Source organism: Flagellimonas aurea (assembly GCF_017313785.1).
Lineage (GTDB): Bacteria > Bacteroidota > Bacteroidia > Flavobacteriales > Flavobacteriaceae > Flagellimonas > Flagellimonas aurea.
On the sequence record NZ_JAFLNL010000007.1, the window covers coordinates 173015 to 272185 of the forward strand.

Here is a 99171-nt window from a genome sequence, read left to right on the forward strand (position 1 = left end):
GAATTCCTATTTTTGTGGCTATTCTTTGATGCATGCTCAGTCGTATAGATGAAATACAGGGGATGGGGTTCCATTTGGATTTGGTGCTCCGAAAGATTCAAAAGGCGTATTTGCGCACTTTTGATGAACTCGGGGTGGACACGACCATAGAGCAATGGGTGATTCTTTATCAAATTCATCAATTGGGCGAAGATGCGAGTCAGCGGGACATTGTAAACGAAAACTTTCGGAACAGGGCCACGACCTCACGTGTAATTGCAGGTCTGGAGCGTAAAGGCTGGATTTCCAAGACCCGTTTTGATGGCGATCAAAAACGGTTTAAGTTGGAGCTTACCCCAAAAGGACAAGAAATCCTCGACATTACCTTGCCTAGTGCCTTGGCTTTACGGAAGCTTGCCGTGAAAGATGTGGATGCATCGGAATTTGAAATCTTTTTAAAGGTTTTGGACAGAATCGGGGATAACTACGGTGAAGATCAGCCCCAATAATCGAACATCAATTTGGTGATGGTCGCCAAGCCTATCAACAAAATAAAGATCAAACTGAGCCTACGAAATTTTTCTTGGGGGATATACTTTAAAATTCTTTTCCCCAAGTAGGTGCCCACCAAGCCAATGGCGAATAAAAAGGGAAGGTACATCAACTCTTGTTTGCCAATATACCCATTGCCATAATAAACGAAGGTCCGTGAAAAATCGATCATAAAATCGATGAACGCCGAAGTAGCGATAAAAGCACTTTTTTCCAAATTAAAGGCGGCCATGGTAAGTCCGCGAATGGCCCCGCCCGTTCCTAGAAGTCCAGCCGAAAAACCCGATAGTGACCCTCCAATAATTGAATTCTTTTTGTTGGGAAGGACGACAATCTCACTTTTGATAAGGAACAGCAGACTGAAAACGACCAGAAAAACACCCAATACAATTTCAAGGACTGCACTATTGGCTATTTTGGATAGAAATCCACCGATAATGACAAAAAGCACGGACGGAACCCCGATGTAGAGCAATAATTTTTTGTCCAGTCCTTTTTTGAACAGGAAAATCTTGCTGATGTTGCTGGACAAATGAAAAATGGCCGTCATTCCCAGTACGGAGTAGAAATCAAAATAAAAATTGCCGATCGGTACAAAGAATACCGAAGAGCCAAAGCCCCCGATGGTCCCGATAATTTCGGCGATCAGGGCGAGCAGAAGAAAAATGTAGTCTACTTTCATTCGTTTGAAAGATAGTGTGGTTTGCTGTATCGTATTTGATTTTGTGTCATTTTAACCAAAATAAATCTTAAAATCAGGTTTTTGTGTTAATTGAGCATATAAACTGGATAATCTATTAGACGTCAGGGTAGGAAAACTACCCCAACTTTGTACCTGTATAACTTTTGATATACAATTGCTATGAAAAAGAATAATTTTTATCCAACAATATGGTCAACAGCACCATACACCCCGAATGTCCTTGCCGATTGGTATGGCTCGGAGAACAAAGGAGCAGAGTTGATTTTGTCCAATGAGGCTGCAACGGCTTATCATGTTTCAGAAATGACATTGAACATTACCAAGTTTTCAGCAATAGATGAACAAGGTAAAGAACATTTTATAATAGATTTTCCCGGTCAAAACCCGGTAACTTTCAAGGGTATCGCATCTGGGAGCTTTATACGTTCCAAGAGCGTTCTTTCTTTGCCCAAAGGTAAATACACAGCATTTCGTTTTTATATGGCGCAATGGGGCAATCAATTTATTTACCAAGATGGGATAGAGGAGTCTGCCAATACTTTTAATCGATTGGATTTTAATATCGAAGACGGTTTTGCAGTGGAGGAGAACAATGCTCCCGAAGTTAAATTGTGGTTTGACTTTGCTCCCTATCAGTGGAAGCGACACTTTAAACCGCTTACGGATTTGTTTATTGGGAGTAAAAGTCAAAAACCACGATTGGCCAATAGTTTTGGCAATTGATTGATTAAGCTATGAAAAGGAATGAAAAAGGCACCGTTTGGGTGCCTTTTTTATTTTTAAACGGTCCGTTCCGAAATTTCTATCGGCACACCGTAGTAAAAGTTATTGAGTATCGAGTCCATTTCTTCCCGACCCGCAACAATATTTTCGATTTTGTCCCAAAGTTCCTCTGGAAGCAGTCCGCGCAAAGGCTGTTGCTGTTTGGTAATGTTCCCAAAGACCTTTTTGATCTTGTTGTCCCAGACCTTGTAGTATTTCAATAGGTCGTCGGGGTACACGATCTTTCGTCGGGTTCCTTCGTCGGCCGCCCGAAACGGCAAAGGAATGTTCAGGTAACCGTAATCATCGGTCAATTGTTCCCCTGGGTGAATGTCCCTGATGGCAATTTCAAAATCGTAGGCCGTGGTAAGGCAGTTGGAATTGAAACTATGGTTTACGTACCTTCCGTTGTCCCAACATAAAATGTAGTTGCCCTTGTTGTTTCGAAAAGTATAGGTGTCCAATATATTTTGATAGATCGGTGCCATCTGTTGCAATTCCAAGGGAGTGAATTCTCGGTCCAATTGGTCCAATACCCATGTAACGGTTCCCGCGGGAATAAACTTTGTAGCGACCACGCCGTACCCTATTTCGTTACTGATAAAGCGTAGTTCTGTATCTGGATGAATCATTTTATATATAATGAATTTTTGAATGAAGGTATAAAATTGTTCGATCCGTAGATTGAAAATTTACAGGGGTGCGCTATGTTTCAAATTAAATGCTAACTATATTGATTTTTAGTGAGTTGATTCAGCTTATTCAGTACTTCATACACTGAAAAACTGCGGGCAAACCGATGCATTTCCTTGCTGCCCGCCTTGATGATGACCACAGGCAGCGTAAATACCATGGACTGTCCAGTAAATTCCGTTTCTTCCTCCACATCCACCACGCGAATGTTGACCTCGGGAAAGTTTTCTTGGACGGCTTCCAATAGTTTTGGTTTCAGCACCATGCAGACACCACAGGTTTTACTCGTAAAATAGATAAGTTCCATCATCTATGTTGCAATGGGGTCTTATTCCTAATAATCCGAATATTCGGTGGGGTACAACAACCAGATATCCGCATGGGACACATTGTTTTCATATTTGGACATGGCAATGAGTTCTTTCCACTCAGGAGAGTCGACAAAAGCCTCCCAATTTTTATCTCTGGTGGCCATATCGGGATGGGTGGTCATATACATTAAATTGGGCATTTTGGGCCCTGAAAGTACTTCGCCATAGAACACAGCGTTGAAACCTAATCGGTAAAAAAGTTTGACTTCCCCACCAGCGTTGAACATATCCACTTTGTTGCGATAGTATTGTTCCGTGGGCGACTCGTAGCTTCGCAGTTCGTAAATCCGTTCGGCGCGTGGACCGTCCAGATCGGGAGTTCCCATCTGCGGCATGTCCGAGAAGGCCTGCATTAGGATGGATTCTATGTGACTGTAGGGCGGATTATCGTAATTCGCATCGATGTAGGCACTGCCAGCAGCTAGGTAGGTGCTGTCCTCAAGAATTTTATTTTCCAACGCCTGAAAGTCATCCAAACTTTCAAAGGGCAATAAAACATAAGTTTTCTGCACCGTATCGGTTTCCGTGACCCTTGATTTGAACACTCCGACCTTGTCGATGCCCTGTTTTTTTACCGCAGGTATGAACGCATTTTTGAGATAGGCATCGGTAGCGTTGACCTGCTCTTCGGAGCCAAAAGAGTAGATTTTAAGTTGATAAAACTCCCGTTGCTCCTCTGTCGATTCGGGGATTTCTGCATTGGCAGTGGTTTCGGGATTTGGATTGCCGCAGCTTGCTATGGCCAATGCGACCAAAAGCATGATTAGTTTAATAATTTTCATCTTAGTCCAGTTTAGTTTGATAGGATATGGTCTTTTGTTTCAAAAATGACATTTCAAGATAGGGATTTATTTGATCACAGCGGGAATGATCATCTACTGACAGATGGTTTGCTTTTAAAGGCCAGCGCCATCAGACCAAGAAGCGGTCCCAAAGCCAAAATCATGTACACCGAATTGGAACTTGTCCACGTTCGCATTTCATTCAGCAATTGAATACTGAAAATGGTAATGGCAAAACCTACGCAGTTTATAATGGTGAGCGCCGTTCCTTTTATTTCCGTGGATGCATTTTGTGCTACAAGGGTGGAAAACAACGGTGAATCTGCAATGACCACCATCCCCCAAAAGATGAGAAAAGCAACAAAAAGCACGTCGGATTCTTGACCAAATAGCAAAGGGGAAACCAAACAGCAAAAACACGAAAGTAGGAGTGCCATAAATGCCACTTTTTTGGTCCCGATGGATTGGGCGAGATACCCGCCTAAAACACAGGCCAATCCTCCGATTCCTATGATCAGAAAGGACAGGAAAGGAATATTGAACTTGGTTTGTGGATGCAACAGGGCGTAGGTCTGCAGCATGATGGGAACGAAGGCCCAAAATGCGTAGAGTTCCCACATATGCCCAAAATACCCGAAAGCTGCCGAGCGGAAGCTTTTGTTCTGAAATACGTTTAAAAAAGCGGACAATTGTAATTGTTGACTTTGTTTACGGTATGGCCCGTTGGGAACAAGCGTGACCATTAAAGTTCCACCCAATAGGGATAGGAACGAGGTTGAAACTATAACGGCTTTCCAAGAAAAGGTATCGGTCATTTCTTTTAACAAATGCGGAAATGCAGTGCCTACCACGAGCGCACCAACCAAATATCCCAGTGATTTTCCGAGACCTTTTTCAAAATAGTCTGCCGCTATTTTCATTCCTACGGGATAGATGCCCGCGAGGAAAAAGCCCGTAAAAAACCGAAAGGAGAGGAGACTCCCTAAGCTGTTATCTTCCCAAACCACCCCCAAATTGAAAAGTGCTCCCAAAACAGCACAGGAAAAAAATACCTTGGATGGGGAAAACCTATCCGCAATGGATAAAATGGCAAAGACCAAGGTGCCGACGATAAAACCAAACTGGACCGCAGAAGTCAGGTGGCCTATCGCACTTTCGTTTAACCCAAACGTGGCCACCAAATTGCGCATAACCCCATTGCCCGCAAACCAAAGCGAAGTACAGCAAAACTGCGACAACACGATGATGGGGAGGATGCGTTTGGAGGGTTTCATCTCATTGTTTCTAATAAAAGATTTAACTGCGAAACCTTAATCTGATGACAATAGAAAAAAGAATATTGATAACAATATGTATAATCGGAAATAATATGATAAACCATAAACTTCTAATGCCATATTCGTCGTGACCGATAAAGGGAGGATTGCCATAAATCAAATAAAAAGTATATATAATGAACAATAAAGTATTTAACCCAAAAGATAATTTGTTGTTCTTCCATTTTGATAGCATGGGAACATTGATAATCCATAGGATTCCAATGACGAGAACAATCAAAACGAAAAGGTATGCCAAAACCATCATGTGAAAAGTAGTTTAACTTACTTCTTTAATATCAATGCGCCTCCAACCAATTCTCACCGATACCCACTTCCACATCCAAAGGAACGGACAGCTTATAGGCGTTTTCCATTTCGGACTTGATGAGCTTTTTCATTTCCTCCAGTTCGGGCTTGTAGCAATCGAACACCAATTCATCATGTACCTGCAACAACATTTTGGTCTTGTATTTACCTTCGGAAAGCTTTTTATGGATGTTGATCATCGCAATCTTGATGATGTCCGCAGCACTCCCCTGAATGGGGGCGTTCACCGCGTTTCGTTCCGCAGCCCCGCGCACCACTTGGTTCCCCGCATTAATGTCCTTTAAATACCTGCGACGGCCCAACACCGTTTGCACATAGCCATTATCACGGGCAAAATCGACCTGTTCGCTCATGTAATTGCGCAACTTGGGGTAGGTCTTGTAATAGGTATCAATAAGTTCCTTCGCCTCTGAACGGCTCAAATCTGTTTGGTTGCTCAATCCAAAAGCAGACACCCCGTAAATGATCCCGAAGTTGACCGTTTTGGCATTGCTACGCTGTTCGCGGGTCACTTCGTCAATCGGTACGTTAAAAACCCTGGATGCGGTGGAAGCGTGAATATCCTCTCCATTTTTAAAAGCGGAGATCATGGTGTCCTCTTCGCTCAAGGCGGCAATAATACGCAACTCTATCTGTGAGTAATCCGCAGCCAAGAGCACATAGTTTTCATCCCGTGGGATAAAGGCCTTCCGCACCTGTCTGCCACGTTCGGTTCGGATGGGTATATTCTGAAGGTTCGGGTTGTTGCTGCTCAAACGGCCCGTAGCGGCAACGGTTTGCATATAATCGGTATGTACGCGGCCTGTTTTTTCCTGAACCTCGTTCGGCAGGGCATCCACGTAAGTGCTTTTTAGCTTGGCCAATCCACGGTAGTCCAACACGTTTTGGATGATTTTGTGGTCCTTGGCCAAGTAGGAGAGCACATCTTCCGAAGTGGAAAACTGGCCCGTTTTGGTTTTTTTGGGTTTGTCCACCAGCTTGAGCTTATCAAATAGGATGTCCCCCAATTGTTTGGGAGAGGCAATGTTGAATTCCTCGCCCGCTTCTTTATAAATACTTTGCTCCAGTTCCTTGATGTCCTTGTCCAACTGCTCCGAAAGTCCGCCCAGATAATCCTTGTCCAGATTGATGCCTTCCAATTCCATATCCGCCAACACGCGAAGCAACGGGATTTCAATTTCAGAGAACAGTTTATCCGTATGGGCATCTTTGAGCTCTGGCGTAAATTTTAGCCCCAATTGAAATGTAACATCGGCATCTTCCACCGCATATTCCGTTTGTTTTTCCAAAGGAACGTCCCGCATATTGAGCTGATTTTTGCCTTTTTTGCCAATGAGCTCTGTTATGGAAATGGGCGTATAGTTGAGGTACGTTTCTGCCAATACGTCCATATTATGGCGCATATCGGGGTTGATGAGGTAGTGGGCCAGCATGGTATCGAACAGTTTGCCCTTGACCTCTACGCCGTAGTTTTTCATCACTTTGATATCGTACTTGAGGTTTTGTCCCACTTTTTCAATGGCTTCGGATTCAAAAAACGGACGCAGTTTTTCAATCAAAGGTCTTGCATCGTTCTCATTGTCTGGGAAGGGCACATAAAACCCTTTGCCTGGCGACCAACTAAAGGCAATCCCGACCAATTCGGCTTCCAACGGATTGAGGGACGTGGTCTCCGTATCAAAACATACCGAAGGTTGTTTCATCAGCATGTCCATAAAAAGTTCCATGCCCAGACCATCTTGCACATTCTGATAAAAATGGGGCACATCGCCAATCGTCATTCGGCTGTTCACATCTTTGATGGTGGCCGCCGCTTCGGAAGGGTCACCGCCAAATAGGGTAAACTGACCGCTTCCCGCCACTTTGGCTTCTTCTTTGGCCGTTTTGGTATTGGTCACTTGGGTACTGGCTTCCGCCTCGCCCGTAAATATTTTGATGAATTGGTCTTTCAGTCTGCGGAATTCAAGTTCTTCAAAAATCTCTTGGACTTTTTCGGCATCGGGCGGACACATTTCGTAATCCTCCGCATGGAATTGTACATCGCAATCCGTTTTGATCTCTGCCAATTTTCTGGACAATCGTCCCAACTCGGCATTCTCTTCCACCTTCTCCTTCATCTTGCCCTTGAGCTTTTCGGTATTGGCCAACAAACCTTCCATGGAATCGAACTGCTCAATAAATTTTTTGGCCGTTTTGTCGCCTACACCTGGGAGTCCTGGAATATTGTCACTGGCATCTCCCATCATCCCCAAATAATCGATTACCTGTTCGGGACGCTTAACACCGAAACGTTTCTGTACTTCGGGGATGCCCCAAATTTCGATACCGTTGCCCATTCGGGCGGGGCGGTACATAAAAATGTTTTCGCTCACCAACTGACCAAAATCCTTGTCGGGCGTGACCATAAACACCTTGTAATTCTCCTTTTCGGCCTGTTTGGCCAAGGTACCGATAAGGTCATCCGCTTCGTAACCTTCCAATTCCACCACGGGAATTTTCATGGCCTCCAAAATTTGTTGGATATAGGGCACGGCGATACGAATGGCATCGGGCGTTTCATCACGGTTTGCTTTATAGTCCTCGAACATTTCCACACGTTCCACACTGCCTCCTTTATCAAAAGCAACCGCCAAATGGTCGGGCTGTTCGCGTTTGATCACATCAAAAAGGGAATTCATAAACCCCATAATGGCAGAGGTGTCCATTCCCTTGGAATTGATTCTTGGGTTTTTGATGAGGGCGTAGTAGCCGCGAAAAATAAGCGCATAGGCGTCTAGTAGGAAAAGTCTTTTTTGGTCGGACATTTTATTCGGTTAATAATGTTCAATAAACAGTTAGCAGTGCCCAAAATAAAGTTGGGGGATTAAAAGTACGAATTGCGATTAAAAGATGTGAGAATTGAGATAATTAGATTTGAGAAGGCAGCTTTAAAAGATACAAGATACCAGAGTCAAGGCATCTTGATTCCAGGAGCAAAGCGGTCTTGATTCTTTCATCTAACATCGCAGCGGTCTTATGCCTATTCATAAAAACTGGTCACTTCACGGTTTTCGTGCCCGTTCTCGGAATACTCCCGATACGTAAACCCAGGGTGCACGCAGTAACCGCCCGTTTCCCCATTTTTGTTGATGGCCAAGAACCCGATTTGGAAATCTTTTCGGCCCTCGTTTTTCTTCATGATGCGTTTTACACCTTCCTCACAGGCTTCTTGCGGACTTTTTCCTTGACGCATGAGTTCCACGATCAAAAAACTGCCCACGGTACGGATGACTTCCTCACCAACTCCTGTGGCCGTGGCACCGCCCACCTCGTTATCGATGAAAAGTCCCGCGCCAATAATGGGGGAGTCACCAACGCGCCCAGCTACTTTGTAGGCCATGCCGCTGGTGGTGCATGCTCCCGCAATGTCCCCGTTGTCGTCTATGGCTAGCATGCCAATGGTATCGTGGTTTTCTATGTTGATAGTGGTCTCGTATTTGGAGGTTTTTAGCCACTCTTCGTATTGTTTTCGTGTACTTTCGGTAAACAGGTCTTCTTTTTTAAAACCTTGTTCGTAGGCAAATTTTTCGGCACCCTTGCCTGCTAAAATGATGTGAGGTGTTTCTTCCATCACCTTTCGGGCCACGGAAACGGGGTGCACAATGTTCTGCATGCAGACCACGGAACCGCAATTGCCATCTTTGTCCATTATGCAGGCATCCAAAGTCACGTTGCCATCACGATCGGGACGACCGCCTTTGCCCACGGTCTCATTGGTTTCGTCAGCTTCTTCGACCCTAACTCCCTGTTCCACGGCATCAAGGGCGTTGCCACCCGATTTTAAGACTTCCCAGGCCTTTTCTGTGGCGTTAAAAAAGTTCCAGGTGCAGACCACAATCGGTTTTACAGCGGTTTGTGCAGAAATGGTGGAAGCTGGGGCAACTTCGGGCTTTGTGTCCGTTTTACAGGCGACCAATGTGGAGGCGGAAACCAGTCCAGCAGCAGACAGACTGGAATTTTTGATGAATTTGCGTCGTTCCATGGGTTGGTATGTTTAATTTTAAGGGTTATAAAGATACAATATGATCGTAGAAGTGTGTGCCAATTCCTTGGAATCGGCAAGGAATGCCGAAAGGGCAGGAGCGAATCGAATTGAACTTTGTTCGGAGCTTGGTGTTGGCGGTGTTACCCCATCCGCAGGATTGATTCAATTGGTGAAAAGGGAGTTGTCCATTCCCGTTCATGTTCTAATTCGTCCGAGGGGCGGACATTTTACGTATTCCGATGCTGAATTTGAAGTGATGAAGGCCGATATCTTGGCATGTAAGGCCCTAGGAGTGCATGGTATTGTTTCGGGGATTTTGATGGATGATTTTTCGTTGGATGTTGAACGAACAAAAACTTTGGTGGAATTGGCCAAGCCGATGCATTTTACCTTTCATCGTGCGTTTGATTGGGTGGCCGAACCTTTGGAAGCCATCCAACAGCTTGAAGCGATTGGGGTTCAGACCATTTTAACTTCTGGCGGCGAACCATCCGCAGAAAAAGGAATCAAAAATTTGGAGTTTTGGCAACAAAAAACACCCATGACCATCATGGCAGGAGGGGGAGTATCACCAGGGAACGCATCAAAATTTAAAGACATTGGCCTCCGTGCCATACATTGTTCGGGTACGTCCTTCGGAAATCCGATTGCGCTGGATGGGAAAATCAGTATGAACTCCGCCAAACATTTAGTGGAAGATGAGGTGGCCGTTTCGAATTTGGAAACACTGACCTCGATTGTTCGAGCCGTTAAATAATAGTAAAAAGCACTGCTAAAAAGCAGATTAGCTCTAATTTTGTAAAAAAATTGTATGTCCCGATTTATCATTTTGGCAATTCTTTACTTGGTGTTGGCCGTCTACGGTTTTCAAGCATTCCGTACGCTTTTCAAGAGTCCGTTGATGCATTGGGCCTACATTGTACTGTTTTTGGGTGCCTTGATTTTTTTGACCATCAAGGTTATGACCTATGACGAGGGGGATGGATTTAAAGGAACTGCTGCCATTGCAGGCACCATTTTCGCTGCATTCTTTTTATTGGCCCTGGTGTTGGGGTTCTTCCTGTTGTTGGAGGATATTGTAAGGCTGTTGGGCTTCGGTTACAATAAAATTGTAGGTGTTTCCAATCCTGATGCAGGGTATTTTCCATCACGCAGAAAATTTATAAGTGGCATTGCGCTCGGTTTGGCGGCCTTGCCTTTTGGAGCGTTGTTGTATGGAATGTACCGTGGAAAATACAACTATCAGGTGTTGAAGTATGAGCTGGAATTTGATGACTTGCCCGATGCTTTCCACAATTATCAGATTACCCAGATTTCTGATGTGCACAGCGGTAGTTTTGACGATTACCAGAAAGTTGAATATGGGGTAAATCTTGTAAATGAACAGAAGAGCGACGTCATTTTTTTTACAGGTGATATCGTGAACCTAAAGTCCGATGAGCTGGAACCATGGAAAGAGATTTTCTCCCGTCTGGATGCCAAGGATGGTGTATACTCCATTTTGGGCAACCACGATTATGGGGATTACGCCGTTTGGGATACGGAGGAAGACAAGGAAGAGAATTTGGAATATCTCAAGACCATGCAAAAGGACATGGGTTTTGATCTGCTCTTGAATTCGAATCGGTTTTTGGAAAAGAATGGGGATAAGATTGCACTGGTAGGAGTGGAGAACTGGGGCCGCGGCGGATTTAAGAAGGCGGGTGACCTCCAAAAGGCCAAAGAAGGTGTTTCTCCCGAAGATTTTAAAATATTATTGAGCCATGATCCTTCCCATTGGGAAGATGTGGTGATCCATGACGACTACCATTTCCATTTGACCTTGAGCGGACACACCCACGGCATGCAGTTCGGGGTGGAAATTCCAGGTTGGGTAAAGTGGAGCCCCGTTAAATGGCGTTACAAATATTGGGCGGGCATTTATAAAGAATTGGGACAGTTCATCAACGTGAACCGAGGTTTCGGATTTATTGGATACCCGGGCCGTTTTGGAATTTGGCCCGAGATATCCGTAATCACTTTGAAGAAGAAGGGATTGGCCTAAGTACAGGGTCACTTCAACCAATTGAAGACATCTTGCATAAATTCTTGGCATTGATAATCGTCCACGCCTTCCCAACTGGTCATATAAAGTGAAACCATGGCTTCGCCCATGACCACTAGTTTTCCTCCTTTTTTGGTCTTCACGTAGGCAGCAGCAGGATAAGCCTCACCCAATTCATCTCCATAAACAAAAGGAGTTCCACCGATTACTTTTCTGGCCTCATGATAGGATATTTTTAATGGCTCTTCGTGTATTTCCCCTTTTATGGTATGGCCGCCCGGTAGTTTATCGGGTATGGCATCTCCATATTGGATGCCGTAGGGCGCGATGAGGTCGTTAACATTTGTGTCGCTCAACGATGACCAATACTCACTGTCCATAATGATAAATAAACTTCCGCCCGCATCAATAAACTTGTGGATGGCCTTGACCTCTTTTTCGGTGTACTGTTTTTTGGGAATGTGGATGTAAAGGATATCAGTATCCGACAACATCTTTGAATCTATTTCGGTTTTCGCATAATCCACTGTGGCGTTGATGGCTCTTGCTGTTTTGTAGAGTTCCTCTGTCATCATATAGACCCGACCGATTTTCTCATTCTCCAATTCCATGGATTTGGGGTCGTTCCAAAACACCTGATCATGCGCAACATCCATCAAAATATGAGTGTAATCATTCATTGTGTTCCGCTTTATGGAAATGTTTTTGAACCAGCCTTCACTGCTTTCGCCTACCCAAAGCCCAATTTTTCCGTGACCACTGACATTGATCTGTTCTTCGACCGTAAAAGTGGGAGTGGTTGAACCATTGACATAAACTTCCACTTTGGGATAATGGATTTCCAGTTTTACGTGGAACCAGTCATCTGGGGCAGGAGCGGGGTCGATATAGGTCTCATATTTTCCTGGGTGGTTTTCTCGCAAGGTTTTCCACTCCAGATGCGGCATGGCGATATACTGTACCATGTGCTCTCGCCTATTTTGATTCTGAAAGTTGAAGGGCCTGAAGTAAACGGCATCAAAAATGGAATTGTCCTTCCCGTTAAAGGCCACTCCAACAAAACTTGCTCCGGGCTTGTTCCTTCCTTTGATGTCGAGTTCAATGGTCCCGTTCTGAAAATCGGAACCTTTCAGCCATAAAACGCCATCCCCGGGTTTACCGTTCAAATGAATGACCCCGTTGTCAAAATCGACTTCCCTATTGTGGACTTCCCAATTTTTAGGATCATCAAGATTTTTGATGGTTTGCCCTAGAACGGAAAAAGAAATGGTCAATAAGAAAATGGATAATAAACATGTTTTTAAGGATTTCATTGTGTTTGTTTTTTGATTGAAATCCAAAACTAGCGCGGAACAAGGCTTGATGAGCAAGCAAAAGCCGATCAAATCGAGTTCAAAATTCGGTCATTTACCGAAAACCGAACAATTTTGGGCGAATATTAATATCTTCGAGTATGCTATGAAAAGCCCTGATAATTACCATATCGAATTGTGCATAAAATTGCTCGAAGAGAAATTTTCCTTCGGCAATGGGCACGGATATACCCAGAAGGATTTGGAACAGCTTTCCTCCTATATTGAGGAGCACACCGGGTACTATATCAGTTTGTCCACTTTAAAACGGGTGTGGAAGGGCACTTATAAAACACAGCCCCAAATTGCCACCTTGAACGCCCTTGTGGAAGTGCTCGGTTATAAAAACTGGCAGGATTTTAAAATTCAGCATCAAAAAGCCAAGGTTGAAGAAGAGGAAGGAGCAAAGAGAAGCAGATGGCCCTTTTATTTGGGAGTATCGGTAGTGGCGATTATTTTGACGGTGATCGTGTTTTCTTTTGGAGAAAGTGGGGCATCAAACGTAAAAATTAAGGGGCCCGTGAGTTTTAGTACGGATAAAACGGTTGCCAAAGGCGTTCCGAATACGTTTATTTTCGAGTATGACCTGAGCCATGTGGAAGCCGATAGTTTTTTTATCCAACAATCTTGGAATGCCTGGCGCAAGGAAGAAATCGACCCCAAAAAGGAGGTGTATGCTTCAACCTATTATGAAAGTGGTTTCCATCGAGCCAAATTGATTGCCAATGATGAGGTGGTCGCCACCCAAGCGGTCCATATTTTAAGCGATGGCTGGGAGCCACATGTTTATTACTCTGAAGCCGACGACAGATTCATCGATTTTAAGGGCGAGACATTTGTAAAGGATGGAAGATTGCATCTGCCTATCGAGCTGCTGAAAAAACGAGGTTTGGATACTTCCCGCTACTTTATGTCCCGCATTTCGCATAGCGATGACTATGGGGTCTCTTCCAATAACTTTGGATTCAAAACAAAAATCAAAGTGGACAAGGCATTGGAATCCAACTGTCCGTGGGTAAATGTTTTATTGATTACCACCGAGCATGTATTTTCGGCTAAGCTTGTCCGCAACGGCTGTGAAACGGGGGCCAGCTATAAATTGGGTGAAATTTACAAGTCCGGGAAGGACAATAACCTGTCCAAATTGGGAACTGACCTTTATAAATGGAATGATTTGGAGATAAAGGTCGAGGGAAAGAAGGCCACCCTTTTGTTGAATGGGAAGAAAATATATTCTGAAAATTACCAGGAGGACCTTGGAAACATTGTAGGTCTTTCCTATGTGTTTGAGGGAACCGGGTCCATTGATTTTGTTGAACTTACCGATGAAAAGGGAAAAGTAGTTTTCCAGGACGATTTTGAACTTTATGAGTAATGGAATTATGATGGCGCCCATCACAATTTAGTGTGAAGCAATGTCCAAAGCGTTGAAAGGCTGTAAAACATTCAACTTTTTTCTTATTTTTGACTGTAAACCTTAGAATACATGTCCAAATTCGGAGAACTTATAGATTTACAGGTCCCAGTTTTACTAGACTTTTATGCGGAATGGAACGAACAGTCCACCTCTATGCACCCAGTGTTGAGCGATGTAGCCGCTGCTCTTGGCGATAAGGGAAAGGTGATAAAAATCGATGTGGACAAGAACAAGGAACTTTCACAGGCACTCCGTATCAAAGGGCTGCCAACTTTAATGATATACAAAAAAGGAGAGATGGTCTGGCGACAGAGCGGAGAGCAAGATGCCAATACCCTGATCGGAATCTTAAATGAATATATTCAATAAAAAAAGCGAGGTTTTATCCTCGCTTTTTTTTATGCTATTCTTCTTCTGGAATTATAGAGTCCGGAATGCTGTCTGGGGCATCGATAGGAATGGAACCTTCCATGTCCGGGTCTATTGGAGGAATTGATTCGTCCATTACATCATCCTCTTCATCCACAAACTGGGAGAATTTGTCAATGTATTCATTGAAGATAATGGTTTCCGACTCTGCCAATTCTTTATCTCCATTTTCAATCAAAATGTCAATGTTTCTACGGTAGGCCTGCATATCGGATAGGATGTCGTCTATTTTATCGTATTGCTCATCCAAAGGAATGTTGGCGTAGTATTCCAAATGTTCTTGATAGACCTTTTTGAGCTTGCCGAAAAGCTCTCGGGCTTTTTGGGTTTCTCCCACTTTATAATAGCCATCTACAAATGGTTCAACAAAAGCATAGAAATAATAATGCTCCACGGGCATGTTTTCCATAGCAATATTGATGACATCCTTGGCCTCGTCAATCTTGTTTTCTGCAATCAAGGTTTCCATCAGGCGGGCCAAATTGCTTCTAAAAGAAAGTCCCTGTGAACGCGTTTGTGGATCGTGATAAATCTCATCGCTTCCTGCATTGCCCCATTCCCAATCCTTGACAATATCGTACATCAGATCGGTATCGATTCGGCCCATTTCAAAGGAATTTCGGTTTGGGGTTTTGATGGGTACCAATTTGTACACAAGTCCATCGAGTTGCAGATAATCCTTCATCCAGATGTATTCTGCACTGTCAAAACTACCTCCGGAGAAGTAGATGGGTCGTTTCCAATCGTTGTTGGCGATAAGGTCCAACATCAATATTCTGTTCTTGGGAAGTGCACCGGTTGGCAGGTCAATATCGATATAATCCACGATCAAAGCAGAATCCTTCTCTTTGACAAGGCCGCTTTCCAATACATTTTGTTTGTTGACAGGTATCCTGATTTTATTGGTGGGGTAGTACACAATATCCAAGGTGCTTTCTGAATAGTTGCTCAAATCGGCGCCTTGATTGGTCAAAATATGTCTGAATTTGGTCTGAGGCTTGTCGCTGCCAATCCAATTCATAAAATCTTTGATGTCCCATCTATTGTCTGTAATACCTTGATAGTAAATGGCATCCCTTGTTCCGTAGCTGTATTTGTCATGCGTCAATTGCGATGGTATAGGGTCACTTTCGTATGCTTTGCGCTTCATCTGGTCAATGTACCAATCTGTTGCAAAAAGGCTGGTATTGACCACGCGGACGTCTGTTCTATAATTCTCGATTTCTTGGGCGTACCATATTGGGAAGGTGTCATTGTCCCCGATTGTGAACAATATGGCTCCCGCATCTTCTTTGGTGGAATCTAGATAAGCTTTTGCCGTAGCTGGGGCCGTATATCGGTCAGATCTATCATGGTCGTCCCAGTTTTGAAAGGCCATCAACAACGGCACGGCCAAAAGACATATAGTTGTGATTGCCGGAGCCGCTATTTTGGACGAAACCAGTTTTTTGAATTCTTCAAACAGTCCGTATACACCGATACCTATCCATATACAGAAAACGTAGAAAGATCCTACCAGGGAATAGTCACGCTCCCTAGGTTGAAAGATGTATGGGTTGGTATAAAACTGTATCGCAAGCCCCGTGAACATAAAGAACACGAAGAGCACCCAAAACTGTTTTGGATTTCTGGATACTTGGAAGACAATGCCCAAGATTCCGAGCAATAGCGGCAGGAAAAAATAGGTGTTTCGACCTTTATTATTCTCCCAATCACTGGGCAGGTTGTCTTGGCTGCCCAACCGAATACTGTCAATAAAATTGATGCCGCTCAACCAGTTGCCATTTTCATCGTACCTACCTTGCATATCGTTTTGCTTCCCGACAAAATTCCACATGAAATAACGCATGTACATATAGCTGAACTGGAAATCGAAAAGGTATTCTACGTTTTGCCAAAGGGTAGGTGGCTGCACCTCAATATATTCTCCGAATTCCCTTAAAAAGCGTATATATTGTTCTGTATCCAGTTCTCCTTGAGAATAGGCCGTTTTGAATTGATTTACCGCCTGTCGAAGATCATTGTTGGATATGTATTCCGATTTTATCTTGAATTCCAGGGCGCCAAAATATTTCATATAGTTTTCGGCGTGTTGATCGCTCCACATTCTGGGCAAAAACCCTACGTGCTTTTCGTTGGGGCCTGGAATAGCTCCTTTGTAATGGTTTACGATAACATATTTGCCCGTTTCCAAGTCTTTTTCGTACTTCGGGCTATCATCCCTATCTTCTCCCGAAGTCGCAAAGGTGTCCGAGTAATAGGCTCCGTAAACAGGACTATCTACCCCTGGATATTGTTCCCTGTTATAGTAGGCCAGTAGTGCTCGGGCATCGGCCGGATTGTTCTCATTGACAACGGTTTTTGCATTTGCTCTAATGGGAAGCATCAACCATGAAGAGAACCCTAGGATGAGGAACATTAGACAAAGTACAACAATGTTGGCATTATAGTAATTGTGTTTTCGGGTGTACCTCAAACCAAAATAGAAGGCCGCAATAAACAAAAGTCCCATGATGATGGAGCCTGAGTTGAACGGAAGCCCAATTTCGTTGATAAAGAACACTTCGCTCCACCCAAATAGTTCAAGAACGTAGGTCAAGGAGAATTTATAGACCAAGATGAGTACCACTACAACGATTATGTTGGCCAACAAAAAGTTTTTAACCGTGGTGGTCTTATATTTTTTGAAATAATAGAGCAATCCAATGGAAGGAATCGCCAAGAAGCCCATGAACTGTATACCAAAGGTAAGACCTATTACAAAAGAGATGAGCATGAGCCATCGGTGACCTCTAGGGTCTCCCAAATTATCTGTCCATTTTAGGCCCAACCAGAGCAATAATGCCATCATAAAACTGGCCATGGCATACACCTCGGTCTCTACAGCATTGAACCAAAAACTATCTGAAAATGTAAATGCAAGCGCTCCGACCAATCCACTGCCAAGGATGGCAATAGCCTTGCTGTTGGTCATTTCACTCTTTTTGGCAACCAACTTTCCTGTTAGGTTGGTAATGGTCCAGAAAGTAAACAATACGGCAAAAGCGCTGGATACAATGGATACAGCATTTACCATAAGAGCTATTTTCGTAGGGTCGCCAAAAGCGAACATGGCGAAGAAGGCACCTATCATTTGCAATAGTGGAGCTCCTGGCGGGTGCCCTACTTGCAACTTGGCAGAGGTGGAAATATACTCACCTGCATCCCAAAAACTTCCTGTGGGTTCAACGGTAAGGGCATATACTATAAACGCAATGGCGAAGGAAGTCCACCCAAAGATGGTATCCCATTTTTTGAAGTCTTTTGCAAACATAAGAGTTGGTTATTAACCGAATTGTGGCGAATTTAGTAAATCTAGAACAGAAGCCTAGCCCTTTTTGGAAAACCTTTAACACCCATGTTCAATAAAAATAGCGAGTATTCTTATCAAAAATATTTGTTGAAACCAAAGTTTGTTTTAAATTTGCACGCTCAAAAGCTGAATCAAATTTAGCTTTTATATGGTACTGGCCTATGGTGTAATTGGTAACACAGCTGATTTTGGTTCAGTCGTTCAAGGTTCGAGTCCTTGTAGGCCAACAAAAAGCCCCTTAAATCATCGGATTTAAGGGGCTTTTTTATTGTTATATTTTTTTGTTTAAACGATTTGCTTGTCCAGGCTGGGCATTGGCCTGTAGGTGTAGTATTGCAATACCTCCTCCAATGCCATTTTCAATGCTTTGTTGATGGGCATGATTTTGGAACCCATTTGATAATCGATTTGGTTCAGCTGCATGTAGTAATCCGTAAATACGGGAACATACATTCCCTTGGCAATCGCTTCGGAGGTGGCTTGATAATTTTCAGCCTGTTCCTCTTTGATTATTTTACAAGTGGCCAATCGCAGATTCCCGTACTTATCCTTGCTCGCGGCATAGCCAAAAAGCCTGCATATCAAACCCCGCTGACTATAACTGCCACAGTGGCCCTTGCTTACTATGGAGACCGGTGTCAACAAAAAACAAGTTCGATCTTGGGATGTGTTCAAAGACTCAAGGGCTTCTTCGGCCTTACCTGATAAAAATAACTGAAATGCCCATGGTAAAAATTCCAAGGGTGATGCATCAATGTTGGGATAGGTGCAACATTTTCCACAACCGGAAACACAACCAAGCTTCGATTTTTCCTGAAACTGTTGGGTTTCTTGCTCCAATTGACTGAATAACGCTTCAACCGATCGGACTTTCTGTTCTAGTGTCATTTATTGGACGGCGAAGGTATATCTTATTTTGATCCATGGCGCAAATATTTTTTTCAGAAAAAAAAGAGTGTTGTCTTCAAGAGTTGTGTCACTCAAAAAATAATTCCATATTTGAAACATCTACGCAGCATTTACCCCAAATCTTTTATTAACCTATTAAATGCGAAAGCGTATGAATGTATTGGAAAAAGCAAAAGCTGTAATCGATGGCTTTGACTTTAACGAAGAGCACATTGCCAAGTTCAATGAAAGTGCAGGAACTGAATTGAGTTCCGAAAGCCTAAAAGACTATCTTAAAAAATGGCTGCTGTACTATCTGATCCCAGAATTAACAGCGTATGATTCTGAAGAAGAGGTGCAATTGGGAACCACCAAACTGTACGGACTTCCCCATCTGCCGGATTCCATGGAATTTCCTGAGGATATGATATTTGCGGGCCAGTTCAATCTAGCCGAAATTAAGCCACACGACATTTTTAATGAGGTGCCCAAAGACTCTGGGATTTATTATTTTTTCGTAGATGTTAACGGTGTGGAATCTGAGGTATTTTTCTATGATGGCCCTGTTGATGATTTAAAAATACGGGAGTACCCTAATGGGGATGAATATGAATCATCCAAAATACTCAACCTAACGGGCAAGACTGAAGAGCTTTATTTACAGTCGGAGATTATTGGATGGTGGATAGGAGCTGAAGAAGAATATGATGCGTATGATCTAGCGACCATAATTGGGGCGGATGTTTTGAAAAGGTTGGAGGGGCTTTTACAAAAAGAAGCAGGAAGCTTCACTCTATATGATCATCTTGGCAGTCTTCCAGATGAATACTTTTTCGGAAAGCCTAGATATTATCAAGGAGAGGATGGGGATACCCCTGATTTTTATCCAGGCTTCTTTGGTTTTGAACCACCATGGCAGGAGGATTGTTTTCTAAATCTTAGTGTTTGGCAGGACAAGTGGTCAAAAAAATATTTTGGTGATATTGAAATAACCTGTTAGCATGCTGGAACATTAGGTAGCAATAAAAAACCCCGCAAATTTGACTTTGCGGGGTTTGTTTTTTTAAATGTTTTCTGATCAGTTTTTGTTCACTCGGTAAGTGATTCCCCTGTTGGTGATCACCCTTCCGTTCTTCACGGTCAATGTCGCTTGGTCGGAGGCTAGGGGAGGGCAGCTTCCGGACGAATTGGAAACAAGCACACGATATATGTAACCGTCTTTTGCGGAATCCGGAGTTGTAATGGTCAGGTTTGCGCTAGATGTTCCCGTGTATTCACTTCCGTCGGCAATAGGCACAAAATTACTTCCGCCATCGGTACTTACCTGCCATTGGTAAGTGTTAACATTGCTCGCGGTAACGGAAAAAGAACCATTGTTCCCCACAACCACGGTTTGGTCGGTTGGTTGGGTGGATATGCTAAATGGTGTTACGGTAATGGTTTGTTCCACGTCCAAGGTGTTTCCTGCCGCATCGGTAACCCTATAGGTTCGGGTAATAATTTCAGGATTGCTCACGCCATCACTTACATCGCCCACAAAGGTAACGATTGGATTTGGGTCACAATTGTCAGCTTCATCTGTAATAACGGTTACATCCGGTGAAGGAATATCGGAAGCACAATTTACCGTTATTGGTGAAGGTGCGCTGGCCGTAGGAGCTGTTGTTTCTACCGTTATTGTTGTGGTGGCAGCCAAATCAGGGTAAGGCGGGTCGCCGGGCATACCGCCATACTCCACCAAATATCCTTTGGGCTGATAATCGCCGCTTGCAGCCCCCGTATTGGATAGGTCGTTCCATGAACCTGGCAGTCCTACTCCTGGAGCTGTTATATGTGCATAATCTTCGTCTCCTGAATTATTAGGTTCGCCGGAGTTCCAAAATTCATATCCAAATGCTGTGCCCCCCGCGCCGCCTCTCCAAAACAGAGTGCCTGCTTCAGGGCCAGTTACCCAGTACCAATCACCTTCGGTCGCAGCATCACTTGCTCCTATCCATCCTGCTCCTGGAGCCTGTGAGCCCAAAAGATCGGATTCATCTTGGATGGAAATTGTGGCCAAGTATCCTTGTAGACCGTAGAATGTTCTTAATGCAGCGGCATTTCGTGCAGCTGTCCAAGTTATCCCTTCCGCTGCCACATATTCGTAGTAGTGCCCGGTGGATTCTATGTAGTTCGCTTCGTTCATTACTATGGAGAACGTCCGTGTATCCCCACCGTTTACAGTTGCGGTGGTTTGGAAAATCACACCAGCAATTGCGGCTTCGAATTCGGCCAATGTTGCTGGTCCCTCCAAGAACAATCTTCCTTCTGAGGTGTCCCAACTAGCTGTTATGTTGGGGTGTGTTCCTGTTAAGCTCAATACATCGCCTGATACATCGTAGTTGGAAGTAATTTGAATATAAACGGCGTCCAAGGTACTGCTGTCGGTATCGGTGATCTCTACGGTTTCCACCACGGGAATTGGGTCGCCTGGACAAAATGTTTGGTTTCCGGTTGCGGTTATGGATGGTGGGTCATTACCATCAAAAGTATCGTCCCTAAAATCTAAATCCCCTCCCGAGGTAACATCACCATCAGAGTCGGGCAACATCAAAGAGCCTCCGTTAGTGTTCAGTGGATTGTCTATGGTGCCCCCTGGGTCGGCGTATCCGGTTGTGGTGTCGATATTATTGTCCAAGCCATCATTATCGCTATCCGACCCTGAAAGTGTCAAAACTGCTTCGGTGGTGTCGGTGGTCCCATCATTGTCAGAATCCAAATCCATAAAATCAGGTGCTCCGTCCCCATCGGTATCTACGGGGGTGATTCCGCTGCTTTCGTATGCATCGTCTAGCCCGTTGTTATTGGCATCTATTCCCGAAGGTGCTATATAGTTTAAAGATGTTTGAGCCTCCACATTGTCCGGTATTCCATCTCCGTCACTGTCCAAATCCTGATAGTTTGGAATACCATCACCATCTGTATCAACCGTTGTGCAATCAACCGTGCCGCCATAGCTGGCACCGTGAACTCTAGCTCCTGTTTGGTATGCCATTACCCTAAAGGATTGAAAATTACTTTGTGATACATTAAAAGTTATTTCGGTAATCGACCCAGAGGGAATTGCGGTGGCATCAGCTAAGTAAGTGCCATTGGAATATTGGATTTGCATATCCGAAGTGCCCGAGGCTGCCGATAAAAACACGCTAACTGTAGTCCCTATTGGAATTGGGTTGGCAAATTGAAATGATATAATGGAGGCCCCTTCATAAGTAGATGTGGAGTTATAGGCATATGAGGTGCCTGGGTTACCCTCCGCATTGGATGGGTCTCTAAAGTATTGAACGTTGGTCGCTGTTTGGACAAAATTCCCTGAGACTCCTCCACATTCATCAACATCCAAAATACCATCATTGTCGTCATCGACATCAGCTGTATCAGGTACACCATCACCATCAAGGTCGGCACTACTTGCGCTACATGTTGAATATAATTTGGAAAAAGGGATGTTCTGTTTTGAAATGGACGGGCCTTGATATGCTACTGATAGATTTTCTCCTCCTCCGTTTTCAAAGAATAACACGGTGATATCGTGAAGTCCGGGTGATAAGGTTATGGTTCCCGAACGTTCTTGGGAGCCATGTGCGCCATCGTTGTTCACTACCTGGGCCCCGTCGATGTATAATTTGGAACCATCATCTGAAGTCGTGTAAAATGTGTAGCTTCCCTGTGTATCTATTTGGATGAATCCCGTGTACCTAATGCTAAAGTTATCGGTATCTCCCGGGTCTTCTTGATTTTGAAGCGCATCTACATCAAAACTAGTATAAGTACCAGAGCCGAGATATCCCGATGTTGGGATGTTGTCCACAGTGCTTCCCGAAGGTGAACTGTCGTAAAATTCAAAATCAACCTCCCCGTTACAAATACCGGAGGTTGCCTCTACGGTCGCATTATCTATAAAATATTGTTCATTAGTCATGTTGTTGTCCATCCTCACTCTAATCTCCAAGGTGGAGTTGCCAGTATTTGGAAATCCAAATCCATATGAAGGATTCAAAGGATCGGAATTTGAACCCGATGCATTTACAAATTCTTGCCAAGAACCTCCGTCAACACGATATTCGCCAATCATATAATCACTCCCATTTTCCATATCATCAGGGTCATCCACCCAAGTATCCATACTAAAGTTAATGTAGTCGTATCCGGTAATGTCTATAGGGTTGACTTGCCAAGTTCGTTGTGCATCCAAATTACTGCCTCTCAATGAATTATTTCTTACGGACAACCTATTTCCTCCATTGGTAGTCCACGACGATGAAGAAGGTCCAGTTGCCGTACCGTTTTGAGTATCATTGGCGTAACTGTTGAAGTTTTCGCTCCAAATAGTGGTCTGTGAAAATGAAAGAAAGGTTCCCAACAGGAAAAACGCCAATAGTAGCATCCATCCACTGGGAAAATGATTCATCTTTTTATTAAAGAACGAGGTTGTGCCCATGTATTTATTTCAATCTTGCACAAAATTAACTGGTGCACAGAGGCTTCAAAATATTTGTTGTGAACGGTTGTAAAAGGAGTGTTAACATGGGGATATATGGAGAATGGCATGTTTTGTGGTCAAACTATATGGTTCGTTTGAATGAGATGTACGGGTTCGCATGCACCTTTTTTTATGATATGTATAAGGTAATTCATTGAAAAATAGATAGGGGAGGTATTATTTTTGTACGGGGAGGGGTTGCACAAGCGATATTATTTGTTGTATATTTGCAAAACTGAACGGATATAAAAGTATTCATGAGGGGACCTTGAGTCCCCTCTTTTATTACTTATTTCTCATTTTTATGTTGAAGGATAAAGTGGAATCGTTGCTGGGCAAGGCGTTGGAAGAGCACTCTTCCTTGTTCTTGGTAGATTTTAAAATGGGCAGCGACAACAGTATCAAAGTGGTTTTGGATGGTGATGAAGGGGTGAGTCTGCAAGACTGTATGAACATTAGCCGGGCCATTGAACATAATTTGGATCGCGAGGAAGAAGATTTTTCCTTGGAGGTTACATCGGCCGGGGCTACCTCGCCCTTGAGATTGCCCCGTCAGTACAATAAAAATGTTGGAAGAAAATTACAGGTCAAGACCACCTCTGGGCAATTGGAGGGTACATTGGTAGCGACCTCGACAGATAGCATTACCTTGGAGTGGAAGGCCCGTGAGCCTAAACCGGTAGGTAAAGGAAAAGTTACAGTACAGAAAAAGCAGGAAATCGCCTTTTCTGACATTCAAGAGGCAAAAGTTAAATTAAAATTTTAATTGTAGTAGAAAATGGAAAACCTAGCGCTCATCGAATCCTTTTCGGAGTTTAAGGACGATAAGTTTATTGACAGGGTGACCCTTATGGCGATTTTGGAAGAAGTATTCCGAAGTGCGCTAAAGAAAAAATTTGGTTCTGACGACAATTTTGATATCATTATCAACCCCGATAAAGGGGATTTGGAAATATGGAGAAACCGTGTGGTGGTTGAAGATGGGGAGGTTGAAGAGCCCAATGAGGAAATATCCTTGTCCGAAGCTAGAAAAATCGAGCCCGATTTTGAAGTTGGCGAGGATGTATCAGAAGAGGTAAAGCTTATCGACCTTGGAAGAAGAGCTATTTTGGCATTGCGCCAAAACCTGATATCCAAGATACATGAGCACGATAATACCACCATCTACAAGCAATTTAAAGACTTGGAAGGTGAGATATATACCGCTGAGGTGCATCATATCAGACATCGTGCAGTAATTTTGTTGGATGATGAAGGAAACGAAATCATCCTTCCAAAGGAAAAGCAGATACCTTCCGACTTTTTCCGAAAGGGAGATAACGTTCGAGGAATCATCGAAAGTGTGGAACTTAAAGGAAACAAGCCGGCCATTATCATGTCCAGAACATCGCCGATTTTCTTGGAGCAATTGTTCTTCCAAGAGATTCCAGAGGTGTTCGATGGTTTGATTACCATTAAAAAAGCAGTTCGTATCCCAGGTGAAAAAGCGAAAGTTGCTGTTGACTCCTATGATGATAGAATTGATCCCGTGGGTGCCTGTGTGGGTATGAAGGGTTCAAGAATCCATGGAATTGTACGGGAATTGGGCAATGAAAATATTGACGTGATCAATTGGACCAACAACCCGCAATTGATGGTGACTAGGGCTTTAAGTCCTGCAAGAGTATCATCCGTTAAACTAAACGATGAGAAAAAAACAGCACAAGTATACCTAAAGCCAGAGGAGGTTTCCAAGGCTATTGGTAGAGGTGGGCACAACATACGTTTGGCTGGTCAATTGACTGGTTATGAAATAGATGTGTTCCGTGAAGGCGTTGAGGAAGATGTGGAGTTGACCGAGTTTTCCGATGAAATCGAAGGCTGGGTAATCGAAGAGTTCAAGAAAATAGGATTGGATACCGCACGTAGCGTTCTGGAACAAGATGTAAAAGATTTGGCGAAGCGAACCGATTTAGAAGAGGAAACAATTCAAGAAGTCGTTCGTATCCTCAAGGAAGAATTTGAAGATTAGGCTTATATTAGCAGCGAAAATTTAGGGAAGTAAAATTATTTATGGCAGAAAATCCAACAATACGACTTAACAAAGTTCTCAGAGAATTGAACATTTCACTGGATAGGGCAGTCGATTACCTAGCCTCGGAAGGGCATGAGGTAGAAGCGCGACCTACCACTAAAATATCCAATGAGGTGTATCAAGTTCTGTTGGATGAGTTCCAAACGGATAAGAGTAAAAAGGTCGCTTCTAAGGAAGTTGGTGAAGAAAAGCGCAAGGAAAAAGAAGCTATCCGAATCCGTATGGAGAAGGAGCAGGAAGAGCGCAGGTTGGCCAAGGAGAAGAAAGAGGCTGAGCAGGAAGTGGTAAAGGCCAAGGCGGAACTTGCTGGACCAAAGACAGTGGGCAAAATCGATTTGGATAAAAAGCCAGAGCAGCCAAAGAAAGAAGAGCCAAAACAGCAAGAAGAAGCGCCAGTTCAGAAAGAAGAGGCACCAAAAGTTGAGCCAGAAAAAGCCAAAGAGACTGAAAAGCCCAAAGCTTCGGAACCGGAAAAAGCCGTAGAGAAAGAAAGTAAAGAAACTGAAACCAAGGAGGAAAGGGTTGAGGCGGAAAAACCAAAAGAGGACACGGAAAGCACTGAGTCGGGTACTATAAAGACCAATTATCAGAAACTTTCCGGACCTAAAATTACCGGTGATAAAATTGACCTTTCGCAGTTCAAGAAACCGGTGAAAAAGAAAAAGGAAGACCCCCAAAAAGGAAATAAGGGAGGAGCTTCATCCGATGCCGGAGAGCGCAAAAAGCGTCGTAGAAGAATAGTGAAGAATGGCCCACAAACTGGTGGGGGCAATAGAAATAGTAGGCCTGGAGTAGGTAGAAAGGGACAGCGTTCCAATGCACCTAAAGTAGAGCCTACAGAAGAAGAAGTACAAAAACAAGTAAGGGAGACCCTTGAAAAACTTCAAGGTAAATCCAGTAAAGGCCGAGGAGCCAAATATCGTAGGGAGAAAAGAGATCAGCACCGTCAACAAACGGAGAAAGACCTTGAACAACAGGAATTGGACAGCAAGATTTTGAAGGTAACGGAATTTGTTACCGTTAACGAGCTTGCTACCATGATGAATGTTTCTACTACCCAGATTATCTCGGCATGTATGTCCCTTGGTATTATGGTGACGCTTAACCAGCGTTTGGATGCAGAGACACTTTCTATCGTGGCCGACGAATTTGGTTACGAAGTAGAGTTCGTTACTGCGGAGATTGAGGAAACCATAGAGGAAGTCGAGGATAGTCCGGAAGATTTGAAGGCTCGTGCGCCGATTGTTACCGTAATGGGACACGTTGACCACGGTAAGACATCCTTACTTGATTATGTTCGTCAGGAAAATGTGATTGCAGGGGAAAGTGGGGGAATAACACAGCACATTGGAGCCTACGGGGTTGCTTTGGATGACGGTCAGAAAATCACCTTCTTGGATACTCCCGGTCACGAAGCGTTTACCGCAATGAGGGCCCGTGGAGCTCAAGTAACCGATATTGCTATTATTGTAATCGCTGCGGATGATGACATCATGCCTCAAACAAAAGAGGCCATAAGCCATGCTCAGGCAGCCGGAGTGCCCATAGTGTTCGCTATCAACAAGGTGGATAAGCCAACGGCGAACCCAGACAAGATTAAGGAAGGCTTGGCCCAGATGAACTTATTGGTAGAAGATTGGGGTGGTAAAGTACAGTCCCATGACATTTCAGCCAAAACAGGGCAGGGGGTCAAAGAGCTTTTGGAGAAAGTATTGTTGGAAGCCGAACTTTTGGAGTTGAAAGCAAATCCAGGCAGGTTGGCATCGGGAACGGTTGTTGAAGCTTTCTTGGACAAAGGTAGAGGTTATGTTGCCACTATTTTGGTTCAAACAGGTACCCTTAAAATAGGTGACTATGTACTCGCAGGAACATGTAGTGGTAAAGTAAAGGCCATGCATGACGAAAGAGGACACAATATTGATAAGGCAGGTCCATCCACGCCAATTTCTATTTTGGGATTGGACGGGGCGCCACAAGCAGGTGATAGGTTCCATGTATTGGAAGATGAGCGTGAAGCAAAACAGATTGCGGCAAAACGTTCGCAATTGCAGCGTGAGCAATCTGTAAGGACTCAACGTCATATTACCTTGGACGAAATTGGGCGAAGAATCGCATTGGGCGACTTCCAAGAACTTAACATTATCCTTAAGGGTGATGTGGACGGTTCCGTTGAAGCTTTGACGGATTCGTTCCAAAAACTGTCCACTGATGAAATTCAGGTGAACATCATCCACAAGGGTGTTGGGGCCATTACGGAATCGGATGTGCTGTTGGCAAGTGCCTCAGATGCGATTATTATCGGATTTAACGTACGACCTATGGGCAATGCCAGGTCAATTGCCGATAAAGAGGAAATAGATATTAGAATGTATTCTATTATCTATGATGCCATCAATGACCTTAAGGACGCGATGGAGGGCATGTTGTCTCCAGAGATGAAAGAAGAGGTTACGGGTAATGCGGAGATAAGGGAGACGTTTAAAATCTCCAAAATTGGAACCATTGCGGGTTGTATGGTGACCAGCGGAAAAATCTTTAGAAACTCGCGTATACGACTTATCCGAGATGGTGTTGTGGTCTATACAGGTGAATTGGCCTCGTTAAAACGATTCAAGGACGATGTCAAGGAAGTAGCCAAAGGTTACGACTGTGGATTGCAGATCAAGAACTACAATGATATTAGGGAAGGTGATATTGTGGAAGCCTTCCAAGAAGTTGCGGTGAAGAAAAAGCTGTAATTGATATGATAATGCGAAAAAAATCCCGCTCAATGGCGGGATTTTTTTATTTAAGATTCTTTCTGCTCAGGTTTTAAGAGCATGGCATCCGGATATTTTTTCCGAACCTCCAAATACTTTCTTTCGGCTTCCAACTTGGTTTTGAAACGTCCCAATCTAACACGATAGGTCGGGGATTCAAACTCTATTTTGGAATACCAATCCGGAAAGTCAATTTCAACTTGACTTAATAGGTCCTGTGCTTTCTGGTAATTGCCGAAACCTACTTGAATTTGATAATATCCAGTATTCGCATTTACCTTGGTGTACAATTTTACCAACTCGTTGATTTTTGGGTCCTGTTGAACCGTAACCTGTCCATCTTGGGCCAAAACTTGAGTTGTCAAAGCAATTAGAATTGCGCTAAAAACAGCCGTTTTCATGTTATTTACTCGTTGTATGATTTATGCTTATTGCAAATGTAGATTATTAAAGGTTAACCAAGTCGAGGGCAAGTTATTTAGAATCTTTATAAATTAAGTGTTATGAATACCTTAAGATTTCAAAAAATGACTGTATGTCTTACTTTTGTTGCCATTCTTGGTAGGGTAAAAAGCTATTGCTCTCAAACTCAATAGAAAGAATCATGCCAAAGATTTCGATAGAAATTTCACGAATATGAAAAAGGTTTTATACCGCCATCTATTTTCTAAAGTTTTAGGTTTAACTCTCCTATTATTCTCATCATCTTTTTATGCGCAAGAAGAAGCAGAGGCTGCGACCGATGCAGCTGCAGAGCAAACTACGGAGGCTGTTGATGGTGATCCGGTAAAAGGAAAACAACTCTTTAATCAGAACTGTGCCGCATGTCACTCCTTGGATAGGAAAATGACAGGTCCCGCATTGGCAAATGTGGAAGCTAGATTGGCCGAAGATGAAGGTTTGGACAAGGAATGGATTTACGCATGGGTCAAAAACAGCCCAGGGGTAATTGCATCGGGAGACGCTTATGCAAACAAGATTTACGCAGAGTACAATCAGGCGGCCATGACACCGTTTCCAACATTGTCCAACGAGGATATTGACAATATTTTGGCCTACACAGCTGCCCCGCCAAAGGCGGCACCAGCCCAAGCTGCTGGTGGAGCGACAGCTGCAGGTGAAGGTTCTGGTGGTTCAAGTTCCGGGATTTCCAATGAGATGATCCTTGGTGCCTTGGCATTGGTTTTTGGTCTGTTGGTCGTCATGTTGATTTTGGTGAACAAGACCTTGCGCAGAATTGCGGAGGCCAATGGTGTTGTTTTGGAAAAGGAGAAAGAAAAGCGTTTGCCAATTTGGAAGGCGTTTGTTCAGAACCAGTTCTTGGTTTTGGTAACGGTTGTCTTCTTGTTGTTGGGCAGTGCTTATTTTGCTTACGGCTATTTAATGCAGGTTGGTGTGGATCAGGGTTATGCCCCGGTTCAACCAATTCACTTCTCACATAAGATTCATGCGGGAGATAACGGTGTTGACTGTAAATACTGTCACTCCTCTGCAAGGGTTTCAAAAACTTCGGGGATTCCTTCCTTGAACGTTTGTATGAACTGTCATAAATCGATTTACGAATACACTGGGACCGCTGAAGGTCCATCGGCAGAAGATTTAGCTGCAGGGCGCACCAATGAGTTTTACACGGGAGAGATCAAAAAACTATACAAGGCAGTTGGATGGGATGAAGAAAACCAAAGCTATACTGGCAACAGTCAGCCAGTGGAGTGGGTTAGGATCCATAATCTTCCCGACTTTGCCTACTTTAACCACTCACAGCACGTTTCTGTAGCAGGTGTTGACTGTCAAACCTGTCACGGTCCGGTAGAGGAAATGGAAATAGTTGAGCAACATGCTCCATTAACTATGGGATGGTGTATCAACTGTCACCGTGAAACCAATGTGAAGATTCAGGGCAATGCATACTACGAAGCGATCCACGAAGAGTTGGCCAAAAAGTATGGAGTTGAGGAAGTGACCGCTGCAATGATGGGTGGTCTAGAATGTGGAAAGTGTCACTATTAAGAATTAAAAGAAGATAATCTCAGATATATCGTATGGCATCAAACAAAAAATATTGGAAAAGTGAAGCGGAGTTGAATCCGAACGATTCCATTGTTGAGGCGCTAAGAAACAACGAGTTTACAGAGGAGATTCCCGTTGATGAGTTTTTGGGGGACAAGGAAAAATTGTCTGCATCCAACACATCGCGTAGGGATTTCTTGAAATATGTAGGTTTCAGTACCGCTGCGGCAACTGTTGCAGCGTGTGAAGGTCCTGTTCATAAATCTATCCCGTATGTGGTTCAGCCGGACAATATTGTTCCAGGCGTAGCAAACTACTATGCGACCACGATTGCGGATGGTTTTGACTTTGCCAGCATCTTGGTGAAGACAAGGGAGGGAAGGCCTATCAAAATAGAAAACAATACCGATGCAAAAGTAAATGGCGGAGCCAATGCGAGGGTGCAGGCGTCCGTTTTGACTTTGTACGATAGTAAAAGGGTTCAGGGGCCAATGGCCAATGGAGAGCCTGTTGAGTGGAAGGTGTTGGATGCTGCCGTTAAGGCGAAATTGAATGCCTTGAAGGGTTCTGGCAAACAAGTGGTGTTGTTGACGCAGACCTATGCCAGTCCTTCAACTACAAAATTGATTTCTGAGTTTAAAGCGGCCTACGGGGAGAATGTGAATCATGTGGTTTACGATGCCATTTCCGAAGATGCTGCACTGAATGCATTTAATAAAGCTTATGGTGAGCGTGCCTTGGCCGATTACGATTTTGAGAAAGCTGATCTGATTGTTTCTTTCGGAGCTGATTTTCTTGGTGACTGGCAAGGTGGTGGATATGATTCTGGTTATGCCAAGGGTCGTGTTCCCAAAAATGGAAAAATGTCCAGGCACGTACAGTTAGAGGCGAATATGTCTTTAACAGGTGCCAATGCCGATAAGAGATACCCAATGACGCCAACCCAACAAAAAGTTGCCCTTGCCAAATTGTATGGCAAGTTGAATGGCAGTAACGTTGGTGGTGGAACATCTGATGTTGATGAAGCAGTGGATAAAGTTGCGGCTGAAATCAAAAGAGCGGGTAGCAAAGCGGTTGTTGTAAGTGGACTTAATGATGAGAATGCACAAACCGTTGTGTTGGCCATCAATAAATTGTTGGGTAGCGAAGCTTTCGATGCCGACAAGCCAAAATATGTTCGTCAAGGTGATGTTGCAAAAGTAAACAAGCTTATTGCGGACATGAATGCAGGTCGTGTTGGTGCATTGATTATGGATGGGGTTAACCCGGCCTACACATTGCCAAATGCCGAGGAATTCCTAGCGGGACTTGGACAGGTAGATGTGTCGGTTGACTTTGCTTTTAATAATGATGAAACAGCTCAGGCTTCTACTTATGTAGCCGCAGCTTCCCATTATTTGGAGTCTTGGGGTGATGCCGAATTCAAAAAAGGAGAATATAGCTTAATGCAGCCAGCTATTCGAGAGCTGTTTGATACGAAACAGTTTCAATCGGCACTTTTGACATGGATGGGCGTTGAGAAAACATATTACGAATACATCAAAGAAACTTGGAGTACAGACGTGCTTCAAGGTGGTTCTTGGAACAAAGCTTTGCAGGATGGTGTTTACGCTGCTTCGGTAAGTGTTGCAGTAGCGGAAGGTGCTGAACCGCAAACAACTTCTCAGGAAGATACTGGAGAGGTTCGGCCAGAGATTGTTCCGATTGCTTCTGCAATCCGTTCTTTAGTGAATTCAACAAGTTCCGGTACCGAGTTGGTACTGTATTCCAAAACTGGAATGGGTGATGGTCGTCAGGCAAATAACCCTTGGTTGCAAGAATTTCCTGATCCAATTTCTAGGGTTTCTTGGGACAACTATTTGACCGTTTCCAAAGCAGATGCCGAATCTTGGGGTCTCGAAAACAGCATTGAGGCCGATGGAGGTGTAAACGGTAGTTATGTTAAATTGACCGTGGATGGTAAGGTGTTGGAAAATGTTCCGGTGATTATCCAGCCAGGTCAAGCGGTAGGTACTGTTGGTCTGTCTTACGGTTATGGTAAGAAGGCCGGTATGCAAGAAGAGATGGCAACAGGAGTTAATGCTTACACTTTGTATAGTAACTTCTCCGATGTGCAGTCTGTAACCGTTGAGAAAACTGGAGGTGAGCATGAGTTTGCTTGTATCCAATCACATAAGACATTGATGGGTAGGGGAGATATTATCAAGGAAACTACCTTGGAAATCTTCAATACCAAAGACCACGCAGAGTGGAACCCGATGCCGCACGTAACCTTGAATCACAATGAAATACCTGTGACTTCTCCGGATGCGGACCTTTGGGAAGAGTTTGATAGAAGCGTTGGGCATCATTTTAACCTGTCCATCGATTTGAACGCATGTACCGGTTGTGGTGCCTGTGTGATAGCATGTCATGCAGAGAACAACGTTCCTGTGGTTGGAAAACGCGAAATGCGTCGTTCCAGGGATATGCACTGGTTGCGAATTGATAGATACTATTCTTCCGAAGAAACTTTTGAGGAAGATAACGAGAAGAAGGAAAACATGGATGGCCTATGGGGAGACCAAGGTTCTCTTGGTGGTTTCAGGGAAATGGAAGATCCATCTGCCAACCCACAAGTAGCTTTCCAGCCTGTAATGTGTCAGCACTGTAACCACGCTCCTTGTGAAACTGTTTGTCCAGTTGCGGCAACATCTCACGGTAGACAAGGTCAAAACCATATGGCATATAACCGTTGTGTAGGTACAAGATACTGTGCCAACAACTGTCCGTATAAAGTTCGTAGGTTCAACTGGTTCTTGTACAACAACAACGACGAGTTCGACTTCAACATGAACAACGATTTGGGTAAAATGGTAATCAACCCAGATGTTAACGTACGTTCAAGAGGTGTAATGGAAAAATGCTCTATGTGTATCCAAATGACCCAAAAAACGATTTTGGATGCCAAGAGAGATGGAAGAGTCATCAAAGATGGAGAGTTCCAAACAGCATGTTCTGCGGCTTGTAGCAGTGGGGCCATGGTTTTTGGAGATATCAATGACCACGACAGTAAAGTGGCGGAGTTGAAGAACGATGACAGAATGTACCATCTGTTGGAGCATGTGGGAACAAAACCAAATGTGTTCTACCATGTTAAAGTTAGAAACACCAACGAGGCTTAATCAATAAAAGAAGTAACTAGAAGATAAATTATGGCGTCGCATTACGAAGCACCTATTCGAAAGCCCTTAGTGGTCGGAGACAAAGGATACCACGATGTAACAGTGGACATTGCCCGTCCGGTTGAGGGAAAGGCCAATAAGCAATGGTGGATTGTATTTTCCATCGCATTAGTGGCATTCCTCTGGGGTCTAGGATGTATCATTTATACCGTTTCCACAGGTATTGGGGTTTGGGGACTTAACCGAACCGTTAACTGGGCCTGGGATATTACCAACTTTGTATGGTGGGTAGGTATTGGTCACGCAGGTACACTGATTTCAGCTGTACTCTTGCTTTTCCGTCAAAAGTGGAGAATGGCGATCAACCGTTCTGCTGAGGCAATGACCATTTTCTCGGTTGTTCAGGCAGGTTTGTTCCCGATTATCCACATGGGTCGTCCATGGTTGGGTTACTGGGTGCTTCCTATCCCTAACCAATTTGGTTCCTTGTGGGTGAACTTTAACTCGCCTTTGCTTTGGGACGTATTTGCGATTTCAACGTATCTTTCCGTATCATTGGTGTTCTGGTGGACAGGTCTTTTGCCTGACTTCGCCATGATCCGTGATAGGGCGGTAAAACCATTCCAAAAGAAAATATACAGCTTGTTGAGCTTTGGTTGGACAGGTAGAGCTAAAGACTGGCAACGTTTCGAGGAAGTTTCCTTGGTATTGGCCGGTTTGGCAACGCCACTTGTACTTTCTGTACACACCATCGTATCGTTTGACTTTGCTACTTCGGTAATTCCAGGATGGCACACCACCATCTTCCCACCGTACTTTGTTGCCGGTGCGATTTTCTCTGGGTTTGCCATGGTGAACACGCTTTTGATCATCATGCGTAAAGTGTGTAGCCTAGAAGCGTATATCACAGTACAGCATATCGAGTTGATGAACATCGTAATCATGATTACAGGTTCCATAGTAGGATGTGCCTATATTACAGAGCTGTTCATTGCATGGTACTCTGGTGTAGAGTACGAACAGTACGCTTTCTTGAACAGGGCTACAGGACCTTACTGGTGGGCTTACTGGTCCATGATGACTTGTAACGTGTTCTCACCTCAGTTCATGTGGTTCAAAAAATTACGTACCAGTATCATGTTCTCTTTCTTCATCTCTATTGTGGTAAACATAGGGATGTGGTTCGAGCGTTTTGTGATCATTGTTACCTCATTGCATAGGGATTACCTGCCATCTTCATGGACCATGTTCTCCCCAACATTTGTGGATATCGGAATCTTTGTGGGAACCATCGGATTCTTCTTTGTATTGTTCCTTTTGTATTCCAGAACATTCCCTGTAATTGCACAAGCAGAGGTGAAATCAATTATGAAGGCTTCTGGCGAGCGTTATAAAAAATTAAGGGAAGCAGGAAAACCGTTGTACGAGATGCCTTCCAATGTAAACAGAACAGTAACGTATCATGAGCCGATTACGGACGATGTGTTGATGGGCGAACCTAAGCCAACAGTAGGTGATAAAGTTGGTGTGGATGAATTACTTAGTGCAGTCGGAACATTTGATTCAACTACGCAAACTCCGGACGACCTTAAGAAAATAAAGGGAGTCGGTCCAGAAATGGAACGTACCTTGAACGAAATAGGCATATTCACCTATGCCCAGGTCGCTAGAATGACCGAAAGAGAATATGATTTGCTAGACTCGATTACTGGAAGATTCCCAGGGCGTGCACAACGCGATGATTGGGCTGGTCAGGCAAAGTTGTTAAACGATAAAAAATAATTATGGCGTCAAAAGTTATACAGGCACTTTACAACGACGATGATGTGTTGATGCATGCCGTAAAAAAGGTTAGGGCAGAGCACCATCATATTGAAGAAGTGTACACTCCCTTCCCGGTTCACGGTTTAGACAAGGCCATGGGATTGGCGGACACACGAATCGCTATCACATCCTTCCTTTACGGATGTTTGGGGCTAACCGTCGCCGTAGTTATGATGAACTTTATCATGATCGAGGATTGGCCTCAGGATATTGGGGGTAAACCAAGTTTCAGTTACTTGGAAAACATGCCCGCCTTTGTTCCTATCATGTTCGAGCTTACGGTATTTTTTGCGGCTCACTTAATGGTGATCACTTTTTACCTAAGAAGTAGAATGTGGCCGTTCAAAAAAGCCGAGAACCCTGATAAGCGTACCACCGATGATCACTTTTTGATGGAAATCGGTTTGCACGATAACGAAAATGAACTTGCCGAATTGTTGTGGGAAACAGGAGCGGTAGAAGTAAAAGTTACAGAAAAGGAGTCTTAATAATATGAAGCAATTAGGTAAAATAAGTGTTGTTTTGGTACTGGTTATCTTCGCTGCATCTTGCGCGGACAAGAACAGTCCAAACTACCAATTCATGCCAAACATGTACGAACCTGTAGGATATGAGGCCTATCAAGGTGTGGACAACGGATTGTTCCCCGATGGGACCGAGGCTATGTTGCCACCAGAAGGAACCATTTCCAGAGGATACATGCCCTATGAGTTTGAAAACACTCCGGAAGGTAAAGAATTAGCAAGATTGAATACAAGTCCTTTGGATTCCTTGAAACAAGAGGAAAATTTGGTAAAAGGGGCGGAGCTTTATGCAATTTATTGTGCCGTTTGTCACGGGCCAAAAGGAGATGGGCAAGGCAATCTTGTAAAGAACGAAAAAATATTGGGTGTTCCCAGCTACGATGATGCAGCTAGAAATATTACGGTAGGAACCACATACCACACTATTTATTACGGATTGAACTCAATGGGCTCGTACGCTTCACAATTCGCCAATGAAGAAGAAATGTGGCAAGTGTCCGAGTACGTGATGAAGTTAAAGGAAGACCTAACAAAATAATAGGATAAGAAGAAACTATGTATACCTTTTCAAACAAACTTAGACTAGGATCTTTCATCGCCATGGGGCTAGGATTCATTTTCCTTGTAATTGGTTTTATGTCTGCCCCATCAACTGTGGAAGAAGCCAAGGCCATGGTAGCAGTACACGATGATGGTCATGGAGGAGGACATGCAGAAGCGGCCACCGAAAGCCATGGAGATCAGGGCCACGGAGCAGAGGCTTCTCATGGTGAGGAACACGATTCTTCCCACGATGAGCATTTGTTGAGCCAGTTGAAAAACAGGCCATGGTCCGCACTTTATGTAGCAGCCTTCTTTTTCTTTATGATATCATTGGGCGTATTGGCATTCTATGCCATACAACGTGCAGCCCAAGCAGGTTGGTCCCCATTGCTCTTTAGGGTTATGGAGGGTATAACGGCGTACTTGGTTCCAGGAGGGATCATAGTATTTGTGATTTTGTTGCTCTCTGCAATGCACATGAACCACCTTTTTGTGTGGATGGATTCAGAAGTAGTTGCACACGATGAACTGCTTCAAGGAAAGGCTGGATATTTGAACCCTACTTTCTTTTTGATCAGAGCCGCGATATTCTTGGGTGGATGGATTTTTTACCGTCAATATTCAAGAAAATTGTCTTTGGCCCAAGATGAATCGGATGACAATACCAACTTTGTAAAAAACTTTAGATGGTCTGCCGGTTTCTTGGTATTTTACCTTGTAACCGAGTCCATGATGTCTTGGGACTGGATCATGAGTGTTGATCCACACTGGTTCAGTACCTTGTTCGGATGGTATGTGTTTGCCAGTATGTTTGTATCTGGTATCACGGTGATCGCGATGGTAACCGTTTACCTTAAATCAAAAGGATATTTGGAGGATGTGAACAATAGCCATATCCATGATTTGGCCAAGTTCATGTTCGGTATCAGTATTTTCTGGACGTATCTGTGGTTCGCCCAGTTCATGTTGATTTGGTATGCAAACATTCCTGAGGAGGTTACCTATTATGTGGCAAGGTTCCAAGATTATAAACTTCCATTCTTCGGAATGTTGGTACTGAACTTTGTGTTCCCGTTGTTAGTGCTTATGAACAGTGATTATAAGCGAATCAACTGGTTTGTTATCATGACCGGTATTGTGGTTCTATTTGGCCACTATTTGGATATATTTAATATGATAATGCCTGCAACAGTTGGAGATCAATGGTTTATTGGTCTGCCTGAGATTGGTGGTATTTTGTTCTTCGGAGGTTTGTTCGTTTACTGGGTGTTTACCGCTTTGACAAAGGCGCCATTACAACCCAAACGAAACCCATTTATTGAGGAGAGTAGACATTTTCATTATTAATACATTACGATTTAAGTCTTAGATAGATATACGATGACTGCATTATTAACATTTACTGTTTTAGTATTGGTTGCGATTGCGATTTGGCAGATGACCAAAATTTTTGAACTATCGCAAACTAAAACAGAACGCTCTGAGATAGCCAACGATTCCGACAACAAAAACAACGGATATTTGTTGTTTGCGTTCCTGATCTTTATTTACGGAATCACAATTTTCAGTTTTGCCAAGTATTCCAAAATGCTTCTTCCAGAAGCCGCATCCGAACATGGTGGTGATTATGACCAGTTGATGTGGGTTTCATTCGCAATCATATTCTTTGTGCAGACAATCACTCAGGCATTGTTGCACTACTTCGGGTATAAGTACAGGGGTGAAACAGGAAGAAAAGCTCTTTTCTTTGCTGATAATGACAGATTGGAGTTTATCTGGACCATTATTCCGGTAATAGTGTTGGCGGGACTTATCCTTTGGGGATTGTACACATGGACCAATATTATGGACGTCAACGAGGATGATGATCCATTGATCGTTGAGCTTTACGCCCAGCAATTCAACTGGACCGCTAGGTATGGCGGCGATGATAATGTTCTTGGTGAAGCCAATGTTAGGTTGATAGATATCGCAAATGCCAACATTCTAGGTATTGATGAATCCGACCCTAATGCCGAGGACGATGTTATCGTAAAGGAGTTGCACTTGCCAGTAGGAAGGAAGGTAAACTTTAAAATGAGGTCGCAGGATGTATTGCACTCTGCTTACATGCCTCACTTTAGAGCTCAGATGAACTGTGTTCCCGGTATGATCACACAGTTTTCATTTACACCAACAGTGACCACAGAAGAAATAAGATTGAATCCCGATGTTGTGGATAAGGTAAAAAGAACCAATGCCATACGTGCTCAAAAAGGCGATGATCCATGGGAATTCGATTACATATTGTTGTGTAATAAAATATGCGGAAAATCTCACTATAACATGCAAATGAAGATTATAGTGGAGACCGAAGAGGAATTCAATGCTTGGATGGCAGAGCAGAAAACCTTTAAAGAATCTGTAATGGTTGATGAAGCAGAAACAGAAGAGCAGGTAGCCAGTACAGAAGAAGAGGCAGATGTTGAATCAGAAGAATCCGCTTCGGAAGAGTAACAAACAACTTAAAAGAATAACGAAAAATTAATTGGAATATGTCTGAAGTAGCCCATGTAAGTCACGATGATCACCACGATGATCATGGACATCACCATAAGGAAACTTTCATAACAAAATACATTTTCAGTCAGGACCATAAGATGATATCCAAGCAATATCTGATCACCGGTCTAATCATGGGATTTATTGGTATTGCTATGTCATTGCTCTTTAGAATGCAGTTGGCATGGCCGGGCGAATCCTTTGGAATTTTTGAAGCTGTGCTTGGAAAATGGGCTCCAGATGGTGTTATGGATGCCGATATTTATTTGGCATTGGTTACCATCCACGGTACTTTGATGGTATTCTTCGTGTTAACACAGGGATTGAGTGGTACCTTCAGTAACCTTTTGATTCCACTACAGATCGGTGCAAGGGATATGGCTTCCGGATTTATGAACATGATTTCTTATTGGATGTTCTTTATTTCATCCGTCATCATGATTATTTCATTGTTCGTAGAGGCAGGTCCCGCGGCGGCAGGTTGGACCATTTATCCACCATTGAGTGCGCTTCCAATGGCGCAGCCAGGTTCTGGTATGGGTATGACGCTTTGGTTGGTATCCATGGCTATATTTATCGCTTCCTCATTATTGGGATCATTGAACTACATCGTAACCGTTATCAACCTTAGAACAAAAGGTATGTCCATGACACGCTTGCCATTGACAATCTGGGCTTTCTTTGTAACAGCTATTATCGGTGTTATCTCTTTCCCGGTATTGTTGTCAGCGGCCTTGTTATTGATCATGGATAGAAGCTTTGGAACATCTTTCTTCTTGTCGGATATCTTTATCCAAGGAGAGGTATTGCACTACCAAGGTGGTTCCCCAGTATTGTACGAGCACTTGTTCTGGTTCTTGGGTCACCCTGAGGTATATATTGTATTGTTGCCAGCATTGGGTATTACTTCCGAAGTAATGTCAACAAATGCGAGAAAACCAATTTTTGGATATAGAGCGATGGTTGCCTCCATCTTGGCAATTGCCTTCTTGTCCACGATTGTATGGGGTCACCACATGTTCGTATCCGGAATGAACCCGTTCTTGGGGTCTGTATTTACATTTACAACCCTTTTGATTGCGATACCATCAGCGGTAAAGGCATTTAACTATATCACCACACTTTGGAAAGGTAACCTGCAGCTCAATCCTGCCATGTTGTTCTCCATTGGTTTGGTGTCAACATTTATCACCGGAGGTCTAACAGGTATTATTTTGGGTGATAGTACGTTGGATATCAACGTTCACGATACGTACTTCGTGGTAGCTCACTTCCACTTGGTAATGGGTATATCGGCATTGTACGGTATGTTTGCGGGTATCTATCACTGGTTCCCAAAAATGTTCCACGGCCGTATGATGAACAAAAACTTGGGTTACGTACACTTCTGGATCACCGCAGTCTGTGCCTATGGGGTATTCTTCCCAATGCACTTTGTGGGAATGGCAGGTGTGCCACGTCGTTACTACGAGAACACAGCGTTCCCTATGTTCGATGAATTGACCAACGTTCAGGTGTTGATGACCGTATTCGCAATTATTGCAGGTCTGGCCCAGTTGATATTCGTCTACAACTTTATCTCAAGTATATTCTACGGTAAAAAAGGACCTGTTAACCCATGGGGCTCAAATACTTTGGAATGGACAACACCAAGGGAGCATATCCACGGTAACTGGCCAGGAGAAATTCCACACGTGTACCGTTGGGCATACGATTATAGTAAAACATACGAAAATGGAGAGTACATCATTGCTGGACAGGATTTTGTCCCGCAAAACGTTCCACTTCAAGAGAACGAAGAAGAACTCAACCACTAAAAAAATAGTTATATTAGTGAAAAGGCCCGTCCAATTTGGATGGGCTTTTTTTGTTGTAATATATTTTGAAGTGAATTGTATATCTTTAAAAAGCATTTCCCCTATCAATAGACCATAGTGATGAAAAAGATCGTAATCCTACTTTTAGTTTTAGTTCCGATAGCGACCACCGCTCAGCGTAAGCCCAAAATAAAAGGAAGCCGCATTGTAACACAGGTGAGCGAGGAACTTCCGCCTTTTAATGCCGTTATTTTGAATGATGACCTTGAAATCAATTTAAAGAAATCTTTAGGCCCTGGCTATCACCTTGTAGCTGACGATAACTTGGTGGACATTCTAAAATTCGAGGTCAATGATGGTACATTGGTAATAAGTTCCTACTACAACATCACAGCAAAAAAGGAGTTGGAAATCACGGTGAATTATACCCAGCTCAATTCCATTACGGTGAAAAATGGAATCATGGTCTCCACTGATGTCATTCAATCCGAGGAGCTGTTTGTAGATGGTTTCAATAATACCAAGTTGGATATTAAGGCCAATGCCGATGTTATGGACATTAATTTGGAGGACACCAGTAGCGGTGATTTTCATGTAGAGGTGGATTCGCTGAACGTAAACCTGAACAAAAGGGCCCAGGCCTATGTGTACGCGCAGATAAATTCCGGTGTTTTGGATTTGGAAGGAAATTCATCGTTGGCTATGGAGGGCACTTCGGATAGATTACATGCCAATTTGCTGGACGATGCCAACTATAAGGGCGAAACCATGCAGATAAATTCAGCGCAACTGGAAATTACCGGAACCGCTAATGCAAGGGTATATTCTTTTGGTAATATTTCGATAAAATCATCAGGAAGCGCGGGTATTTATCTGTACGGTACCCCAAAAATTACCATTGAAGAGTTTTTAGGTACCTCCCAGCTCATCAAAAAGGAAGATTGACGATTACTTTGTAATCGGTGCGGTCATGCAATGTTCAGGAATACCGAAGCCATCCACCAATACTTCAATATGTGGCCTAAGCTCCGTGGACAAACGTTCTACACGTTGACGGATGGCCTTGGATTTGGTATTGCCGATGTATCCTTGCTCCAAAAACCACCTCGCATCCGAATTTATTTGGTCCAAGGCATATAGGCAACCCACCTTTTCCATTAAAGCACGGTATTTAAGGTCGGTAATACCTTCGATGTGGTCACAAAAAATGCTATAGGATAATTCCACACTATATGCTTTTCCCAAGGCTAGTAAATGTGACTGAACCTTTAAAAAAGCTTGGTACGCGGGAACCCCTTTTTTGATATAGTCCCGTATGCGCATCGCCAAGGTGTATGTAAGCCTTCTGTTCCGATAATCAAACGCATGTTTATGGAACTTTGGATTATAAAGGTGCTCGGCATCGACTTTGTTCGAATAGAGTGGGTTGATGGCCGTAAGCTTATCCGTAAGCTGTGTCTGCAAAAGTTTAAGTACCGATGTAAAACCGGCACTATTGAACTCAGCCCTAAAGTCCGATAGAATGCCTTTGGCCGCTAGTTGTAGCAAAACGGTGTTATCACCTTCAAAAGTGGTAAAAATATCTACATCGCCCTTAAGGTCCGCAATGTGGTTCTCCAAAAGATAGCCCTTCCCGCCACATGCTTCCCTGCATTCCTGAATGGCATCATTGGCGTACCATGTGATGATGGATTTGAGGCCCGCCACCTGTGTCTCTATCTTTCGCTTATCAGGTTGAGTGTCGTCACTGTAGCGTTTCATCATATCCTCCAACGTAAAATGATACACGTAGGCCGCTGCAATTTTTGGGGTCAACCGTAATTGATGGGTGGGGTAGTCCATGATCAAGTCCTCCTGTATTTTCACATTGTCGTTGAACTGCCTACGGTTAAGTGCATATTTTACCGCAATGGACAAGGCCATTTTGCTGCCTCCCAGAGCACCCCGGGCCACACAAATACGTCCGCCCACCAAAGTTCCCAACATAGTAAAAAATCGCTTATTGGGATTTTTGATGGAGGAAAAGTACGAACCATCATCTTTGATTTCCCCGTATTTGTTCAGCAAGTTTTGTCTGGGGACCTTTACATTGTTGAACCAAATTTTTCCATTGTCCACTCCGTTCAGCCCCAATTTATAGCCATTGTCCTCGATGGTGATGCCCTCCAATGTCTCATGATTTTCGTTCCTTAGGGGAACCAGAATAGCATGTACCCCTTCATTTTTGCCATCGACGATCAACTGCGCAAAAACGGATGCCATTTTGGAATGCAATGCGTTGCCAATGTATTCCTTGTTGTCGTTCTTTCCTGGGGTATGTATAATAATGGAGTCCGATGCTTTATCGTAAGTAGCGGTTGTTTTGATGCCACGTACATTGGAACCGTGCCCGGTTTCTGTCATCGCAAAACAGCCCAGTAATTTTGTTTTCCCTGCGTCGGTCAAATATTGGTCATGGTGCTTTTTTGTCCCTAATTTTTGGATGCTTCCACCAAAAAGCCCGAACTGGACACCAAATTTTATGGCCAAACTGCCGTCCACGAACATCAAATGTTCAAAAATAGCTGCATAAGCGGGCATATTGTCAGTTCCTCCATATGCATCAGGATAAGCCATTGCACCGTATCCGGCCTCGCCTAAAAGCTGGACCTGTTTCAAAACCCTATTCCGGAATTCATCTTTATCCCGTAAAATTTCCCAAGCAAAATCAGGTTTATCCAAAAACTTCCGGAACTCATATACTTCCTCGGCATGTTCACCTTTTAAAATAGTGTCCAGAACATCGGCATCGTATTCGTCCGAAGTTTTCTCGTGTACCACTTCTACATCAAAGAGATGGTTGTAATGGTTGGGCTGTATGCCCAAATGAATTTCGATATGCTTTAATTGCTCGTTCAACTCCTCGTTTTTCACCAATCTTTGGCTGAGTGAGGTTAGAGGGTAGGTGTCGCTCTCAATCAGTTTTACTTTGGAAGTGGCAATGGTCTGCTTCCAGTTTTTGATTTCATCATCATGCGGAGGACGGTTTTTGTGCAACCAATTGCCTAATTGTTTTTTCTCTTCACTCGTCAGTGTTTCATCCAGCGCTATTACCTTTTGAACAACGGATATTTCGGAAGCGGAGAGAAGGTCATCGGACCAAATGACATAGAAAAAAGGGATGTATTGTAGAATTCCAGTGGAATAATCTGTGGTAACCATAAAGGGGTAAATTGACGAATTTTAAACTTATCTAAGGTAAGGTTTAGATTTTTAAGAAGTGAGTTCAAAACGGTATTTTAGTGCTTAGGACATTAGGTGGATTCCGTTTTCAACTATATTTGTTCAACCATGAATGAAAATTTAGATCCAACAGGCGAAAATCTTTCCCCGGAAGAGTTTGATATAGAAAGGGCTTTACGGCCCATAAGTTTTGATGACTTTACTGGGCAGGCCCAAGTATTGGAAAACCTAAAGGTTTTTGTGCAGGCCGCCAATCTTCGGGGCGAGGCCTTGGACCATACTCTTTTTCATGGGCCTCCGGGCCTTGGTAAAACAACTTTGGCGCACATTCTTGCCAATGAGCTTGGTGTGGGAATAAAGGTTACCTCTGGGCCCGTACTCGACAAACCTGGTGATTTGGCAGGCTTGTTGACCAATTTGGATGAAAGGGATGTCCTTTTCATTGATGAGATCCATAGATTGAGCCCCATCGTGGAAGAATATCTGTATTCTGCCATGGAGGATTATAAAATTGATATCATGATCGAGACAGGGCCCAACGCCCGTACCGTGCAGATTAATTTGAGTCCGTTTACCTTGATAGGAGCCACTACACGGTCAGGTCTGTTGACAGCTCCCATGCGTGCAAGGTTTGGGATCCAGAGCCGTTTGCAATATTACAATACAGAATTGTTGTCCACTATAGTGGAACGAAGTGCGGAAATTTTAAACGTGCCGATAACCAATGATGCGGCGATAGAGATTGCCGGTCGGAGCAGGGGAACACCTAGAATTTGCAATGCACTTTTGCGAAGGGTCCGGGATTTTGCCCAAATAAAGGGTAACGGGAAAATTGACCTCGAAATCTCCCAATTTGGTCTTAAGGCCCTAAACGTGGATGCCCATGGACTGGATGAAATGGACAACAAAATCTTGACCACTATCATAGATAAGTTCAAGGGAGGGCCGGTTGGAATCACCACCTTGGCAACGGCAGTGTCCGAAAGTGCCGAAACTTTGGAAGAAGTTTACGAGCCGTTTTTGATTCAGCAAGGCTTTATAATGCGAACACCAAGGGGCCGTGAGGTCACCGAACTTGCATATAAACATTTGGGCAAGGTAAAGGGCGGTACGCAGGGCGGGTTGTTTTGATGTTTTCCAGTTTTAAATCTTTTTGTAATTTACTTGCTTGTTTGATTGTCTTCTTGGATTGGAAATCCATTTTATGGGAATCAAGGAAAGTGCCCCTATCTTATCATTTCGTAATTGCTTTGCATGATTAAAGAAGAATCATGGAAGAACCAATACATCCAGAAGAGCTGAGTTCGGATAAAAACATAGCCATTGCTCGGCAGATTAAAAAGCTGTGCGTACAACTGGGTGTTTGTGTCATTTTGATGCTGGGGTTGGCCTTTACAGTGGTTTTGGTCGCATTCGGCGACTTCGGTTCCAAAGAATATGCAGCATTTCCAGATGGTGTCTATTACTTGGATTACAATGTGTACAATCTCTCCAATTCTGCTAAAAATCAAAAAATAAAGGAAGGTTTTGAAGTTTTTAGGAACACCCCACAGCATTTGGGTCCCAAACAAGGGGATTCAACACAGATGTACGCGGGGAACAATTTGGCTTGTGCCAGTTGTCATTTAAATGGAGGGACAAAGCCTTATGCTGCTCCGCTGATAGGTGTGGTCAAGCGATTTCCACAGTATCGTGGTCGAGAGGATAAAATGGGGACCATCGAGGAGCGAATCAATGGTTGCATGGAGCGCAGCATGAACGGTAAGGTTATGCCAGAGGACAGTGAAAAAATGAAATCTTTGCTCGCCTACATGGAATGGTTGGGAAGGGCTGCCCCATCAAACGGAAAAATAGAAGGACAAGGTTTTTTGACCATTGAAATCCCTGATAGGGCCGTGGATTTACAGCATGGAGAACAGGTTTTTGTCAAAAATTGTGTTGAATGTCATGGCGCGGATGGGCAAGGAGAGTCCCAAGCAGATGGCACTTATCTCTACCCGCCATTGTGGGGAAACGATTCTTACAATAATGGCGCCGGCATGACACGTGTGATTACCGCCGCACAGTTTATAAAAGGGAACATGCCGTACGGAACCACATTCGATAACCCTGTACTTACCGATGAGGAAGCATATGATGTGGCGGGGTATATCAATCAAAAACTGAGGCCGACAAAGCCCAATCGAGAAGTTGATTTCCCTGATTTGGTCAAGAAACCTGTTTCTACCCCTTACGGCCCATATTCTGATAACTTTAGTGAAGAGCAACATCAATTGGGACCGTTCCAACCCATAATGAAATATTATAAAGATGAATTTGATATGGTCAAAACCAAGTAGTTCTTGGTTTTGATGATCCGGGGTTGAATTGTTGAACGACCGATCACTTATCTACACCGCACCCTTTCAAAATCATTTGTAACCCCCATGATAAGGTATCCGTAGCGGTTCGATTGTCCAGTCCACAGACATCTTTTGCGGTAATGATAGATTCTATGCCCATCAAAAGTACGGACAGGTGAACCAACTTTTCTTTATCCTCTTCACTCAAATCTACCTTATTGGATTTGAAGTGCTCCTTCAAGGTATTGATGCGGTTTTTTCCCCTGCGCATATTTGGGTTCGATGATGCCAACACTGCTGCCAAGAACTGTCTGGAAGTTTGTTCGTTTCGAAGACTGAAATCCAGATAGGCTTTTTGGATACCTAGAATCGCATCTTTATGTGATGCTCCCTCGTTGTTGCTAAAAATGGTTTCAGGATTGGGTACATCGAGTTGAAGGATCAAATCCATCGATAAGGAATCGATATTGGTGTAGTACCTATAGACCGTTGCCCTGGAAATACCGGCTTTTTCCGCTACGTTTTCCATGGTTAACGTCACTTTCTTCTCCAATAATTGTCGTGATGCCTCAAGGATTTTATCCCTAGTATTTTGTTTCTGTTTTTTTCGCCCAGACGTAATATGTTTCTCTTTCATGAGACAAATATCTCATAAAATTTTGAACTGTGAAAATTAATATATATGTTTGTGAGACAAAAATCTCACGAAAATGAAAAACAATACTTCAAAATGGGTCTTGGGCCAAAAGGTAACATTGCACCCGACCACGGGTGATTATGATATGGTTGTTTGTGAAACGCCAGCTGGTGCACAAGGTCCGCCACCACATATACATAGCGAGTACAAGGAAGCTTTTATGGTAATCCAGGGTGAGCTTGAGTTTTTTGTGAACGGGAAGACATTTATTTGTAAACAGGGAGAGTCTGTGGATGTGCCACCGGGAACTCTGCATACGTTCAGTAATAAAAAGGATTCACCTTGTACCTGGATCAATATTCACAGTCCCAAAGGATTCTCTAAGTTTTTTGAGACTTTTGGTGTTCCCGAAACCGAAGACAATGCCGTCATGAAATCTGTTGAACCAGAAATCATTCAAAAGGTATTGGCCACGGCATCCGATTTTGATATGGCCATTCCTCCCCCTCCGCAATAAAATTGAGCATGTCTTTTGTATATTGGTGCTTCAAAACATAAGTAGTCGCCAATATTGAATTCGACAACCAAACATACCTTTATGATCAAGACCGAAGCCAAGCGCCTCGGTTTTTTGTCGTGTGGCATATCAAAGGCGGGGTTTTTGGAAGAAGAAGCGCCCCGTTTGGAGAAATGGCTCAACCAGAACATGCATGGCGAAATGCAGTACATGGAGAACCATTTTGATAAGCGTTTGGATCCTACAAAATTGGTTGAAGGTTCCAAGTCGGTCATATCACTCTTGTTGAATTACTTTCCTTCCGAAGAGCAAAACCCCGATTCCTATAAAATTTCCAAATATGCCTATGGGATGGATTATCACTTTGTGATAAAGGACAAGCTCAAAAGCCTGCTTCAGTTTATTCAAGAAGAAATAGGGGATGTCCATGGACGTGCATTTGTGGATTCTGCTCCGATTCTGGATAAGGCATGGGCCGCCAAAAGCGGTTTGGGTTGGATAGGAAAGAACAGTAACTTGCTGACCCAACAAGTAGGCTCATTTTATTTTATTGCTGAACTGATCGTAGATTTGGAACTGGAATACGATACACCGGTCACCGACCATTGTGGAACCTGCACTGCTTGTATTGATGCCTGTCCTACGGAGGCCATTGTGCAGCCCTACGTGGTCGATGGCAGTAAATGTATTTCCTATCTCACCATTGAATTGAAGAACGAGATTCCTTCCGAATTCGATGGTAAATTGGACGAATGGATGTTCGGTTGTGATGTGTGCCAAGATGTTTGTCCATGGAACCGATTCTCAAAACCGCATAGCGAACCCCTTTTTAATCCTAATCCCGACTTGTTGTCCTTCACCAAAAAAGATTGGGAAGAGATAACAGAGGATGTCTTCAAAAAAATCTTCAAAAAGTCAGCGGTAAAGAGAACAAAATTATCCGGTCTTGAGCGGAACATCAATTTTTTGAAGAAATAGCATTATATTGAGCTATATTCTTAAAATATCCATGTCTTTTGTTGGGATATGGTAAAGACTAGCTAAACAAACAGGATGATTACGATTAAAAAACCAAAATTAGGCTTTTGGCAAATTTTTAATATGAATGTTGGGTTCCTTGGAATCCAATACAGTTTTGGGTTGCAGCAGAGCGCCATTAACCCAATATTTCTTTTTTTGGGGGCTTCGGAAGAAATGCTCCCCGTTCTAAATATTGCGGGGCCGGTAACGGGCTTGATCGTTCAACCCATTATTGGGGCCGTATCCGATAAAACATGGTCTCCACGTTGGGGCAGGCGTAAACCTTTCTTCTTGATAGGTGCCATAATGGGCAGTATCTGTTTGTTTGCCTTTCCCTTAAGTCCCGCCTTATGGTTCGCTGTGGGATTGTTGTGGATTTTGGACGTGGGAAACAACATGGCCATGGAGCCATATCGGGCGTTTGTTGGGGATAAATTGCCGGAGTCACAATTCAGTATGGGCTATCAAATGCAGAGCCTTTTTGTGGGTGCGGGTATTCTTTTGGCCAATGCTTCCATCTTTTTGTTCCAGGATTGGTTTGGTGGGGGACAAGAAATAGAAGGGACGGTGCCCAAATGGTTGTACTATTCTTTTTTTATAGGATCGTTCTTATCGATAGCCACCATCTTATGGTCTGTTTTAAAAACTCCCGAGATTCCTCCCACGGATGAAGAGCTTTCAGAAATCAATAAACATAAAGCGCTACCCTTCATGGAACGCGTCAAGGTTCCATTTGTGGAAATTGCCAAAGCGATCAAGGATATGCCCAAATTTATGTGGAAGCTTTCGGCCGTATACCTATTTCAATGGTATGCCCTTTTTGTGTATTGGCAGTTCATAACGCCATTGTTCAGGGTCTCATTGGGGTACGATACTTCAGAGGCTGCTGCGCAAGCTGCCAAAATGAGCACAACCTACAATGTTGTCACGGCTGTTGTTGCATTGGTATTGGTACCGTTGACCGTGCGTTTTGGAGGTAAAAAAGTATATGCTTTGAGTTTATTGGGCACGGCCATTGCGCTGTTTGCCATACCATATATTCAAGATCCGGTTTATGTGCTGTTCCCCATGGTGCTGTTTGGAATTGGTTGGGCGGCCATGATGGGAATCCCGTACAGTATGGTTTCCAAAGTAGTGCCTCAGGAACGAAGAGGGGTGTACATGGGTATACTAAATATGATGATCGTAATTCCAATGGGCATTGAAACACTTTCTTTTGGCCCTATTTTTAAAAACCTTTTGGGGGGCAATTCAGTCAATGCGATGCTTTTTGCAGGCTTGTTTTTTGTTATAGCAAGCATTTTGGCCATGCGACTCAATGTTAAAAGGGCTAAAAAGGAGTATCCCTTGGATTCCTAAACCAAACTGAGGCAGTAGGTTATAAAATTACCTTTTTAATTTTTCGGTCAACTTGAAATTGATTATCAAGATTTTAAGATAAAAGCAACGAATGCCCTAACTTTACCACTTCATTTTTTACAATATGAGCAAGGAAAAGCAAAGAAGGGAGGCGTTACTGTATCACGCAAAACCACAGCCGGGAAAAATCAAGATTGTACCAACAAAACCATATTCCACCCAAAGGGACTTGGCATTGGCCTACTCACCAGGGGTGGCCGAACCTTGTTTGGAAATTGAAAAGAACAAGGATGATGTTTACAAGTACACTGCCAAAGGGAACATCGTTGCCATAATTTCCAATGGAACGGCTGTATTGGGTCTGGGGGATATTGGACCAGAAGCTTCCAAGCCGGTAATGGAAGGAAAGAGTTTGCTTTTTAAGATTTTTGCTGATATAGATGGAATCGACATCGAATTGGATACCAAGGATGTTGATCGTTTTATCGAAACGGTAAAGACAATTGCTCCTACATTCGGAGGTATTAATTTAGAGGATATTAAAGCTCCAGAAGCCTTTGAGATAGAACGAAGATTGAAGGAAGAGTTGGATATCCCGGTAATGCATGATGATCAACACGGTACTGCCATAATTTCTGCTGCCGCTTTGTTGAATGCCCTCGAAATTGCGGAGAAGAAAATTGAAGATGTTAGAATCGTGGTAAGCGGGGCTGGTGCAGCGGCCGTTTCCTGTACCAAGTTGTACAAGGCATTTGGAGCAAAGGCGGAGAATATCGTAATGCTCGATAGTAAAGGGGTAATACGAAGCGATCGAGAAAACTTAAGTGTGGAGAAAGCGGAGTTTGCCACTGATAGAAAAATTGATACTTTGGAAGAAGCCATGGTCGATGCTGATGTCTTCATTGGGCTTTCCATAGCTGATATTGTTTCTCCGGAAATGTTGAGTTCCATGGCTGAAAACCCGATTGTTTTTGCCATGGCCAATCCTAATCCCGAAATCGAGTACGATTTGGCCTGTAAAACAAGAAAGGATATCATTATGGCGACGGGGCGTTCCGACCATCCTAACCAAGTGAACAATGTACTTGGGTTCCCTTTCATTTTTAGAGGAGCTTTGGATGTGCGTGCCACTAAAATCAACGAGGAAATGAAGATGGCCGCCGTTAGGGCCTTGGCCGACTTGACCAGGGAACCCGTTCCAGAGCAAGTCAATATAGCTTACGATGCCACTAGGTTGACTTTTGGTAGAAATTATATCATTCCAAAGCCATTTGACCCTAGATTGATTACCAAAATTCCACCTGCAGTTGCCAAAGCCGCCATGGATAGTGGAGTGGCCAAATTTCCTATCCAAGATTGGGATAGGTACGAAGAGGAACTGTATCAAAGGTCAGGTAACGACAATAAAGTAGTGAGGTTGTTGCACAACAGGGCCAAGGTAAATCCAAAGCGTATTGTTTTTGCAGAGGCGGAATTGTTGGATGTGATGAAGGCCGCTCAGATTGTTTACGAAGAAGGAATAGCAACACCTATTTTGCTCGGAAACAAGGAAATCATAGAACATCTAAAGAAAGAACTTGAATTTGATGCAGAGGTGCCGATTATAGACCCGCGTTCTGATGAGTTCAGTGAAATGCGTTCCAGATATGCGTTAAAGCTTTGGGAACTCAGAAAAAGAAAAGGTGAGACCAAATATAGTGCCCGTGTAAACATGGGCAAGCGTAACTATTTTGGTGCTATGATGTTGAAAGAGGGCGATGCCGATGGTATGATTTCTGGTTATTCTAGGGCATACCCCAAAGTATTGCGCCCTGTTTTTGAAGTATTGGGAAGGGCCAAGAATGTGCAGAATGCGAGTACTGTCAATATAATGATAACCGATAGAGGCCCGTTGTTTTTAGCGGATACCTCCATTAATATAAATCCGAATGCCGAGGAGCTTGCCGAGATTGCCCAAATGACGGCAAATGTGGCCAAAACCTTTGGTTTCAACCCAATAATGGCATTGCTATCCTATGCGAACTTTGGTTCGTCAAACCATCCGCATGCCAAAAAGGTTAGGGAGGCCGTGAAAATCCTGCACGAAAGAAATCCTGATTTGGTGGTCGATGGTGAAATTCAAACCGATTTTGCCCTTGATCCAGAAATGAGCGATAAAAATTTCCCATTCTCCAAAATATCAGGAAAAAAGGTCAACACCTTTGTATTTCCGAACTTGGAATCTGCAAATATTACTTATAAATTACTGAAAGGTCTTAACAAGGCTGATTCGATTGGACCAATAATGGTCGGATTGACCAAAGCTGCCCATATTTTACAGTTGGGTGCCAGTGTGGATGAAATGGTAAATATGGCTGCTGTTGCCGTTATTGATGCCCAAGAACGGGAGAAAAGAAGAAAAGCTAGAATGCAAGGAGAATAGTCCCTATAAAACCAGATAGCATGATTACCCATTTAAGAGGAAAACTGGTCGAAAAAAATCCAACTTACGCCATTGTGGAATGTGCTGGGGTGGGCTATTTTTTGAATATTTCTTTGCACACTTTTTCCTTGCTAACCGATGAGGAAAATATATTTATTTATACGGACTTATTAGTAAAGGAAGATTCCCATACCCTGTTCGGTTTTGCAGAGCGTGCAGAGCGCGAAGTCTTCCGTTTATTGATATCAGTTTCAGGGGTCGGGGCCAGTACCGCACGTACCATGTTGTCCTCTTTGTCACCGGCCGATGTCAGGGATGCCATAGCCAATGGCGATGTGCCCACAATCCAGTCTGTAAAAGGGATTGGGGCCAAAACTGCCCAACGCGTAATTTTGGATTTAAAGGACAAGATTTTAAAAGTCTACGACATAGGCAAAGTTTCACAACAATCAAACAATACAAATAAAGAAGAAGCGTTATCTGCATTAGAGGTTCTTGGTTTTACCAGAAAGCAATCTGAAAAGGTGGTCGACAAGGTACTTTCCCAAGATACTTCGTTAAGCGTAGAGAACATTATAAAACAGGCGCTGAAAAATTTGTAACTAGTTTGAAAAAAGGGGCAAAACCAATACTTAAACCAACACGTTTTAAGTACACCTTCTTTATTGTTTGTTTGCTGTCCATATCCAACCTATTGGCGCAGGAAACCAACGAACAGGCACAGGACTCAGTGAAAACGGGCGCTGAGCTTGGTCGTCTTATTATGCAAAATCCCGACAGCATTGTTGCAAAATATACCTACGATCCCAAAACAAATACATACGTCTATACCGAGAGCATTGGCGATTTCAATGTCAATTACCCTATAATCCTTACTCCTGAACAATACTACGATCTTGTGGAAAAGGAGCAGATGAAGCTCTATTTTAAACAAAAGGGAGACGCCTATGCTGGAAAAAAGGCTGGAAGCGAAGAAGCGAGACGAAATCTTTTGCCCAACTTTTATGTGAACAGTAACTTTTTTGAGACCATTTTTGGGGGAAATACCATTGAGGTAATACCACAAGGGTCGGTGGCCATGGATTTGGGCGTATTGTGGCAGAAGAATGATAACCCTGCATTATCGCCCAGAAACCGTACCAATCTGTCTTTTGATTTTGATCAGCGTATCAGTTTAAGTTTACTGGGAAAAGTTGGCGAGAGGCTTCAGGTTACCGCAAATTACGATACCGAGGCAACTTTCGATTTCCAGAATTTGGTCAAGTTGGATTATACGCCCACCGAAGATGATATCCTTCAAAAAATTGAAGTGGGTAATGTCAGCATGCCCCTAAACAGTTCCTTGATCACCGGTGCACAGAGTTTATTCGGTGTAAAAACACAACTTCAATTTGGAAAAACCACAGTCACCGCTGTGTTTTCCGAGCAGCGTTCCCAAAACAATACCGTGGTTGCCCAAGGTGGTGGAACGGTAAATGAATTTTCGCTTACGGCCTTGGATTATGATGAGGATAGACATTTTTTCTTGGCACATTATTTCCGTGACAACTATGACCGTGCTTTGCAGTTTTATCCATTCATACAGACCCAGGTACAGATTACCCGTTTGGAGGTGTGGGTGACCAACCGAAACCAACAAACACAAAACGTAAGAAACGTGGTGGCCATCCAGGATTTAGGAGAGGCCATTTCAGATAATACCCGCATTGGTGTGAACAATGGTGATCCCGCAGGATTTTTTAATCCTCAGGCAGTGGCAACAGGACTTCCACAGAACGGGGCTAACGACTATGATCCCAATCAAATTGGGAGTGGGGCACTAACACCGGCTATTCGTGATATTGCAACGGTGGAATCCGGATTTAATATCCCTGGCTATACCGTAAACCAAGGATTTGATTATGCGATTTTGGAAAACGCCAGAAAACTGGAACCTGGCAGGGATTACGAGTTCGATTCCCAATTGGGTTACATTTCTTTGAGCCAGAGTTTGAGTAATGATGAGGTGCTAGGGGTTGCTTTCCAGTATACCTTTAATGGGCAGGTCTATCAAGTTGGGGAATTTGCCAACGGAGGTGTGGATGCGACCACGATTCCACCAAATTCTAACTTGATTGAGAACAATTCATTGGTCTTGAAACTATTGAAAAGTAACATCACCAATGTACAGGACCCTATTTGGGATTTGATGATGAAAAACATCTATTCCACTGGAGCTTATCAATTGAGTCAAGAAGATTTTAAACTCAATATCCTCTATTCCGACCCTACGCCCAGAAACTACATTACCCCGGTCGACCCGAACGCTGGTTGGCCAACTGGTCTGCAAGATCAAGTGCTTTTAAATGTGTTCAATCTGGACCGTTTGAACACTTATAATGATGTGCAACCGGGAGGAGATGGTTTTTTTGATTATGTCGAAGGTATAACGGTCGATTCGCAATCAGGACGGATTATTTTTACAAAGGTCGAGCCATTCGGGGAATACCTTTTCGAATTACTAGGGGGAGGCGTCTATGATGTGGACAACGATCAGGGCTATAATCCCAACCAACAGCGTTACGTGTTCCGAAACATGTACGCCAAGACCAAGGCAGCTTCCTTACAAGATGCCGAAAAAAACAGATTTCAAATAAAAGGAAAATATACTTCGCAATCCAATAACGGTATTCCAATTGGAGCTTTCAATGTGCCTCAAGGTTCGGTTACCGTAACTGCAGGAGGTCGCCAGTTGCAAGAAGGGATTGATTATACTGTAAATTATCAAGCCGGTACGGTGCAGCTTCTCGACCCAAGTTTGGAAGCCTCCAATACGCCTATCAATATTTCGGTGGAGAACAATGCGGTGTTTGGTCAGCAGACCAGACGTTTTGCAGGGGTGAACGTGGAACATAAATTCAACGAAAAGTTTCTTTTAGGGGGAACCTTTCTCAACTTGAACGAGCGTCCCTTGACACAAAAATCAAACTACGGAATCGAGCCCGTGAACAATACCATTTTTGGACTGAACGGAAATTTCAGTACCGAAATTCCGTTCCTGACGAGATTGGCCAATAAGTTGCCAAATATTGATACGGATGTGCCTTCCAATCTTTCTGTAAGGGGAGAGGTGGCATTTTTAAGGCCCAATTCGCCAAAAAATGCGGATTTTCAAGGCGAGACCACTACCTATCTGGATGATTTTGAAGGAGCACAGGCCTTGATTGATATTCGCTCATCGCTAGGGTGGACATTGGCGAGCCCGCCAGTAGAGTTTTTGAATGATAGAACGGGAATAGATGTAGGTTACGAACGTGCTAAAATGGCATGGTACACCATCGATCCTATTTTTTATACCAACCAAAGACCATCTGGATTGTCGGACAATGATATCTCGTTGAACTCTACCCGTAGGGTTTTTATTGATGAGGTATTTACCGAAACCGATATTGCGCAAGGGCAGACCCAAGTACAAAGTACTTTGGACATTGTTTACTATCCCAATCAAAAAGGGCCATACAATGCCAATCCAAGTTTTGAAACCGAAACCCCGGATGCCAAATGGGGCGGAATCATGAGACCGTTGAGCAGTACCAACTTTGAGCAATCCAATGTGGAATTTGTCCAATTTTGGGTGTTGGATCCTTATGTTGATGGTGAAACCGTTGATGGCAATGCGGGGGAACTGGTGCTCAACCTGGGAAATATTTCCGAAGATATTTTAAAGGATGGTCGAAAGCAATACGAAAACGGATTGCCTGCCAGCACCAATAATGAGATCCCGAGAGAGACCATTTGGGGCCAAGTACCTTCTACGCAGTCGTTGGTTTACGCATTTGATGCCGATGAGGCCAATAGGTCGGCACAAGACCTTGGTCTGGACGGTTACGACGATGCAGAAGAAGCTACAATCTATAATGGTCCTGCGGAAGATCCCGCCTTAGATAACTATCAGTATTATTTGAACCGCGAAGGAGGAATCTTGGAGCGCTATTTGGATTTTAACAATACGCAGGGAAACTCCCCGGTTACCGTTACAAATACCAATAGGGGGTCCACCACTTTGCCGGATGTAGAGGATATTGATAGGGATTTGACCATGAATACGGTGAACAGCTATTACGAATACCGAATCCAGATAAAGCCAAATACAACTATCGATGATCAATACGTAACGGATATCCGTGAAGGACAGACACCTACGTTGCCCAATGGAACGCAGTTGAACCGTAGATGGATTCAGTATAAAATTCCACTGAGCGATTTTACCGATGCAGTGGGCGGAATTTCGGATTTTAGGTCCATTAGCTTTATGCGGATGTACCTTACCGGGTTTTCGGATGATGTGGTTCTTCGTTTTGCTACCTTGGATTTGGTACGCGGGGATTGGAGGACCTATACCAATTCGCTACAGCCCACTGTGGACAATGATCCTACGGATGATGCTACCGTGACTGACGTAAATACCGTAAATATTGAAGAAAACTACGGAAGACAGCCCATACCATATGTATTGCCACCGGGAGTTTTTAGGGAGCAGTTGAACAATAACAATACAATAATTCGCCAGAATGAGCAGTCTTTGTCCTTTGTGGTGGAAAACCTGGAGTCTCAGGATTCCCGAGGCGTATTTAAAAATGTGAATGTGGATGTGCGTCAGTACGAACGTTTGAAAATGTTCATGCACGCCGAAAAAATATTCAATGCCGATTATTCGGACAGTGATACGCCTCTGGTCGGTTTCTTGAGAATCGGCACGGATTTCTCCGAAAACTTTTATCAGATAGAATTACCACTTCAATTTACCTCTTTCGGGGCATCAACTGCGGAAGAGATTTGGCCGGATGTCAACGAAATAGATGTAGCGTTGAGGGATTTGAACAAGGTAAAATCAAAAGGGATATCCGATCAGACCCTTGACGAGATCAACTACTACGAAATAGTGGATGGCGAGGCTGTTTTGGTAGATGAGTTCGCTCCACGAACTTTGGGAAGGGTCCGGATTGGAATCAGGGGTAACCCATCCTTGGGTAGTATCCGTGGTATGATGGTCGGTATCAAAAACATCGATGATATTCCTGCACGGGGAGAAGTTTGGTTCAACGAGCTTCGTTTGGCAGGATTGGAAAATAATGGAGGTTGGGCCGCCACGGCTGCCCTGGACGCCAACATGGCGGATTTTGCGAACGTAACCGCAACCGGAAGTAGAAGTACATCTGGTTTTGGGTCCATAGACCAGTCACCTACAGAACGAGCTTTGGAAGATGCTATTTCTTATGACGTAGTGACAAATGTAAACGTAGGCCAGTTATTTCCAAAGAAATGGAACTTACAATTGCCGTTTAACTACGGGATATCGGAAACATTGATCACCCCGGAGTTCGACCCGGTTTATGATGACTTGAGGCTGGATGACAGGATTGCGGCAGCTTCAACACAAGAAGAAGCGGAAACCATTCAGGAGCAGGCGGAAGATTATACTAAACGTACCAGTATCAATTTGATCGGGGTCAGAAAAAATAGGGGAGAGGAAGCCGAGGAAAATTTCTTCGATGTAGAAAACTTCACCTTCAATTATTCCTATAACGAAACCGACCATAGGGATTTTGAGGTAGCGGAACTACGGGATCAAAACGTTTCGACTGGATTTGTCTACAATCATAATTTTAAACCGGCTCCCGTGGCGCCGTTCGCCAAAAAGGATTCCATGCTCACCGGTAAATATTGGCAATGGCTCAAGGATTTGAACTTTAATGCCCTGCCCACAAGCTTGTCGGTGAATGCCAACTATAACCGCTCCTTTAATCAACAAAGGTATCGTGATGTGTTGGAGCCGGGAGTGGATGCGCTCCAGTTGCCATTGCTTCAACAGCGTAACTACCTGTTCAATTGGCAATATGCACTCAACTATAGTTTGTCAAAATCATTACGACTAAACCTTACTGCTTCCAACAACAATATTGTCCGTAATTATTTTAATGTGGACGATGATCGGGATTCGGGAATCAATCAGGCACTTGATTTATGGGACGGCTTCTTTGATATAGGAGAGCCCAACCGACATGCACAGCAAATGCAATTGAACTATGAGCTGCCGCTTAGCAAGATTCCATTTCTGAATTTTATAAACGCCCAGTACACTTATACCAGTAATTTTGATTGGCAACGAGGTGGCGATGCACTTATCGAGGTTGCTGGGGAGAACATCAATACCGTTCAGAATGCCAGCACCCATAATTTGACGGCCAATATGAGCATGCAACGTTTTTATGACTTTTTGGGTCTGAGGAAACGTGACGGAAAAGTAACAGCGAACCAAGCGGCGATAAGAAGGGACAAAGCAGGAAACCCCGCTAATGGTGAAGAAGCAGAAGGACCACGAAAAACCAGTAAGGGCTTCAATACCTTGGTAGATATTGTAACCATGGTGAAACGGGTGAACGTGAATTATAGCGAGAACCGAGGAACGGTGTTGCCGGGTTATACACAATCCATCGGGTTTATCGGAACCTCCCGACCAACATTGGGATTTGTCTTTGGAAGTCAGTCCGATGTAAGGTTCGAGGCGGCGCGTAGAGGGTGGTTGACGGATTATCCAGAGTACAGCAACCAATTCATGCAAAACACCAACAGGCAGTTGAATGTGACCGCTACGGCCCAGCCAACACAAGATTTGACAATCGACCTAACGGCAGATAGAAATTTCATGAGCTCTTCCCAAGAGACCTACAGTCCTGAGGATTGGGCAAATGGACAGCCTGGATTGATCAACGAAATGGGGAACTTTAGCATTTCCACCGTAATGATCGGAACCGTATTTAGTAAAAGTGATGAATTTGATTCGGAAACTTTTGAGCAGTTCAAACAAAATAGGATAACCATTGCCAACCGGTTGGTGACGGACAGAGGTGAAAACCCGGGGCAATTGGATGAGGATGGATTCCCAGAGCGCTACGGCAAAACACAACAGGATGTGCTGCTTCCGGCATTCTTTGCTGCCTACACTGGGCAAGATGCTGAGCGTGTGAACATGGATGCATTCCGGGAAATTCCTATTCCCAACTGGAATATTAAATATACTGGTTTAATGAAAAACCGATGGTTCAAAAAGAAATTCAAACGATTCTCATTGAGCCATGGCTATCGTGCTGCTTACAGTGTGAACTCCTTCCAGACCAATTTGGAGCGCCAGAACACTTCTATCGACTCAGAGACGGGTGATTGGCTTCCCAAAACATTGATCAATAATGTGGTGCTTACGGATGAGTTCAATCCGCTGATGCGTGTGGATTTTGAGATGCAAAATTCGTTCAGCTTCTTGGCCGAGATGAGGACTAGTAGGACTTTGTCGCTAAGTTTTGATAATAATCTTTTGACGGAAATCAATGGAAACGAATATACACTTGGTCTTGGTTACCGCTTCAAGGATGTAAAGTTTGTGACCAATATTGGCGGTGAGAAAACACGTTTAAAAGGAGACCTGAACCTAAAGGCGGACCTTTCACTCCGTGATAATATTACCATCATACGTAATTTGGATATCAATAATAACCAGATTACTTCGGGTCAACGATTGATGTCCATAAAATTTACTGCGGATTACGCTCTTAGCAAAAGTTTGAACGCGTTGTTCTTCTACGATCATTCCTTTTCAGAGTTTGCGGTATCCACTGCATTTCCGCAGACTACCATCAATACCGGCTTTACGTTGCGATACAACTTCGGAAACTAGAAAACACCCTATATTTATTTAGGTATCATTTTGTCGCAAAGTTTCTTTGAAAAGCTTTCCGCAATCTGTTACATTTGCCCATCGACTAATTCAAATACATTAGCAATGAACATACCATCAGAATTAAAGTACACAAAGGACCATGAGTGGGTCAAGATAGATGGAGATATCGCCACCGTGGGAATCACGGATTTTGCTCAGAGTGAGCTAGGGGATATCGTTTACGTGGAAGTGGAAACTTTGGATGAGACCTTGGACAAAGAAGAGGTTTTTGGAACAGTTGAAGCGGTAAAGACCGTTTCGGATTTGTTTTTGCCATTAAGTGGTGAGATCATCGAGTTCAATGAAGCATTGGAAGACGAGCCCGAAAAAGTGAATTCCGACCCTTATGGCGATGGCTGGATGGTGAAGATTAAAATAACAGCGCCTTCCGAAGTGGAAGAACTAATGAGTGCCGATGATTACAAGGCATTGATAGGTGCTTAAAAAAAGCATATATACCATATTGTTTATAAGCTGGGTAGTGGTCATCACAATGCTCAGCTTATTTTCTTTCTCGCAAATGGATTTGGATACAGGGGGTCTTAACATTCCATATGCCGATAAAATCGTTCATTTTACATTTTATTTGGTGTTCGCGTTTGTGGGAAGTTTAAGTTTACGGGAAAGAACCTCTGGAAGCCTGGGATTGAGAAAAACCTTGATTATTGTTTTAATTTTCGCTATATTATATGGAATGCTGATTGAGGTGCTCCAATATACCCTAACAATGGACCGGATGGCCGAATTTGCCGATGTTTTGGCAAATACACTGGGAGCATTTGCAGGAATTGGATTGATTCGGTGGTTTTTTTCTAAGAAAAACCCGTTAAAATGGAAATTTTAATTGTTTATTTAACCAATTAATAATTAAATTAGCAAACACTAAATTTAGAAAAGGAGAAAAAGGATGGAACCAAAAAAGAACCCGAAAGCAGACGTAGGAAGAAACAGTGCCCTATATTTCGTTATAGGATTGGCCGCTGTTTTGGCATTGGTATACGGAGCCATGGAGTGGAAGAAATATGACAAGGTCAATGATTACGACATTTCTATGAATGTCGAAGATCAGTTGGACGAAGAAGTGCCAATGACCGAGCAAATCAAGACTCCGCCACCGCCACCGCCACCTGCAGCCCCCGAAGTTATCGAGGTTGTAGAAGATGAGGAAGAAGTTGAGGAAACAGTAATCGAGTCTACTGAAACCAGCCAAGAAGAAGAGGTAATCGAAATCGAGGAAGTTGAAGTGGAAGAAGTTGAAGAGGATATTTCTGTTCCTTTTGCAGTTATCGAGGACGTGCCAGTATTCCCTGGTTGTGAAAATGCTAAGGATAAAAAGGCTTGTTTCCAAGAACAAATGCAAAACCACATCCGTAAAAACTTCCGTTACCCAGAAATTGCCCAAGAAATGGGAGTTCAAGGTAGGGTAAGTGTGATTTTCGTTATCCAGAAAGATGGAAGTATCGGAAACATTAGAATGCGTGGACCGGATAAAAACTTGGAAGCAGAGGCAATGAGGATTATTCAAAAGTTGCCTAAAATGACTCCTGGAAAACAAAGAGGTAGGCCAGTAAAGGTTCCTTTCAGTATTCCAATTACATTTAAGCTTCAGTAAGATTTATATAATTCCTGTCGAGGCAGGAATGGAAAAAGCCCTGATGGAAACGTCAGGGCTTTTTTTATTCATTTAAATACTAGAATCATAAAACTTTAGCTTTGGTTGCAAAAGATATACACTGGCGTTATCTTTGCCAGCCAATAATGTAGTGGATGAAATCTGCCGTAGGTTCAGTAAAAAGCAATACTCTTTCCCTAGTATTTTCCGACTTTAAGGAGATTACCAAGGCCAAATTGGCCGTAAGCGTGGTCTTCTCTTCGATTGCGGGGTATTTTCTGGGCGCCTATCAGGTGGATTTGGTTTCCTTGTTGTTATTGATGTTTGGGGGGTACTGCATGGTCGGGGCCTCAAATGCATATAATCAAATTATAGAAAAGGATCTCGACGCTCTGATGAAGCGTACAAGAAATCGGCCTATTCCATCAGGTAGAATGAGTGTTAGGACTGCCCTGATCATCGCGGTCACTTTAACAGTGCTGGGTGTTTTGGCTTTGCTGGCACTAAGCCCTAAAACGGCGATGTTCGGTGCTATATCCATTTTTTTGTATACCAGTGTTTATACGCCGCTAAAAACAAAGTCACCACTTTCGGTATTTGTTGGTGCCTTTCCTGGTGCCATACCATTTATGTTGGGATGGGTTGCCGCTACCGATGATTTTGGGATTGAACCCGGCACATTATTTATGATACAATTCTTCTGGCAGTTTCCGCACTTCTGGGCACTGGGTTGGATGTTGGATGACGACTACAAACAAGCAGGCTTCAAGATGTTGCCTACAGGAAATAGGGATAAGGGAACGGCACTTCAGATCATACTTTACACCATCTGGATGATTGTAATCTCCATTGTCCCAGTTTTTGGTTTCACGGGCAGGCTTAACCTTTCCATTACTGCAGCAATCATCGTATTTTTGTCAGGATTGGTCATGTTGTTTTTTGCTTTCAAACTTTATGAAAATAGGGACAATGCATCAGCCAGAAAATTAATGTTGGCCAGTGTTACCTACATATCATTGATTCAGATAGTATACGTATTAGATAAGTTTATAAGCTAAAAATGGATTTAACCCAAGGAACAGCGGAGGAAAAGAACAAAAGGGCAAAAAAAATGATGCTCTGGTTCGGTATTGTGAGTTTGATCATGGGCTTTGCCGGTTGGACCAGTGCCTACATTGTAAGTAGCAAACGAGAAGATTGGGTAAGTGATTTAGAGCTCCCAAGTGCATTCTTTGTCAGTACGGCCATGATTATCCTGAGCAGTATTACCTATTTTATCGCGAGAAAATCTGTGAGCAACAATAACCAAAAGATGGGCACAATATGTTTGCTTATCACTTTGGCACTGGGAATCACATTTATATCTCTACAGTTTGTGGGATTTTCGCAAATGCTGGAAAACGGTTATTATTTTACCGGTCCAACCAGTAATATAAAAATGTCCTACGTATTTTTGATAGCTGCCGTACATATTGCCCACGTGGTGGCTGGATTGATATCGCTTTTAGTGGTTATTGTGCAGCAAGTAAGGAATAAATATACCCCAGATAATATGTTGGGAATGGAGTTGGGCGCTACATTTTGGCATTTTTTGGATTTTATTTGGGTATATCTAATTCTATTTATGTATTTCGTGAAATAAAACAGGATTGGCGCAGTTTTCAATCAAGTTTGTCTTTTACAATACATCAAAAAATGTAAATTTGTGAAAGTTTTAATAAAACGACCTTTTATATGGATGCAACGGTAAGTACCGGTACAGAAGACAGCGTTTGGGGAGGCGGAAATAAGCCTCTTGGCGCTAGCTATGGAAAAATGATGATGTGGTTTTTTATCATGTCGGATGCCTTGACCTTTTCCGGGTTCTTGGTAGCCTATGGTTTCTCAAGATTTAAGTTTATAGAGCTATGGCCTATAGCTGATGAGGTATTTACCCACGTGCCCTTTTTCCATGGGAACTATCCTATGTATTATGTGGCTTTCATGACCTTTGTTTTGATTATGTCCTCTGTGACCATGGTGCTCGCAGTGGATGCAGGTCACAAAATGAAGCAAAAAAGCGTTATCCTATATATGTTCCTAACCATCATCGGTGGTGCCATCTTCGTTGGCTCACAGGCATGGGAGTGGGCAACATTCATTAAAGGTGATTACGGAGCTCTAGAAACCAACTCAGGTAGAATCCTTCAGTTTGTTGATGCGGAAACAGGGGAAAGAGCTGCCTTGGCCGACTTTGCAAAAACAATACCTGATGAAAGGGAAAGACATGTGGAGAGCGAAGGTATATGGTTTTATGGTGAAGGGTCGATGCCTTCTTACTCTTTGAACGAGGTTGTTGAAGGCTTCAAAGCAACACCAAATATCCTTATCAGAACGGAACAACTGAATGAAGAAGGTGAAAAAACCCTTTTGGACAGAAAGGAATCGCTTTCAAAAATACTGGAAGCTAACCAAGTGGTAGAAGGTGCAAACCTTATCCACAACGAATATGGACATAGGTTGTTCGCCGATTTCTTTTTCTTTATCACAGGATTTCACGGATTCCACGTATTCTCTGGAGTAGTGATCAATGTCATCATTTTCTTTAATGTGATATTGGGTACCTACGAGCGAAGAGGTCACTATGAAATGGTAGAAAAGGTTGGGCTGTACTGGCACTTTGTGGATTTGGTATGGGTATTCGTATTTACATTCTTTTATTTGGTATAAAAAACACAGATTATAAATGGCACACAATCATAAACTCGAGATTTTTAGAGGACTTGTAAAATTTAAGTCGAACACCCAAAAAATTTGGGGAGTACTTATTTTCCTCTCGATAGTAACAACAGTAGAAGTTGCATTGGGTATCATAAAACCACGGTTCTTGACCCACAGTTACTTTTTGGGAATGAAGTTGCTAAACTGGATATTCATCATCCTTACCTTGGTCAAGGCCTATTATATTGCATGGGACTTTATGCACCTTAGGGATGAAAAGACCCCATTAAGAAGGGTAATTGTATGGACACCGATCTTCCTTGTATGCTATTTGATATTCATCCTGCTGTTCGAAGCGGACTACATTTATAATGTTTATAAGGATGGATTTATTACCTGGAACTTCTAAGAAGGGTATTTAACAGATTTAAAAGACGGTTTTCCAACCGTCTTTTTTTATTTTTGTACGGTTGTAAACACTATGAAAAAGAAAATTGTATTAGCCGTTCTTTTTATACTCCCTGTGGTTGTGTATTTATTTTTTGCATCGGGAGTAAACAATTTTGGGCGCCTGCCCATTCTCACGGAAAACGTGGTTGATGTTGCTCAGATGGATTCCAATGTCCAACTAAAGGATAAGATTACCATTTTAGGCTTTTTGGGCAATGATGTAGCGTCCAAACAAGGGAATGCATTCAATTTGAACCAAAAAATTTACAAAAGATTTGGGGAGTTCAATGATTTTCAGATGGTGATGTTGGTGACAGAAGACCAAATGGGCAAGGTCGAAGATTTGAAGAGTGAATTGGGAAAACTTTCCAACATAGATAAATGGCACTTTGCATTCGGTAACCCGGATGAAATCGAAACAATTTTTGAATCATTGGAGACCAATATTGATTTGGATGATAGTTATTCCACACCCAATGTGTTTATAGTTGATAAGGACTTAAAACTTCGCGGACGAACCGATGATGAGGACGAAGGAACCAAGTATGGGTTCGATACCTCTTCAGTAGCAGAATTGAACAATAAAATGGTGGACGATATTAAGATTATATTGGCCGAATACCGTTTAGCTTTAAAAAAGAACAATGCCGACAGGAGCAAATAACAAAAGAAAGCATACTTACATCTGGGTCTCAGCGATCATATTGATTTTTGGGATTTTTGCAGTGTATGAAATCACTAAGCGCATAAAAGGGGGCACGGTCGTAGAAAACGACCGTATGAGCAATAGCTCCAAAGAAATAGAAGTCGGCTTTGTGGTCAACCAAGGCGAAAAGCGTCGCGTGCCAGAGTTTGAGTTTTATGATCAGGATAGCACATTGGTGACCAATAAGGACTATTTGGGCAAAGTATATGTAGTTGAGTTCTTCTTTACCACCTGTCCCACTATATGTCCAATAATGACCAAAAACCTTGTGGAATTGCAAGATACCTTCAAAGGAGATGAAGATTTTGGAGTGGCATCCTTTACCATCAACCCACGATATGATACGCCGTCTGTGCTAACAGCCTATGCCAAAAAATATGGTATTACGGATAAGGATTGGCATTTGATGACAGGCGATCAAGAGAAAATATATGACTTGGCAAGGCAAGGATTTTACATCTTTGCCAACGAAGACCAAGATGCGCCGGGAGGCTTCGAGCATTCCGGTATGTTCGCATTGGTAGACAAAAATGGGTATATTCGTTCCCGTGAAGATGAATTCGGTAACCCATTGATCTATTATCGTGGAACCATTACCGAGGAACAAAAAGTAAATTCAGAAGGGGAATCCCAACAGATTACCATATTAAAAGAGGACATTAAAAAATTATTGGCAGAATGACCGAGGAAATTACTCTTAAGGAAAAACGGTACAATAGGTTGATTACCGTAATTTCCATTGCTATACCTTTAGTGGTGGCACTTTTGTTTGGTTATAAAATTCCGAATGCGAAACCATTATCGTTTCTCCCTCCGATTTATGCAGGAATAAATGGTCTTACAGCTGTTCTATTGATTGCTGCCATTATTGCCATTAAAAATGGACGTCAATTGATACATAGAAGGTTGATGTTGACCAATATAGTCTTGTCCGCTTTGTTCTTGGTCATGTACGTGGCCTATCACATGACTTCCGAAACCACTGTCTTTGGAGGGGAGGGGCCAATCAAGTTTATCTATTACTTTATATTGATGACCCACATTGTGTTGTCCATATCTGTAATACCATTGGTATTGATTACCTATTCAAAAGTCTATCTAGACGATTTTGAGAGCCACAGACAATGGGCCAAATATACCTTTCCTATTTGGTTGTACGTAGCCGTTACAGGTGTTTTGGTCTACGTTATGATTTCTCCTTATTATCAATATTAAGCTTATTATGAAGACAAGATTTCTTATCATACTGCTCATACTTTTTATGGTGCCGACCATGTCGGAGGCACAATGTGCCATGTGCCGAGCGGTGGTAGAGAGCGAGTCTGATGGAAAAACCGCCGAAGCAATCAATAATGGAATCGTTTATCTTATGGCCGTTCCTTATGTCTTGGTTGCGGGCCTCTTCTACTTTATTTATCGCAAGATGAGAGGTTAAAAGATCCTTTCAATAGGGATTTTTAACTCTAACTGTAACAATTTAAGATTTTGATAGTCTAATTGATGTACGCTTTTGCGTTCTTCATCAATCAAAATCACTAACCTATGTTCGACCTTGAGCGGTGGCAAGAAATATTTGACACCATACGAAAGAACAAACTCAGGACCTTTTTGACCGGGCTTTCCGTTGCATCCGGCATATTTATATTGGTCATTCTTCTTGGATTTGGACAGGGAATGCGCAATGGTATCGAAAATGAGTTCAAGCAAGATGCCTCCACCAGTGTATGGGTGTGGCCCGGTGTAACTTCCAAGGAATATAAAGGCCTTAACCCAGGGAGGCGAATTCAATTGGTCAACGAAAATTATGCCAAGGCAAATACCATGTTCGATGATGATATAGAATATGGGTCGGCCCGTGTATTTGTACGCGGTGTCAGTGTCAACTACGGTAAAGAAGCCCTTATTTACGGAGTTCAGGGTGTAGCCTCCGATTTTCAATTTATAGAGAATGCCCAAATCTCCGAAGGGAGATTCATCAATTATCAAGATGAAATTTCCAATGGAAAAGTAGCCATTATAGGGGACAAAATTAAAAAGGATGTTTTTGGAGAGGTGGAAACGCCCATCGGTGAATTTATCGATATTTCAGGAATACCCTTTAAGGTAGTAGGAGTATATAAAGAAATGGAGGACCGGGAAGAAGAACGTATCTATATTCCCATAACCACGGCGCAGCGAACCTTTAATGGCGGCAACCGGGTAAACAATATGACCTTTACCCTGCCACCCGTGGAAAATTTTGATAAGGCCGTTGCCCAAGCGGTAGATTTTAAAAATGGCCTCCGACAGTATTTACAGCAGACCCATACCATAGCTCCGGACGATACTGGGGCGATTGAGGTGTGGAGCGCTATGGAGGAAGCCAAACGCTATTATGGGCTCACCAATAATATAAAACTATTCTTCTGGTTTGTGGGCGTGTGTACCATTATCGCAGGAGTGGTGGGCGTTAGCAATATTATGATGATCGTAGTAAAGGAACGTACCCGCGAAATTGGTATACGAAAAGCACTTGGGGCCAAACCTTGGTCCATTATTGGAATGATATTGCACGAAGCGATATTCGTGACCGCCATTTCAGGTTTTGGGGGACTGATTTTTAGTATGGCCCTTTTGGAAATTGTAGGGCCCAATATCGAGGTGGATTACATTATGAATCCCTCGGTCAACTTCAATGTGGCCTTTTCCACCGTAATCGTTTTGATAGTGGCCGGGACCCTCGCAGGTTTTGTTCCTGCCTACAAAGCGGCAAAAGTAAAAGTAATAGAATCCTTAAGAGACGAATAACCAAAAACAGCTATGTTCAATAAAGATAGATGGCGGGAAATAATCGAGGTGCTCACTACCAATGTGTGGCGTACCATCTTTACCGCTTTTGGGGTATGTTGGGGCATTTTTATCCTTATTGTGCTTTTGGCGGCCGGCAAAGGCTTGGAAAATGGTATTAAACAGGATTTTGGGGATACAGCCACCAATACCATGTTTATGTGGACCAGGGCCACAACCAGGTCCTACGAAGGTTTGCCAAAAGGGAGAAGCTTTGAATTTAAAATTGATGATGTGCAGGCCCTAAGGGACAATGTTCCCAATTTAAGGTTTATCTCGCCCCGCAACCAATTGGGTGGTTTTGGGGGCAACAACAACGTGGTGTATGGTCTGCGCACCGGGGCGTACAATGTATATGGGGACTACCCGGAAATTATCAATCAAGACCCAATGGCGGTGACCTCCGGCCGTTTTTTGAACTATAACGATATCCGGGAGAAAAGAAAAGTGGCCATCATCGGCAACGGAGTAAAAAATGACCTTTATGACAAGGATGAGGAAGCTTTGGGAACTTATATCAAAATTCAGGGCGTAAACTTTATGGTCATAGGCACCTACAAGAAGAACAACAGTGGTGGGGGCGAAGAGGGCCAAAAGGAAATATTTGTACCATTTACCTCATTTTCACAGGCATTCAACAGAGGAGAGAATGTCGGTTGGATGGCCATAACCGCAAACGACGGCAGTTCCATATCACAGCTCAAGGATAAAATTGTGGATGTGATGAAAAAACGTCACAAAGTCCACCCGGAAGACACACGGGCCGTAGGTTATTTTGACCTTTTTGAACAATACAACCGTGTAGAAAGCCTGTTTGGAGCACTAAAGGCCGTGGCCTATATCGTGGGAATCATGGTTCTGCTCTCCGGTATTATCGGGGTGAGCAACATTATGCTCATTGTGGTGAAGGAGCGCACCAAGGAAATAGGCATACGCAGAGCGCTGGGCGAACAACCATGGTCCATAAAAAAGCAAATCTTGATGGAGTCCATTTTCCTCACTTTGATATCGGGTATGGTAGGCATCATATTCGGTTCCTTGGTCATTTTTGGTATCAACTCGTTGCTGGACAGTGTGGGCCCTGTGGATATGTTTATGAGTCCAAGCGTTAGTGTGGGTGTGGTAACCGGCGCCTTGACCATTTTAATGGTATCCGGGCTTTTGGCGGGCTTCATTCCTGCACAGAGCGCGATCAGGGTGCGGCCCATCGAAGCATTGCGAAATGAATAATATGTAAAAGAATCAATCAATTAACAATTATAAAAAATGAAAAAATCGGTAACCATTGTCATCTTGCTGCTCATCGTAATAGTGTTCGGTGGCTCCATGTACTACCTGTATCAAAAAAATGCCGAAGACCCGGTGGTCTATCAAACAGAGACACCATCCAAACAAACCATTGTGAAAAAGGCGGTGGCCACGGGGAGCATTCTTCCTTTGGAAGAAGTATTGATCAAACCCAATATCTCGGGCGTGATCGAGGAAATATATGTGGAAGGGGGCGATTACGTAAAATCGGGAGATCTTTTGGCAAAAATCAAGGTCGTGCCCAATCTTTCTGCACTTAATGATGCGAAAAATGCAATCGATGAGGCCAAGATCAGTTTGGATGATCAAAAACGCAATTACGAACGCCAGTCCACGCTATATGGGAAGGGTGTCATATCCAAAACAGATTTGGAGCGTGCCGAAGTTTCCTATGATCAGGCAAAACAGGCATATGCAGCGGCCAATAAGCGCTACGATATTGTAAAAACCGGAACTACGAGCGGATTGAGCAGTTCGGCCAATACCATGATCAGGGCCACCGTAAGCGGAATGGTGCTTGAGGTACCTGTAGAAGTGGGCAATCAGGTCATCGAAAGCAATACCTTTAACGAGGGCACCACCATTGCAGCCATTGCCGATGTGGACAAGATGATCTTTGAGGGCAAGGTCGATGAATCCGAAGTGGGAAAGATTAAAGAAGACCTTCCTTTGGAAATAACCGTTGGTGCCATAGAAAATCGGGTTTTTGATGCCGTATTGGATTATATCGCACCCAAGGGCAAAGAAGAGAACGGGGCCATTCAGTTTGAGATCAAGGGAACCCTAAAAAAGAACGATACGGTCTTTATCAGGGCAGGTCTCAGTGCCAATGCATCCATTATTTTGGCACGGGCCGATAGCGTTTTGGCAGTAAAGGAAGCATTGGTCCAGTTTGATGATGATAGCAAAAAACCGTTTGTAGAAGTGGAAACCGCCGACCAAAAGTTTGAAAGAAAGGATGTTGAATTAGGGGTGAGCGACGGCATTTTTGTAGAGGTAAAGTCAGGCATAGCGGCAACTGACAAGATAAAGGTGTGGAACGCCCTGGCCGAAGAATAGTGCACAAAAAACACCGTTTGAAAAAAAAGTAAAAAATCTTGTAACATTTTAACAACATCTATGTCTTACTAGCAGAAGTAAAAGTAAGATAGCTAACATCATCAATCATGATAGAAATCAAAGACCTTCATAAATCCTATAAAATGGGGACCAACTCCCTTCATGTTTTAAAGGGAATAAATTTTAAAGTAGAGGATGGCGAGCTTGTTGCCATAATGGGATCTTCCGGGTCTGGTAAATCCACCTTATTGAATATTTTAGGAATGTTGGACGGTGCTGATTCCGGTGAGTATACCCTGGATGGCGTTCCGATCAAAAATTTGAGCGAAACCAAAGCTGCCCAATACCGAAATAAATTCTTGGGGTTCATCTTCCAATCCTTCAACTTGATCAACTACAAAAGTGCAGCAGAAAATGTGGCACTACCATTATACTACCAAAAAGTGCCAAGAAAGGAACGCCAGGAAAAGGCCATGCAATATTTGGAAAGAGTGGGTCTAAAACCATGGGCCGATCACCTGCCAAGTGAGCTTTCGGGTGGACAAAAACAAAGGGTGGCCATAGCGCGTGCCATGGCAGCAGAGCCCAAGGTGCTTTTGGCGGATGAGCCAACCGGTGCATTGGACAGTAAAACGTCCTATGAAGTAATGGACCTGATCCAAAAAATCAATGATGAAGGAAACACCATTTTGGTCGTGACCCACGAAGAGGACATTGCTCACATGTGCAAACGAATCGTGCACCTAAAAGATGGTGTTATCGTAGAGGATAAAAAAGTGGAACAAGTAAGAGCGGAACAGTATGTTTGATCGGGACGTTTGGCAAGAAATATTCAACACGCTTAAGACCAATAAACTGAGAACCTTTTTAACGGGGTTTTCCGTGGGATGGGCCATCTTCATTTTGGTGATGCTTTTGGCGTCGGTTAATGGAATGCAAAATGGGTTTGTCGGCCAGTTCAACGATGATGCCACCAATTCCATTTTCGTTCGTACGGGAACCACGGCCAAGGCCTATGGTGGTTTTGAGGCGGGCAGACGCGTTCAGTTAAAGAACGATGATCTCGAATATATCAAGCAAAGTTTTCCGAAAGACATCGAATATATAAGTGCCAGATACTATTCCAACACAACAGCGAGGTACAAAGAGGAAACAGGGTCTTATTCCGTTCAGGCCACTCATCCGGACCATCAGGCCATAGAGAAAACCCTAGTGGTCGCCGGAAGGTATATCAACGAAGCAGATATTGTCAACAAGGCAAAGGTGGCGGTAATCGGAAGAAAGGTAGCCGAAGACCTCTTCAAAAATGAAGATGCACTGGGGAAATTTGTGGAATTCAACGGCTTGCCTTTTCGGGTGATCGGAATCTTTACCGATGATGGTGATGATAACGCAGAAAGAAGAATTTATGCCCCCATAAGCACCTACCAGCGCATTTATGGGAACACCAACGAAATTGCAAGTATCGCATTGACTTACAATCCCAATTATGATTTGACCGAGGCTTTGGATTTTTCCGAGCGATTGGAAATTTTGATGAAGCGGAGGCATAAAATAGCTCCCGATGACCAAGCTGGACTAAATGTATGGAACTATGCCGAAGCGTTCAATGATATCAGCAGTTTTACCGCAGTATTGAAAGGAATTGGTATCGGAGTCGGCTTTTTGATATTGATAGCTGGAATCGTGGGTATCGGAAACATTATGGTGTTCACCATTAAAGAGCGAACCAAGGAAATTGGGGTGCGTAAGGCGTTGGGTGCTAGGCCAATACAGATTGTGAATCTAGTGCTGTTGGAATCCGTGTTCATTACGGCCATTTCAGGTTTTGTGGGTCTATTGTTCGCTTGGATGATATTGGCCGCCATTGGTCCCATGATCGAGACACCGGCATTCAGTAATCCATCGGTAAGCCTTTCCGTAGTGGTCACGGCCACTATAATATTGATTATTGCAGGCGTGTTGGCAGGTTTGTTGCCGGCCATGAAAGCTGCAAATGTAAAACCCATTGTAGCACTAAGCGATAAATAGTTATGTGGTTATTTGATAGAGATTTGTGGATAGAAATTTTTCATACCCTGGGCAAGAACATGTTCAGGACTTTCCTGACCATGCTTGGGGTAATCTTTGCCATGATTATTTTGGTGCTGTTGCTTGGGTCTGCCAACGGTATGAGCAACGGGTTCAATAAAATATTTGCGGGAACAGCTTCCAATAGCCTGTTCGTTTGGGGACAATCGACCTCTGAACCTTATAAAGGTTTTGAACGGGGAAGAAGAATCAATTACAAACTGGAAGATGCGGAAATCCTAAAAAGACAAATTCCAGAAATTGAAGTGCTTGCTCCACGAATTGAGCTTGCAGACCATAGGGGTACGGTAAGCGTCTACAGAAACGGACAGACGAGTGGTTCTGCCGTTTATGGGGATTTTCCCGAAATAGACAATATCACCAAAAAGAAATTGGTGGAAGGTAGGTTCCTGAACCAAACCGATATTGAGGACTCCAAAAAAGTGTGTGTCATCGGAGAAGAGACCTATAAGCTTCTATTTGAAAAAGGAGAGAAAGCCATGGGGCAGGAAATCCGTATCAACGGAGTGTATTTTACCGTTGTGGGAATATACAAGCCCAACAACAATATTAACATTGATGGAGAGAATGCAGTATTCATTCCGTTCAGTACTTTTCAAAAAGCGTTCAATTCAGGTGATAGAATGGGGTGGATGGCCATTGCTGTGGAAGAGAACACACCCGTACCTTTCGTGGAAAGCCAGATTAAGAGTATCCTAAAGACCAAATACGATATCCATCCGGATGATGAACGTGCCATCGGCAGTTTTGATATGTCGGAGATATTCAACAACATTACTGCATTTACCACGGTGTTGCAAGGATTCTCCTTCTTTGTGGGGATTTTCACCCTGCTGGCAGGTGTCATCGCAATTAGTAATATCCTTTTGATCACCGTAAAGGAACGTACGCAGGAAATCGGGGTGCGACGCGCACTTGGGGCGACCCCCGTAATCGTAAAACGACAAATCGTGGTCGAGGCCATAGTATTGACCGCTTTTGCTGGACTGGTAGGATTTGCCGTTGCAGTGGGGATATTATCCATTATGAATGCGATGTGGGGAAGTGGGGATAATTTCCCCTTTGTGAAGCCCATGATCAGTATTCCACAGTTTGTCGTATCCTTTATTTTAATGGTGGGGCTGAGCGTGTTAATTGGTTTACTGCCTGCAAACCGTGCCGTTAGGATCAAACCTATCGACGCATTAAGAGAAGAATAATCATCAATACAATTAAATAACGAATCAAATAAGCAAGAATGAACAAGTATGTAAAATACGGATTGATAGGGGTAGTGGTCATTGGTATTTTGGCCGCTGTAGTCTACTTTTTAAAGCAGAACAGTACTCCTGTAGAGCTGTATAAAACCGAAACAGCAGAACGAAAGGACATCGTAAATAAAGTAATCGTTACCGGAAAGGTGATACCTGAGGACGAGATCAACATTAAGCCTCAAATTTCTGGGATCATTGATAAGATCATGCTCGAGGAAGGGGTCCGTGTAGAGTCTGGAGACCTTATCGCAGTGATCAAGGTGGTTCCGAACGAGCAATCCTTGAACCAGGCAGCTGGTCGTGTACGCAATGCCGAACTGGCGCTGAACAATGCCAAATTGGAATATGATAGGAACAAAACCTTGTTCGATAAGGGGGTAATCTCCAATCAGGACTACAACAATCTAAAGTTGACCTACGAACAGGCAATGCAAGAATTGAAAAATGCCCAGGCCGATTATCAGATTATTAGAAAAGGATCGGCAGGAGGTTCTTCCAGTGCCAATACCAATATTAGGGCAACGGTATCGGGGACCATTCTTGAAATTCCCGTAAAAGAAGGTGATCAGGTTATCCAGAGTAACAACTTTAACGAAGGTACCACCATCGCCACCATCGCGGATATGTCCAAAATGATTTTCGAAGGTGAAGTGGACGAGGCGGAAGTTGGAAAACTGAGCGTGGGTATGCCTTTGGAAATAAGTCTTGGGGCCTTGGAAGAGCAAAAGTTTGATGCCAAACTAAAGTTCATCGCACCAAAAGGTGTTGAGGAAGAAGGTGCCGTGCAGTTTAAGATCGAAGGTGACCTGGATGTAAAAGCGAGCGACAGTACTTCATACGTTAGGGCAGGTTACAGTGCCAACGCTTCCATTGTATTGGAAGAAAAGAAAGATATTTTGGCAATCAAAGAAGCGTTGCTTCAGTTTGACAAGGACACGGAAAAGCCATATGTGGAAGTGCAGACAGGTGAAAATGAATTCGAGCGCAGAGATCTTGAATTGGGTGTTAGCGACGGTATAGACGTGGAGATTGTTTCGGGTATTGATGAAGATGATAAAATCAAGGTTTGGAACAAGTTGGAAAAAAGATCTGACGAAAACTAATCCGTACTAAACCATCAATAATAAATCAAAATCGAAAAACGAATGAAAAATAGCATAACCATATTACTTGCGTTGTTCGCTGTCACCTTGTCGAGTGCACAGGTGCGACAATGGACGCTCCAGGAATGTGTGGAATACGCAGTAGAAAACAACTTGACCGTAGAACAATTTGAACTGGATCTTGAAAACGCAAAAATCGATAAGTCCGATGCTGTTGGAAACATGCTTCCAAGTTTAAACGGAACAATGTCAGCCTCGAGCAACACGGGTTTTTCCATTAATCCAACAAATAACTTGCCGACCAACAGTACGGCCAATAACGTGAACATTAGTGCTACATCCAGCATTACACTTTTTGATGGGTTAAGGAACATCAACCAGTTGCATAGGGCCAAAATGAACGCGATTGCGAACCAATACCGTTTGGACAACTTAAAGGACGATATTCGTTTGAACGTGGCCAATGCCTATTTGCAAGTGGTGTCCAACAAGGAACAGCTCAAGACGTTCAGGGCGCAATACGCAGTTACCGAACAGGATTTGAAGCGTACCAAGGAATTGGTGGAATCCGGTGTGGTTCCCAGAGGGGACCTGTTGGAAATCGAAGCCACGGCCGCCAATCAAGAACAACAAATCGTGAATGGCGAGAGCAATGTTCTGATTTCTCGTATCAATCTAGCACAATTGCTTCAAATTACCGATTATGAGAACTTTGATATAGCGGAAGAGGAGTTTGATATTCCTCCATCCGATATTCTAGATAATTCACCTAAGGTGATATTCGACAAGGCCATGACCTTTAGGAACGATATCAAGTTTTCAGAATCCAATGTGGAATTGGCCGAACAAGATGTTAAAATTGCAAAGGGTGCTTATTTGCCAACGCTATCGGCTTTCTTTCAATACGGCACAAGGTATTCGGATGTAACCCAGATTCCTGATGGTAACGGGGTTCCCTATACGCCTAGTTTAACAGACCAGTTGTGGATTTTTGACGGTATCAGTTACGGGGCACAGTTGAACATCCCTATTTTTAATGGATGGAGCACACGTAACAATGTAACCCGTTCACAAATCAGCTTGGAAAAGGCCAAACTTCAACTGGAGCAGGATAAATTGGATTTGGAAAATACCATTCAGCAGGCCTATGTGGATGTGAATACTTTTGAAAAGGCCTATGCGGCAGCCGAAAAAACATTGGAGGCAAGGACTTTGGCGTATGACTATGCCAAGGAACGTTACGATGTTGGTTTGATGAACGCTTTTGATTTTAGCCAGGCGCAAGCCAGGGTAGAGAATGCACAGGCAGATGTGATCCGTACCAAATATGATTATATCTTCCGATTGAAAATATTGGAGTTCTACTTTGGTATACCCATTTCATTAAACTAGTATCTTTGTGGCCGCTATGGCTACAATACTACATTTAGAAACAGCTACCACCAATTGCTCCGTGAGCATTGCAAAGGATGGCGAGATGCTTGTCCTAAAAGAGAACAACGCCGCGAACTATTCGCATTCGGAACAATTGCACGTATTCATAAAAGAAGCCTTTTCCAAGGCTTCTTTGTCATTTTCGGACCTTGATGCCGTCGCAATCAGCAAGGGACCGGGTTCATATACAGGGCTCCGTATCGGGGTATCTTCGGCAAAAGGTTTATGTTTTTCACTGGATATTCCTTTGATATCGGTGCCTACTTTGCAGAGCATGGCGTATCAAGTGGATGTAAAACCAGGGGAATTGGTGATTCCGGTACTGGATGCAAGACGTATGGAAGTGTATTCCTGTGTCTACGATGCTTCTTATAAAGAGGTTCGTGAGACCAGGGCTGAAATCATCGAGGAAGCCTCTTTCGCTGAATATGTATCAGATAGTAAGGTATATGTTATTGGTAGTGGGGCTGAAAAAATTAGGGGTGTCCTAAAACACCCCAATTTTATTTTTAATGAATCCGTGGTTCCTTCTTCGAAGGATATGATTCCTATTGCATTTGAAAAGTTCGAGTCCAATGAATTTGAGGATGTGGCCTATTTTGAGCCATATTACCTCAAGGACTTTGTGCTCCAGCAAAAAAAGAAGAAAAATTAATCTTCCAAGGCCTTGTGCATCACCCGTTGTGGGAACGGAATTTCTATTCCGGCCGCATCAAATCTTAATTTGGTCTGTTCTATTACATAAAAGTGTGCGGGCCAAAATACATCGTTATTGGCCCAAAAGCGTAGGGTAAGATTCACAGAGCTATCTGCCAAGGCCCCAACGTATACTTCCGGAGCTGGTTCAGTATTTATATTTGGATTGTCTGCACAAATCTGCAAGAGAATATCTTTGGCCTCTTTAATGTTTGAGCCATATCCGATACCAACATCGATTTTGTCCCTACGGGTGTTTTCCATGTTGTAGTTTATAATGTTGCCATTGGACAATTGTCCGTTCGGGATAATGGCGATCTGGTTGCCGAAAGTGCTCAATTTGGTATTGAATATGGAAATTTCCTTCACAGAGCCGTCGACCCCTTGTGCAGAAATCCAGTCCCCTACCTTAAATGGTTTAAATATCAATATAAGGACGCCCCCGGCAAAATTGGCCAAGGATCCTTGTAGGGCCAAGCCAATGGCAAGACCTGCGGCACCCACAATGGCTACCAAGGAAGAGGTCTTGACCCCTAATTGCGTGATTACCAAAACAAACAACAATGCTTTTAGGGTAATACTGATAAAACTTTGCAAGAAGGATTCCAAGGTTTCATCGTAGTCCTTCTTCTTGAAAAAACGGCGCACCATTTTATTGATGAAGGTAATGGCCCAAAGTCCGACAAAAAATATGACAATGGCCGTAATAAGACTTGGTATAATGCCAATTGCCCATTCAACGGCTTGGTCTAAGTAATCTTGATAGTTTTCTAGTTCTTCCATAACGGTTTTTTAGTTTAAATAGCAACGTAATTAATATTCAAATGAAATAAAAGAAAAGGTGTTTTAAACAAATGTTAATGTTAAAGCCAGTTATAATTGTTCCAGGGCCCTTTCTGCACTGGTCACAGGGAGTTTGCATGCTCCCTCGATACAGACATAAGTTAATGTTTTTCCAGGTACTGTTCTGTTTTTCAGTAGTTCCAAGTTCCCGTCTTTTTCGGATGCGACCAAAATACTATTGGGAACGTAAACCTTGGCTAGGTCCAGTCCCATGGATTTATAGTTTTCTCCAAGAATGGCTATTTCATAAAAATTTTGGTTTTGGAACAACACCAAATGCAACCAGTTGGAAAAACCCTGTGCCCTACGATCAAAATCCTTTTGAACGTTTTTGAGCATTTGGTTTGATGTTTCTCCATAACCTTCACTTGGAAATAGCTTGTCGAATTTATAGAGGTTGATGGCCATCATGGAATTGGAAGAAGAGATTACATTGTCGTCCACATCGATGGTTCTCCTTATGAGGGATTGGTCTTGGTCCGAGGTATAAAAAAACATTCCTGATGCATCATCAAAAAAGTGTTTTTTGGTGTAATCGAGCAGGTTTTTGGAAAGTTTTAGCCATTTTTCGTCAAAAGTGACTTCATAAAGTGAAAAATAGGCGTCGATTACAGTGGTATAATCATCCAAAAATGCATTGATGGTGCTTTTACCATTTTTGTGGTTTCGGTAGAGTGAACCATCATTTTTTATAAGTTCCCGTTCAATAAATTCGGCATTTTTTAAGGCAAGGTCCAAGTATGCATTGTTTTCCAGATAACGATAGGCATCCACCAGCCCTTTGAGCATCAATCCGTTCCAAGATGTCAAAATTTTGTCATCCAACCGTGGTCGCGGACGTTTATTTCTTTCATTTTTAAGTGTGGCTAGGCTTTTTTTGATGGTTTTCCTCAACGTTTCAATGTCAATACCAAAACTGTTGGCAATCTCTTCATCACTCTTATCTCGGATAAGTACATAATTCTGTCCCTCCCAATGCCCGTAAGAGTTTATGTTGAAGTATGCTTGGAACAGTTCAAAATCATTGCCCAATAAATTGATAAGTTGCTCCTTTGTCCAAACATAATAGGTACCCTCTTCCAAGTTTCCATGTTCGCCCAAACTGTCGGCATCCAATGAGGAATAGAATCCACCACTCTTGTCCAAAAGCTCCTCTTTGACAAAGGCAATCGTTTCGGCAACAACATCTTTGTACAGGTCATTCTTTGTAACGGCATAGGCCTTGGCGTACAGACTTGTCAATTGTCCATTATCGTATAACATTTTCTCAAAGTGGGGCACATGCCATTTCACATCAACGGCATATCGGGAAAATCCTCCACCCACATGGTCATAAACGCCTCCGTAGGCCATTCTGGTAAGTGTAGTGTCCACAAACTCCATGATCTCTGGTTTGTTGGTCGTGGTGGCATAGTGCAATAAAAAGTCCCAATTGTTGGGCATCATAAACTTTGGGGCACGCTTATGTCCACCCAAAAAAGTGTCGAAGTACTGCGTCCAATTTTGAACGGCACTATCCAATTGCTCCAAGGAATAGAGTTCATGGTCCATATTGTTTTCCACCAAGTTGATGGCCTGCAGTCCATTCGCCAGGTCGGTAGCATATTCAGTTACCCGTTGCTTATCGTTTTTATAAAGTTCGGCCAATTGTTCCAGAGATTTTATCCAATTGTCCTTGGGAACATAGGTTGCGCCCCAGAAAGGCCGGCCATCGGGCAATGCAACAATATTGAGCGGCCACCCTCCTTGTCCTGATATCATCTGGATGGCGTCCATGTAAATTTGGTCCACATCGGGCCGTTCTTCCCTGTCAATCTTTATATTGATGAAATTCTCGTTCATCACTTGGGCCACTTCTTCGTCCTCAAAACACTCTTTTTCCATAACATGGCACCAATGGCAGGCAGCATATCCAATACTGATGAGCAGAAGTTTATCTTCTTTTTTTGCCTTGTTGAGCACATCGGGGCTCCAAGCTTCCCAATTTACCGGGTTGTGGGCGTGTTGTAATAAATAGGGACTGGTCTCTTTTATAAGTGCATTGGTATGTTTATGGCTCACGTTGTCTGATTTTTTTTTGCAGCCCGAGGCTGAGGTTACAACTAGTATGAAGAAAAGCACCTTTTTCATCAAATGGGCAGGTTTGCGCATAAAAAAATGCGTCCGTTTCGGGACGCATCTTGTTTTCTTCATTTTTGTTATTGTACTTCAAAGGTAATCTTAACGTTTACCCTGTAGTTGTCAATTTTTCCATCTTTTACGGTAGCGCTCTGCTCGTTTATATAGATGGAACGAATATTCTTAACTGATTTTGAGGCCTGCTCCAACGCATTGTTGGTCGCATCTTCCCAACTTTTACTGGAATTGGCCAATACTTCGATAACTTTTAAAACTGCCATGGTCAATGTATTTTTTAGATTTCCTTTAAGATAACAAATTTTGACCGTAATATGGCAGTAACCTAGTTAATTATCCGTTAAGAGCAACCACTTCCTTGATTTTATCGCCCATCATGTTCTTGAGCATCGTCTCGATACCGTTCTTCAAGGTGAAGGTAGATGATGGACAACCGCTACATGCTCCTTGAAGGATAACGCTAACAGTACCGCTTTGCTCTTCATAGGATTGAAAAAGGATATTTCCGCCATCACCGGCAACGGCTGGCTTTACATATTCTTCCAAAATGTCTATGATTTGTAGCGATGTGTCGTCGTAATCGGTGCCCGATTTTTTCTGCTCAATAGTTTCCTTGCCCTTTTGGATGGCTTCTGCAGTTACCACCTCCTTGCCGTCGGCAAGGTAATCGCGGATAAATTCGCGCAATTGCATATTGATTTCTTCCCAATCGGCCACTTCGTATTTGGTAACGGAAACGTAGTTTTCATCCATAAAAACCTCTTTTACAAAAGGCAAATGGAAAAGTTCCTTGGCCAATGGGGAATCTTTGGCCTCGTCAATATTCTTGAACTCGTAGGTAGAAGGAACGATTCTTTTGTTGGAAACAAATTTCATTACCGCAGGATTGGGTGTTACCTCGGCATATACCGTAATCGGCTCTTTTTTGGTAACCGCCTCTTCATTGACCACAGGTTCACCGGCGTTGAGGTACTCTACCAATTGTTGCGCCACTTCATCCTTCACATCGTCCCACTCCACAATGTCAAAACGTTCCAATGCCACAAAGTTACTGGCAATGTAGACGGTCTTGATAAAAGGGAGGTAGAAAAGTTGCTGTGCCAAAGGGGAGTTTTTGGCCTCATCAATATTTTTAAACTCGTAATTGCCCTTGACCAAAAAATGGTTGGCTTCCAATTTTATTATTTTGGGGTTGTTGGTGGGAACAACCGTGATATTGAACTCTTTCATCTTGAATATTTGTTGCAAAAATACCAATAGTTGCGATGCGCAGCAAAATATTATAATAATGTGACATGCTTATCGTTATTTAAGTGTTTTATAGTATTCGATAATCACTAGCCCCAACCGTCAGATGAGACGAATCTTAACCTCAATGTTTATAGCCTTGTTTTTTGGCTCCTTTGCCAAGGCCCAAGAAGGTATTCCCGTATATTTCGATTATTTGGCGGATAATTATTATCTAGTGTATCCGTCCATGGCGGGTATTTCGGAAGGTACCAAAATTCGCCTAACGGCAAGAAAGCAGTGGTTCAACGTGGACGAAGCGCCCAGCCTACAGACCCTGAACATTAATTCTCGAGTTGGGGAACGCAGCGGAATAGGTGGAATTCTTTTCAACGATTCCAACGGATACCACTCGCAAACTGGGTTCAAGGCCACTTATGCTCATCATTTGCAATTGGCGGGCGATTTTAGGACCCTCAACCAATTATCATTTGGACTGAGTGCAGGCGTAATCCTTAGCAGTTTGGACGAAACCGAATTCAGGTCTGTAGTTCCCGACCCAATTGTCACCGGGGTAAAAAACACAACTAGTTACTTTAATGTCGATCTAGGGGCATCCTATAATCTATTTGAGTTTTATGCACATGTCGCAGTTTTGAATCTTTTAGGAAGTGGACGTGATCTGTATACGGCTGCCGAGTTTGATAACCTTAGACGTTATTTGTTCTCCGTAGGCTATGTTTTTGGAAGAACTACCCGAATCGAGCCATCCATTTTGTTTCAAATGACCGACTTTACAAAAGAAAAGACGGTGGACTTGAATGCAAAAGTGTATCGGGATGTGAGTTTTGGAACCGTTTGGGCCGGATTGTCATACCGTCGTAGTTTTGATGGGGCACAATTTCAATCCAATGGGAATTTTGGAGAGCAGCGCCTTCAACTATTTACACCTATTATCGGGGTCAATGTGAATAGATTCATGTTTTCTTACAATTATTCGTATCAGTCAGGGGATATCCGTTTTGATAATGGAGGCTTCCATCAAATTACTTTGGGATACGATTTTGGACAAAGCGACCAAGGCAAACGTTACGACTGTTATTGCCCTGCGGCCAATAATTAATCCTTTAGTGTAAGAGCGTGAATGTCAGTTCGAGCGCAGTCGAGAACTTTTAATTTATCCCGACCGCGACCGATGTGACAGACCTTATTTGTCCCAAGTATAGTTTTTCTTTGATGCCTGGGCCTTTATAGCGGATAACATGGCATTTTCCAATTCTCCTGTTTCCTCTTTTTGATTCTCTGCAATGTAAACTTCGCGTTTGGCATTAAGTTCCTGTATCTGTTTTTGGATCTCTTCGCGTTCCATTTTCTTTTGTTTTACATAAGCTTTGATTTCGCTCTCGGTTTTTCCTTGGAGTTCTTCGGGAAGATCTTTTTGTGGTAATTCTGCGATTAAGGATTCATCATCTTCAGCGGCATCTACAAGGTCCCAAGTCGAGTTTTTGTACAATCTGGAACTTTTGCTCACAGCTCTTTTCACGGCTACCACCTCTTCCAATTCTGCTGCATTGGCATCTTGTGCATATTGAAGCTCCTTTTTTTGTCTGCCAATGGAGCCGTAGGAAATGTAAGTGCCGTTCAATTTTGAATTTAACTTAATGATGACATCGTCATAGGGCGTGTTAATGTGGACGACCTGTCTGTTATGGTCAATGGCCATATATTCACCGCCGGTAAGTGTGGCCCCGCTCTTCCACATGGTGGAAATACCTTGCTCGTAATTGCCACAAAAAATGGTGTTTACAATAACATCCTTCTCCTTGGCATTGGTGGTGGCGTCCTTGTAATCCAGTTTTCCTTGGGTAAAGGGTTCGTTGCCTGCAATAAATATCATTTTAAGGTCATCGGCATTTTTGCCCCAATCCAATTGTTTCAAAGAAGTATGGATAACCTGTCCGCAATATTCTTCACCTCCATTTGTGGTCAGTGAGAACAATTTCTCCGAAATTTCATCCAGATCGTTGCTAAAACCCAACACCTGTCTGATGTACCCTTCACGAGAAGAAAGATTGTCATTTCCATATTCATAAAGTGCAATTTGAAGTGATGGCCTCTTGCCGGTGCCGCATTTGGCATGGGTAAATTCGTTGACAATATCCCACAACTGGGCCTTGGCCTGATTGATGAGCCCATCCATACTGTTGCTTGTATCCAAAAGCAGCGCAATTTTAACGTATTGCTCCGAAGGCTTTTCAGCAGTGGATTGCGTGACCAAAGTTGTTTTCTCTTTCGTGTGTGCATTAAGGTTGCAACCGTAACTAGTACCTGTCATAAATAACAGAAAAGCCGAACCTAAAAAGTAATTCATATGTTTCATGATGCAATGATTTTTAAAGTTGAGGTAAATGTATCGGCAACTTTGTTCAATTAATATCTAGAATGAGTGACATGGCATTTCAAATGAGCGAATGGAACCAATAACTTCGTAAAGAGGTTAAACGGAGGTGTTTTTTAGCTTATTTCGGGTTCTGCCTATTTTTTAAAATGCTTGGGAAGCAGTATGTTTACCTAACGTATGGCTCAGAAGGTTTACATATTGATATTGATGCTGCTGACCTCGTTGGGTTCTGTTGCCCAACAGGGGAATGCACAAGGTCAAATGCAAATCAAAGGCTCGGTAAAGGGCAAGGAAAACTATGCCCCAATTTCTGGAGTTCGCGTATCCACCGATAAAGGAGCCTTTACCACCACAAATGCATTGGGCGAGTTTGTTATCAGGGCTTCCGTAGGAGATATATTGATGGTTGAAGGACCTGAACTTGAAACAGTGCGTTATCGTATCAAATCGGGTGAGGATGTGGATGTGTTGGTGGAAGGTTATTACGGTGGGGTTTCGAAAAAGCAAAAACGGGAAGCCATAAGTTCAAGGAGTTCCCTTGCAGACCATCAACGGTTTTTGGATTCGGCCAATGTCTACAAGAAAACCAATTTGGAAAAGAGCATCGATTTTATCGCACGTTCCATGGAACCTTTGGGAAGTTCGGGCAATAAAAATGAATTTTCTGCCTCGTTACGCACTTTGGGGGAAATCTATATGTTCCATGAACAGTACGATCTTGCCATCACCAATTTTAAGGATGCCTTGGCCGCACAAGAATCCAACAAGACCAAAATACTGTTGGGTAAAGCTTATGTGCTGAACAAAAACTTTGAAAGTGCCATCTCTATTTTGGAACCTCTTATAACGGTAAGGAACATGTTACCGTATCAGCGAATCGAACTTTTTGAAGCATTGGGAGATGCCAGCAAAGAACTCAATAAATTGAAAGAGGCTCAAGGGTACTATCAGCAGGGACTGCTCATTGCAGAAAAGAATCAAATCTCTCCAAAGGAAATCGACCTCAACTCTAAAATTGCGGATGTCTTTGCTAGTGAGGACAGGGTAATAGAGGCCGAAGGATTTTATCAAAATTCCTTGAGCCTCTCAAAAGAGGTGGCGCCCGAACGCTTGATTCAAGAAAGTGAAAAAGTTGCGGATTTCTATAATCAGAAAAGCCGGTATAATGATGAAATCCAACTGAGGAAAAGAAATTTGGATGAATTAAAACAAATATCAAAGTCCAGTGTGGCTTCGGCAGAACGGGGAATCAATACTCGGGATACCATCACTTCGCAACGCATCAACTATAAGATTGCAAATGCCTATATCGCACAGGACAAATTGGACGAGGCGATTCCCTACCTCGAAAAAAGTATTGTGGAAGCGGACAAGGATGATGATCTCGTAGTGCAAAAGGATGCCACGCGAAAATTGTCCGAAGTATATCGCAATAAAGGAGATTATACTAGGGCCTTGGAGTCCTACCAAGATTATGTGGCCGTGGTGGACAGTCTTTATGTGCGAAAGGAACAGGAAATTTCGAGGGCGGCACGTTTTAATCGGGAGATTGCAAACACACAAAACCGAATTTCCAGCTTGGAACAGGAACGCGAGCTCAGTCAAAGCAAGTATAGTCTGGCAGTAACGGAGCAACAGTTGTACGAGGAGACCAGCAAGCGTCAAAAATGGATTATCTACTCCCTGATATTTGGAATTGCCCTTATGGCCCTTACCGCATTCTTGTATTACAGGAGCAATAGGCAGCAAAAATTGGCCAACAACCTTCTAGCGTTGAAATCGCTCCGGACCCAAATGAATCCGCATTTTATTTTTAATGCGCTCAATTCGGTGAACAATTACATAGCCAAGAGCGATGAGCGAAGCGCCAACCGATTTTTAAGCGAGTTCTCCGTATTGATGCGTAGCGTACTCGAAAATTCTGAAGAAGACTTTATTCCGCTCGCCAAGGAACTGGAGCTGTTGGAACTTTACATAAAATTGGAGCATTCACGGTTTTCAGACAAGTTTGATTACGAAATAGACGTGGATAAAAAAATAGATGTGGAAGCCTTTCAAATCCCGCCCATGTTGCTCCAACCCTATATTGAAAATGCCATCTGGCATGGGTTGCGCTACAAGGAAGAAAAGGGTTCCCTCAAAATCAGAGTGCGACAAATTACTGGAGATATGCTGGAAATCTGTATTGAGGACGACGGTATTGGAAGAAAAATGTCAGCTGAATTGAAGACAGCCAATCAAAAGAAACAGAAATCAAAAGGCATGGGCAACATCAAAAAACGCATCCAGATTTTGAACGATATGTACAAAAACAAGGTTGATGTGTCCATTGCTGATTTGAACACTGACCAAACGGGTACAAGGGTATCCTTAAAACTTAAAAAACAATGATGGAACTAAAGGCGGTCATTGTAGAAGATGAGGCCAACAGCCGCGAAATTCTTCGAAACTATTTGTCCAAATACTGTGAAAACATAACCTTGCTAGGGGAAGGCGCCACGATAGAGGAGGGATTACAACAAATTAAAAAGCACAATCCAGAATTGGTCTTTTTGGATGTGGAAATGCCCTTTGGCAATGCCTTCGACCTATTGGACCAAATTCCCGACCGTACTTTTGAAACCATTTTTGTGACGGCCTATAACCAGTACGCTATGGATGCACTCAATCATCATGCGGCTTATTATCTGATGAAGCCCATCAATATTGATGAGTTGATCAAGGCGGTCGACTACGTACGCGCCATCAAGGAAAAGGAAAATGCATTGGAGGGAGAGGTACTGCAAGCTCGTTCCGTAAAAGCGGAAGGAAAAATAACATTGCCCCAGCAAGATGGTTTCCAAGTGCTGGATGTTGCCGATATCTATTTTTGCAAAGCAGATGATAATTATACCGAAATATATCTCGAGAAAAAGAAAATTGTAGTAAGCAAAACCCTCAAATATTTTGAAGAAGCCCTGCAATCCTATTCATTTGCTAGAATCCACAAATCGTATTTGGTGAATGTTGCCGAAGTAGTGAAATATAAAAAGGGCAAAGGTGGCAGTGTGGTACTGTCAAATGGGAAGGAACTTTCCGTTTCGGCATCCAAAAAGGCAGACCTATTATCGTATTTTCAATAAATTGTCATATCGGCCCAAGTCAAGGACGATAAATAAAATCAAAATGTATCAACATGATCATAAAACCAGTAAGGGGAAAATCCCCGGAGTTTGGAAAGGATTGTTTCATTGCAGAAAATGCAACCATCGTGGGCGAGGTGAGCATGGGCGACCAATGTAGTGTATGGTTCAATGCTGTAATCCGGGGCGATGTCCATTTTATCAAAATGGGAGATAAAGTGAATGTGCAGGACGGCGCGGTTATCCATTGTACCTATGAGAAATCCCCGACCACAATAGGGAACAACGTCTCCATAGGGCATAATGCCATAGTGCACGGTTGCACTATTAAGGATAATGTACTGGTTGGTATGGGCAGTATCATCATGGACGACTGTGTAGTGGAGAGCAATTCCATAATTGCCGCAGGGGCCGTGGTCACCAAAGGGACCCATGTTGAGGCAGGAAGTATTTACGCAGGAATGCCCGCCAAGAAAATAAAGGACATCAGTCCAGAAATTTCCAAAGGTGAGATAGACCGAATTGCCAACAACTATGTGAAATACTCCAGTTGGTTCAAAGAAGAGTAGTAATCGAGCAAACGATAATTCGAATATTCCCTATTTTTGTCCCACTCAAAAGAATAGACAACTATGAACGCATATATTTTTCCAGGACAAGGTGCACAATTTGTAGGTATGGGCTTGGACCTGTACGAAAATCACTCCGAGGCACAGGAGCTGTTTGAAAAAGCTAACGAAATTCTTGGTTTTTCCATTACGGACATTATGTTCGAAGGTACTGCGGAAGACCTAAAACAGACCAAAGTGACCCAACCTGCCATTTTTTTACACTCCGTAATCTTGAGCAAGGTGTTGGGCGATAGCTTTAAACCGGATATGGTGGCCGGACATTCCTTGGGAGAATTCTCCGCCTTGGTGGCCAATGGTACCTTGAATTTTGAGGATGGTCTAAAATTGGTGTCGCAACGAGCCCTTGCCATGCAAAAAGCCTGCGAGATCCAACCAAGTACCATGGCAGCCGTTTTGGGATTGGAAGATGAGGTAGTGGAGAAAATCTGCTCCGAAGTAGAGGGCATCGTGGTGCCTGCGAACTACAATTGCCCCGGACAATTGGTAATTTCCGGCGAGGTGGATGCCGTTAACGTAGCCTGTGAAAAAATGAAAGAAGCCGGGGCACGAAGAGCCTTGTTGTTGCCCGTGGGTGGTGCTTTCCATTCCCCATTGATGGAGCCTGCAAGGGAAGAATTGGCCGCAGCCATTGAAGCTACCGAATTTAAGACGCCTAGCTGCCCCATTTATCAAAATGTGACCACAACAGCGGTGTCCGACCCAAATGAAATCCAAAAGAACCTAATACTCCAATTGACCGCTCCCGTAAAATGGACGCAAAGCGTTCAGCAAATGGTAAAAGGAGGAGCTACATCCTTCGTGGAAGTAGGGCCGGGCAAGGTATTGCAAGGTTTGGTGAAAAAAATTCACAGTGAGGCCGAAACCAGTTCGGCATCGGTTTCCTAATTGGGGAAACACTTTATCCGAATAAATTGAGATTTAAACTAATAGGCAAGGATGTTCCTTGCCTTTTTCGTAATATTGGTTCACCCAACTTACCAACTACACGCAGGCAAAAAGAACGTAACTGAAACGCACGCAATAAATAATGCAAGCTCGGCTAAAAACAACCTCATCAACACCATGTGCCGCTATGGGTCGTGGTCGTATTTTGATTATTCTTTTTCTACTATTGGGTATCGGTGTTGGCTTTGGGCAAACGGTTTCCATAACCGCAAGCGAACCTAATGCCAGCGAGGCAGGCCTTACTTCTGGTGAGTTTACTATTTCTGTAACAGGAGGTACAGCTTTAACAACTGTAGAAGTTTTCTTCGAAGTCGATGCTAGCAGCACGGCCACACCAGGAGTTGATTATACGACATTGTCACCGCCAGTGAGTGTTTTTATTCCCTTGTTGGGTGGAGGTAATGGTTCAGAGACATTGGACGTCGATGTATTGCAAGATCCTCTGGTGGAGTTTGATGAAACAGTGATTGTTAATCTACTGGAAGATGATGATTATGATTTGGCTCCTAATCCTGCTAATAGAACAGCTACGGTAACTATTATTAGCGAAGATCTCCCCGATGGTACCTGTACCAATTTGGCAGCCCCTAACTTAGATACCACAGAGCCCACAGTGTTCTGCGAGGCCATATTTGTGGATTTGGACAATTATGTAAACAATGTTAACGGACCTGGGGGAACCCAACTGGTGTGGTCCAGAAACCCTTCCCCAGATAACGTTGATGATCAAATTGACAGTAATATAGAAGATGGCTCCGGTGTTTACTATGGATTCTATTACGATAATGCCAATGACTGTTACGGCGCTAGCTTGGAGCTGGAACTGGAAAGAAATTTTACCCCTACCATTATAGAGACCACTGCAGAACAGATTTGTGGCTCGGGAACATCCGTATTAACGGTTACAGCTGAGGTAGAGGACTTGAGCGCCATAACCTATAGCTGGTTCGATAGTTTGGATACAAATGCAAGTCCTATCGCAACAGGAACCACCTTTGAGACCGGAGAGTTAACGGAAACAACCTCTTTTTATGTTTCCGCAGCGTCCAATGAATGTGCCTCCGAAAGAGAAGAAGTTGTGGTCACCGTGAATAATGAACCTTTGGCCGGAGCTCCGGTGGATGGATTGCAAGCATGTAATGTTTCCAGTGATGAAGGGCCAAACGCTTTCGATTTGGATGATGGGCTTATTGGTCAAGATCCTGGGACTTGGACTGTAATTACCGACCCATCTGAAGGAAATGTGACCATTGGTGCCGAAAATGTGGTTGATTTTACTGGGCTTCCCAGTGGGGATTACATTTTTGAATATACCACGAATACTGTTGGAAACTGTACGGAAACAGCTTCGGCACAGATTACCATAACCGTACAGGATTGTATTTCCAATGAAGCCATTGATTTGGCCATAACAAAAACGGTGGAAGGTAGGGATGCCTATTTGTTAGGGGAAGAAATAGTTTTTGTCATCAATGTTGAAAATGTGGATGAAAATTTGGTGATGGATATTGTGGTCACCGATATGCTTGATGAAAATTTTGAATTCTTGAATGCAGAAGCAACCTTAGGGAACTATGATTCAGGTACTGGAGAATGGACCATCCCGGAAATGACCCCTGCCGATTTGAATGCAACACTCACCATAACAGTAAGAGCAAGAGGTGTAGGGGATATTCCGAATACGGCAGCATTGGTATCCTCGGTGCCTGTGGATGGAAATCCTGAGAACAACACGGGCACTATATCCGTGAACGTAAATCGAAGCCAATGTGTTTATCCAGGCACTATATGTAATATTTTCTCGCCCAATGGGGACGGGTACAACGATACCCTTACCTTGGTTGGCGACCACCTATTCCCCAATAATACATTTGAAGTATTCGACCGCTACGGCAATAGCGTTTTCCAAATGGATGGATATGATAGTTCTTGGGACGGAACAGGCAAGAATGGCGATTTGCCCAAGGGTACCTATTTCTATGTTCTGGACTTGAATGGAGACGGAACGGATGTGTTAAAAGGATGGATACAAATTGTAAGAGACAACTAAAATGCCAGATATAAAAAGTTTGTTGAAATACCGAATATCGTTGCTCACACTTTGCGCGGCCCTTGGCTCAATGTACGGGCAAAAGGAGCCGCAGTACACCCAGTACATGTACAATATAGGTAGTTTTAACCCTGCGTACGTAGGTACTGTGGAAAGCCCTGAAATAATCGGGTTGTACCGTTCGCAATGGATGGATATCGATGGAGCCCCTACAACCATTCGTGCAGGTGCCAATATCCCTTTTAAGAATGAAAAAATGGGATTGGGAATCAATGTGGTGAACGATGTTCTAGGGCCATCCACCCAAACATATTTTGATATTGCCTATTCCTATCAAATCCAATTATCCCAAGAAACCAAGCTCTCTTTTGGACTAAATGCCGGGGGGTCAATGCTAGATATAGATTATTCCAAAGGTAATTTTGAAAACCCATCGGACCCGTCAATATTAGGAGGTAAATACAATAGTTTTTATCCCACCGTGGGGGCAGGGCTTTTTATGTACCATGAAGAAGATTGGTACCTTGGGGTCTCCGTGCCCAACTTTTTGACCAATGCACTGTACAACAACGAAGTGGCCACCATTGTAGAAGATAATATGCAATTCAATGCCATTGGAGGGTATGTGTTCAAATTGGGAGGACAGACCAAGTTTAAGCCCGCTTTTTTGGTAAATTACTTAGAAGGTTCCCCGGTGACGGTTAACCTATCGGCGAACTTTCAGTTTTTGGACGCCCTTACCATTGGTGGGTCGTATCGATTGGACAATGCTGTGAGCGGATTGGCGGGGCTTCAGATTTCTAATGGCATGTTTATCGGATATTCTTATGATTACGCAACCAATGGTCTGGGTGAATACAGCGGTGGTTCCCATGAAGCGATCATCAAGTTTTATATAGGACGGGGCGGGTTTGGTTCCGGAGGCAATAGGTCCAAGGATAAAAAATCGAACGACAATAAAGGAAAGCAAATAGATTCCCCTAGATTTTTCTAACATGAGTCAAGTAAAAAACATACAATTGACACTTTGGGCTTGCCTGCTGGGCATGGTGTTCGGCTTTGCTCAAAAAAGAAATTCCCCAGGAGATGTCTTCTTTTTTCAGTACGAATATCAAAAAGCGGTCGATGCTTATGAGAAGCAACTTTCAAAAGGAGTTCTCACAAAAAAGCAGTTCCTTAATCTGGCAGATGCTTATTTTGAAGTAGATAATTTTGAAAAAGCGTCCAAGACCTACATGGAAATCTTTGGAAAGGATTCTTTGATGGATGCCCATCATTACAACAAGATGCTTAGAAGCCTGTCCCAAAATCCCAATACCGAAGGAACGACTGAATTTTTAGCCAAAGTTTCGTCGAGTTTTCCCAAAGAATTGATGGAAAACATGGAGTTCAATAAGCAACTTTTGAAAAACGGTTCACAAGAAAATCAGTTGGAGTATGATATCTTCAATTTGAACGGAAATAGTCCCCAAACCGATTTTGCTCCAAGCTTTTATGACAGTAAGCTTTTGTTTTCCAGTGGACGCCAAGTCAATAAAAAATTGCGATATGAGCCAGGCAATGAGGGATACTTCCATATTTATGAGTCCAACATTCAGCCTACTGGCCTAGTTGCCTCCGTACAGTTGTTCAAATCGTTGAAGGACACGGATTACCACGAAGCAACACCATTCTATTCATCAAAATTGAACAGTGTTTTTTATGTGCTGTCCAACACCGAGAATGGGGAACTGGCCTTTGATTCCAACGGAAAGAATGCCTTGGCAATTGCCAAACAGGTCATTGGGGGGTCATATCAGTTGTTGTTAAAAGATTTGAGTACTTCTTTCTATTATCCATTTTATGATGATGCTAGCGGTAAGCTTTATTTTTCGGCTGATTTTGAGGATAGTTATGGCGGTACGGATATCTATTATGTGTACACCAATAATGGGCAGGTAATGTCCGCTCCAATCAATTTGGGTCCTAGAATCAATTCACCCGGAAACGAGGTTGCACCGTACATATTTGAGAACAGTCTTTATTTCGCGTCCGATGTGTTTTATGGTCTTGGTGGTATGGATATCTATAAATCCAACATAGAGGATGATGGTTTTGGGACTCCCATCAATTTGGGAGAACCCATCAACACCGAATTCGATGATTTTGGAATGATAATCCGTAACGACGGAGATGGCTTGTTGGGCTATTTTGCATCCAACCGTAAAGGAGGTAAAGGAAAGGATGATATATATGGGTTTAAGGTGGATGAAAAACCAGGTCTCAAGACTATCACATTTAAAGGTACTGTGGTAAACCAGAGCGGTTCTTCCAAAACGGTTCCCAACGTAGAAATTGGTCTTTGGGACATGAACGGGACTGTGTTGGCAAAAACAACTTCGGATGAAAATGGGGAATATCGTTTGGAAATTCCATACGAGAGCGAGTTGGTATTGGATGCATCCAAAGAGCGATATTCAAGATATATCAAGAAATTTGTACAGGATGAATTGGATGCTTTACAGAATACCACTTTCGATATTCCCGTTTCACTTTATGATGATCTAGTGGAAGAAAGGGAAGGTCAAAAAGTAGTGAAATTGGATGACTTTTATTTTAATACCGGGTCCACACAACTGAATGACGGTATCAAACAGGAGCTTGCCAAAGTTGTTGACTTCGTCAAAGCATTCCCAGATGCGCAACTACGAATAGAAACCTATACGGACAGTCGAGGAGGGAGCAGCACCAATTTTAAGCTTACACAAGCACGTTCCGATGCCATTAAAAAATATTTAGTGGAAAGTGGTGTGCCGGCCACAACTATTTTATACTCTATTGGCTACGGAGAGGATAAAATCTTGAACAATTGTACCAATGGAGTGTTCTGTTTGGAAACATTGCACAAAAAGAACCAACGTTCCTTGGTGGTGGTTCTCAACGATAATGTCCTGTTCGATTAATTAAATCAACAGCATCCAGCAATAGTACAAAGCAAACAGTGATAAAAAAAGCATTCCACAGTACGTTAATATCCTGAGTCCTATTTGTGGTCTGTGCTCTTCAGGCATATCCTTGCCTGTTACTGTTTTAAGGTTCATCCATCCCAGTAATGGTGCAAAAACAAAGGATACAAATGTGGCTAGGGCCACGAGATTTCCCATGTTGGCACTGAACAAACTTATAACGATCCAGTTGATCCAAGCCATTGCAATGACCATCAAAGCAAAGGTATGTCTGCCATTGTAAATGTTTTTTTGGGGAAACAGTTTCTGAAGGACATCCAAGCTTACCCTGGAAATGGCATCATGGGCCGTCATACAAGTACTGAACATGGTTGCGAATGCCGCAACGGCAATAAAGAAATAGGCCCAACTCCCAATATGGGTTGTAAAGAGACTTACCAGTTGGTCTGCAAAGATTACGGAATTATTGCTAAGTTCAATTCCTGTTCCGTAGAGGGTCATCCATCCAATAATCATAAAAAACAGGGCCAGAACCGCTGTCAGAATATATCCAACATTGAATTCTTGCAATGCAAGTTTAAGCGATGGCTTGTTCTTCATGGTTTTTAAATTTTCCATGCCCCATAAACTCACCCATCCAGATGCTTCTACGGCTGTTGGCATCCATCCAACTAGCCCGATCAAAAATAAAATTCCGACCTCGTTGAAAATCTCGGGTCTTTGGTAAGATGCGGCATTAGGTACCGGACCTTTTTGTAACACCATAACAGTTGTTATCAAGAGAGCGATAAAGAGAATGGTAATTACGGCTTTCAAAGAATTTTCCAGAAATCGATATTTCCCAATGATGAGCAAAAGACTTATGAATACAAAAAGTCCAAATGCAATCGCCCCCGCTCCCAAGGAAGTTACCTCGAACAAGTTCATGAACAATCCAGCGGTCACAACATACAATGCCGCCAAAATGGTAAAGGTGGAAATCAACGTTACAAAGGCATAGATGTACAAATAGGTCTTTCCTAGATTGGTATACCCCTCTATCAAGCTTTTTTCCGTTACCGTGGTGTACCGTATCCCAAATTCAAAAAAAGGATACTTGAGCAAATTGGCCAAAATAATGGGAATCACCATCACCCATCCATATTGGGCTCCTGCTTTGGTGGACAGTACCAAATGCGATGTGCCAATGGCCATACTGGCGAACAATAGGCCAGGGCCAAGCGCTTTCAACAGTGCCTTCATGCAGCTTGTTTGTTAATTTTCAGGCAGGAAGATATGTTTTTTTTGTTGAAATTTTTCAGTTTCCTGTGGTGACAGTCTTTTATTCTTTTCCTAAAAGTGATTTTTGGAACAGCTTAAAAATACGGGTATATTCATCCGTCCAACTACTTGGTTCCACAAAGCCATGTCGCTCTACGGGATACACTGCCATTTCCCAGTTTTCCTTGCCAAGTTCTATCAGCTTTTGCGATAGGCGTACCATGTCCTGAAAATGCACATTATCGTCCACCATACCGTGAAGAATCAAAAGGTCACCCTGTAATCCATCTGCAAAATAGATAGGGGAGCTTCGTTTATAGGCCAAACTGTCGGTGGCAGGCGTGTTCAATATTCGAGCCGTGTAGCCATGGTTGTAGGCCGCCCAATCGCCCACGGAACGTATTGCCCCTCCGGCACTAAATGTTTCCGGCGCGTTGAACATTCCCATTAATGTAATAAACCCGCCATAGGAACCACCGTAGATTCCGATTTTGTCTGAATCAATACCGTATTGCTCCTTTAGCATATTGGCGCCGTCCACTTGGTCGGAAAGATCCTTCCCGCCCATGTGACGGTAGATTCCAGTCCTCCAATCCCTGCCATAACCAGCACTTCCACGATAATCAATATCAAGTACTGTATAGCCATTGTCAACCAAAAGATTATGGAACATATATTCCCTAAAATAAGAGCTCCACCATTTATGTGCATTTTGAAGATAGCCCGCACCATGTACAAAAATTACGGCTGCTTTGTTTTTTACAGATGCATCCGGTTGGTAGAGTCTGGCATGTACTTCCGCGCCATCGGATGCGTTAAAAGTGATGATTTCAGGGTCCTTCCAGTCGTAGGATTTAAATTCATCCGTATTGGAGTGGGTGATTTGTTCGGCTTCTTTATTTTCTCCGGTCTCTACGGGATTATCTTTGATAAACAATTCGGTAGGTTTGTTGGAGTAGGAGTATAAAATTGCCATTTTTTTCTCATCGGGAGAGAGTACTACATCATTTCTACCCGTCTTGTTGGTCAACTGTTCCCATTTACCTCCTTTTAGTTTCATGCTGTAAAACTGTCGGTCTCCGGGGTGCGTTTTATTGGAAGTAAAGTACCACCTGTCTTTATCTGTGGAGAGGAAAGCATCGTAAATTTCAAAAGAACCCGAGGTAAGGGCATCTGTTTTCTTACTGTCGATATCTACGGTATATAAATGGGAGTAGCCTGTTTTTTCCGACATGAACCAAACCTTATCATCACCGGGCATCCATCCGAGCGAGCCACCGCCCCATCTGCCAATTCCAGGGCCGGCGATCCAAGCCTCATCATGCTGGCGGTCCAATTGTTCTACTTTTCCCGTTTTTGGGTCCAGCAATACAATCCAACGGTCTTTGTAATCGTTGGCTTGAATATCCAGCACAGCTTTTGTTCCGTTTGAATTCCAAGTTGGGCCATTAATAAAACCGATGCGATTATCATTTTCATATGTTTTATCAGGATAATCCTTGGTGTATTCCGGAATGTAATCCAAACCTTCCAAATTGTCTAAAACCACCGGATAGCTCTTTCGAGCTTTAATGTCATAAATGAACATTTCGTATTCCGTAGGTTCGTCTCCCACTTTGGAACGTGTGTTCTGGTCTTCGGTATAGCCGGATTCTGTTACAAAATGAGGCACAATGGTGCCTTTGGAATCGGGTCTGTCCATCAATACATAAGTGATAAAGCTACCGGAAGGGTCAATTTCCAGATTGATTACCGGCTTGCCCTTGGTTTCAATTTCTAGGGGCTCCAAGGCTTCCAACTGACTGCTTATCTCTTCCCCTCTGTCATTTTTTGCCTTACGCTCCTGCAAAACATCGAATATTTCCAATTGGTCCTGGTAAAGCCATTCATCTTTGGAATCACGTTGCGGTTCTTTGTTTTTTGATTTTACGAACCTCGTTTTTTGCTCAAGAAGACCGGAGGCAATGTTCCAAGTAAATAGCTCGTCATTTTTCTCAAAAGCGATGCTCTTGCCATTATCCGTAAAATGCGGACCACTTTCCCTAGCTTGTGTTTTGGTAATTGGTTTGGATTGATAGGTATTGAGGTCCAACAAGAAAATATCGCCGTTTTTTGAATAGACCGCTTGTGTTTTGTCTTGATTATAGATCAATCGGGATGAGGGGAGTGAGTTGGCCGTTAAAAAATCAATTTTTTTGGTATCCTTGGTAGAAACGGAATAGGCATATAATGAATCGCTAAGGGAGCCGTCTGGATTCCAATCAAAATACAATGTTTTGCTATCAGTGGCCCAATGAGCATTGGACGGTCTAGGGCCTACGAAGGCGTCACCTTGCATTATATCCTTGATCTGTAAAGAAGAAATATTGCCCTTTTGTGCGGTTAATAAACCTAGGCCAATAAGAAAGAATGCAAGGAAAGTAGAGGTTCTTAGCATGGTGGTAGAATTTTTTTTGATAAAGTTAGTTTGTCAAATATCGTTTATTTTGATGAGTTTATTGAATAGGAAACTTAAAGGAAAACTAGAAAACTCCTCGGTTTTATTCGTAGAAAAAGTATCTTTAAAACGAACAAAAGGTAACTAAGATTAAATCATTTCATTTAATTTTTTGAATTTCAATCAATTAAATTAAACCAAACCAACAAATGCAGATAATAGAGAATTCCACGGTGTACGATGCGATCATCGTAGGCTCGGGCGCCGGGGGCGGCATGTCGGCGAAGGTACTGTCGGAGGCCGGCCTAAAGGTTGCCGTAGTGGAGGCGGGCCCGTTCTTCGACCCTGCGAAGCCGGAGCACCAGACCCAGCTGAAGTGGTCGTACGAGAGCCCAAGGCGGGGCAAGAGCACACGGTTCCGTCCCTTCGGGGACTTCGATGCGGCCTACGGAGGCTGGGACATCGAGGGGGAGCCCTACACGCAGAAGGACGGCACGGACTTTTCGTGGTTCCGTTCGCGCATGCTGGGGGGCCGTACCAACCACTGGGGGCGCATATCGCTCCGTTTCGGCCCACAGGACTTCAAGCACAAGGACGTGGACGGCCATGGGGACAACTGGCCCATCAGCTACGACGATGTAAAGCCGTACTATGACAAGGTGGACAAGATGATCGGGGTGTTCGGCACCAACGAGGGACTTCCCAACGACCCTGACGGCTTCTTCCTGCCACCTCCAAAACCAAGGTTGCACGAACTCTTTTACATCAAGGGTGCGAGGAAGAGCAACATCCCGGTGTACCCGTCACGGATGTCTATGCTCACCAAGAAGATCAACGAGGACCGTGGCGTCTGTTTCTATTGTGGACAGTGCAACCGTGCCTGCCAGGTATATGCCGATTTCTCGGCGGGGACGTGCCTTATCTTCCCGGCGCAGAAGAACGGCGGGCAGATCGACCTGTACGTGAACTGCATGGTGCGCGAGGTTACCACGGACCAAGAGGGCCGTGCCACGGGCGTATCCTACATCAACAAAGAAGATAGAAAAGAATATAAGCTCAAGGGCAAGGTGGTGGTTCTAGGGGCCTCCGCCTGTAGTTCCGCACGTATATTGTTGAACTCCAAGAGCGAGCGGCACCCCAACGGACTGGGCAACAGCAGCGATGTGGTGGGCAAGTACCTGCACGACTCCACCGGGGCCGACAGGGCGGGCTTCATCCCCGACCTGATGAACCGGAAGGTCTCGTACAACGAGGATGGGGTAGGGGGCATGCACGTGTACTCCCCATGGTGGGGGGACAACAGCAAGCTGGACTTCCCTCGGGGCTACCATATCGAGGTGTGGGGCGGCATGGGGATGCCGAGCTACGGCTTCGGCTTCAACGTGAACGAGTTCAACCAGTTCTTCGGCACAAAGGTGGGCGGCTACGGGGACGTGCTGCGCAGTGACGCGAAGAAGTACTACGGCGCCGTAGTGGGCATGGCCGGAAGGGGCGAGTCGATAGCGAGGAAGGAGAACTATTGCGAGATCGACCCGACCACGGTGGACGAGTTCGGTATCCCCGTACTGAGGTTCAACTACAAATGGAGCCAGTTGGAGATCAACCAGGCCAAGCACATGCAGGACACCTTCGAGGAGATATTGATCAACATGGGCGGTGAGCCGTTGGGCAAGAAGCCGGGGAAGGATACCAACTACGGGCTGCACAACCCGGGTAAGATCATCCACGAGGTGGGCACCACCCGAATGGGTGACGACCCAAGGACGTCGGTGACCAACAAGTACCAGCAGCTGCACGATGTGGACAACGTTTTCATCGTGGACGCGGGACCTTTCGTGTCGCAGGCGGACAAGAACTGTACATGGACGATACTGGCGCTCTCGATGAGGGC

Annotated in this window: 77 protein-coding genes and 1 tRNA gene; 57 read left to right on the forward strand and 21 right to left on the reverse strand. The window is 43.4% G+C overall.

Features of this window, described 5'->3' with window-relative positions; genetic code table 11:
• Window positions 1–32 precede the first annotated feature (32 nt).
• Window positions 33–488, forward strand: a complete 456-nt coding sequence (locus tag J0656_RS13305; protein WP_207034711.1) for a MarR family winged helix-turn-helix transcriptional regulator — start codon at window positions 33–35, stop codon at window positions 486–488.
• Here the strand turns inward: J0656_RS13305 and J0656_RS13310 are convergent.
• A complete protein-coding gene (locus tag J0656_RS13310; protein WP_207034713.1) occupies window positions 476–1213 on the reverse strand; it encodes a sulfite exporter TauE/SafE family protein in 738 nt (245 codons plus the stop codon). The genes J0656_RS13305 and J0656_RS13310 overlap by 13 nt on opposite strands.
• A gap of 180 nt (window positions 1214–1393) precedes the next feature.
• Here J0656_RS13310 and J0656_RS13315 point away from each other — a divergent pair, with 180 nt between their 5' ends.
• A complete protein-coding gene (locus J0656_RS13315) occupies window positions 1394–1957 on the forward strand; it encodes a hypothetical protein (RefSeq protein ID WP_207034715.1) in 564 nt (187 codons plus the stop codon).
• A gap of 56 nt (window positions 1958–2013) precedes the next feature.
• On the opposite strand, the gene J0656_RS13320 is transcribed toward J0656_RS13315, so the two are convergent.
• The 6 genes from J0656_RS13320 to J0656_RS13345 form a co-directional block, all read right to left on the reverse strand.
• Window positions 2014–2628, reverse strand: coding sequence for an SET domain-containing protein (locus J0656_RS13320; RefSeq protein WP_207034717.1), 615 nt, complete (start codon window positions 2626–2628; stop codon window positions 2014–2016).
• A 92-nt stretch (window positions 2629–2720) separates the two neighbouring features.
• A complete protein-coding gene (locus J0656_RS13325) occupies window positions 2721–2999 on the reverse strand; it encodes a thioredoxin family protein (protein WP_207034719.1) in 279 nt (92 codons plus the stop codon).
• A gap of 24 nt (window positions 3000–3023) precedes the next feature.
• Window positions 3024–3842, reverse strand: coding sequence for an NIPSNAP family protein (locus J0656_RS13330; RefSeq protein ID WP_207034721.1), 819 nt, complete (start codon window positions 3840–3842; stop codon window positions 3024–3026).
• 89 nt (window positions 3843–3931) lie between these two features.
• The gene (locus tag J0656_RS13335) at window positions 3932–5116 is read right to left on the reverse strand and encodes an MFS transporter (protein WP_207034723.1); all 1185 of its coding nucleotides are present in this window, start codon (window positions 5114–5116) and stop codon (window positions 3932–3934) included.
• 341 nt (window positions 5117–5457) lie between these two features.
• Complete coding sequence (gene polA / locus J0656_RS13340; RefSeq protein ID WP_207034725.1) at window positions 5458–8292, reverse strand: DNA polymerase I; 2835 nt, start codon at window positions 8290–8292, stop codon at window positions 5458–5460.
• A gap of 215 nt (window positions 8293–8507) precedes the next feature.
• Entirely contained in the window at window positions 8508–9509 is a 1002-nt protein-coding gene (locus tag J0656_RS13345) for an isoaspartyl peptidase/L-asparaginase family protein (protein WP_207034727.1), read from the reverse strand.
• 40 nt (window positions 9510–9549) lie between these two features.
• Here J0656_RS13345 and J0656_RS13350 point away from each other — a divergent pair, with 40 nt between their 5' ends.
• A complete protein-coding gene (locus J0656_RS13350; RefSeq protein WP_207034729.1) occupies window positions 9550–10269 on the forward strand; it encodes a copper homeostasis protein CutC in 720 nt (239 codons plus the stop codon).
• Between the two features lie 54 nt (window positions 10270–10323).
• The gene (locus tag J0656_RS13355) at window positions 10324–11556 is read left to right on the forward strand and encodes a metallophosphoesterase (protein WP_207034731.1); all 1233 of its coding nucleotides are present in this window, start codon (window positions 10324–10326) and stop codon (window positions 11554–11556) included.
• An 8-nt stretch (window positions 11557–11564) separates the two neighbouring features.
• Here J0656_RS13355 and J0656_RS13360 read toward each other — a convergent pair whose 3' ends face one another.
• The gene (locus tag J0656_RS13360; RefSeq protein ID WP_207034733.1) at window positions 11565–12869 is read right to left on the reverse strand and encodes a 3-keto-alpha-glucoside-1,2-lyase-like domain-containing protein; all 1305 of its coding nucleotides are present in this window, start codon (window positions 12867–12869) and stop codon (window positions 11565–11567) included.
• A 145-nt stretch (window positions 12870–13014) separates the two neighbouring features.
• Here J0656_RS13360 and J0656_RS13365 point away from each other — a divergent pair, with 145 nt between their 5' ends.
• Window positions 13015–14283: a hypothetical protein gene (locus J0656_RS13365; protein ID WP_176619738.1), complete on the forward strand. Its 1269-nt coding sequence runs from the start codon at window positions 13015–13017 to the stop codon at window positions 14281–14283.
• 111 nt (window positions 14284–14394) lie between these two features.
• Window positions 14395–14694 carry a thioredoxin family protein gene (locus J0656_RS13370; RefSeq protein WP_100817192.1) on the forward strand — a complete coding sequence of 100 codons (300 nt, stop codon included), beginning with the start codon at window positions 14395–14397 and terminating at the stop codon, window positions 14692–14694.
• A 34-nt stretch (window positions 14695–14728) separates the two neighbouring features.
• On the opposite strand, the gene J0656_RS13375 is transcribed toward J0656_RS13370, so the two are convergent.
• A complete protein-coding gene (locus J0656_RS13375; RefSeq protein WP_207034735.1) occupies window positions 14729–18067 on the reverse strand; it encodes a glycosyltransferase family 117 protein in 3339 nt (1112 codons plus the stop codon).
• A gap of 194 nt (window positions 18068–18261) precedes the next feature.
• Here J0656_RS13375 and J0656_RS13380 point away from each other — a divergent pair.
• A tRNA-Gln gene (locus J0656_RS13380) sits at window positions 18262–18333 on the forward strand.
• A 58-nt stretch (window positions 18334–18391) separates the two neighbouring features.
• Here the strand turns inward: J0656_RS13380 and J0656_RS13385 are convergent.
• Entirely contained in the window at window positions 18392–18994 is a 603-nt protein-coding gene (locus J0656_RS13385; protein WP_207034737.1) for a YkgJ family cysteine cluster protein, read from the reverse strand.
• 172 nt (window positions 18995–19166) lie between these two features.
• On the opposite strand from J0656_RS13385, the gene J0656_RS13390 reads away from it, so the two are divergent.
• Window positions 19167–19994, forward strand: a complete 828-nt coding sequence (locus J0656_RS13390) for a DUF1963 domain-containing protein (RefSeq protein WP_207034738.1) — start codon at window positions 19167–19169, stop codon at window positions 19992–19994.
• Between the two features lie 78 nt (window positions 19995–20072).
• Here J0656_RS13390 and J0656_RS13395 read toward each other — a convergent pair whose 3' ends face one another.
• The gene (locus tag J0656_RS13395; protein ID WP_207034740.1) at window positions 20073–23444 is read right to left on the reverse strand and encodes a PA14 domain-containing protein; all 3372 of its coding nucleotides are present in this window, start codon (window positions 23442–23444) and stop codon (window positions 20073–20075) included.
• Between the two features lie 376 nt (window positions 23445–23820).
• On the opposite strand from J0656_RS13395, the gene rimP reads away from it, so the two are divergent.
• Genes rimP through infB form a run of 3 tightly spaced genes read left to right on the forward strand, consistent with a single transcriptional unit; the run spans window position 23821 to window position 28328 of the window.
• Window positions 23821–24282, forward strand: a complete 462-nt coding sequence (gene rimP, locus J0656_RS13400) for a ribosome assembly cofactor RimP (RefSeq protein WP_207034742.1) — start codon at window positions 23821–23823, stop codon at window positions 24280–24282.
• A 12-nt stretch (window positions 24283–24294) separates the two neighbouring features.
• Window positions 24295–25527 carry a transcription termination factor NusA gene (gene nusA / locus J0656_RS13405; RefSeq protein WP_176619732.1) on the forward strand — a complete coding sequence of 411 codons (1233 nt, stop codon included), beginning with the start codon at window positions 24295–24297 and terminating at the stop codon, window positions 25525–25527.
• Between the two features lie 41 nt (window positions 25528–25568).
• Complete coding sequence (infB, locus tag J0656_RS13410) at window positions 25569–28328, forward strand: translation initiation factor IF-2 (RefSeq protein WP_176619731.1); 2760 nt, start codon at window positions 25569–25571, stop codon at window positions 28326–28328.
• 50 nt (window positions 28329–28378) lie between these two features.
• On the opposite strand, the gene J0656_RS13415 is transcribed toward infB, so the two are convergent.
• The gene (locus J0656_RS13415) at window positions 28379–28750 is read right to left on the reverse strand and encodes an SPOR domain-containing protein (RefSeq protein WP_176619730.1); all 372 of its coding nucleotides are present in this window, start codon (window positions 28748–28750) and stop codon (window positions 28379–28381) included.
• Window positions 28751–28985: 235 nt separating this feature from the next.
• On the opposite strand from J0656_RS13415, the gene J0656_RS13420 reads away from it, so the two are divergent.
• The 9 genes from J0656_RS13420 (at window position 28986) to J0656_RS13460 (ending at window position 41717) form a co-directional block, all read left to right on the forward strand.
• On the forward strand, window positions 28986–30359 hold the full coding sequence (locus J0656_RS13420) for a c-type cytochrome (RefSeq protein ID WP_207034744.1): 1374 nt from the start codon (window positions 28986–28988) through the stop codon (window positions 30357–30359).
• Between the two features lie 32 nt (window positions 30360–30391).
• On the forward strand, window positions 30392–33523 hold the full coding sequence (locus J0656_RS13425) for a TAT-variant-translocated molybdopterin oxidoreductase (protein WP_207034746.1): 3132 nt from the start codon (window positions 30392–30394) through the stop codon (window positions 33521–33523).
• Window positions 33524–33553: 30 nt separating this feature from the next.
• A complete protein-coding gene (gene nrfD / locus J0656_RS13430; protein ID WP_207034748.1) occupies window positions 33554–35305 on the forward strand; it encodes a helix-hairpin-helix domain-containing protein in 1752 nt (583 codons plus the stop codon).
• 2 nt (window positions 35306–35307) lie between these two features.
• Window positions 35308–35835 carry a DUF3341 domain-containing protein gene (locus tag J0656_RS13435; protein WP_207034750.1) on the forward strand — a complete coding sequence of 176 codons (528 nt, stop codon included), beginning with the start codon at window positions 35308–35310 and terminating at the stop codon, window positions 35833–35835.
• A gap of 4 nt (window positions 35836–35839) precedes the next feature.
• Window positions 35840–36409 (forward strand): c-type cytochrome, encoded by a 570-nt coding sequence (locus J0656_RS13440; RefSeq protein WP_207034752.1) that lies wholly within the window; start codon window positions 35840–35842, stop codon window positions 36407–36409.
• A 17-nt stretch (window positions 36410–36426) separates the two neighbouring features.
• A complete protein-coding gene (locus tag J0656_RS13445) occupies window positions 36427–37761 on the forward strand; it encodes a quinol:cytochrome C oxidoreductase (RefSeq protein WP_207034754.1) in 1335 nt (444 codons plus the stop codon).
• Window positions 37762–37794: 33 nt separating this feature from the next.
• A complete protein-coding gene (locus tag J0656_RS13450) occupies window positions 37795–38910 on the forward strand; it encodes a cytochrome c oxidase subunit II (RefSeq protein WP_207034755.1) in 1116 nt (371 codons plus the stop codon).
• Window positions 38911–38948: 38 nt separating this feature from the next.
• Window positions 38949–40772, forward strand: a complete 1824-nt coding sequence (locus J0656_RS13455) for a cytochrome c oxidase subunit I (protein ID WP_108246301.1) — start codon at window positions 38949–38951, stop codon at window positions 40770–40772.
• 120 nt (window positions 40773–40892) lie between these two features.
• Window positions 40893–41717, forward strand: coding sequence for a GIN domain-containing protein (locus J0656_RS13460; protein WP_207034757.1), 825 nt, complete (start codon window positions 40893–40895; stop codon window positions 41715–41717).
• Window positions 41718–41720: 3 nt separating this feature from the next.
• Here J0656_RS13460 and J0656_RS13465 read toward each other — a convergent pair whose 3' ends face one another.
• Window positions 41721–43973, reverse strand: a complete 2253-nt coding sequence (locus tag J0656_RS13465; RefSeq protein WP_207034759.1) for an acyl-CoA dehydrogenase family protein — start codon at window positions 43971–43973, stop codon at window positions 41721–41723.
• A gap of 129 nt (window positions 43974–44102) precedes the next feature.
• On the opposite strand from J0656_RS13465, the gene ruvB reads away from it, so the two are divergent.
• Together ruvB and J0656_RS13475 are read left to right on the forward strand one after the other, a co-directional pair.
• A complete protein-coding gene (gene ruvB / locus J0656_RS13470; RefSeq protein ID WP_176619720.1) occupies window positions 44103–45125 on the forward strand; it encodes a Holliday junction branch migration DNA helicase RuvB in 1023 nt (340 codons plus the stop codon).
• Window positions 45126–45265: 140 nt separating this feature from the next.
• On the forward strand, window positions 45266–46333 hold the full coding sequence (locus tag J0656_RS13475) for a c-type cytochrome (protein WP_225603379.1): 1068 nt from the start codon (window positions 45266–45268) through the stop codon (window positions 46331–46333).
• A 43-nt stretch (window positions 46334–46376) separates the two neighbouring features.
• On the opposite strand, the gene J0656_RS13480 is transcribed toward J0656_RS13475, so the two are convergent.
• The gene (locus J0656_RS13480) at window positions 46377–46973 is read right to left on the reverse strand and encodes a TetR/AcrR family transcriptional regulator (protein ID WP_207034761.1); all 597 of its coding nucleotides are present in this window, start codon (window positions 46971–46973) and stop codon (window positions 46377–46379) included.
• Window positions 46974–47046: 73 nt separating this feature from the next.
• Here J0656_RS13480 and J0656_RS13485 point away from each other — a divergent pair, with 73 nt between their 5' ends.
• From J0656_RS13485 to tsaB, 26 genes are all read left to right on the forward strand, one after another.
• Window positions 47047–47490 (forward strand): cupin domain-containing protein, encoded by a 444-nt coding sequence (locus J0656_RS13485; protein ID WP_207034763.1) that lies wholly within the window; start codon window positions 47047–47049, stop codon window positions 47488–47490.
• 81 nt (window positions 47491–47571) lie between these two features.
• Window positions 47572–48468 (forward strand): tRNA epoxyqueuosine(34) reductase QueG, encoded by an 897-nt coding sequence (gene queG, locus J0656_RS13490; RefSeq protein ID WP_375587556.1) that lies wholly within the window; start codon window positions 47572–47574, stop codon window positions 48466–48468.
• A gap of 75 nt (window positions 48469–48543) precedes the next feature.
• A complete protein-coding gene (locus J0656_RS13495) occupies window positions 48544–49869 on the forward strand; it encodes an MFS transporter (protein ID WP_237688945.1) in 1326 nt (441 codons plus the stop codon).
• A 124-nt stretch (window positions 49870–49993) separates the two neighbouring features.
• A complete protein-coding gene (locus J0656_RS13500) occupies window positions 49994–52291 on the forward strand; it encodes an NADP-dependent malic enzyme (RefSeq protein ID WP_207034768.1) in 2298 nt (765 codons plus the stop codon).
• Window positions 52292–52311: 20 nt separating this feature from the next.
• Window positions 52312–52893, forward strand: coding sequence for a Holliday junction branch migration protein RuvA (gene ruvA / locus J0656_RS13505; RefSeq protein WP_207034770.1), 582 nt, complete (start codon window positions 52312–52314; stop codon window positions 52891–52893).
• A gap of 5 nt (window positions 52894–52898) precedes the next feature.
• On the forward strand, window positions 52899–60002 hold the full coding sequence (gene sov, locus J0656_RS13510) for a T9SS outer membrane translocon Sov/SprA (protein WP_207034771.1): 7104 nt from the start codon (window positions 52899–52901) through the stop codon (window positions 60000–60002).
• A 105-nt stretch (window positions 60003–60107) separates the two neighbouring features.
• Entirely contained in the window at window positions 60108–60488 is a 381-nt protein-coding gene (gene gcvH / locus J0656_RS13515; RefSeq protein WP_207034773.1) for a glycine cleavage system protein GcvH, read from the forward strand.
• Window positions 60481–60888, forward strand: coding sequence for a VanZ family protein (locus J0656_RS13520; RefSeq protein ID WP_207034776.1), 408 nt, complete (start codon window positions 60481–60483; stop codon window positions 60886–60888). Before gcvH ends, J0656_RS13520 begins: the two co-directional genes overlap by 8 nt.
• Window positions 60889–60951: 63 nt before the next feature.
• On the forward strand, window positions 60952–61656 hold the full coding sequence (locus J0656_RS13525; protein ID WP_108246289.1) for an energy transducer TonB: 705 nt from the start codon (window positions 60952–60954) through the stop codon (window positions 61654–61656).
• Window positions 61657–61811: 155 nt separating this feature from the next.
• Entirely contained in the window at window positions 61812–62714 is a 903-nt protein-coding gene (gene cyoE / locus J0656_RS13530) for a heme o synthase (protein WP_108246288.1), read from the forward strand.
• Window positions 62715–62716: 2 nt separating this feature from the next.
• Entirely contained in the window at window positions 62717–63298 is a 582-nt protein-coding gene (locus J0656_RS13535; protein ID WP_207034778.1) for a cytochrome c oxidase subunit 3, read from the forward strand.
• A 92-nt stretch (window positions 63299–63390) separates the two neighbouring features.
• Entirely contained in the window at window positions 63391–64365 is a 975-nt protein-coding gene (locus J0656_RS13540) for a cytochrome c oxidase subunit 3 (protein WP_207034779.1), read from the forward strand.
• A 16-nt stretch (window positions 64366–64381) separates the two neighbouring features.
• A complete protein-coding gene (locus J0656_RS13545) occupies window positions 64382–64765 on the forward strand; it encodes a cytochrome C oxidase subunit IV family protein (protein WP_207034782.1) in 384 nt (127 codons plus the stop codon).
• A 72-nt stretch (window positions 64766–64837) separates the two neighbouring features.
• Complete coding sequence (locus J0656_RS13550) at window positions 64838–65470, forward strand: hypothetical protein (RefSeq protein ID WP_207034784.1); 633 nt, start codon at window positions 64838–64840, stop codon at window positions 65468–65470.
• Entirely contained in the window at window positions 65451–66194 is a 744-nt protein-coding gene (locus tag J0656_RS13555; RefSeq protein ID WP_207034786.1) for an SCO family protein, read from the forward strand. The genes J0656_RS13550 and J0656_RS13555 overlap by 20 nt, the downstream gene beginning before the upstream one ends.
• Window positions 66191–66727, forward strand: a complete 537-nt coding sequence (locus J0656_RS13560) for a DUF420 domain-containing protein (protein WP_207034788.1) — start codon at window positions 66191–66193, stop codon at window positions 66725–66727. The genes J0656_RS13555 and J0656_RS13560 overlap by 4 nt, the downstream gene beginning before the upstream one ends.
• A 7-nt stretch (window positions 66728–66734) precedes the next feature.
• Entirely contained in the window at window positions 66735–66947 is a 213-nt protein-coding gene (locus J0656_RS13565) for a CAMCR motif-containing small membrane protein (protein ID WP_207034790.1), read from the forward strand.
• Window positions 66948–67054: 107 nt separating this feature from the next.
• Complete coding sequence (locus J0656_RS13570) at window positions 67055–68299, forward strand: ABC transporter permease (RefSeq protein WP_207034792.1); 1245 nt, start codon at window positions 67055–67057, stop codon at window positions 68297–68299.
• Window positions 68300–68311: 12 nt separating this feature from the next.
• Complete coding sequence (locus tag J0656_RS13575) at window positions 68312–69568, forward strand: ABC transporter permease (RefSeq protein ID WP_207034794.1); 1257 nt, start codon at window positions 68312–68314, stop codon at window positions 69566–69568.
• Window positions 69569–69604: 36 nt separating this feature from the next.
• Entirely contained in the window at window positions 69605–70705 is a 1101-nt protein-coding gene (locus tag J0656_RS13580; RefSeq protein ID WP_207034795.1) for an efflux RND transporter periplasmic adaptor subunit, read from the forward strand.
• Window positions 70706–70812: 107 nt separating this feature from the next.
• Entirely contained in the window at window positions 70813–71514 is a 702-nt protein-coding gene (locus J0656_RS13585) for an ABC transporter ATP-binding protein (protein WP_207034797.1), read from the forward strand.
• Window positions 71507–72736, forward strand: a complete 1230-nt coding sequence (locus J0656_RS13590; protein WP_207034799.1) for an ABC transporter permease — start codon at window positions 71507–71509, stop codon at window positions 72734–72736. Before J0656_RS13585 ends, J0656_RS13590 begins: the two co-directional genes overlap by 8 nt.
• Before the next feature lie 2 nt (window positions 72737–72738).
• Window positions 72739–73995, forward strand: a complete 1257-nt coding sequence (locus J0656_RS13595; RefSeq protein ID WP_207034802.1) for an ABC transporter permease — start codon at window positions 72739–72741, stop codon at window positions 73993–73995.
• Window positions 73996–74033: 38 nt separating this feature from the next.
• A complete protein-coding gene (locus J0656_RS13600) occupies window positions 74034–75152 on the forward strand; it encodes an efflux RND transporter periplasmic adaptor subunit (protein WP_207034804.1) in 1119 nt (372 codons plus the stop codon).
• Window positions 75153–75194: 42 nt separating this feature from the next.
• Complete coding sequence (locus J0656_RS13605; protein WP_207034806.1) at window positions 75195–76544, forward strand: TolC family protein; 1350 nt, start codon at window positions 75195–75197, stop codon at window positions 76542–76544.
• Window positions 76545–76560: 16 nt separating this feature from the next.
• Complete coding sequence (gene tsaB, locus J0656_RS13610) at window positions 76561–77241, forward strand: tRNA (adenosine(37)-N6)-threonylcarbamoyltransferase complex dimerization subunit type 1 TsaB (protein ID WP_207034808.1); 681 nt, start codon at window positions 76561–76563, stop codon at window positions 77239–77241.
• Here the strand turns inward: tsaB and J0656_RS13615 are convergent.
• From J0656_RS13615 to J0656_RS13630, 4 genes are all read right to left on the reverse strand, one after another.
• Window positions 77238–78065 (reverse strand): mechanosensitive ion channel family protein, encoded by an 828-nt coding sequence (locus J0656_RS13615; protein WP_207034810.1) that lies wholly within the window; start codon window positions 78063–78065, stop codon window positions 77238–77240. The two genes, tsaB and J0656_RS13615, sit on opposite strands and share 4 nt — an antisense overlap.
• Window positions 78066–78155: 90 nt before the next feature.
• Window positions 78156–80186, reverse strand: a complete 2031-nt coding sequence (locus J0656_RS13620) for a thioredoxin domain-containing protein (protein WP_313790197.1) — start codon at window positions 80184–80186, stop codon at window positions 78156–78158.
• A gap of 137 nt (window positions 80187–80323) precedes the next feature.
• Entirely contained in the window at window positions 80324–80524 is a 201-nt protein-coding gene (locus J0656_RS13625) for a dodecin family protein (RefSeq protein WP_108246270.1), read from the reverse strand.
• Window positions 80525–80594: 70 nt separating this feature from the next.
• Complete coding sequence (locus J0656_RS13630) at window positions 80595–81491, reverse strand: NifU family protein (RefSeq protein ID WP_108246269.1); 897 nt, start codon at window positions 81489–81491, stop codon at window positions 80595–80597.
• A 124-nt stretch (window positions 81492–81615) separates the two neighbouring features.
• Between J0656_RS13630 and J0656_RS13635 the strand changes: the two genes are divergently transcribed.
• Window positions 81616–82611: a PorP/SprF family type IX secretion system membrane protein gene (locus J0656_RS13635; RefSeq protein WP_207034813.1), complete on the forward strand. Its 996-nt coding sequence runs from the start codon at window positions 81616–81618 to the stop codon at window positions 82609–82611.
• Between the two features lie 84 nt (window positions 82612–82695).
• On the opposite strand, the gene J0656_RS13640 is transcribed toward J0656_RS13635, so the two are convergent.
• Window positions 82696–83868 (reverse strand): vWA domain-containing protein, encoded by a 1173-nt coding sequence (locus tag J0656_RS13640; protein WP_207034815.1) that lies wholly within the window; start codon window positions 83866–83868, stop codon window positions 82696–82698.
• A gap of 198 nt (window positions 83869–84066) precedes the next feature.
• Here J0656_RS13640 and J0656_RS13645 point away from each other — a divergent pair, with 198 nt between their 5' ends.
• The 7 genes from J0656_RS13645 to J0656_RS13675 all read left to right on the forward strand — a co-directional run bounded on the left by J0656_RS13645 (window position 84067) and on the right by J0656_RS13675 (window position 93580).
• The gene (locus J0656_RS13645; protein WP_207034817.1) at window positions 84067–86280 is read left to right on the forward strand and encodes a tetratricopeptide repeat-containing sensor histidine kinase; all 2214 of its coding nucleotides are present in this window, start codon (window positions 84067–84069) and stop codon (window positions 86278–86280) included.
• Window positions 86280–87011 (forward strand): LytR/AlgR family response regulator transcription factor, encoded by a 732-nt coding sequence (locus J0656_RS13650; RefSeq protein WP_207034847.1) that lies wholly within the window; start codon window positions 86280–86282, stop codon window positions 87009–87011. Before J0656_RS13645 ends, J0656_RS13650 begins: the two co-directional genes overlap by 1 nt.
• A 53-nt stretch (window positions 87012–87064) precedes the next feature.
• Window positions 87065–87580 carry a gamma carbonic anhydrase family protein gene (locus tag J0656_RS13655; RefSeq protein ID WP_207034819.1) on the forward strand — a complete coding sequence of 172 codons (516 nt, stop codon included), beginning with the start codon at window positions 87065–87067 and terminating at the stop codon, window positions 87578–87580.
• A gap of 63 nt (window positions 87581–87643) precedes the next feature.
• Window positions 87644–88528, forward strand: coding sequence for an ACP S-malonyltransferase (fabD, locus tag J0656_RS13660; RefSeq protein WP_207034821.1), 885 nt, complete (start codon window positions 87644–87646; stop codon window positions 88526–88528).
• Window positions 88529–88670: 142 nt separating this feature from the next.
• Complete coding sequence (locus J0656_RS13665) at window positions 88671–90638, forward strand: T9SS type B sorting domain-containing protein (RefSeq protein WP_207034823.1); 1968 nt, start codon at window positions 88671–88673, stop codon at window positions 90636–90638.
• 1 nt (window position 90639) lies between these two features.
• Window positions 90640–91632 carry a PorP/SprF family type IX secretion system membrane protein gene (locus tag J0656_RS13670; RefSeq protein ID WP_207034825.1) on the forward strand — a complete coding sequence of 331 codons (993 nt, stop codon included), beginning with the start codon at window positions 90640–90642 and terminating at the stop codon, window positions 91630–91632.
• 1 nt (window position 91633) lies between these two features.
• Window positions 91634–93580 carry an OmpA family protein gene (locus J0656_RS13675; protein ID WP_207034827.1) on the forward strand — a complete coding sequence of 649 codons (1947 nt, stop codon included), beginning with the start codon at window positions 91634–91636 and terminating at the stop codon, window positions 93578–93580.
• On the opposite strand, the gene J0656_RS13680 is transcribed toward J0656_RS13675, so the two are convergent.
• Together J0656_RS13680 and J0656_RS13685 are read right to left on the reverse strand one after the other, a co-directional pair.
• A complete protein-coding gene (locus J0656_RS13680; RefSeq protein WP_207034830.1) occupies window positions 93581–94825 on the reverse strand; it encodes an NRAMP family divalent metal transporter in 1245 nt (414 codons plus the stop codon). It lies immediately after the preceding gene.
• A gap of 79 nt (window positions 94826–94904) precedes the next feature.
• Window positions 94905–97280, reverse strand: a complete 2376-nt coding sequence (locus tag J0656_RS13685) for a S9 family peptidase (RefSeq protein ID WP_207034831.1) — start codon at window positions 97278–97280, stop codon at window positions 94905–94907.
• 209 nt (window positions 97281–97489) lie between these two features.
• Here J0656_RS13685 and J0656_RS13690 point away from each other — a divergent pair.
• Window positions 97490–99171 (forward strand): GMC oxidoreductase (locus J0656_RS13690; RefSeq protein WP_207034833.1); only part of this gene is annotated, 1682 nt, incomplete at its 3' end.

Excerpts from the sequence above, each read along its gene's own strand:
- J0656_RS13525 (WP_108246289.1), top strand. The coding sequence starts at position 60,952 with ATGGAACCAAAAAAGAACCCGAAAGCAGACGTAGGAAGAAACAGTGCC.
- J0656_RS13560 (WP_207034788.1), top strand. The coding sequence starts at position 66,191 with ATGACCGAGGAAATTACTCTTAAGGAAAAACGGTACAATAGGTTGATT.
- J0656_RS13355 (WP_207034731.1), top strand. The coding sequence starts at position 10,324 with ATGTCCCGATTTATCATTTTGGCAATTCTTTACTTGGTGTTGGCCGTC.
- J0656_RS13365 (WP_176619738.1), top strand. The coding sequence starts at position 13,015 with ATGAAAAGCCCTGATAATTACCATATCGAATTGTGCATAAAATTGCTC.
- infB (WP_176619731.1), top strand. The coding sequence starts at position 25,569 with ATGGCAGAAAATCCAACAATACGACTTAACAAAGTTCTCAGAGAATTG.
- J0656_RS13600 (WP_207034804.1), top strand. The coding sequence starts at position 74,034 with ATGAACAAGTATGTAAAATACGGATTGATAGGGGTAGTGGTCATTGGT.
- J0656_RS13345 (WP_207034727.1), bottom strand. The coding sequence starts at position 9,509 with ATGGAACGACGCAAATTCATCAAAAATTCCAGTCTGTCTGCTGCTGGA.
- cyoE (WP_108246288.1), top strand. The coding sequence starts at position 61,812 with ATGAAATCTGCCGTAGGTTCAGTAAAAAGCAATACTCTTTCCCTAGTA.
- J0656_RS13500 (WP_207034768.1), top strand. The coding sequence starts at position 49,994 with ATGAGCAAGGAAAAGCAAAGAAGGGAGGCGTTACTGTATCACGCAAAA.
- J0656_RS13595 (WP_207034802.1), top strand. The coding sequence starts at position 72,739 with ATGTGGTTATTTGATAGAGATTTGTGGATAGAAATTTTTCATACCCTG.
- J0656_RS13310 (WP_207034713.1), bottom strand. The coding sequence starts at position 1,213 with ATGAAAGTAGACTACATTTTTCTTCTGCTCGCCCTGATCGCCGAAATT.
- J0656_RS13375 (WP_207034735.1), bottom strand. The coding sequence starts at position 18,067 with ATGTTTGCAAAAGACTTCAAAAAATGGGATACCATCTTTGGGTGGACT.
- J0656_RS13555 (WP_207034786.1), top strand. The coding sequence starts at position 65,451 with ATGCCGACAGGAGCAAATAACAAAAGAAAGCATACTTACATCTGGGTC.
- J0656_RS13435 (WP_207034750.1), top strand. The coding sequence starts at position 35,308 with ATGGCGTCAAAAGTTATACAGGCACTTTACAACGACGATGATGTGTTG.
- J0656_RS13415 (WP_176619730.1), bottom strand. The coding sequence starts at position 28,750 with ATGAAAACGGCTGTTTTTAGCGCAATTCTAATTGCTTTGACAACTCAA.
- J0656_RS13550 (WP_207034784.1), top strand. The coding sequence starts at position 64,838 with ATGAAAAAGAAAATTGTATTAGCCGTTCTTTTTATACTCCCTGTGGTT.
- J0656_RS13330 (WP_207034721.1), bottom strand. The coding sequence starts at position 3,842 with ATGAAAATTATTAAACTAATCATGCTTTTGGTCGCATTGGCCATAGCA.
- J0656_RS13350 (WP_207034729.1), top strand. The coding sequence starts at position 9,550 with ATGATCGTAGAAGTGTGTGCCAATTCCTTGGAATCGGCAAGGAATGCC.
- J0656_RS13650 (WP_207034847.1), top strand. The coding sequence starts at position 86,280 with ATGGAACTAAAGGCGGTCATTGTAGAAGATGAGGCCAACAGCCGCGAA.
- J0656_RS13445 (WP_207034754.1), top strand. The coding sequence starts at position 36,427 with ATGTATACCTTTTCAAACAAACTTAGACTAGGATCTTTCATCGCCATG.
- J0656_RS13570 (WP_207034792.1), top strand. The coding sequence starts at position 67,055 with ATGTTCGACCTTGAGCGGTGGCAAGAAATATTTGACACCATACGAAAG.
- J0656_RS13305 (WP_207034711.1), top strand. The coding sequence starts at position 33 with ATGCTCAGTCGTATAGATGAAATACAGGGGATGGGGTTCCATTTGGAT.
- J0656_RS13640 (WP_207034815.1), bottom strand. The coding sequence starts at position 83,868 with ATGAAACATATGAATTACTTTTTAGGTTCGGCTTTTCTGTTATTTATG.
- J0656_RS13335 (WP_207034723.1), bottom strand. The coding sequence starts at position 5,116 with ATGAAACCCTCCAAACGCATCCTCCCCATCATCGTGTTGTCGCAGTTT.
- J0656_RS13680 (WP_207034830.1), bottom strand. The coding sequence starts at position 94,825 with ATGAAGGCACTGTTGAAAGCGCTTGGCCCTGGCCTATTGTTCGCCAGT.
- rimP (WP_207034742.1), top strand. The coding sequence starts at position 23,821 with ATGTTGAAGGATAAAGTGGAATCGTTGCTGGGCAAGGCGTTGGAAGAG.
- J0656_RS13540 (WP_207034779.1), top strand. The coding sequence starts at position 63,391 with ATGGATGCAACGGTAAGTACCGGTACAGAAGACAGCGTTTGGGGAGGC.
- J0656_RS13315 (WP_207034715.1), top strand. The coding sequence starts at position 1,394 with ATGAAAAAGAATAATTTTTATCCAACAATATGGTCAACAGCACCATAC.
- J0656_RS13455 (WP_108246301.1), top strand. The coding sequence starts at position 38,949 with ATGTCTGAAGTAGCCCATGTAAGTCACGATGATCACCACGATGATCAT.
- J0656_RS13360 (WP_207034733.1), bottom strand. The coding sequence starts at position 12,869 with ATGAAATCCTTAAAAACATGTTTATTATCCATTTTCTTATTGACCATT.
- J0656_RS13605 (WP_207034806.1), top strand. The coding sequence starts at position 75,195 with ATGAAAAATAGCATAACCATATTACTTGCGTTGTTCGCTGTCACCTTG.
- J0656_RS13450 (WP_207034755.1), top strand. The coding sequence starts at position 37,795 with ATGACTGCATTATTAACATTTACTGTTTTAGTATTGGTTGCGATTGCG.
- gcvH (WP_207034773.1), top strand. The coding sequence starts at position 60,108 with ATGAACATACCATCAGAATTAAAGTACACAAAGGACCATGAGTGGGTC.
- nusA (WP_176619732.1), top strand. The coding sequence starts at position 24,295 with ATGGAAAACCTAGCGCTCATCGAATCCTTTTCGGAGTTTAAGGACGAT.
- nrfD (WP_207034748.1), top strand. The coding sequence starts at position 33,554 with ATGGCGTCGCATTACGAAGCACCTATTCGAAAGCCCTTAGTGGTCGGA.
- ruvA (WP_207034770.1), top strand. The coding sequence starts at position 52,312 with ATGATTACCCATTTAAGAGGAAAACTGGTCGAAAAAAATCCAACTTAC.
- J0656_RS13645 (WP_207034817.1), top strand. The coding sequence starts at position 84,067 with ATGGCTCAGAAGGTTTACATATTGATATTGATGCTGCTGACCTCGTTG.
- queG (WP_375587556.1), top strand. The coding sequence starts at position 47,572 with ATGATCAAGACCGAAGCCAAGCGCCTCGGTTTTTTGTCGTGTGGCATA.
- J0656_RS13480 (WP_207034761.1), bottom strand. The coding sequence starts at position 46,973 with ATGAAAGAGAAACATATTACGTCTGGGCGAAAAAAACAGAAACAAAAT.
- J0656_RS13420 (WP_207034744.1), top strand. The coding sequence starts at position 28,986 with ATGAAAAAGGTTTTATACCGCCATCTATTTTCTAAAGTTTTAGGTTTA.
- J0656_RS13465 (WP_207034759.1), bottom strand. The coding sequence starts at position 43,973 with ATGGTTACCACAGATTATTCCACTGGAATTCTACAATACATCCCTTTT.
- J0656_RS13370 (WP_100817192.1), top strand. The coding sequence starts at position 14,395 with ATGTCCAAATTCGGAGAACTTATAGATTTACAGGTCCCAGTTTTACTA.
- J0656_RS13565 (WP_207034790.1), top strand. The coding sequence starts at position 66,735 with ATGAAGACAAGATTTCTTATCATACTGCTCATACTTTTTATGGTGCCG.
- J0656_RS13425 (WP_207034746.1), top strand. The coding sequence starts at position 30,392 with ATGGCATCAAACAAAAAATATTGGAAAAGTGAAGCGGAGTTGAATCCG.
- polA (WP_207034725.1), bottom strand. The coding sequence starts at position 8,292 with ATGTCCGACCAAAAAAGACTTTTCCTACTAGACGCCTATGCGCTTATT.
- J0656_RS13475 (WP_225603379.1), top strand. The coding sequence starts at position 45,266 with ATGGAAGAACCAATACATCCAGAAGAGCTGAGTTCGGATAAAAACATA.
- fabD (WP_207034821.1), top strand. The coding sequence starts at position 87,644 with ATGAACGCATATATTTTTCCAGGACAAGGTGCACAATTTGTAGGTATG.
- J0656_RS13395 (WP_207034740.1), bottom strand. The coding sequence starts at position 23,444 with ATGAATCATTTTCCCAGTGGATGGATGCTACTATTGGCGTTTTTCCTG.
- J0656_RS13670 (WP_207034825.1), top strand. The coding sequence starts at position 90,640 with ATGCCAGATATAAAAAGTTTGTTGAAATACCGAATATCGTTGCTCACA.
- J0656_RS13320 (WP_207034717.1), bottom strand. The coding sequence starts at position 2,628 with ATGATTCATCCAGATACAGAACTACGCTTTATCAGTAACGAAATAGGG.
- J0656_RS13615 (WP_207034810.1), bottom strand. The coding sequence starts at position 78,065 with ATGGAAGAACTAGAAAACTATCAAGATTACTTAGACCAAGCCGTTGAA.
- J0656_RS13495 (WP_237688945.1), top strand. The coding sequence starts at position 48,544 with ATGATTACGATTAAAAAACCAAAATTAGGCTTTTGGCAAATTTTTAAT.
- J0656_RS13485 (WP_207034763.1), top strand. The coding sequence starts at position 47,047 with ATGAAAAACAATACTTCAAAATGGGTCTTGGGCCAAAAGGTAACATTG.
- J0656_RS13440 (WP_207034752.1), top strand. The coding sequence starts at position 35,840 with ATGAAGCAATTAGGTAAAATAAGTGTTGTTTTGGTACTGGTTATCTTC.
- J0656_RS13590 (WP_207034799.1), top strand. The coding sequence starts at position 71,507 with ATGTTTGATCGGGACGTTTGGCAAGAAATATTCAACACGCTTAAGACC.
- ruvB (WP_176619720.1), top strand. The coding sequence starts at position 44,103 with ATGAATGAAAATTTAGATCCAACAGGCGAAAATCTTTCCCCGGAAGAG.
- J0656_RS13580 (WP_207034795.1), top strand. The coding sequence starts at position 69,605 with ATGAAAAAATCGGTAACCATTGTCATCTTGCTGCTCATCGTAATAGTG.
- J0656_RS13535 (WP_207034778.1), top strand. The coding sequence starts at position 62,717 with ATGGATTTAACCCAAGGAACAGCGGAGGAAAAGAACAAAAGGGCAAAA.
- J0656_RS13665 (WP_207034823.1), top strand. The coding sequence starts at position 88,671 with ATGCAAGCTCGGCTAAAAACAACCTCATCAACACCATGTGCCGCTATG.
- J0656_RS13630 (WP_108246269.1), bottom strand. The coding sequence starts at position 81,491 with ATGAAAGAGTTCAATATCACGGTTGTTCCCACCAACAACCCCAAAATA.
- J0656_RS13655 (WP_207034819.1), top strand. The coding sequence starts at position 87,065 with ATGATCATAAAACCAGTAAGGGGAAAATCCCCGGAGTTTGGAAAGGAT.
- J0656_RS13325 (WP_207034719.1), bottom strand. The coding sequence starts at position 2,999 with ATGATGGAACTTATCTATTTTACGAGTAAAACCTGTGGTGTCTGCATG.
- J0656_RS13385 (WP_207034737.1), bottom strand. The coding sequence starts at position 18,994 with ATGACACTAGAACAGAAAGTCCGATCGGTTGAAGCGTTATTCAGTCAA.
- J0656_RS13685 (WP_207034831.1), bottom strand. The coding sequence starts at position 97,280 with ATGCTAAGAACCTCTACTTTCCTTGCATTCTTTCTTATTGGCCTAGGT.
- J0656_RS13625 (WP_108246270.1), bottom strand. The coding sequence starts at position 80,524 with ATGGCAGTTTTAAAAGTTATCGAAGTATTGGCCAATTCCAGTAAAAGT.
- J0656_RS13675 (WP_207034827.1), top strand. The coding sequence starts at position 91,634 with ATGAGTCAAGTAAAAAACATACAATTGACACTTTGGGCTTGCCTGCTG.
- J0656_RS13575 (WP_207034794.1), top strand. The coding sequence starts at position 68,312 with ATGTTCAATAAAGATAGATGGCGGGAAATAATCGAGGTGCTCACTACC.
- J0656_RS13635 (WP_207034813.1), top strand. The coding sequence starts at position 81,616 with ATGAGACGAATCTTAACCTCAATGTTTATAGCCTTGTTTTTTGGCTCC.
- J0656_RS13390 (WP_207034738.1), top strand. The coding sequence starts at position 19,167 with ATGAATGTATTGGAAAAAGCAAAAGCTGTAATCGATGGCTTTGACTTT.
- J0656_RS13545 (WP_207034782.1), top strand. The coding sequence starts at position 64,382 with ATGGCACACAATCATAAACTCGAGATTTTTAGAGGACTTGTAAAATTT.
- tsaB (WP_207034808.1), top strand. The coding sequence starts at position 76,561 with ATGGCTACAATACTACATTTAGAAACAGCTACCACCAATTGCTCCGTG.
- J0656_RS13585 (WP_207034797.1), top strand. The coding sequence starts at position 70,813 with ATGATAGAAATCAAAGACCTTCATAAATCCTATAAAATGGGGACCAAC.
- J0656_RS13460 (WP_207034757.1), top strand. The coding sequence starts at position 40,893 with ATGAAAAAGATCGTAATCCTACTTTTAGTTTTAGTTCCGATAGCGACC.